At 43.2% G+C, this 89,337-nt stretch carries 66 protein-coding genes and 5 pseudogenes; 24 read left to right on the top strand and 47 right to left on the bottom strand.

Annotated elements, in window-relative coordinates:
* The 3 genes from PSI14_RS13090 to PSI14_RS13080 all read right to left on the bottom strand — a co-directional run.
* Nucleotides 1-5,030, bottom strand: a 5,030-nt coding sequence (locus PSI14_RS13090; RefSeq protein WP_273576307.1) for a non-ribosomal peptide synthetase, incomplete at its 3' end; no start/stop codon positions are given.
* A gap of 65 nt (nt 5,031-5,095) precedes the next feature.
* On the bottom strand, nt 5,096-6,760 hold the full coding sequence (locus PSI14_RS13085) for an ATP-binding cassette domain-containing protein (RefSeq protein ID WP_273576306.1): 1,665 nt from the start codon (nt 6,758-6,760) through the stop codon (nt 5,096-5,098).
* A gap of 39 nt (nt 6,761-6,799) precedes the next feature.
* Nucleotides 6,800-7,777 (bottom strand): TauD/TfdA family dioxygenase, encoded by a 978-nt coding sequence (locus PSI14_RS13080; protein WP_273576305.1) that lies wholly within the window; start codon nt 7,775-7,777, stop codon nt 6,800-6,802.
* 171 nt (nt 7,778-7,948) lie between these two features.
* Between PSI14_RS13080 and PSI14_RS13075 the strand changes: the two are divergent.
* Nucleotides 7,949-8,242 (top strand): annotated as a pseudogene (locus PSI14_RS13075) (IS1-like element transposase); the annotation flags it as partial.
* Here the strand turns inward: PSI14_RS13075 and PSI14_RS13070 are convergent.
* Nucleotides 8,234-9,046 (bottom strand): annotated as a pseudogene (locus PSI14_RS13070) (IS110 family RNA-guided transposase); the annotation flags it as partial. The pseudogenes PSI14_RS13075 and PSI14_RS13070 overlap by 9 nt on opposite strands.
* A 62-nt stretch (nt 9,047-9,108) precedes the next feature.
* Between PSI14_RS13070 and PSI14_RS13065 the strand changes: the two are divergent.
* Nucleotides 9,109-9,561 (top strand): annotated as a pseudogene (locus PSI14_RS13065) (IS1 family transposase); the annotation flags it as partial.
* A 367-nt stretch (nt 9,562-9,928) separates the two neighbouring features.
* A complete protein-coding gene (hpt, locus tag PSI14_RS13060; RefSeq protein ID WP_273576304.1) occupies nt 9,929-10,468 on the top strand; it encodes a hypoxanthine phosphoribosyltransferase in 540 nt (179 codons plus the stop codon).
* A gap of 79 nt (nt 10,469-10,547) precedes the next feature.
* Here the strand turns inward: hpt and can are convergent, their stop codons facing one another.
* Nucleotides 10,548-11,201: a carbonate dehydratase gene (can, locus tag PSI14_RS13055; protein ID WP_273576303.1), complete on the bottom strand. Its 654-nt coding sequence runs from the start codon at nt 11,199-11,201 to the stop codon at nt 10,548-10,550.
* A 182-nt stretch (nt 11,202-11,383) separates the two neighbouring features.
* On the opposite strand from can, the gene PSI14_RS13050 reads away from it, so the two are divergent.
* Complete coding sequence (locus tag PSI14_RS13050) at nt 11,384-12,307, top strand: ABC transporter ATP-binding protein (protein WP_273576302.1); 924 nt, start codon at nt 11,384-11,386, stop codon at nt 12,305-12,307.
* Nucleotides 12,307-13,077: an ABC transporter permease gene (locus PSI14_RS13045; RefSeq protein ID WP_273576301.1), complete on the top strand. Its 771-nt coding sequence runs from the start codon at nt 12,307-12,309 to the stop codon at nt 13,075-13,077. The genes PSI14_RS13050 and PSI14_RS13045 overlap by 1 nt, the downstream gene beginning before the upstream one ends.
* A 56-nt stretch (nt 13,078-13,133) precedes the next feature.
* On the opposite strand, the gene mutT is transcribed toward PSI14_RS13045, so the two are convergent.
* Complete coding sequence (mutT, locus tag PSI14_RS13040; protein ID WP_273576300.1) at nt 13,134-13,538, bottom strand: 8-oxo-dGTP diphosphatase MutT; 405 nt, start codon at nt 13,536-13,538, stop codon at nt 13,134-13,136.
* Between the two features lie 235 nt (nt 13,539-13,773).
* Between mutT and PSI14_RS13035 the strand changes: the two genes are divergently transcribed.
* Entirely contained in the window at nt 13,774-15,375 is a 1,602-nt protein-coding gene (locus PSI14_RS13035; RefSeq protein WP_273576299.1) for an ATP-binding cassette domain-containing protein, read from the top strand.
* Nucleotides 15,376-15,529: 154 nt separating this feature from the next.
* Here PSI14_RS13035 and secA read toward each other — a convergent pair whose 3' ends face one another.
* Together secA and secM are read right to left on the bottom strand one after the other, a co-directional pair.
* Nucleotides 15,530-18,238 (bottom strand): preprotein translocase subunit SecA, encoded by a 2,709-nt coding sequence (secA, locus tag PSI14_RS13030; protein ID WP_273576298.1) that lies wholly within the window; start codon nt 18,236-18,238, stop codon nt 15,530-15,532.
* A gap of 94 nt (nt 18,239-18,332) precedes the next feature.
* Nucleotides 18,333-18,887: a secA translation cis-regulator SecM gene (gene secM, locus PSI14_RS13025; protein WP_273576297.1), complete on the bottom strand. Its 555-nt coding sequence runs from the start codon at nt 18,885-18,887 to the stop codon at nt 18,333-18,335.
* Between the two features lie 37 nt (nt 18,888-18,924).
* Here secM and PSI14_RS13020 point away from each other — a divergent pair, with 37 nt between their 5' ends.
* Nucleotides 18,925-19,461 carry a DUF721 domain-containing protein gene (locus PSI14_RS13020; RefSeq protein ID WP_273576296.1) on the top strand — a complete coding sequence of 179 codons (537 nt, stop codon included), beginning with the start codon at nt 18,925-18,927 and terminating at the stop codon, nt 19,459-19,461.
* Nucleotides 19,462-19,610: 149 nt separating this feature from the next.
* Here the strand turns inward: PSI14_RS13020 and lpxC are convergent, their stop codons facing one another.
* The 21 genes and pseudogenes from lpxC to leuO form a co-directional block, all read right to left on the bottom strand.
* Complete coding sequence (lpxC, locus tag PSI14_RS13015) at nt 19,611-20,528, bottom strand: UDP-3-O-acyl-N-acetylglucosamine deacetylase (RefSeq protein ID WP_273576295.1); 918 nt, start codon at nt 20,526-20,528, stop codon at nt 19,611-19,613.
* A gap of 99 nt (nt 20,529-20,627) precedes the next feature.
* Nucleotides 20,628-21,791 (bottom strand): cell division protein FtsZ, encoded by a 1,164-nt coding sequence (gene ftsZ / locus PSI14_RS13010; protein WP_092519547.1) that lies wholly within the window; start codon nt 21,789-21,791, stop codon nt 20,628-20,630.
* Between the two features lie 66 nt (nt 21,792-21,857).
* Nucleotides 21,858-23,114 carry a cell division protein FtsA gene (gene ftsA / locus PSI14_RS13005; RefSeq protein ID WP_193849274.1) on the bottom strand — a complete coding sequence of 419 codons (1,257 nt, stop codon included), beginning with the start codon at nt 23,112-23,114 and terminating at the stop codon, nt 21,858-21,860.
* A gap of 32 nt (nt 23,115-23,146) precedes the next feature.
* The gene (ftsQ, locus tag PSI14_RS13000) at nt 23,147-23,962 is read right to left on the bottom strand and encodes a cell division protein FtsQ (RefSeq protein WP_273576294.1); all 816 of its coding nucleotides are present in this window, start codon (nt 23,960-23,962) and stop codon (nt 23,147-23,149) included.
* Between the two features lies 1 nt (nt 23,963).
* On the bottom strand, nt 23,964-24,884 hold the full coding sequence (locus PSI14_RS12995; protein ID WP_273576293.1) for a D-alanine--D-alanine ligase: 921 nt from the start codon (nt 24,882-24,884) through the stop codon (nt 23,964-23,966).
* Nucleotides 24,877-26,352, bottom strand: a complete 1,476-nt coding sequence (gene murC / locus PSI14_RS12990; RefSeq protein ID WP_273576292.1) for a UDP-N-acetylmuramate--L-alanine ligase — start codon at nt 26,350-26,352, stop codon at nt 24,877-24,879. Before murC ends, PSI14_RS12995 begins: the two co-directional genes overlap by 8 nt.
* Nucleotides 26,353-26,388: 36 nt before the next feature.
* Nucleotides 26,389-27,474, bottom strand: a complete 1,086-nt coding sequence (gene murG / locus PSI14_RS12985) for an undecaprenyldiphospho-muramoylpentapeptide beta-N-acetylglucosaminyltransferase (protein WP_273576291.1) — start codon at nt 27,472-27,474, stop codon at nt 26,389-26,391.
* Entirely contained in the window at nt 27,471-28,664 is a 1,194-nt protein-coding gene (gene ftsW / locus PSI14_RS12980; protein ID WP_273576290.1) for a cell division protein FtsW, read from the bottom strand. Before ftsW ends, murG begins: the two co-directional genes overlap by 4 nt.
* Nucleotides 28,664-29,974, bottom strand: coding sequence for a UDP-N-acetylmuramoyl-L-alanine--D-glutamate ligase (gene murD, locus PSI14_RS12975; protein WP_273576310.1), 1,311 nt, complete (start codon nt 29,972-29,974; stop codon nt 28,664-28,666). Before murD ends, ftsW begins: the two co-directional genes overlap by 1 nt.
* 17 nt (nt 29,975-29,991) lie before the next feature.
* Nucleotides 29,992-31,077 (bottom strand): phospho-N-acetylmuramoyl-pentapeptide-transferase, encoded by a 1,086-nt coding sequence (gene mraY / locus PSI14_RS12970; protein WP_273576289.1) that lies wholly within the window; start codon nt 31,075-31,077, stop codon nt 29,992-29,994.
* Nucleotides 31,071-32,453, bottom strand: a complete 1,383-nt coding sequence (murF, locus tag PSI14_RS12965; RefSeq protein WP_273576288.1) for a UDP-N-acetylmuramoyl-tripeptide--D-alanyl-D-alanine ligase — start codon at nt 32,451-32,453, stop codon at nt 31,071-31,073. Before murF ends, mraY begins: the two co-directional genes overlap by 7 nt.
* Complete coding sequence (murE, locus tag PSI14_RS12960; protein ID WP_273576287.1) at nt 32,450-33,937, bottom strand: UDP-N-acetylmuramoyl-L-alanyl-D-glutamate--2,6-diaminopimelate ligase; 1,488 nt, start codon at nt 33,935-33,937, stop codon at nt 32,450-32,452. Before murE ends, murF begins: the two co-directional genes overlap by 4 nt.
* Nucleotides 33,924-35,706 (bottom strand): annotated as a pseudogene (gene ftsI, locus PSI14_RS12955) (peptidoglycan DD-transpeptidase PBP3). Before ftsI ends, murE begins: the two are co-directional and overlap by 14 nt.
* Before the next feature lie 27 nt (nt 35,707-35,733).
* A complete protein-coding gene (gene ftsL / locus PSI14_RS12950) occupies nt 35,734-36,054 on the bottom strand; it encodes a cell division protein FtsL (RefSeq protein WP_273576309.1) in 321 nt (106 codons plus the stop codon).
* Nucleotides 36,051-36,995: a 16S rRNA (cytosine(1402)-N(4))-methyltransferase RsmH gene (gene rsmH / locus PSI14_RS12945; protein ID WP_273576286.1), complete on the bottom strand. Its 945-nt coding sequence runs from the start codon at nt 36,993-36,995 to the stop codon at nt 36,051-36,053. Before rsmH ends, ftsL begins: the two co-directional genes overlap by 4 nt.
* A gap of 2 nt (nt 36,996-36,997) precedes the next feature.
* Complete coding sequence (gene mraZ, locus PSI14_RS12940; RefSeq protein ID WP_273576285.1) at nt 36,998-37,456, bottom strand: division/cell wall cluster transcriptional repressor MraZ; 459 nt, start codon at nt 37,454-37,456, stop codon at nt 36,998-37,000.
* Between the two features lie 669 nt (nt 37,457-38,125).
* Entirely contained in the window at nt 38,126-39,133 is a 1,008-nt protein-coding gene (cra, locus tag PSI14_RS12935; protein ID WP_273576284.1) for a catabolite repressor/activator, read from the bottom strand.
* 88 nt (nt 39,134-39,221) lie between these two features.
* Nucleotides 39,222-39,713 carry an acetolactate synthase small subunit gene (ilvN, locus tag PSI14_RS12930; protein WP_273576283.1) on the bottom strand — a complete coding sequence of 164 codons (492 nt, stop codon included), beginning with the start codon at nt 39,711-39,713 and terminating at the stop codon, nt 39,222-39,224.
* Between the two features lie 2 nt (nt 39,714-39,715).
* Complete coding sequence (gene ilvI / locus PSI14_RS12925; protein ID WP_273576282.1) at nt 39,716-41,443, bottom strand: acetolactate synthase 3 large subunit; 1,728 nt, start codon at nt 41,441-41,443, stop codon at nt 39,716-39,718.
* Nucleotides 41,444-41,670: 227 nt separating this feature from the next.
* Nucleotides 41,671-43,470 (bottom strand): AMP-dependent synthetase/ligase, encoded by a 1,800-nt coding sequence (locus PSI14_RS12920; protein ID WP_370688857.1) that lies wholly within the window; start codon nt 43,468-43,470, stop codon nt 41,671-41,673.
* A gap of 312 nt (nt 43,471-43,782) precedes the next feature.
* On the bottom strand, nt 43,783-44,730 hold the full coding sequence (gene leuO, locus PSI14_RS12915) for a transcriptional regulator LeuO (RefSeq protein ID WP_273576280.1): 948 nt from the start codon (nt 44,728-44,730) through the stop codon (nt 43,783-43,785).
* A gap of 1,033 nt (nt 44,731-45,763) precedes the next feature.
* On the opposite strand from leuO, the gene leuA reads away from it, so the two are divergent.
* From leuA to mutH, 4 genes and pseudogenes are all read left to right on the top strand, one after another.
* A complete protein-coding gene (gene leuA / locus PSI14_RS12910; RefSeq protein ID WP_273576279.1) occupies nt 45,764-47,353 on the top strand; it encodes a 2-isopropylmalate synthase in 1,590 nt (529 codons plus the stop codon).
* A 2-nt stretch (nt 47,354-47,355) separates the two neighbouring features.
* Complete coding sequence (leuB, locus tag PSI14_RS12905) at nt 47,356-48,495, top strand: 3-isopropylmalate dehydrogenase (protein WP_273576278.1); 1,140 nt, start codon at nt 47,356-47,358, stop codon at nt 48,493-48,495.
* A 127-nt stretch (nt 48,496-48,622) separates the two neighbouring features.
* Nucleotides 48,623-48,745: pseudogene (locus tag PSI14_RS12900) on the top strand (SgrR family transcriptional regulator); the annotation flags it as partial.
* 627 nt (nt 48,746-49,372) lie between these two features.
* The gene (gene mutH / locus PSI14_RS12895) at nt 49,373-50,053 is read left to right on the top strand and encodes a DNA mismatch repair endonuclease MutH (protein WP_273576277.1); all 681 of its coding nucleotides are present in this window, start codon (nt 49,373-49,375) and stop codon (nt 50,051-50,053) included.
* Nucleotides 50,054-50,138: 85 nt separating this feature from the next.
* Here the strand turns inward: mutH and PSI14_RS12890 are convergent, their stop codons facing one another.
* From PSI14_RS12890 to PSI14_RS12875, 4 genes are all read right to left on the bottom strand, one after another.
* Nucleotides 50,139-50,537, bottom strand: coding sequence for a hypothetical protein (locus PSI14_RS12890; RefSeq protein ID WP_273576276.1), 399 nt, complete (start codon nt 50,535-50,537; stop codon nt 50,139-50,141).
* Nucleotides 50,538-50,744: 207 nt separating this feature from the next.
* Nucleotides 50,745-51,251: a peptide deformylase gene (def, locus tag PSI14_RS12885; protein WP_273576275.1), complete on the bottom strand. Its 507-nt coding sequence runs from the start codon at nt 51,249-51,251 to the stop codon at nt 50,745-50,747.
* Between the two features lie 369 nt (nt 51,252-51,620).
* The gene (locus tag PSI14_RS12880) at nt 51,621-52,850 is read right to left on the bottom strand and encodes a trans-sulfuration enzyme family protein (RefSeq protein ID WP_273576274.1); all 1,230 of its coding nucleotides are present in this window, start codon (nt 52,848-52,850) and stop codon (nt 51,621-51,623) included.
* Between the two features lie 20 nt (nt 52,851-52,870).
* The gene (locus PSI14_RS12875) at nt 52,871-54,241 is read right to left on the bottom strand and encodes a pyridoxal-phosphate dependent enzyme (protein ID WP_273576273.1); all 1,371 of its coding nucleotides are present in this window, start codon (nt 54,239-54,241) and stop codon (nt 52,871-52,873) included.
* A 523-nt stretch (nt 54,242-54,764) separates the two neighbouring features.
* On the opposite strand from PSI14_RS12875, the gene PSI14_RS12870 reads away from it, so the two are divergent.
* Together PSI14_RS12870 and PSI14_RS12865 are read left to right on the top strand one after the other, a co-directional pair.
* Complete coding sequence (locus PSI14_RS12870) at nt 54,765-55,625, top strand: lipase family protein (protein ID WP_273576272.1); 861 nt, start codon at nt 54,765-54,767, stop codon at nt 55,623-55,625.
* 146 nt (nt 55,626-55,771) lie between these two features.
* Nucleotides 55,772-56,251 (top strand): membrane-associated Zn-dependent protease 1, encoded by a 480-nt coding sequence (locus PSI14_RS12865; protein WP_273576271.1) that lies wholly within the window; start codon nt 55,772-55,774, stop codon nt 56,249-56,251.
* A 111-nt stretch (nt 56,252-56,362) separates the two neighbouring features.
* On the opposite strand, the gene PSI14_RS12860 is transcribed toward PSI14_RS12865, so the two are convergent.
* Together PSI14_RS12860 and galE are read right to left on the bottom strand one after the other, a co-directional pair.
* Nucleotides 56,363-57,064: an O-methyltransferase gene (locus PSI14_RS12860; RefSeq protein ID WP_273576270.1), complete on the bottom strand. Its 702-nt coding sequence runs from the start codon at nt 57,062-57,064 to the stop codon at nt 56,363-56,365.
* A gap of 51 nt (nt 57,065-57,115) precedes the next feature.
* A complete protein-coding gene (gene galE / locus PSI14_RS12855; RefSeq protein ID WP_273576269.1) occupies nt 57,116-58,135 on the bottom strand; it encodes a UDP-glucose 4-epimerase GalE in 1,020 nt (339 codons plus the stop codon).
* A 146-nt stretch (nt 58,136-58,281) separates the two neighbouring features.
* On the opposite strand from galE, the gene PSI14_RS12850 reads away from it, so the two are divergent.
* The gene (locus PSI14_RS12850; protein WP_273576268.1) at nt 58,282-59,043 is read left to right on the top strand and encodes a 4'-phosphopantetheinyl transferase family protein; all 762 of its coding nucleotides are present in this window, start codon (nt 58,282-58,284) and stop codon (nt 59,041-59,043) included.
* Between the two features lie 169 nt (nt 59,044-59,212).
* On the opposite strand, the gene speB is transcribed toward PSI14_RS12850, so the two are convergent.
* Entirely contained in the window at nt 59,213-60,139 is a 927-nt protein-coding gene (speB, locus tag PSI14_RS12845) for an agmatinase (RefSeq protein ID WP_273576267.1), read from the bottom strand.
* Nucleotides 60,140-60,561: 422 nt separating this feature from the next.
* Nucleotides 60,562-60,909: a hypothetical protein gene (locus tag PSI14_RS12840; protein ID WP_273576266.1), complete on the bottom strand. Its 348-nt coding sequence runs from the start codon at nt 60,907-60,909 to the stop codon at nt 60,562-60,564.
* A 183-nt stretch (nt 60,910-61,092) separates the two neighbouring features.
* Here PSI14_RS12840 and PSI14_RS12835 point away from each other — a divergent pair, with 183 nt between their 5' ends.
* Both PSI14_RS12835 and eno (PSI14_RS12830) read left to right on the top strand, forming a co-directional pair.
* Nucleotides 61,093-62,775 carry a hypothetical protein gene (locus PSI14_RS12835; RefSeq protein WP_273576265.1) on the top strand — a complete coding sequence of 561 codons (1,683 nt, stop codon included), beginning with the start codon at nt 61,093-61,095 and terminating at the stop codon, nt 62,773-62,775.
* A gap of 12 nt (nt 62,776-62,787) precedes the next feature.
* Nucleotides 62,788-64,023: a phosphopyruvate hydratase gene (gene eno / locus PSI14_RS12830; protein WP_273576264.1), complete on the top strand. Its 1,236-nt coding sequence runs from the start codon at nt 62,788-62,790 to the stop codon at nt 64,021-64,023.
* A 236-nt stretch (nt 64,024-64,259) separates the two neighbouring features.
* On the opposite strand, the gene PSI14_RS20230 is transcribed toward eno (PSI14_RS12830), so the two are convergent.
* Together PSI14_RS20230 and speA are read right to left on the bottom strand one after the other, a co-directional pair.
* Nucleotides 64,260-65,084, bottom strand: a complete 825-nt coding sequence (locus PSI14_RS20230; RefSeq protein ID WP_273576263.1) for an AraC family transcriptional regulator — start codon at nt 65,082-65,084, stop codon at nt 64,260-64,262.
* A gap of 262 nt (nt 65,085-65,346) precedes the next feature.
* Nucleotides 65,347-67,251, bottom strand: coding sequence for a biosynthetic arginine decarboxylase (gene speA / locus PSI14_RS12820; RefSeq protein ID WP_273576262.1), 1,905 nt, complete (start codon nt 67,249-67,251; stop codon nt 65,347-65,349).
* Nucleotides 67,252-67,904: 653 nt separating this feature from the next.
* Between speA and metK the strand changes: the two genes are divergently transcribed.
* Nucleotides 67,905-69,059, top strand: a complete 1,155-nt coding sequence (metK, locus tag PSI14_RS12815) for a methionine adenosyltransferase (protein WP_273576261.1) — start codon at nt 67,905-67,907, stop codon at nt 69,057-69,059.
* Nucleotides 69,060-69,134: 75 nt separating this feature from the next.
* The gene (locus PSI14_RS12810; protein ID WP_273576260.1) at nt 69,135-69,632 is read left to right on the top strand and encodes a SprT family zinc-dependent metalloprotease; all 498 of its coding nucleotides are present in this window, start codon (nt 69,135-69,137) and stop codon (nt 69,630-69,632) included.
* A 181-nt stretch (nt 69,633-69,813) separates the two neighbouring features.
* Here the strand turns inward: PSI14_RS12810 and PSI14_RS12805 are convergent, their stop codons facing one another.
* Nucleotides 69,814-70,161: a DUF6694 family lipoprotein gene (locus PSI14_RS12805; RefSeq protein ID WP_273576259.1), complete on the bottom strand. Its 348-nt coding sequence runs from the start codon at nt 70,159-70,161 to the stop codon at nt 69,814-69,816.
* Between the two features lie 598 nt (nt 70,162-70,759).
* Between PSI14_RS12805 and PSI14_RS12800 the strand changes: the two genes are divergently transcribed.
* Together PSI14_RS12800 and PSI14_RS12795 are read left to right on the top strand one after the other, a co-directional pair.
* Nucleotides 70,760-72,061 carry a dicarboxylate/amino acid:cation symporter gene (locus tag PSI14_RS12800; RefSeq protein ID WP_273576258.1) on the top strand — a complete coding sequence of 434 codons (1,302 nt, stop codon included), beginning with the start codon at nt 70,760-70,762 and terminating at the stop codon, nt 72,059-72,061.
* Between the two features lie 346 nt (nt 72,062-72,407).
* Nucleotides 72,408-73,892: an aldehyde dehydrogenase family protein gene (locus tag PSI14_RS12795; protein WP_273576257.1), complete on the top strand. Its 1,485-nt coding sequence runs from the start codon at nt 72,408-72,410 to the stop codon at nt 73,890-73,892.
* A gap of 55 nt (nt 73,893-73,947) precedes the next feature.
* On the opposite strand, the gene PSI14_RS12790 is transcribed toward PSI14_RS12795, so the two are convergent.
* From PSI14_RS12790 to rlmD, 6 genes are all read right to left on the bottom strand, one after another.
* Nucleotides 73,948-75,333: an SLC13 family permease gene (locus PSI14_RS12790; RefSeq protein WP_273576256.1), complete on the bottom strand. Its 1,386-nt coding sequence runs from the start codon at nt 75,331-75,333 to the stop codon at nt 73,948-73,950.
* Nucleotides 75,334-75,686: 353 nt separating this feature from the next.
* Entirely contained in the window at nt 75,687-76,988 is a 1,302-nt protein-coding gene (gene eno, locus PSI14_RS12785) for a phosphopyruvate hydratase (RefSeq protein WP_273576255.1), read from the bottom strand.
* 100 nt (nt 76,989-77,088) lie between these two features.
* Nucleotides 77,089-78,726, bottom strand: coding sequence for a glutamine hydrolyzing CTP synthase (gene pyrG, locus PSI14_RS12780; RefSeq protein WP_273576254.1), 1,638 nt, complete (start codon nt 78,724-78,726; stop codon nt 77,089-77,091).
* A gap of 260 nt (nt 78,727-78,986) precedes the next feature.
* On the bottom strand, nt 78,987-79,787 hold the full coding sequence (gene mazG / locus PSI14_RS12775) for a nucleoside triphosphate pyrophosphohydrolase (RefSeq protein WP_273576253.1): 801 nt from the start codon (nt 79,785-79,787) through the stop codon (nt 78,987-78,989).
* 22 nt (nt 79,788-79,809) lie between these two features.
* A complete protein-coding gene (relA, locus tag PSI14_RS12770) occupies nt 79,810-82,047 on the bottom strand; it encodes a GTP diphosphokinase (protein WP_273576252.1) in 2,238 nt (745 codons plus the stop codon).
* Nucleotides 82,048-82,056: 9 nt separating this feature from the next.
* Nucleotides 82,057-83,394 (bottom strand): 23S rRNA (uracil(1939)-C(5))-methyltransferase RlmD, encoded by a 1,338-nt coding sequence (gene rlmD, locus PSI14_RS12765; RefSeq protein WP_273576308.1) that lies wholly within the window; start codon nt 83,392-83,394, stop codon nt 82,057-82,059.
* A gap of 53 nt (nt 83,395-83,447) precedes the next feature.
* Here rlmD and PSI14_RS12760 point away from each other — a divergent pair, with 53 nt between their 5' ends.
* Nucleotides 83,448-85,808: an ATP-binding protein gene (locus tag PSI14_RS12760; protein WP_273576251.1), complete on the top strand. Its 2,361-nt coding sequence runs from the start codon at nt 83,448-83,450 to the stop codon at nt 85,806-85,808.
* On the opposite strand, the gene dgt is transcribed toward PSI14_RS12760, so the two are convergent.
* Nucleotides 85,798-87,324 carry a dGTPase gene (gene dgt / locus PSI14_RS12755; RefSeq protein ID WP_273576250.1) on the bottom strand — a complete coding sequence of 509 codons (1,527 nt, stop codon included), beginning with the start codon at nt 87,322-87,324 and terminating at the stop codon, nt 85,798-85,800. The two genes, PSI14_RS12760 and dgt, sit on opposite strands and share 11 nt — an antisense overlap.
* Nucleotides 87,325-87,436: 112 nt before the next feature.
* Between dgt and mtnN the strand changes: the two genes are divergently transcribed.
* The 3 genes from mtnN to PSI14_RS20225 all read left to right on the top strand — a co-directional run.
* Nucleotides 87,437-88,135 (top strand): 5'-methylthioadenosine/S-adenosylhomocysteine nucleosidase, encoded by a 699-nt coding sequence (gene mtnN, locus PSI14_RS12750; protein WP_273576249.1) that lies wholly within the window; start codon nt 87,437-87,439, stop codon nt 88,133-88,135.
* Between the two features lie 27 nt (nt 88,136-88,162).
* The gene (gene btuF / locus PSI14_RS12745) at nt 88,163-89,002 is read left to right on the top strand and encodes a vitamin B12 ABC transporter substrate-binding protein BtuF (protein WP_273576248.1); all 840 of its coding nucleotides are present in this window, start codon (nt 88,163-88,165) and stop codon (nt 89,000-89,002) included.
* Between the two features lie 175 nt (nt 89,003-89,177).
* Nucleotides 89,178-89,337 (top strand): transposase (locus PSI14_RS20225; RefSeq protein WP_370688856.1); only part of this gene is annotated, 160 nt, incomplete at its 3' end.

Genomic DNA, 89,337 nt, shown 5'->3' with positions numbered 1-89,337 from the left:
TCGCCATAAGTCAGCGCTATCGCCTGCGGATACAGCGCGGCCTGCTGCTCAAATTGCTGATGCACACAGAGCTCGACAGGCGCTACCCACAGCGGCAGGTTGCGTTGTTCAGTCAGGGCGTGAAGCGCTGTAGCAGGTAAAACGGGGAGTTGTTGCAGAGGCATTTGCGGTGCTTGTTCCAACGCCTCCACCAGCGAGGTTAATGTTAGCTGGGTATACGCCAGTATTTGTTCAGCATTCAGTGAGGCAACAGCCTGTAACGTGAGCCCCGTTTGATCGCCATAGTCTTCAACTGAAAGGACCAGTGGGTAACTGGTGGTTTCATTGAAATCAATCAAGGAGACTTCAGGGAAATCTACCAGCGGTTGCGTATAAATTGCTGTGCTGGAGTTATGTCGATAGTTGAGTAATGCGCCAAATAACGCGGCAGGCGGCGCTATTCCACTGGCCTGTTGAGCCGTAATCAGCGACGCTTGCTCGTAAGCCAACAACTCAGCTAGCTGCTGATGCATATGTTGTAGCGCGGCATCAACAGCGCGCGCATCAACGTCAACACGCGCTGGCAACGTATTAATGTACATGCCAAGCGCCTGACTATTACCTTCACTGTAGGCTCGACCAAAAAATACGCTGCCAAATACCACTTGCGATTGGCCGCTAATTACTGAGAGCACTCGAGCCCATGCCAGATGAAAAATACTCGCCAGGCTCACCTTCCTTTGCCTTGCCTGTTGACGTAGGCGATTGTTCAAATCAGGCGTAATGATCTGTTTTAACTCTTCGATTCTCTCCCCTTGGGTCATCAACGGGTTGAGAGCATAAGGCAGGCAAGGCTCCGTAATATCACCCAGCTGCTTAGAGAAAAACTCACGCTGGCGTAGCAGACTTTCATTCTGGCGAGTTCGCTCAATCAAGGTACGAAACGCCAGAGCGGACGGAAGGGTAATGTCCGGCTGAACCATTAAGCTATTTAACTCGCGATAAATAATCTCCAGTGTACTATGGTCACCCACCAGATGATGAAGTTGGTGTAACAGCAGCCAGCGCTCATTTGGCCGATCTTCTACCGCGACAACTTGCAGTAAAGGCGCTTTGTCCAGAGGTAACGACGTATGACGCGGGTCATAGCGTTCACGCAGTTGGGCGTAAACATCCCCTTCATGGCTGTCGAGTTCCAGCCAGGTGACAGGGAGCGAGAGACGACGCATGACAACCTGAACAGGATGAGCTATTTCTGGTCCATGAATAAACGCCGTACGCAAAATATCATGCCGTTCAATCACTTGTTGTAGAGCAGCCAGATACCGTTGCAACGTCTCTCGTTCAGGGAATGCCATAATAGTGACTAACAGATAAGGATCGCCGCGCTCAGCCATCACGTGGTGAAAATAGAGTCCTTCTTGTAACGGTGAGAGTGGATAAATATCCTGAATATTGCTGACATCAGCGCCAAATTGGGCGCAAATTGCATCAATAGACTGCTGATTGATCTGCAGCAAAGGCAACATTTCAGGCGTGATACGCGAAGTGTTTTCCGGGATCATTGATGCAGAATCTGTGACCTGCTGAACAAGCTGCAAGCTAGAGGCAAACCTATGCAACTGTGGAGACTGGAACAATTGCTCAACACCCGTCTGCCATCCCAACTCTCTTAGGCAACCAATCAATTTCATGGCCAGTAATGAATCACCGCCTAGCGCAAAAAAGTTATCCCACCGGCCAGGCTGTTTAACCTGTAAAAATTCCGCCCACAGTGTGGCAATGACGTGTTCACGCTCGCCCTGAGGAGCTTTATACAACTCTCTGGAGAACGCTTGATGGTTGGGTTCAGGCAAGGCCTTACGATCGATTTTGCCATTTACTGTCAGTGGTAGGCTGTTCAGGATGACAAATGCGGCAGGTACCATAAAGGCGGGCAGCACTTTCTCTAGTGCCTGGCGTAGGGCGTTAATGTCGTACTCGGTGTTATCTCCAGTCACCAAATAAGCGACTAAGCGCTTAGTGTGATGCTGGCTATCACGGACGATCACCGTGCATTCGGAGATCCCCTGCTGTTTGATAACGGCTTCAATATCACCCGTTTCAATACGGAATCCATTAATTTTAACTTGATGATCCTGCCGTCCAACAAACAACAGCTCCCCATCAGGCAGATAACGTACCAGATCCCCCGTACGATACAGACGCTGCGCTGAATCAGGCTGAAAAGGGTTTGGTATAAATCTTTCTGCATTCAGTTCACTGCGATTAAGGTATCCCTGTGCGACCGCTTCTCCACCAATGTAAAGTTCGCCAATACTGCCAAAAGGAACAAGGCGTTGCTGGGCGTCTAACAAATAGAGTTTGCTGTTGCCGAGTGCTCGCCCAATGGGGGCAATATCCCCGGTATAATTTTCAGGGCAGCGCCACGCCGCATTACAGACGGTTCCTTCCGTCGGACCATAACCATTAATGACGGTGTTACGTTGGCTTAACTGATGGAACAACTCAATGCCCGGAGCCTCACCCGCCAGCGTCAAGACGACGCCCTTCAGGCCCTGACATAACTCTTTGCTCTGATTGAGCAAAGCAGGGGGAAGCGTTGCGTGCGTGATCTGGTGCGTGTCGAAGAACGCCAGTAAAGCGCGCTCGTCCAAACGCTGGTGCGCTGTAGGGCAGTACAACGTACCACCATAGCCGAACGCCATTGCCATTTCCCAAATGCTGGCATCAAAGCTCAAAGATGCAAATTGTAGTACCCGGCTCTGGCTATTTACCTGAAGTAATGAACCCTGTTCATCTATCAAGCTGCACAAGTTAGCATGGGATACCCGCACGCCTTTCGGTATGCCTGTCGAGCCTGAGGTGTAGATGATATACGCCGTTTGTTGCAACCGTTCCAGGTCACTGCTTATCAGAACATCGGCGGCGAATTTACCCGGTTGTTGAGTATCAAGGCGCTGCATCATTAGCCCTGTTGGCAGTACGCCCGACAAGACCTTTTCTCCATTCTCATCAACCAATACCAGAGTTGGGGAAGCATCCTGCAAAATAAGCACCAGACGCTCTGCGGGATAATCAGGATCAAGAGGAAGATAAATAGCGCCTAATTTCCAGGCCGCCAGCATGCCGAAAAACAGAGCCGGTTTTTTTTTCGTACAAAAAGCAATTACATCACCGGACTTTATCCCACATGCCGACAGATGGCTGGCCCAGCGTGCAGCCTGCTCATCATAATGCTGGTAACTCACTTGAAGATTGTCGAAAAACAAGGCGGTTGTTTCAGGAGCCGCGCGGGCAATGTCGCTTATTTTGTCGGCCAAAGTCCCTTGATACTGCCGGTGGTGCAGGGATGGATTCAGTCCATTGATAAGATAATCTTGCTCACTCGGTGGCAGCATCACTAAGTCGACACAGCGTTGCTGTGCAAGATCTTGGCTTAACTGGCTCCCCAACATGTCCAAGTAACTCAAAATACGCTCTATTTGAATGCCGCTCAGGCTATCTGGGTTATACCCTAAACGAAAACTATTCTCGTCAGGTTTACGGTGCAAAGTGAGTTGCTGGGCAACCGCCTCGCTCTCTCCTTCTGCAATCAAGATCGGCCAGCATTGCCCTGTGGGGGCGGGCTGCAACGAACGGAGCTCGGGATAACGCCAAGGCAGGGTTTTGGCATAAGCCGGTAATGTACTGATTTGCTGTTTTTCTTTAGAAAGAGAGGTGAGCATTTCAGCGACGGTTCGCTCCTCATCCATCAACAGATGGAAAGGGACACTTTCACTCATTATTCCAGTAAGCGGGGAAGCTGAAGTGGCTTTCGACCAACCTAGCTGCAAATCGACCCGATCCGTGATCCGGCTCAGTACCAGAAGAAAAGCCAGTAACAGCGTATCTTTTCCATCTGCTGTCGGCCAGCATTGCCAGGGTGTATACAGCCAGGATGTCGTCGCTCCAGCGCTCTCCGTGCTCTCCATGTAAGCGGATAGCGCCAATGGGCTAAAACTGAGCAAGCGCTGAGACCAGAAAGCATCATGCCGAGCCGCATTTTCATGCCATTCCGTTAAGCACTGCTGCTGGCTATCAGTAATGACAGGTAAAATGTCCCCAATGTGCAACTGAGAAAAATCACACTCAATTTCTGCTCTAGCCGGTTGATTAGCTTCTAATGGCTTTAATCCACTGATACGCACATCGAAATCTGCGGTCGCAATCGTCAGTTCGTTTTTACCGATTGCCAGTAGCGTGCCTGCGGTCTGGACACTAGGTTCGGGTAATACATTGAGTTTGGTCGCCAGCAATACGGTGCCATCTGCCAGCAAAATTTTAGGGATATCTAAAGAGGCTACGTAATATTCACCGTAATCTAACGCTCTGATTAATGCTGAAAGCTCGGCTGCCGTATTATCCCAACGCACTACCCCACCACCCAGCGGCCGGCGGTAACCGGCATAAAAGCTGCGCTCGGCCACCGCTTGCGGGAGGGCAACGAGAGTCTGTTGCTTTAGTGACGCCAGTAGCTGATCAAATCCTTGCCTGGCGGCTTGGTAGCATTTCAAGTTGAGGCTAAATGCCGTTTCATCAGCAGCAATGGTCAATGGGATTTGAACAACAATATCTCCCCGATCAACGCCGGCGACGAGTAAATGCCAGCTCACGGCATAATCCTGTTCTTGATTAAGCAATGCCCAGCCAGTCGCGTTTTGCCCGGCATAACGAGGCAAGGGGCTATCATGGTAGTTAAAGCAGGCTCCTTTCACCTTCTCAATAAGCTCAGGCGAAAGAATATGTGGATTCACGATGGAAAAAAGATGCGCAATAGAATGATTCTGGCAATATTGTTCTAACACGGCCACATCATCCAGGCAATAAATCCCTTGTTCTTCAGCCCATTCTCTAAATACATGATCCACACTGACAACTGCGGATAGGGTCTGCCCGGAACGTAACCATTGTTGTGCACAATATATTGCTAAGGTTGTTCCACCAATAATTACAGCAGGCAAAGACTGCACGCCATAATCTTCAGAATGGTAAGCATATTTAATCGACATTAGCATTCCCACCAGTTAATGTTAATAGTGAATATTCATCATTTAATTTTAATGAAAACTACAGGCTATGCTTCTTTACCATCACACAACTTTATTAACCGATCGGCGCAACAAAAATATTGCTCGTCATGACTAATAGCGATAACCGTTTTTCCTTTCGCTTTCAGTTCAGGGAGTAGTTTTTTATAGAAATGGCATTTAAATTCCGGATCTTGAGCAGCAGCCCATTCGTCAAAGAAGTAAATACTTCGGTCATCGAGATACGACTGCAATAGTGCCACTCGATTTCGTTGCCCGGTTGACAGTTCGAGTGAAGAAAGCATGCCGTTCTGGTAGTAAATCGTATTACTCAGGCCAAGTTTATTTAATATATCATTCACTAAACTCTCAGATGCGGCCTGCCCTTGAGCATCAATAACATGCTCAAACAAATAGGACTCATTAAACACCCCGGCAAATAAAGATTTATAGGATTCAGTGGCTTCTGAGATATCTACACCATCAATAGTAATATGGCCCGATGCAGGTTTCAGCAGTGAAGTGAGCAACAGTAAGAGCGTTGTTTTCCCGCTACCATTACCGCCAACAATGAAGACAATTTCCCCTTGATTTATTTCAAGGTGGTAAGGCCCTAATAGAACTTCTTTTTCATTATTATCAACGTAGTGATAAACAACATTTTCAAGACTGATTTTCTGCCAATTATTTAAACTGCACCTATCGAGCGGCTCTGAAGGGGGACGACTTTCAGCGAGAGTGGATAAATCTTCAATACGTTGGTTAAGCAACCCCATACTTTTCAAACGATATATACTTGTCAGCCCGAGGATCACTGGAGAACCGGTGTTCATAAGAAAAGTAAAAGGACCAATGATAAAGAAAGAACCAATAACAAAACTCATTACTGTTTTATCTGTCAAATGAAATATATCCATGCCAAAGTAGGCAACCAAAAACAAAAAAGTATAAAAAACAATCATTCCCCATGTGCCATTCATCCCCCAATATAAATAGACTTTGTTCGTCAATTTCTCAGCTTTACTGATATTGGGTAGTAGCGTTCGCTTTGTGAATGATTCTCTTCTTACGACGTTCAGCAACATTTCCTTTTTTCCGTCACTAATCGCCGAAAAGCTATTGTAAATATCATCTTCGCTGCTTCTCATTTTTTCCGAGTAGTGGCGAGTCCACTTGAAGGTGAAAAAAGAGTTTATAAATTGCAGGACTAATCCGATAGCAAAGACCAGAAACATTAATGGTGACACATAAACCAGATAGCTACAGCAAGAAATAAAAAGAATAGCATTGTAAATAAATTGAGGTCCCAGCATAAACAGCGGCGCTATTCTTGCAATATCCCCCATCAGCGCATTAAAAATTATCTTTCGTTTATTTATAAACTCCATATAACTCAAAAAAAGCACCTGACCTGAAAGCATCCGTCGTAAATCAGATAAGCCCCCGGCTCCGAGACGAGCCATAAAATACTGCATCAATCCTGAGGCAGCAAAGAGGACCAGCATAGCCAGCATCCCATTGATGAATATATTATTGCTTTCGACAGAATAATTCTTACTGACAAGAGCATTAATATTATGCAACAAATACAAAGTAGCTGCCGCGCTGACTAAAGATAACCCCGAAGCCATTAAAATAAGGCGCAGGTATTTAGTAAAAATATTTTTTTTAGCATAGCGCATACTCTTCTCTTCATAATAAAGAGTCATCATGATTCACCCAAAGAAAGAATATTAAATAATTATCCTAACTTAGATAATCATAGATGAGTAAGGCTTCATCATACTGACGGCTATCTTTCGCACTCCTGTGTAAGGAGTTCTTCCGTGGGTATAACGCATATTATCCAACAACAGAATGTCACCGACTTGCCAATCAAAACAATAACGATTCGCAGCTAATGTTTCTCGAATGAAATTCATCGTCTTCATTGGGATTTCAGAACCATCGCCAAACAGAGAATGACGAGGGACTTTATCACGCCCAAAAGCTTGCTCAAGCGCCTTAGCCGATTGTTCCCCTGCACCAGTAATATGAAACATATGGCACTGATTAAAGAACAGCTTTTCATGATGTATCGGATGGGATGCAACGCCCTGACATACCTGCCAGGTACGTAATGTTTGGCTATCTATCCATTGATATTCAATATCATTTTCCTTGCAAAATATCCCCACGTCTTCAGGATTTTCTGTCTGAAAAACAGTTTGCCATGACAAATCAACAAAAGGTCGATAATGCCGAACATAGCGAACTTTTCTTTCTTCAAATTCGCTGATTAAATCTTCTCCCAGACTTTGCGTTATCTTGCTCAAATCAGCAATGGGAGTTTGTCCCCCAGTCGTGGGGCTGGTAATACAGCAAAAGCCTAAAACCATTGGCCAATCACGTTGGTAAGCATTTTCTGAGTGCTGATCGATATGAAGAGAATTAGGGTAATCTGTCGCAGTAAACACATTCTCACTCAATAAACGCCTAGGTGTTGAACGGTAGACATAATTAAGTGGGCTATCGAACAAAATTGCGGACAACTTCGAGAAATGGTCAGAGCTGGATGAACCAAAATTTCTCAACAAAATTGCCCCTTCCTCCCAGAGCAATGTTTGCAAATCCTTAGCGTTACTACTGACAAAATCCAACACGCTCCTATTTTCTTGAACTGATCTCAAGCATATCGGACCGAGAATATTTCCTTGTGGCTCTAAACGGCTCGTGTTAACAAAGCGCATCTCTCTCCCTCCCAATAAAGAATAATTAGCCCATCTCTGGTGGCGAACCTTATACATGAGAAGCGATAATATCAATGCAAAATTCAAAAAAAACATATTAATACACAAAAAGAGTTATGCATCCAACCCGTTGATTGTTGCGTATAATCTCTAATTTTTCGGAGAAATTAGATGGCGACGGTTGAAGTGAAATGTCGATTTTGTCAGCAAACTGAACGCGTAAAAAAATGGGGTAAAGGGGAAGCCGGTCACCAACGCTATCGCTGTTTCTCCTGCAACCGAACCTTTCAACTTGAATACGCCTACCGCGCGTGCCAAGCGGGTATCAAAGAACAAGTTGTTGATCTGACCATGAACAACGCCGGCATTCGTGATACTGCCCGGGCGCTACATATCAGCATCAATGCCGTTGTCCGCACTTTAAAATCTATGGTCGCCCTCCTTTTTGCAACACTCATTTTTGATGAATGGTTGGCTAATACCCAGCAAGGTATGTTTTCCTCCGGTGCTATATTGGCGAGGAACCAAACCTGTCGACGCCGCAAAATCCCGGCTCCGGACGCATTGTTTACCATCGCCCAGTTGTGATGAAAGCACACTCGCTGTGATGGGACCGATGCCGGGAATAGTCATCAGTCGTTGGCCGGTATTATCCTGAGTGACTTCCTGTGACAGGGCGGTTTCAATCTCGGTAATTTGCTCAATCAGGTAGTGATAATGCGTTTGTAACCGTTGTAATACCTGCACTAGATAAGGTGGAAGGATATGTTCAGCCAGAACAGTAGAGAGACGTTTTATAACGGCGATCCCCTTGGGCATACTGATGCCAAACTCCAGCAAAAAGGCGTGCATTTGGTTAGTGGTCTTTACCTTATCTTTGATGAGTGATTCTCTGACACAATGCAGTGCTCTCATCGCTTGTTGGGTTCCCGTTCTGGGCTGAACAAAACGCATTGAGGGCCGTGAGGCCGCTTCACAGATGGCTTCGGCGTCAATAAAATCATTCTTGTTACTTTTGACGATGGGACGGACAAACTGCGGCGAAATCAGTTTAGCCTCATTCCCCAAATCAGCAATCCTCCTTGCCATGAAATGTGCGCCAGCACAGCCCTCCATGACAACTGTTGCCGAAGAGCAGTTGGCTAAGAATTCCATCAATTTGGTTCGGGTGAATTTTCTACGTAGAAGGGCTTTCCCCGACTGATTCTGGCAATATACATGGAAAGAATGTTTGCCGAGATCGATGCCAATAAGTGCGATGGTGTTCATAATGGTAGCCTCTATCAGAGATAATCACCCTGTTAATATACCGTCGCTAGGGTGAGGGCGGCCATCTCATTAAGCTCAGACCCAAATCGGTCACAGAAGCCATTGCTTCCGGCACTGAAGTGATTGTCTGTTGCGAAATGGATGAACAGTAGTCGTATGTGAAGTCAAAGAATCAGCCCCGTTGGCTCTTTTATGCTGACGGCCGGATCAGACGGAAAGTGATCGCCCACGTTTTTGGCCCAAGAACAAAGAAGACATTGATGCGTCTGATGGCGCTTCTGGCTCCCTTCAACATTGTGATCTACATGACCGATGGCTGGAGAAGCGATGAAAAAACACTGGCGGGGAAACTGCATGTGGTCAGTAAGCGTTATACACAACGCATAGAGAGACATAATCTGAATCTTCGTCAACATTTAGCAAGACTGGCCCGCAAAACGTTGTCTTTTTCAAAATCCATAGAAATACATGACCGGATCATAGGATATTATTTAAACATTCATCACTATCAATAAATTAGTATCATGACCATATCGTTTTTACATTACAAATACGTCTATACAAAAAGACGAAGAATTATTGATTGATTATGGTACTGATTATGAAAGTGAGCCTAATGCCAAAAGATTAAAACAGGAATCATTAAGTAACCTGAATTCTGGATAAGGAATTCAGATACCGTTTCAGTCATTAGTCTAAGCCCCGCTTCTTCTTTTACCGCAAATGATGGGTTCTGGTATACTCTGCAAAATATTTTGCTCTCATGTTTTCTTATGTGTGCGTATTTGTGCAGCGAACTGTATATCAATCGGTGTATCAGTTTTAAAAAATCATCACATAACCAAACATGAATTTGTTATTAAAAAACAAATGGCTATCTTAATGAAGAAACATATTGTAGAAGTGATGATCTCCGAGCAGGAGGTTAAGCAACGTATTGCTGAGTTGGGGCAACAGATAACAGAACATTATCGTAATAGCAATCGTGAATTGGTGTTGGTTGGCCTGTTGAAAGGATCATTTATCTTTATGGCGGATCTATGTCGTGAAGTTCAGGTTCCTCATGAAGTGGATTTTATGACTGCATCCAGCTATGGCAATGAGATGAGTTCTACCCGCGATGTGAAAATTCTCAAGGATCTGGACGAAGACATTCGTGGTAAAGATGTGTTGATCGTTGAAGATATCATCGACTCAGGCAATACACTGAACAAAATCCGCGAGATTCTGGGGCTGCGTGAACCTAATTCACTGGCGATTTGTACTTTACTGAACAAACCATCTCGTCGTGAAGTCGACGTTCCAGTTGAGTGGATTGGTTATTCAATTGAAGATAAATTTGTTGTCGGTTACGGCATTGATTATGCACAGCATTATCGCCATTTGCCTTATATTGGACATGTCACTCTACTGGAAGATTAATTTTTGCGGTAAGCAGAAATAATCCATACCATGAGTAAATGGCAGCTTTTTGCTGCCATTTGTTTTTATAATCAATGGGTTAGTTTGCTTGAGATAACTTAGAAATAGCCTGACGGTAATTGAGTTCCAATTTTTCACGGCTGTCAGCTGTGATATCCAAATCATGCAACTCTCCATCCTTCAAACCATAAACCCAACCGTGGATCATCACTTTCTGTCCGCGTTTCCATGCAGATTGCATAATGGTCGAGTGTCCGAGATTATAAACCTGCTCAATTACATTCAGTTCACACAAACGATTCAGTCTATCGCTAGGAGGTAACTCACCAAGCATGGAACTGTGCTTGTACCATAAATCACGGATGTGGAGCAGCCAGTTATTGATTAAACCTAATTCAGTACCATCTACGGCTGCTTCAATACCACCACAACCGTAGTGACCACAAATGATGATGTGTTCAACTTGCAAAACATCAACGGCATACTGTACAACAGATAAACAGTTTAAATCGGTATGAATAACAAGGTTAGCGACATTTCGATGAACAAAAAGATCGCCGGGTGCGGCATCAATCAACTTTTCGGCAGGTACACGGCTATCAGAACAGCCTATCCACAGAAAATGAGGTTTTTGCGCTTTTGATAATTCCTTGAAAAAAAGCGGATTCTCTTCATTTACGGACTTTGACCACTGCTTGTTCCTAGCAAACAGCTCTTCAATTTTTCTCATCATAACGAATAGCCTGGCAACATTTTTGAGATAGAATCATATACAACATTAATTGAGAATTTAATATTTAATTGAAGAAATGTTTTTTATTTGGCCCCTATCATTGCTAAGAAATAGGGGAAAAATAATGGCATAATTCCTATCTTGCACTCAGAAATAGCGAATAATAAAGGTATTTTTTACTTATGGCTTACGCATTGGAATTGACGCAGCTCACGAAAGTCTATGAGGGTGGAGTGAAAGCACTGCGGGGGATTGATTTGCGTGTAGAAGTAGGCGATTTCTACGCGCTTTTAGGGCCAAATGGGGCAGGAAAATCCACGACGATAGGTATTATCAGCTCCTTGGTTAATAAAAGTAGCGGTAAGGTCAAAGTCTTTGGCTACGATATTGATACTGCTCTCGTCAATGCCAAACGGCAGCTTGGTCTTGTCCCACAGGAATTTAATTTCAATCAATTTGAGACGGTGATTCAGATTGTATTGAATCAGGCAGGGTATTATGGCGTTCCGCGCAATGTAGCGCAGGAAAGAGCTGAAACCTATCTTACTCAATTGGATTTATGGGAAAAACGCAACGAACGAGCAATTCGTTTGTCGGGTGGTATGAAACGGCGTTTAATGATTGCTCGTGCTTTAATGCACCAGCCAAAATTGTTGATTCTTGATGAACCCACAGCGGGAGTAGACATCGAACTGCGCCGATCTATGTGGGAGTTTTTGAGAGAATTGAATGCGCAGGGAACCACGATCATTTTGACGACTCATTATCTTGAAGAAGCTGAAATGTTGTGCCGTAACATTGGCATTATCCAGCACGGTGAGTTGGTAGAAAATACGACGATGAAAGATTTGCTCAGCCAGCTTGAATGTGAAACATTCTTGTTCGATTTAGCGCCGAAAGGAACAATACCTATTGTTGAAGGTTACGACTACCGTCTGGTTGATGCAGCAACGTTAGAAGTAGACGTAAAACGTGGGCAGGGCTTGAATGATATTTTCTCCCAGCTAAGTACACAGGGTATACAAATCAGCAGCATGCGTAACAAAGCGAACCGTCTGGAAGAGCTGTTTGTTGGATTAACCAATAATAATCAAGGGGATAGATAATGATCCAACTGTATTGGGTGGCTCTGAAAACCATTTGGATTAAAGAGATCACCCGTTTTGGTCGTATTTGGGTACAGACATTACTACCGCCTGTAATCACTATGTCCCTTTATTTCGTTATATTTGGCAATCTGGTGGGTTCCCGCATTGGTGAAATGGGGGGATTTGGCTATATGCAGTTTATTGTGCCTGGGCTGATAATGATGTCAGTAATTACCAACTCTTACTCTAACGTTTCTTCATCTTTCTTTGGCGCTAAGTTCCAGCGCAGCATTGAAGAAGTGTTGGTCGCTCCGGTTCCAACCCATATCATCATTGCTGGGTTTGTTGGAGGCGGAGTGGCCCGTGGGGTGTGCGTTGGTATTCTGGTGACATTAGTTTCCCTGTTATTCGTACCGTTACAGATACATTCATGGGGAATGGTGGTAATCACTTTGCTGGCAACGGCGATCCTATTTTCGTTGGCGGGGCTGTTGAATGCTATTTTTGCGAAAACATTCGATGATATTAGCATTATCCCAACATTTGTTCTGACTCCATTGACTTATCTGGGAGGCGTATTTTACTCCCTTACCTTATTGCCAACTTTTTGGCAGGCGGTGTCAAAACTTAACCCAATCGTCTATATGGTCAGTGGTTTCCGCTATGGTTTTCTCGGTATTATGGATGTTTCTTTAGCGATGACATTAGGTATGTTGAGCCTATTTATTATTGGATTCTATTTCCTGGCTTGGTATCTAATTGAATCAGGGCGAGGATTAAGAACGTAATAGCCAAAATCTGGTGCTCCGCCGTTGATTACGGCGGAGTGGGGAATAAAAATTCTTTAATGACAACCATTTTTGGTTAAAAAATCAACAACACCGCGATTGGCTGGAGGAAATTCATCAGCAATTAGTTTTGATTGCAAAACCCAACGGGAAGGTTGCCCTTCTTTACCAAATGGCTCATCTTTCCATTCATCAACCAAAAAAAAGTCAAGAGTAATACTTCTATCAGGAAAATCATGTGTGATGGTATCGATTAATTCACAGTGAGTTACCGTGATCCCAACCTCTTCCTTTAATTCTCTAATCAATGCTTGTTCAGATGTTTCTCCCTGCTCAAGTTTTCCTCCGGGGAACTCCCAAAAGCCGCCCATATGCGAATCAGCACTGCGCTGAGTGATAAAAATTTCATCATTGCTATTTTTAATGATGCCTGCGGCAATATGCAGATATTTTTTTTCCATAATCGTTTTTCTTGCTGTTTATTAATCTAAGTGACTATCTCTTGCAGACTACATTAAAATTAGTTTAAATCGCAAACTTGTATCGCATGCAAAGTGTAATCGTTTTTACCGCTTTTTATTACCAATTACCCCTCTATATAAAAACATATCATGTAAAACAAACCGCAAAAAGTGTAAGAAATTAACCTACAAATAGATTGAAACAACTATTTTAAAGATTAAGGAAGCACAGTTTATGCAAAATGATGTTCAATCATTGATCGAAGCAAGGCAAATCGCCTATCAATTTTCTGGTGAAGCAACCCCCCTGTTTTCTGGTATTGATATGTTTTTGAATGCAGAACAACATGCCTTAGTTGGACGGAATGGTATTGGTAAATCTTGGCTGGCATCAATATTGGCACAGCAGGTTCTTCCCACAGAAGGCAATGTAAAGCATTTTTGTGATGTGGGTTATTTATCACAAGGTTTAACACCTTTTGCCGGTAGTGCTGCGGATATGTTGGGGATGACCAAAATCATGGAAGCCAATGAACGTATTCTGGCAGGGAGTGGGGACGAAACAGATTTTGATGTTATGGAAGGTAACTGGGATTGGCAATTTCAGACAGAATCTTTACTGGCAGAAGGTGAACTCAGCCCAAGCGTATTAAACCAACCTTTTGATTCCTTGAGTGGTGGAGAGCAAACACGGATCAGGCTATTAACATTAAAACGGCAAGGTGCTGGTTTTATGATTCTGGATGAGCCAAGTAACCACCTTGATCGGCAAGGGCGTCTTTGGTTGTCTCAATGGCTGGGAACTTTCAGCGGTGGTATTTTGCTGGTAACCCATGATACCCAACTTTTACAATATGTATCGATTATTTATGAAATTGGTGGATTGGGATTATCTCGTAGTATTGGTGGATGGGAAACTTGGCTGGAAAGTAAGGAACAACAAAGGCTCGGTATTCAACGCGAAGTGGATCAAACTCAAAAAAATCTGAAACAAGTTTTGCGTGATAAGCAAAAAGACCGTGAAAAAACCAGTAAAAGGCAAAGTCAAGGCAAGCAAAAACGAGAAAATGCCAATCAAGCCAAAATCCTCCTTGATCGTCAACTTGGACGCTCAGAAGCCACACTGTCACGGCAAGCAATACAACACAAAGAACGAATCCAAAGGAGTTCATCACTCGCTACAGATGCCAGAGAAAAACTGGAAATTATCGATCCATTATCAATCGTACTTGCAACCCCACAAACGGCTACTGCTCCTCTACTTTACTTACAAGATGTCATCTTACCTTTTGGTTCAGGATCTCCTATCAGCTTGACTATCAATAATAGCGATCGTCTCGCTGTTATCGGTAAAAATGGTCGTGGAAAATCGACCCTGCTAAAAGTCATGACAGGTTCTCTCATCCCCAAGCAAGGTATTTGCCAGATAACCCCTTCACATCGCCTGATGGATCAACATTTTTCTTTCCTTGATAAAAACCAGTCTGCACTGCATAACTTTCAATTGCAGTCGCCAGGCTGGACTGAAGATCGTTACCGTACTCGATTGGCACAGTTGCGTATTCGAGGCGATGAAGCCTTGAAGCCTGTCGGCTATCTGAGTGGGGGAGAACAATTGAAGGTCGCATTAGCTTGCCTGTTTTGTGGGCCATATGCGCCTGCCCTACTGTTATTGGATGAACCTGACAATCATCTGGATATTGAGTCGCGTGAACTGCTTCAAAAAGCATTACATGACTATACGGGGGCTATGGTGCTAATTTCCCACGACGATCAATTCATCAAAAATGTAGGTAATATGCAGGAATTAGTATTGAATAGCAGAGAAGTGCCGTAATCTAAGCCTTCATATGACAAAACCCTCAAATCTATTCCTTAAGCAAGTTTCATTGAAGAATGTTCTTGCAGAATAAGAGCTAAGGGTTTTTGTTAAATCAATTCGTGCTAACGGCAACTGAATGAGTCAATTCCATTAGCACGATTAACTTTACTTATAAACTACCGTGGCAATGCTTAAATTTTTTGCCAGAACCGCATGGGCAAGGATCATTACGTCCGACTTTGCGCTCTCCCGTTGCCATTTGAGCCTCAGCTTCTGACATCAACGCACCTTGCTCAACTTCATGGCTCAAGTGTTGTTGTCTTGCCAAACGCTCTGCTTCTTCACGACGCTGCTGTTCAAGCGCTTCAACTTCTTCTGGCATTCTAACTTGAACTTTGCTCAAGGTACTGATCACTTCATATTTCAGTGATTCCAACATGTTGGAAAACATGGAGAAGGATTCACGTTTGTATTCCTGTTTTGGATCTTTCTGTGCATAACCGCGCAGGTGAATCCCCTGACGCAGATAATCCATCGCAGCCAAATGCTCTTTCCATAATGTATCCAAAGTTTGCAACATGATGCCTTTTTCAAAGTTGCGCATCATTTCTGTACTGACGATTTCTTCTTTCTGCTTATAAACTTCGATCGCTTTCTCAAGAATACGTTCACGCAACGTTTCTTCGTGTAATTCAGGTTCTTTGTCCAACCACTCTTTAATCGGCAGAGCCAAATCGAAATCGTTGACTAAACGTTCCTGCAAACCGTCAACATCCCACATTTCTTCCAGTGATTGCGGTGGAATGTAAGCATCAATTGTTATTTTGAAGACATCTTCACGGATGCTAGTGATGGTTTCGCTGACATCACTCACGTCAAGCAAATCATTACGCTGAGCATAAATTGCACGGCGCTGATCATTCGCGACATCATCATATTCCAGTAATTGTTTACGGATATCAAAGTTGCGGCTCTCAACCTTACGCTGAGCATTAGCAATAGCTTTAGTCACCCATGGATGTTCAATCGCTTCACCCGGCTGCATGCCAAGTTTACGCATCATGCCCGTCACACGATCAGAAGCAAAAATACGCATCAAGGAATCTTCCATTGAGAGATAGAAGCGCGAAGAACCCGCATCACCCTGACGTCCTGCACGACCACGTAACTGGTTATCAATACGGCGTGATTCATGACGCTCTGTACCGATAATATGTAATCCACCCGCTGCCAATACTGCATCATGGCGCTCTTGCCATGCTGCCTTAATTTTCTCGATTTGTGCTTCGGTTGGATCTTCCAATTTAGCAATTTCCGCCTGCCAGCTTCCTCCCAACACGATATCTGTACCACGTCCCGCCATGTTGGTTGCAATAGTTACCGTACTGGCCTGACCAGCCTGTGCAACAATGTCAGCTTCCATTGCATGGAATTTTGCGTTCAATACGTTATGTACAATGCCAGCTTCAGTTAATACCTTAGAAATGAGTTCCGATTTTTCAATCGAAATTGTTCCCACCAAAACAGGCTGACCACTGTTTGTCCTATCTTTGATATCTTCAATGATTGCGTCAATTTTTTCTGCTTCTGTCATGTAGACCAGATCTGACAAGTCCTTACGGATCATTGGGCGATTGGTTGGAACGACAATGGTATCCAGTTTATAAATGGAACTGAATTCAAAGGCTTCCGTATCGGCTGTTCCTGTCATCCCTGCCAGTTTTTCGTATATACGGAAATAGTTCTGGAATGTGATTGAAGCCAGCGTCTGGTTTTCATTCTGAATTTCAACACTTTCTTTAGCTTCCACAGCTTGGTGCAAGCCATCAGACCAACGACGCCCTTGCATGGTACGCCCTGTATGTTCATCAACGATGATAACCTCACCGTCTTTAACGATATAATCAACATCACGGGTAAACAGAGCATGAGCACGCAAAGCGGCTGTCACATGGTGCATTAGCATGATATTGGTTGGTGAATACAAGGATTCGCCTTCATCCATCAATTTAGCATCCACCAATAACTCTTCAATCAGCACCAAACCACGCTCTGTCAGGTTGACTTGGCGGGTTTTTTCATCAACAGAGAAATGGCCTTCTCCCTGGAATGAGTCTGAATCCTCTTTTTCCTGACGAATCAGTTTCGGGATCAGTTTATCCACCTTGATATAAAGCTCAGAGCTGTCTTCCGCAGGCCCTGAAATAATCAATGGGGTACGGGCTTCATCGATCAGAATGGAGTCCACCTCATCCACCAGCGCATAGTGCAATTTGCGTTGAACACGCTCTTCTGGACTAAATGCCATATTGTCACGCAGATAGTCGAAACCAAACTCATTGTTAGTGCCGTAAGTGATATCCGTAGCATAGGCTTCACGTTTTGCCGGTGCTGGCATGCCCGGTAAGTTAATACCAACACTCAGGCCAAGAAACTCAAACAATGGACGGTTATTTTCAGCATCACGCTGCGCCAAGTAATCGTTCACGGTAACAACGTGAACACCTTTACCACTTAAGGCGTTAAGATAAGCAGGTAATGTTGCTGTCAGCGTCTTACCTTCACCGGTGCGCATCTCCGCTATGCAACGCTCATTCAATACCATCCCACCCAGCAGCTGCACATCAAAGTGACGCATACCAAACACGCGCTTGCTGGCTTCACGCACAGTAGCAAAGGCTTCTGGCATAATTTTTTCCAGAGGCTCACCTTCTTTTAAGCGAGCACGGAACAGACTGGTTTTCGCTTTCAGTTCTTCATCAGAAAGTTTTTCAAAGTCCGATTCCATGTGGTTGATGACATCAACCACTTTATGCAAACGGCGCAAGGTACGGTCATTGCGACTACCAAAAATTTTTGTCAGTAATTTAATCAGCATAATTAGTACATCTCAGATAGGGCTATTGTTGTAGCCAATCAATCATTTATTAAAAACTGTCTTATTAAAATTAGGATGAAATAAAACAGCCGCATTAAAGCAAAAATAGATGACTGGGCGTTGGCCCTGCCCTAATTCCCTGAACTTTAGCTACCCAAAGAGCTGGAGTATGGGTATCAGGAAGTACAAAATTCACCATCGCAACATCTGAGATAACTCCTTCAAATGGTGTTGGCGTTTGTGTCAGCATGGCATGCAACGTATCCAGCATAAGTTGTTGCATGGACGGAGAAGAAACCCGAATACTTTCTTTTACTACTTCGTATTTGACTAGCTCTGTAACAGAAAAAGCAAAAGAAAGTTGACGGATCACATTACGAACGGCATGTTGCTGCCAATAATTCAAAGAATTAGAAGGTTGACGCTGAACACTTTTTAATTGGAGCAAGTGTAATTTAAATAAGTGTTCAAAAGAGGAAAGTGCTTGATTACGGCTTCCTTGGGTAGAGGAAGTATTTGTATGGGTTAGGCTTTCTGCCACTCCAGCAAAAACAGTAGGGACACCAATTCCTGTCGCAACCATGCCCAGTAAAAGGTGAGACCAAAAATAACGCCTACCAAATTGTCGCCAAAGATTTAAAATACTCATTAACCCTTCATTAATAAATACTGGAACTGCTTCTATTATGCGAGATAGCCGCCCACAATCACTGGATACGCTGTTTGAAGATGAGGCAACTGTCGGAAAAAGCCCACTTCAAGTTATTCAACAACATGCCATCGCATTATTGAAACTCAACCGTACAGTTCTCAGTTTGCTTCCTGCACAACTGCACCCGTGGTGCAGGGTCGCCAATTATCGCAAACAAATTCTGGTACTGGAAGCGGGAAATGCCAGTTGGATGACCCGGCTTCGTTATGAAATTCCCTGCTTGCTGTCTACATTGAGAAGCGAAATTCTACCATCTTTATCCTCAATCGACATCAGGATTAATCCATCATTAATGGTTAAGTGTGATAATAATGAACAAGGATTCTCAAAATCGTCAACAAAAGCATTCAGTAATGATAATCAGGAATTACCAAAGCGCCAATTAACCCATGAAAGTGCAAAAACATTAATGATGTTGGCTGAAAACAGCCCTGAAAAATTGAAAAGAAAATTGGAACGGTTGGCTGCGCTGGCCGGAGAGGTTACCAGTACAGCCAAAAAGAAGCGCTAGCGCTGAATGAAGAACATCAGCGAAAGTAGCGTAACAGAGAATATAACCCACTGGTGCATCATAAGAATGCGCTCAACATTCTTTATCAATATACGCGTTATTAGTACACGCGTTATCAATATTCACGTTAGCCATTATGCCCACACCAGCTATGCCAACACTAATGATGGAGCGCGGAAAGCCAATGGCATTTCAGCTTCATCTTCAAATGTGACAAATTCCCAAGCACTTTCCTTCGCTAAAACAGCTTGCAGCAATTTGTTATTCAGTGCATGGCCTGATTTGAACGCAGTAAAGGCACCAATGACATTATAGCCACACATGAATAAATCACCGATGGCGTCCAACATTTTATGGCGGACGAATTCATCTTCAAAACGCAAGCCATCTTCATTGAGTACGCGGTAGTCATCAACCACAATCGCACAATCAAAGCTGCCGCCAAGGCATAACCCTTGAGACTGCAAGTACTCAATATCGCGCATAAATCCAAAAGTACGTGCCCGACTAATCTGACGAACAAATGAATCCGCAGAGAAATCCAGACTATAGCGCTGTGAACTGGCATCAATCGCTGGATGATTAAAGTCGATGGTAAAATCCAGACTGAAGCCATGATATGGCGCCAATTCAGCCCATTTATCACCGTCTTCTACACGAACGCTTTCTTTCATTCGCACGAATTTCTTCGCTACGTTCAGCTCTTCAATGCCCGCATCCAATAACAGGAAAACAAACGGGCTGGCGCTGCCATCCATAATCGGGACTTCGGGGGCATCGACTTCAATAACAATATTGTCGATTCCTAAACCAGCCAGCGCTGCATTCAAATGCTCAACTGTTGAAATACGTACATTATGCTCATTCACCAGACAAGTACAGAGCATAGTATCACGCACAGATTTGGCATCTGCCGGAAAATCAACCGGAGGATTCAAGTCAGTACGACGATAGATGACCCCGGTATTAGCCGGCGCTGGACGCATTGTCAGCGTGACTTTCTTCCCGGTGTGCAAACCGACGCCGGTCGCTTGAACAATACGTTTTAATGTCCTTTGTTTGATCATCGTTTATATCTCGCAATATTACTTATCCCGCCAATCACTATAATGCATGACTGACGGGACAGTTTAGCACAAAAAGCGGAGAAACCAATTTTTTAGCGATTAATCAGCCTGCTTACGCAAGAATGCAGGAATGTCCAGATAATCAGGCTCTTTGCTCGTATGTGCATTTTGGTCATTTACAACTTTTGCCGCTGTTTTATTCTCATCAGATAATGAAGAGATTCCGCCAGACATCTGCTGGTAACGGTGCTCCATCGTATTTGCCTGAGGAGCCTTGTTGTTGGTCACCAAGGTGATTTCTGGACGTTTATCCATTCCAATGCCTGTTGCCACAACAGTAACACGCAGCTCATCATTCATGTCTGGATCCAGTGACGTACCGATAACCACAGTTGCATTATCTGAAGCAAATGCACGGATTGTGTTACCAACTGTTTCAAATTCATCCAAACGCAGGTCAAAGCCCGCTGTAATGTTAACCAGAACGCCGCGTGCACCAGAAAGATCAATATCTTCCAGTAATGGACTGGAGATAGCCATTTCTGCTGCTTCTTCCGCACGATCTTCGCCCTGCGCGATACCTGAGCCCATCATGGCGTAACCCATTTCTGACATCACGGTACGAACGTCGGCGAAGTCAACGTTCATCAGGCCTGGGCGAGTAATCAGCTCTGCAATACCCTGAACTGCCCCTTTCAGGACATCATTGGCTGCACCGAATGCATCCAACAGGGAAATGCCTCGTCCCAGAACTTTCAATAACTTGTCATTTGGAATAGTGATCAATGAATCCACATGCTTGGACAGTTCAGTGATCCCTTGTTCCGCAAAGGCCATGCGTTTTTTGCCTTCGAAATTAAATGGCTTAGTGACGACTGCAACAGTCAAAATGCCAAGTTCTTTAGCAATTTCAGCTACAACAGGTGCTGCCCCTGTTCCCGTGCCACCGCCCATACCAGCGGCAATGAATACCATATCTGCACCTTCCAGTGCGGTACGCAGTGATTCACGGTCTTCTTCCGCAGCAGTACGACCAACCTCAGGGTTTGCACCAGCACCTAATCCTTTCGTAATACCGTTGCCAATCTGGATAGTCTGACCAACCGCCGTCTTACGTAACGCTTGAGCATCTGTGTTAACCGCAAAGAAGTCAACGCCTTCAATGCGCTCACGCACCATGTGCTCCACAGCATTACCGCCGCCGCCGCCGACGCCGATGACTTTAATCACCGCGTCGTTGGTTAATTCCAGTGGTTCAAACATAATTTCTCTCCGTTTTGTGCCTTTATATCGAGGCCCGCGACATTGTCGTAGCCTCTGTATAAAAAATCAAAATTCTTTTTTCAGCCAGTTGCTGACTTTCTTAAACCAGCCGCTCACTGACGTTCTTTTATCGGCATCAGAATCACCGCCAAGGTGAGATTCTTTGCCATAATGCAGAAGCCCGACTGCTGTTGAGTAGCAAGGCTCCTGCACATAATCTGTAAGTCCAGTAATGTTCAAGGGACGGCCAATGCGAACTTGGGTATGGAATACCCGTTGAGCACACTCGGCCAGACCATCAATCTGGGCTCCTCCCCCTGTAAGAACTATCCCTGCCGCCAGGTGGTGTTTTACTCCCTGCTGCCGCAATTGTTCCTGCAATCGCAAAATTTCATCGTTCACTAAATTCAGCAGTTCGGTATAACGGGGCTCGATCACTTCAGCCAACGTCTGACGTTGCAAGCTACGAGGAGGACGCCCACCCACACTAGGGACTTCTACACTCTCATCCTTGCTAACTATCGAACCTAATGCGCAGCCATGACGAACCTTGATGGTTTCAGCATCACTCGGGGGAGTACCAAATGCATAGGCGATATCACTGGTCACCACATTGCCTGCATAAGGAATAACCTTGGTATGACGCAATGCGCCGCCAGTATATACAGCGATATCCATCGTCCCGCCACCGATATCAACGACACATACCCCCAATTCACGTTCATCTTCCGTTAACACAGCATAACTTGCTGCCAGCCCTGCAAAAATAAGTTGATCAACTTTCAACCCACAACGTTCAACAGCTTTTACAATATTTTTCGCCATGTCGTTATGGCAGGTAATCAAGTGAACTTTCGCTTGCATGCGCACACCAGAAAGCCCAACCGGATTTTTTATTCCTTCCTGATAGTCAATCGCGTATTCCTGTGGGATAACATGCAAAATACGGTGTTCATCACGAACACGAACCGACTTAGCTGTATGGACAACACTGTCCACATCATCCTGTGTCACTTCTTCTTCAGAAACCGGCACCATGCCAATCTCGTTCTGGCAACTGATATGCTTGCCAGAAAGTGCCAGATAGACTGAAGAAATCTGGCAGTCCGCCATGAGTTCGGCCTGATCAATGGCACGCTGTACGCATTTGACGACCGATTCAAGATCGTTGACACCGCCTTTGTCCATGCCGCGGGATGGGCAATTTCCTACGCCGATAATATTAACCATACCATCGGGCAGAATTTCACCAACCAAGGCAGATACCTTTGCTGTACCAATTTCAAGGCCAACTACCAATTTTCTGTCCGTTGATTTGATCATCGTTATTCTGCCTGTCTCTGTATTATTACCAGTCACTGTTTGTTTTTTTGCCCGTTCATTGAAACCGGCGTATCAGTTAATAAAGGAGCCCAACCTACCGCTGCACCGCTGTTATAGCGTAAGTCAATATAACTCAAGCGTTTTTCAGAGTTTTTCAGCAATACAGGATAAAGTTCAATAAAACGGCTCATTCTCTCCATTTTATGTTTAGTTCCTAGCTCTAAGCGGATATTATTATCCAATATCAACTGCCAGGAATTACGCGCTGTCATTATCACTGTTTTCAGTTTTATCTGGTGTTCTTTAAGAAACCTTGCCATTGTATGATATCCATCCAACACCTCTTTTTGTTTGCCTTCAGGCCCATACAACTTCGGATATTGCTTATTTGCATTGCGTTCCATGGGCAAACTGAATACCCGACCTTCAGCATCCAACAGTTTGGTATCGTTCCAGCGCGCATAAGGCACATATTCTACCAGATGTATTTTAAGTTCATCAGGCCATTGTTTACGCACAGTGACCTGCCGAATCCATGGCAGGTGTTTAATATTTTCCTGAATGACGTTAACATCCTGAGTCATAAATGTTCCGGGAGATCCCAGGGACAAAATGGCCTGCCTTACATCATCATTCGTGGTGTAATGGCGTTCACCAGTCAATACCAGCTTCGAGAGCGGTAACCGGCTAGAGTCTTTCATCCAGTCCAGTGTCATCCAACCTCCCCATATGATGGTGCCAACCACCATTAAGAAGAAGATGATTCCTACCAGATAATAACCGTTACTTGGACGAGCCCCCTGAGCTTCGTTCTCCCGTTCCCGGATATTCCGGGCTGCCTGCGACATTTTAATCAACCAATTCCAAAATTCTCGCTACGAGTTGAGAGAAATTGAGTCCCGCCTGACGCGCAGCAATTGGTACAAGACTATGATTCGTCATGCCAGGGGAGGTGTTAACCTCCAACAAATAGAAGTTCCCATTACCGTCATCCATGATATCAACTCTCCCCCAACCACGACATCCCAGCGCTTTATACGCCTTTGATGCGATATCTGACAACTCTTGCTCTTTTTCCACACTCAAGCCGCTTGGACAAAAATATTGCGTTTGGTTGGAAATATATTTTGCATCGTAATCGTAAAATACTTCCGGAGCCTGAATACGGATGGAAGGAAGTGCTTCATCTCCCAAGAATCCTACCGTGTATTCAGGGCCAAACAGCCATTTTTCAACCAGCACATCAGTATCGTATTTAAATGCCAGCGCCAATGCGCCACGCAATTCGGAATAATCATTCACCTTGGTCATCCCTACGCTGGAACCTTCCAGATTCGGTTTAACCATTAATGGTAGACCTAGCTCTTGAACATACTCTTTGAGTTGAAAATCATTAGCTTGTTCAAATTTTTGAGAATTAATTACGACATAAGGGGAAACAGGTAGTTTTGCTCCCTGCCATAGCTGCTTTGTACGCAATTTATCCATTGACAATGCTGATGCCATCACTCCGCTGCCGGTATAAGGAAGTTGCAAAAATTCCAGTAAACCTTGCAACGTACCATCCTCACCACCACGACCATGCAGGGCGATAAAGACTTTACTGAATCCTTCCTCTTTGAGTTTAGTCACATCAAAGTCTTTCGTATCAACTGAATAAGCATTAATACCCGCTTCCTTCAGCCCAGCCACAACAGCATGCCCTGATTGCAATGAAACTTCGCGCTCAGCAGAAGTTCCACCTAACAGAACAGCGACTTTATCAACCATGATGTTCTCCCTCATTAAAAGATGGCTGCAATTTTGTTTCAGCCAAATTGCGCGCTATTTTACCGATATTACCAGCACCTTGTACCAGGACTAAGTCATTGTTTTCTATAACCTGTGACAGGATAGTTGAAATTTGTTCAGATTCTGATACAAAAATCGGGTCCAATTTGCCACGGCTGCGGATAGTACGGCATAAAGACCGGCTATCCGCTCCTGGGATTGGTATTTCACCTGCGGCATACACATCCAGCATCAATAGAACGTCTACCTGACTCAAAACATTGGCAAAATCATCATATAAATCACGAGTTCGCGTATAACGATGTGGCTGGAATACCATTACAATACGTTTATCCACCCAACCTGCTCGTGCAGCTTTAATCGTTGCATCAACTTCCGTCGGATGATGACCATAATCATCAACCAACATCACGCTACCTTCTTTGCCATTGATATGCTTGAGAGAAAACTCCCCCAGAAAATCAAAGCGGCGCCCAGTTCCCTGAAATTCGGCCAGAGATGCAAGAATAGCGGTATCATCAATACCCTCTTCTGTCGCCACTGCGACGGCAGCGGTTGCATTCAGCGCATTGTGGCGTCCCGGGGCATTTAACACCACATGCAGATCTGGCAAATCATATCGGCTGATGGTGAAAAATCCTTGAGCACCTTTCTGCTCATAATGAGTAATACGAACGTCCGCTTCCTCACTGAAACCGTAGGTCGTGATATAACGCCCAATCCGGGGAATCAACTCCTTCACGACAGGATCGTCAATACACATAACAGCACGGCCATAAAATGGCAGGTTATGCAAGAAGTTAACGAATGTTTGTTTCAGGTTTTCGAAATCCCCTTGATAGGTATCCATGTGATCAGCTTCAATATTAGTGACAACCGCCACCATCGGCTGCAAATGCAAGAATGAAGCATCACTTTCATCTGCTTCCGCGATCAGATAACGGCTGCTACCTAAACGAGCATGTGTTCCTGCTGCTTTCACCAACCCGCCATTAACAAACGTAGGATCAAGACCCGCCTGCGCATAAATGCCGGCAATCATTGCCGTCGTCGTGGTTTTTCCATGCGTTCCTGCAATAGCAATACCGTGGCGATAACGCATAAGCTCTGCCAGCATTTCCGCACGACGGATTACCGGAATTCGACTTTCACGAGCAGCCACAATTTCCGGATTGTCTGCTGATATTGCCGTGGATGCCACCACTACACTGGCATCCCGCACATTTTCCGGACGGTGATTAAAATAAATAGTTGCACCCAGTGCAATCAGTTGTTGTGTGACAGGATTGGGTGCCAGATCAGAACCACTTATCTGATAACCTTCATTAGCCAACACCTCGGCGATGCCACCCATGCCAGCACCACCGATGCCAACAAAGTGGATATGCCTGACTTTTCTCATTTCAGGCACTGAAGTTCTTAATTTCGCCAATTGTTGTGTATTCACGTTTTAATCTTCACTCATTATGTTTACGTCACCGTTCTACTTGGAACGGCCTGAATAATTCTTTACAGCCTCGATCAACGCTGCTGCTACACGCTCGGTTGCATTGATGATAGCGACCGAGCGTGCTTTTTCTGCCATTTCCAGCAATTGTGGGCGTTGCCACTGAGTCAGTAGCTCTACGACAGCATCAACCGTGAATTCGGGCTGTTCCAGTATCTTTGCTGCTCCCGCTTTTTCTAAAGGCAAAGCATTCCAATATTGCTGACGATCTTTATGCTGGAAAGGAACAAAAATCGCAGGTAAGCCTGCGGCGGAAACCTCACTGACCGTAAGTGCGCCAGAACGGCATACGACAATATCGGCCCATGCATAAGCCTGTGCCATATCGTCAATAAATTCAGTCACTTTGAATTCAGATTTGACTGAATTCTCATATTTTTTCTGCGTTTCTTCCTGAGCACCCTTTCCGGCCTGATGCCATAAGCTGATTTTATCGCCCAAACGAGCAGCCACTTCCGGCATAGTTTGGTTCAAAATCCTTGCTCCCTGGCTACCGCCAACGACAAGCACCCGAACAGGCCCCTCACGCCCAGTCAAACGCTGCGCTGGTACTGGCAATGCGAGTACATCTTCCCTCACGGGGTTACCAACAACCGGCGCTTTAGGGAATGCCCCTGGGAATGCCTGTAAAACCGTTTTGGCAATTTTGGCCAACCAACGATTAGTCAATCCCGCAATGCCATTCTGCTCATGCAGTACAACCGGTATGCCGCATAACCATGCCGCTATTCCACCAGGCCCAGAGACATATCCGCCCATTCCCAGCACAACATCCGGCTGATAACGGCGCATAATGGCTTTTGCCTGTCGAATAGCCTTAAAAATTCGAATGGGGGCAGCAAGCAATGCTTTTATTCCCTTACCCCGCAAGCCTGAAATCTGAATAAATTCGATATCAATGCCATGTTTCGGAACTAAATCGGCTTCCATGCGATCCGCAGTTCCCAACCAGCGAATATCCCAACCTTGCTCTTTTAAATGGTGAGCAACTGCCAGCCCCGGGAACACATGACCTCCCGTACCGCCTGCCATCACCATTAAACGCTGGTTTTTGCCACTCATTTAGGACTCCTTACGAACGCCTGCGCTTTTGCCAGACGTACTTCATAATCAATGCGCAATAACAAAACCGTGGCCGTTGACATCACTATCAAACTGGAGCCACCGTAACTGATTAAAGGTAATGTCAATCCCTTCGTCGGCAACAGACCTGCCGCTACGCCAACGTTGATGAATGTCTGAAAACTGAACCATATGCCGATGGCACAAGCCAGAAAACCAGAGAACCGTTGATTAAGCTGCAACGCCCTGCGACCGATCATCATTGCGCGAAAAGCGACGAAAAATATCATTGCCAACACTAAAGCAACACCGAAATAACCTAATTCTTCGGCAATAACGGAGACAATAAAGTCAGTATGGGATTCCGGCAGATATTCAAGTTTCAGGATTGAATTTCCCAGTCCTTGCCCAAAAAAAGTTCCACGGCCAAATGCCATTAACGATTGGACTAATTGATAACTGCTGCCAAAAGGATCTTCCCACGGATTCAGGAAAGAGGTTACCCTGCGCATACGATAAGGCTCAGTAATAATCAATACGCACACAGCAAATATTCCGCAGCCAATAATGGCAAGGAATTGCCACAACTTAGCCCCCGCCAGAAACAGCAGTGCCAGTGTTGTCACAAATAATACAATCACTGTCCCCAAATCAGGCTGTGCCAATAACAAAATTGCCAATGCAATCATGACACCCATCGGCTTGCAAAAGCCCCAGAAATTGTTCCTTACTTCTTCAACTTTCCTAACCAAATAGCTGGAGAGATAACAAAAGAGTGATAGTTTCGACAGTTCTGCTGGTTGAATACGCAATGGGCCTATCGCTACCCAGCGTGATGCACCATTGATTGAATTTCCCACAAACAACACCATAAGCAGCATCATGATCGTGCCTAATAACATGACGTTGCTATAACGCAGCCAGAAGTCCATCGGAATGCGCAGCGTAATAAGGGACAGGAAAAAACACAGTGACAAGTAAATTCCATCCCGTCGTGCAAAGATAAGGGGATCTTCGGCAAGACGCTGACCAGCGGGCATTGATGCCGACGTTACCATGATAAAACCAATCATGGCCAACCCTAATACCATCCAGACCAAGGTACGATCATACATAACGGTATTTGTGGCATCTGCCTCCACATTTCCCGTCAACCAAGTTTTAAATTTCCCAAGGCCTGGAATGGTCATCAGCCTAACTCCTCTGCCAAACGAGCAAATTCATGACCACGATGTTCAAAACCGTTGAACTGATCGAAGCTCGCGCAAGCGGGTGACAGCAATACCATGTCGCCAGAAACCAACTTGCATGCAATTTCTTTCATCGCCTGTTCCATTGTTTCTGTCAGTGTTGAAATTTCAGGACGCAATTGTGCCAATTGCCCTCCATCACGACCGAAACAGTAAAGACGAATGAGATTCCCCGATATATAGGGTTTCAGTGGGGTAAAATCCGCCGCTTTTCCATCTCCCCCCACTAAAAGATAGAGTGTGCCTGCCAGCCTCAATCCACTGAGCGCCGCTTGGGTGCTGCCAACGTTGGTTGCCTTGGAATCATTCACCCAACGGACACCATTTCTCATATGAACTACCTGAAAACGGTGCTCCAATCCGGCAAAAGTACGTAAAGCCTGAAGGCTGGCTGCGCGAGGGATACCTACAGCATCCGCCAAAGCTAACGCAGCCAATCCATTAGTGTAGTTATGTTGCCCAGCCAACTGCATTTCACGCATTGCCAACACTGGGTGTTGATTGACCAGCAGTTGTTGATGTTCACTATCAAGCTGATAATCACCGTTATTCACACCAAAACTGATACAACGGCTATCTTTGCCTGTTTCTGGCAATGTCAGAGCATCTTGTTCATTGACTACGCAGATTTTTGCCTGATTATAAATTTGTAATTTCGCCGCGCGATACTGTGACAATCCTTGCGGATAACGAACCATGTGGTCTTCTGTAACATTCAGTACGGTCGCTGCCGCTGCTTTCAAGCTATAAGTCGTTTCAAGTTGGAAACTGGACAGCTCCAGTACATAGAGCTGGTAAGGTTGTTTCAGTAATTCCAGAGCAGGGACACCAATGTTGCCACCAACACCAACCAGCCATCCCGCTTCTTTTGCCATTTCGCCAACCAGGGTGGTCACGGTGCTTTTACCATTTGACCCCGTAATGGCAACAATCGGTGCAGTCGCTTCACGGCAAAACAGCTCAATATCTCCGATAATTTCAACACCAGCATCCGCCGCCGCCTGCAATTCGGATGTCGCCAGTGCAATACCCGGACTGGCAACGATTAAATCAGCATCCATCAGCCACTGTTTATTCAAACTGCCTGTGTGGCACTCAACTTCATCAGGCAGCTTATCGCTGCCCGGTGGTACTGTACGAGTGTCCATCACACGCGGAGTCACACCACGTGTAATAAAAAAGTCAACGCAGGACAAACCTGTCAGCCCTAACCCAACAATAACGACTTTTTTACCCTCATATTCAGTCATGAATAACTTAGTCATGATTAACGTACCTTCAGCGTTGCCAAACCAATCAACACCAGTATCAGGGAGATAATCCAAAAGCGCACAATAACGCGTGGTTCTGGCCAACCTTTCAATTCATAGTGATGGTGAATCGGCGCCATGCGGAAAATACGCTGTCCACGCAATTTGAATGAGCCAACCTGCAAAATGACAGATAGTGTTTCCACCACGAAAACTCCGCCCATGATCACCAGCAAGAATTCTTGGCGCAGCAATACTGCAATAGTTCCCAATGCTCCACCCAGGGCCAATGAACCAACATCCCCCATAAATACTTGCGCTGGGTAAGTGTTGAACCACAAGAAACCCAGTCCTGCACCAACTATCGCAGTACAGACAATCACCAGATCAGAGGCATTAATCAGATAAGGAATATTCAAGTAAGCAGAGTAATTAGTGTTACCAGTTGCCCACGCTACCAGGCCTAAACCCGCCGCAACCAATACTGTTGGCATGATAGCAAGACCATCCAGTCCATCAGTCAGGTTCACGGCATTACTGGTTCCTACAATCACGAAATAAGTCAGCAAAATGTAAAGCAAACCCAGCTGCGGCATGACATCTTTGAAAAACGGCACCACTAATTGGGTTGCAGGTGTATCTTTGCCGATGCTGTACATAGCAAACGCTACGCCCAGAGCAATAATGGACTGCCAGAAATATTTCCATCGGGCAATTAGCCCCTTGGTATCTTTGCGAACCACTTTGCGATAGTCATCCACAAATCCCACAACACCATAACCCACTAAAACAACCAAGACACACCAGACATAGGGATTATTCAAATTCGCCCATAGCAACACAGAGGTCGTGATGGAAAATAAAATCAGTAATCCTCCCATCGTTGGTGTCCCACGCTTGCTAAAATGAGATTCTGGGCCGTTATCACGTACAACTTGACCTATTTGCAATTTTTGCAGATAAGCAATCAAAGTTGGCCCCATCCATAGTGATATGAGTAATGCAGTAAGCAAACCGACGATGGCTCTGAACGTCAAATAAGAGAAGACGCGAAAACCTGAGTAATAATGATTGGTCAAATATTCGGCTAGCCAAACTAACATTGGAAGTTCTCCTTCAATACGTTCACTACCTCTTCCATTGCGGCACTACGTGAACCTTTAATTAATATGGAAATCATTTCATGTTGTTCCAATAAGGGAAGCAGCGTTGCAACTAATTCAGCCTTGTTTATGAAATGCTGCCCTCGACCACTCGCGCCACTAATATGGGCACTGAGAGTCCCGACGCTGAGTACCTTGTCTATATTTGTGGAAGCTACTGCTTCGCCCACCTCATGATGGCACTCTATCGCCTGATCCCCCAACTCTCCCATATCACCAACTACCATAACCCGATAACCGGGCATCTGCGATAACACATTCGCCGCAGCAATCATGGAACCAGGATTCGCGTTATATGTGTCATCCAATATCACTTTTCCCTCAGTCAGAAGGATAGGGAATAAACGTCCTGCAACCGCTTTCAGTTCTGAAAATCCAGTCCGAATATCATCCAACGATGCACCAACAGAAATTGCGAGTGCACTGGCAGCCAATGCATTGGCAATATTGTGTTTCCCCGGCAATGGTAATGTCAGTTCAACACTCCCGACTGGGCTATGGAGACAAAAATGCGTTGCCAATGGTTGTTCTAAAATATTCGTTGCGTAAAAATCAGACCCTGCCGTTGATGAGACAGAAAAACGCCATACCGTTTGCTGATCGCTGATACTGTGCTGCCAATGGTTCCAATCATTGCTATCCAGATTGATAATGGCGGTTCCAGTCGGAGCAAGGCCTTTAAAGATCTCGCCTTTTGCCTTTGCAACTCCAGCCAAAGAGCCAAATCCTTCCAGATGGGCAGAAAAGAGGTTATTGACTAATGCACTTTCAGGACGAGTCATCTCAGTGGTATAGGCAATTTCACCGATATGATTGGCTCCCAGTTCAATAACCGCAAACTGGTGTTCATCAGTAAGCCTGAACAGGGTTAATGGCACTCCAATGTCATTATTGAAGTTACCTGCAGTATAAAGGGTGTTTCCACACTGACGCAGAATTGCCGCAGTCATCTCTTTTACAGATGTTTTGCCCGATGAGCCGGTCAAGGCCACAATCTTTGCTTTACTTTGCTGACGAACCCAACCCGCCAGTTTTCCCATCGCCAGACGAGTGTCGACGACAACGACCTGAGGACAGTCAATATCAAGGCGACGACTGACCAATAACGCGCTGGCTCCTTGCAGTGCTACAGCAGCGGCGAAATCATGGGCGTCAAATTTTTCCCCTTTTAACGCAATGAATAAACTGCCATGCATGATCTGGCGGCTATCAGTTTCCACGGTATTAATTTGCAGAGTTTCAGCTTGCTGATCAGTAACGCGATATAACTCGCCATCCGTCAACTGAACCAATTTCTGTAGTGTCAGGGGAATCATGCAATTACCCCCAGCAAACGCGCAACGGTCAGGCGATCTGAATAATCCAGACGACGATTGCCGACCAGTTGGTAATCTTCATGACCTTTACCTGCCACAAGAACAACGTCTTCTTCAGTGGCCTGCATAATGGCACTGGTGACAGCCTCAACGCGCCCATGAATTGCCATTGCCTGTCCCGGATCGATGAATCCTTCCAGAATATCAGCCACAATTGCCTGAGGTTCTTCATTGCGAGGATTGTCATCAGTGACAATCACACGATCAGCGCCTTGTTCTGCAACGCCCCCCATTAATGGGCGCTTGCCTTTATCACGATCACCACCACAACCAAACACGCACCAGAGTTGCCCTTTGCAGTGCAGACGTGTCGCAGACAATGCTTTTTCCAAAGCATCAGGAGTATGGGCATAATCAACAACAACTGTCGGACGACCAGCAGCAGAAAAGACTTCCATGCGCCCACAAACGGGTTCCAGACAAGAAGCCGTCGATAACAGTTTCTCCCGGGGATATTCCAGGGACAACAAAGTAGCAAGCACCAGCAGTAAGTTGCTGACATTGAACGCGCCCATCAGGGGACTATTGAGTGTTCCGTTCCCCCAACTGGAAGTAAATGCAATGGCGGCACCTTTATCATGATAATGAACTTCACTGGCCGATAACCAATGCCCCTGCCAATTTTCCGGCAAGTTATTTTCCATTGAGACAGCCACTGCATCCGGCAAACGGGACAACCACTTTTGCCCAACTGCATCATCAGCATTGATGATTTTCTGCTTCGCATTATGGCTGCTGAACAATAGCCATTTAGCATCTTCGTAATTTTCCATATCACCATGATAATCAAGGTGATCTCGGCTTAAATTAGTAAAAACAGCGGCTTGAAATGGCAGTGCAGCCACTCTTCCCTGAATCAGACCATGCGAAGAGACTTCCATCGCAGCAAAGGTGGCGTTTTGATTAACAATTTGCTGTAAATCAAGCTGAATATCAACCGCAGAGCCTGTCGTATTTTCGCTGGGTACTATCATGCCCAACAAACCCTTTCCCACCGTTCCCATCACGGCGCTGGTTTCTCCAAGCCCTTGAGTCCATTGCGCCAATAATTGTGTTGTTGTCGTTTTTCCGTTGGTTCCAGTCACTCCGACCAATTTCAGCTTATTGCCAGGATGTTGGTAAAACTCACCGGCTAATTTTGATAATTTATTATTTAAATCATCCAGATAGATAACAGGCACACCGTGCATTTTCTGCATCGTGCCACTATCCGCTTTTCCCTTCGCTTCTGCAATCACCGCTGAGACACCTTGAGCGATGGCTTGAGGAATATATTGTCGACCATCTGTCTGATGCCCTTGAACGGCAACAAACAGATCTCCGGCAGCCGCCTTACGGCTATCCAATGTCATTTCGCGCAGCGGAAGCTCTGGTGCATCAACACCCCATGGAGCCAATAAATCGCGTAAATTACGATCTGCCACTTTTATCCTCTTTATTTATTAATCATAAATTCGTTTTTATCACCTACAGGCAATGCATCTGGCTCAACATTCATCTTATGCAGAACACCACTCATGATCGCGCCGAAGACAGGTGCTGCAACCGCACCGCCGTAATATTTACCTGCTTGTGGATCATTGATGATTACAACCAGTGCAAACCGTGGACTACTCGCAGGTGCAATCCCTGCGGTATAAGAAATATGCTTATCATTGAGATACCTGCCATCCGGCCCGACTTTTCTTGCCGTACCCGTTTTAACGGCAATGCGATAACCTTTTATCGCTGCCCGTACACCACCGCCTCCCGGTAATGCCACACTCTCCATCATGTGAACCACTGTCCGCATAACATCTTCAGGAAATACCCGGGTGCCCTGTACGGGAGGATCAACTTTGGTGATTGACAGTGGGCGATAAATGCCCAAGCTTCCTATCGTTGCATAGACCCGCGCTAACTGTAGCGGTGTTACCGTCAGCCCGTAGCCAAAAGAAAAGGTGGCCCTATCAAGATCTGACCACCGTTGTTTATTTATTGGAAATGAGCCACTACTTTCTCCGACCAGCCCCAAATTGGTCGGTTTTCCCATCCCAAAGCGTGAATAAACATCTACCACCTCTGAGGCAGGCATCGCTAACGCCAGTTTAGAAACACCAACGTTACTCGACTTTTGTAAAATTCCGGTGATAGTTAACTCAGGACGTGGAGCAACATCTTTGATTTCATGCCCCCGCGAACCATACGTTAATCGGTATGGTCTGGTGTCCAGCACCGTATTTTCTTTGACAATGCCATTATTCAGCGCACTCATTACCACCAGCGGTTTCACCGTGGAACCAGGCTCAAAAGTATCGGTGATGGCGCGGTTACGCATCGCATCTTTTGACGCCCCGACAAAATTATTTGGGTTATAAGATGGGCTATTTGCCATTGCCAGAACTTCACCTGTATTGACATCAACCAATACGGCTGTACCAGATTCTGCTTTGTTCAATTCAACCGCTTTCGTCAGTTCTTGATACACCAAAGTCTGAAGCCGTCTATCTATGCTAAGCGTCAGATCGTGACCAGCCTTGCTATCCGTAGATGAAATATCCTCAATAACACGCCCCATTCGGTCTTTACGAACAGTTCGGCTTCCCGGCATGCCTGTCAGCCAGCTATTAAAGCTCTTTTCAATTCCTTCAATTCCTACGCTATCTATGTTAGTCACCCCAATAATATGTGCAGTCATTGATCCTGCCGGATAATAGCGGCGGTTTTCTTGACGCAAATAGATACCGGGCAGCTTCAATTCCTCAATATAATTGCCGATAGAGGTAGTCACTTGGCGGGCTAGGTAAACAAAGCGCCCTCTGGGAAACCCATTAATTTTACTTTTTAATTGTTCAAGGGGAATGTGAAGCTCACTAGCCAAGGCCTGCCAGCGGATATCATCTGTAACACCGCCTTTTTCAAGTACTTGCTGGGGATCTGCCCAAATAGCATTAACAGGAATACTAACAGCCAGTGGACTCCCATTGCGATCATTGATCATACCACGGGCAGTCGGGACAAATTCGACGCGCAGGGAACGCGAATCACCTTCCTTTACCAAACGCGTAGGATTGAGGATCTGCAAATAGGCAGCACGAATCAAAAGCCCGATTAAAGCAAACCCAATGCCTCCACACAGCAAGGCAAAACGCCAGCTTACAAAACTTGCTTTATCTTCTCGCTTTTTCGACTTTAAAGAGCGTGCAGCTTTCATCGCCTACCTTTTGGTTGTCAACTGGAGTCATTCAGTTATCACTATATTTTCTTTGGTTGGATCAACGTGTTGCATCTGCAATTGTTTAATCGCATTCTGTTCAACCCGACGATGCTCACCCAGAACGTTCTCTTCAAGGAGCAAATTACGCCACTCATTATCCAGAGCATAAAACTGGATCACTTGACGCTCTTTTTCCGCAGTCAATAAACGGGTTTTATGTACGACCGTCACAACACTGATGGCTGAAACAACAACTGCCACCAGCAAAATCAGTGGTAGCTTGGCATTGCGAATTAAATCCCCGCCAATAACTCCGACTAACCCGTGACGTTCGCTAGCCATTATTCACCCGTTTTCTCGGCAAACCGCAAAACAGAGCTTCGCGCTCTTGGATTTGTGGCTACTTCACCCTCTGAGGGTTTCATTTTTCCAATGGATTTCAGACTTCTTCCCCCCAGCGTTTTTAATTGCGCTTCCGTGAGAGGCAAACCGACTGGAACTTGTGGCCCCTGGCTGTTGTGTCGGATAAAACGTTTCACTATGCGATCTTCCAACGAATGGAAACTGATGACAGATAATCGCCCTTGTGGTGCCAGAACGCGCAATGCACCCTCTAATGCACGTTCGATCTCTTCCAGTTCACTGTTAATGTAAATCCTGATAGCCTGAAAACTGCGTGTTGCCGGATGCTTATGCTTTTCCTTAATTGGGCTTGCTTGAGCAATTAACTCTGCCAGCTCGCGGGTACGCGTAATTGGTTGTTCCTGATTGCGTGCCACAATGGCTCTTGCAATGCGCTTGGCAAAACGTTCTTCACCAAACGTTTTCAACACCCATGCGATGTCATCGGCTTCGGCCTTCATCAACCACTCTGCGGCAGACAGCCCACGGGTGGGATCCATACGCATATCCAATGGCCCATCACGCATAAATGAAAAACCACGTTCTGGATCATCCAATTGCGGGGAGGAAACCCCTAAATCCAGCAATACACCATTAATTTTTCCAACCAGACCCGCATCTTCTATATAAGTTGCCAACTCAGAAAATGGCCCGTGTATGATAGAAAAACGCTTGTCAGTAATGGCCTTTGACGCTTCAATGGCTTGTGGGTCACGATCGATCGCAATTAAACGCCCATTAGGTCCTAATTGCGACAAAATCAGGCGAGAATGTCCCCCTCGCCCAAATGTTCCATCTATATAAATTCCATCTTCTTGAATATTCAGTCCATTGACAGCTTCATCCAGTAGTACACTGGTATGCTCAAAATGACTATTTGCCATGTTTATAGTGATAAGTCCTGTAGTCTTGCTGATAGAGGTTCTTGTGTGGATTGTTCAGCCGCAATATCATTCTGCACCTGTTGATACCAAACTTGCTCATCCCACAATTCAAATTTATTAAATTGCCCAACCAGCATGACCTCTTTTGTTAGCCCTGCGTGCTGACGCAACGTATTAGCTAATAAAAGACGCCCTGCATTGTCCATCTGGCATTCACTGGCGTGCCCCAATAACAAACGCTGAACACGACGCTCAGCGGGGTTCATGCTGGATAAGCGAGATAATTTTTCTTCGATGATTTCCCATTCGGGTAATGTATAAAGCAACAAGCACGGCTGATGGAGATCAATAGTACAAACCATTTGACCTGTTGATTCCTCATTCAGCATTTCTCTATATCGGGCTGGTACAGTGAGCCGCCCTTTATTATCGAGATTAACCAGCGTTGCTCCACGAAACATACTCAGGTTACCCCTTGATGGCCCAAATCTCCACATTATCCCACAAATCACCACAATGAAGAGTTTACGGATGGTATGAAAACCTTGTCAAGCCAGAGCCGGTGCGCTTTAGCTAGATTTACAGAAAGATTGGGAACAGAAAAAGAAGGATTCTTAATTTTTAGCTATAACAATAATAGATAACACTATGATAATTTTGAATAATTTAATAGCACCACCAAGAGCCTTATTAGAAATAGCGTTTAGTGTAAAAAATTACCACTTAAATTAATTTATGTAACTCATATCTCATTGTTGTTCAATTGTTAATAACATACAATCTATCAATAATAACAATATATTTGAGTTACAATAGTATAAAAAAATAATAACATATTGAAATTCAGTATTTATCTACAAATATAAAACGATTACATATCAACCGAATAAGAGACCAAGCTCCCAATAATAAGTGACATTCACAAATAATAAGTAACATTCATAAATAATAATGTTTCAATATGAAATTATTGATATTGTTGATTTAAATAATACGTTATTAATTTTAAAGGTCACAAAAGGATGTTTAGAAGAATTTTAGTCAGAATAGTCTCAAAATTAACCAAAAAAGCGTATTTTGATAATTTTCAGCAAGTAAATAGCACCCTCATCTTTAATGAGGGTACTCAATTAGGCCTTCCGACTCAGCTTACCACGACGACATAAATGACGACGCATTCTGGTTATTCCGGGGGTCGGACGTTGTTTTTCATCCAAACTGGCTAGTACCAGTTCAAGAGCACGCTCAGCGACATCACGATGGCGTTGTGCCACAGACAATACCGGGCATTCAAGGAAATCAAGCAACTCATGATCGCCAAATGTGGCGATAACCAATTGACTTGGTAAGCGGCCACTGCGCTTGAGAAGCGTATCCATGACTCCCTGAAGCAGTGCAAATGAAGTGGTATACAATGCCTGAGGAACGGGGTTCGTTTCCAACCATGATGTAAATACTTCAGCCGCAGCTTCACGCTCATAGCTATTGGCATAAAGATAGTTTACTTCCCGTGGATCATGCTCCCATGCTTTGCGGAAACCTTGTTCACGCAAGAAACTGACCGATAATTCAGGCAATGCTCCCAAATAAAGGACTGACTCAGCAGGAAATTGCTGCAACTCCTGTGCCAGCATCTTCGCATCTTCGAGATCATCCCCAACCACACTGATAAAGTGCTCACTGTCCAAAGCACGGTCAAGAGCAATGATTGGTAATGAGCGATTTGTCCAACGCTGGTAGAAAGGATGCTCAGGCGGCAAGGCCGTGGAAACAATGATCGCATCAACCTGACGTTGCAAAAGATGTTCAACACAGCGCATTTCATTATCGGGCTGATCTTCAGAACACGCGATCAATAATTGATAGCCACGCTGCCGTGCCTGACGTTCAAGATAATTGGCAATGCGCGTGTAGCTTGTATTTTCCAAATCGGGTATGACTAAACCAATTGAACGGGTACGCCCCGCCCGAAGACCAGCAGCAACAGCATTGGGATGGTAATTATGCTCCTTGACCACTGCCATCACTTTTTCTACTGTTTTATCGCTGACCCGATACTGTTTGGCTTTACCATTGATGACATAACTGGCCGTAGTACGTGAAACACCTGCTAAGCGGGCGATCTCATCCAGTTTCACATTAACCCCTCAGTAAGATTATGAAAAAGCCCTACTTTACAGTAGGGCCCCATGAATATCTGTATTTTAACCCGCAGATTGCGATTTTTCATCGCATAATTTTCTCTCCGCGAGAGACACCAACAATGCCCGAACGCACCACTTCCACAATCTCCGCGACCTCTCTGACTGAATCAAGAAAAGCATCCAGTTTTTCGCTCGTCCCCACTAATTGGACGGTATAGAGTGTTGAAGTCACATCAACGATCTGTCCGCGAAAAATATCCGTGCTGCGTTTAATCTCCTCCCGGCCATACCCACTGGCTTGTAATTTCACCAACATGATCTCACGTTCAACATGAGGCCCTGCCGTTAATTCGTTGACCCGCAGCACATCTACCAACTTATGCAATTGCTTTTCAATTTGCTCCAATACCTTGGCATCACCTTTGGTCTGAATAGTCATGCGTGACAATGTTGGATCTTCAGTAGGAGCAACCGTCAAGCTTTCGATGTTATAACCCCGCTGAGAAAACAAACCAACCACGCGAGATAACGCTCCCGATTCGTTTTCAAGTAATACAGACAAAATCCGGCGCATGATCAGGTCCTCTCTGTTTTGCTTAACCACATTTCATCCATTGCTCCTCCACGGATCTGCATTGGATAAACATGCTCTGTTTCATCAACGGTAACATCCACGAAAACCAGACGTTGATTTTCAGTGACTTCATGCAAGGCTTGAGTCAGTTTTGTCTCCAACTCATCGTAAGTCTGGATGGCGATGCCAATATGACCATAAGATTCCGCCAATTTGACGAAATCAGGCAGGGATTCCATATAGGATTGAGAATGACGCCCCGCATATATCATGTCCTGCCATTGTTTCACCATGCCCAAGAAACGGTTGTTTAAATTCAGCACCAAAACAGGTAAGCCATATTGCAAGGCAGTAGACAACTCTTGAATATTCATCTGGATACTGCCATCCCCTGTCACGCATACCACCGTAGCATCAGGTTTTGCCAGCTTCACGCCAAGTGCGGCAGGCAAACCAAAACCCATAGTTCCTAATCCACCGGAATTGATCCAATGCCTTGGTTTATCAAATGGGTAATGCAGAGCGGCAAACATCTGATGCTGACCAACATCTGACGCAAGATATGCTTCCCCTTTAGTTAGACGATAAAGCGTTTTAATTACGGCTTGTGGCTTGATCTTCGCTGTAGTCTGATCGTAATCCAGACACTTGCGGCTGCGCCACTGTTCAATGGAAAGCCACCAATCTTTCAGAGCATCAGGATCTTGGGTATCTTCCGTGGAATCCAATAATTCCAGCATCTGACCAAGCACCTGTTTAGCATCTCCGACAATAGGGATATCTGCCGCCACCGTTTTCGAAATCGAGGTTGGATCGATATCAATATGCAGTACAGTCGCTTCCGGACAATATTTTTCCAGATTATTGGTTGTTCGATCGTCAAAACGCACACCCACAGCAAAAATCACATCGGAATTGTGCATCGCTTTATTAGCTTCGAAAGTACCGTGCATCCCCAGCATTCCCAAACTTTGGCGATGAGTTGCAGGGAATGCCCCCAATCCCATCAACGAACTAACGACCGGAATGTGAAAACGCTCAACCAGTTTCGCCAATTCTGACGTACATGCTGAATTTATGGCACCACCCCCGACATAAAGCACAGGCTTTTTTGCCTCTATCAGGGTATTCAACGCCCGCTTAATTTGTCTCTTATGTCCCTGAACAGTAGGGTTATAAGAACGCATGTTGATTTTTTCAGGGTACACATACGGGAATTTCAATGCAGGATTGACAGTATCTTTGGGAAAATCGATTACAACAGGCCCGGGCCGGCCACTTGCGGCCAGGTAAAAAGCTTTTTTAATTGTATTGGGGATGTCTTCTGCTTTTTTCACCAGAAAACTATGCTTCACGATGGGGCGGGAAATTCCTACCATATCGCACTCCTGAAAAGCATCATTACCTATCAGGGAACTGGCAACCTGACCAGATAACACCACCATGGGAATTGAATCCATGTATGCGGTTGCGATTCCCGTAATGGCATTCGTTGCCCCTGGCCCGGATGTCACCAAAACAACCCCGACTTTTCCCGTACAACGTGCATATCCATCCGCCATATGAACAGCCCCTTGTTCATGGCGAACCAAAATATGCTCGATGCCTCCAACCGTATGCAGGGCATCATAGATATCCAATACAGCCCCACCCGGATAGCCGAACACGTGTTCAACGCCCTGATCGATTAGCGATCTGACAACCATTTCGGCTCCTGACAGCATCTCCATCGAGTTTGCCTCCAAGCTATGTTTGCAAGTTAATCGTCAGAATTTCATAAGGTAACGAAAAAAGTTACCTTATTTATTCCATTTATTATTTATGTAGAGTGAATTGAGTTTAATGCTGTTTCAATAACACTAAGTTAACTAAAATAACGTTAGATATAAACGTTAGCAAACATCAATTCACATACTGCAAACATTTGTTCGGTGAATAGCCGTATTTTTGCCTATCTTCAATCCCGATACATGGATTCAATTTCGCTCTGATAACGCTGAGAGATAATCTTGCGCCGCAACTTTAATGTGGGCGTTAATTCTCCCTTTTCCATCGAGAAGGCTTCCGGCAAAAGAATAAATCGTTTGACCTGATGGAATTTAACAATATTTTTCTGCATTTCCTTCAAACGCTGTTCAAACAGCTCTACAACCTGATGGTCGCGCAACAACTCAAGACGATCACGATAATGGAGATTGATTGATTTCGCATACTCCTCCAGCGCTTCATAGCTGGGAACGATCAGTGCAGAAACGAATTGGCGGGCATCGGCAATGACTGCAATATGTTCAATGAAACGATCCTGTCCTAACATCCCTTCAATCATTTGCGGGGCAATGTATTTACCTGTTGACGTTTTCATCAAATCTTTCAGGCGTTCGGTAATAAATAAATTACCGTCATCGTCAAGTCCCCCTGCATCACCTGTCCGCAACCAGCCATCCTCAGTAAAGGCGTGAACAGTTTCCTCTGGGCGGTTGAAATAACCTTTCATTACAATAGGGCCACGCACTTGGATCTCCCCTTCCGTGCTGATACGGACATCAACACCAGGCAATGGCGTACCAATTGAACCCAACAGATAATTTTTTTCTTCCCAGCAGGATACCGTGGCGCAGGTTTCTGTCATGCCGTATCCATATTTGATATTCAGACCAATGGACAGGAAAAAACGGGTAATGTTATCGTCGAGGCGTGCTCCCGCCACTGGCAAGAAACGTACCCGTCCCCCCAAAAGATTACGGAGCTTGTTCAACACCAATTTGTCAGCCAATTGATAACTACAGCGCGTGAATGGACAACCTTTTTTATTCTTCTGCTGATGCATCCAACGGCTTTCTCCCCGCTTCAATGCCCAATTAAAAATCATCCTGCGCCAAAAAGGTGCACGGGAAACTTTGTCCAAGATCGCGCTATGAACTTTTTCATAAAAGCGGGGAACAGAACACATGACCGTCGGGCGAATATCAGACATTGCTTCGCGCACAAAATTTGTGTCAGTCAAATAGACATTCAGGGCAGCAGTGTGCATGACATAATAGCTCCACGCCCGTTCGAAGATATGGGATAGGGGAAGGAAGCAGAGCGATACATCTTGGTTGGTCAATGTTAATCTCTGGTCATGCAGATAAAGCTGTGAAGCGATATTACGATAATCCAACATCACTCCCTTTGGCTCTCCCGTTGTACCCGAGGTGTAGATTAGCGTGAAGAGATCATTTAAATCCCGATCAGCAATACGGCCATCAAGTTCAGCCTGATATTGTGAATGGTCATTGTCAATGAAAGCGGATAAATACAATGCCTGCGGACATCCTTGCAAATCCACAGATTCATCCATCACAATAAGATGAGCAAGTTTGGGGCACAGTTCAATCAGCGCCATCGCAATGTCATATTGTTCCTGCCCACCAACAAATAACACCTGTGCTCCTGCATCATTGAGAATAAATGCAGCCTGATCACAAGTGCTAGTCGCATACAGCGGCACTGTCACAGCCCGAAGTTGAAGAATAGCTAAATCAGCCAATGACCATGCCATACAATTCTGTGCAAAAATACCAACTTTTCCCTGCACTTCTATTCCCAATGACAGTAATGCTCTTGCCACAGATTTCGTTGTGCATTCAACCTGCCGCCAATTCATTTCAAGCTGTTCTGATGGTGACCATTGCCGAAATGCAATTTTTTCTGGATATTCATTGGCTTGCTGCTGCAATCGGTTAACCAAGTGATAGGAATGCAGAGAATCTGTTATCACAATATATTCCTGTATAAGTCTTTTATTCAGCGTCTTCAGTAAGTGTATTACCTACTTTTCAGCTTACAGATGTTAGCTATTTTCGCGCAGTCTACCTATTCCTAGTAAAAGGGGGAAGTGCATTTTTGTTATCTTCTTCCTTTGAATGGGAAAATATTTGCAGGGTTTATCGAGAATTAAGAGTCCTACGAATCAATAGTCCTACGAATCAAGAGTCCTACGAATCAAGAGTCCTATCCCGGTGTGCAGCTATCCGATACTCTGTTGAAGGGATAGGCTCTCATTTCATATGTTCTGCTTTAATATGATTTATTCTTGTTCACCAAGATGGCTTAACAGTGATTTCATCCACTGGTGGCCTTTATCCCGATCGGTTGAACTATGCCATATTAAATAGCAAGGACGAGAAATTCGACCATTAGGCAAAGATACTGAACAAATATTTAACTGTTCAGAATAGTGTTCAACCATCCATTTTGGCACAATGGCAACTAAATAAGTCTGAGAAACAATATTAAGAACACTATTTAAATCCGTTCCCTGATAAGAAACAGAACGCAATAATTCATTGTTTTCATAGTAAGGCTTACTGAATGAATCTGCATTATCCAACGCAACAATAGCATGTCTTTCTTCCTGTAATTGCTGCTGGGTAACTCGCTTATCAATTCTAGGATGATGTTTAGAAACGGCCAGAACCAATTCATCATTAAACAGAGGATAATTATGAAAGTCAGGGCGTTCTAATTGGGTATAACTGATAACGAATTCTATTTCCTGATATTTTAATTGCTTCTCAATATCATTACTGATTTGTGTTTTAATGACAACTTCGATATTAGAAGCATGTTTTTTTATTTGCCCAACAATCTGAGCCGCTAAACGAATATCAAGAGGGCTACAAATAGAGAGATTAAATACCCTTGTACTATTATCGGGATCAAATCCCACTCCGGGCAATTCATTATGGACAATTTGAAGAGCTTGTCTGAGAGGCCCAAAAAGCTGTTTTGCCCTTGCTGTTGGCTGAATACCCCGGCCATAACGAACAAATAATTCGTCATCAAACATCGTCTTCAAACGCGCTACCGCATTACTGACAGCCGGCTGTGACATTCCCAATGCCTGAGCTGCGCGTGTAATATTCTGCATTTGCATTACAGCATCAAAAACAGTAAGCAAATTAAGATCTACACTGCGCAATTGAACATCGCATGGCTCTTTTTTTCCTGTAGTTACTGAGTTGTATTCAGTCATTATTTCACTCCACTAAACTTATAGCAGTGATCTCACTAAATAATGGAATATTGGCTGTTTTTAAATGCAACATTTAGACATCATAAACAACCTTACCAATTAATAAGATCAATTACCCCAATTTGTTGGAAAATAAATTGAGAATCTTCCTTGTACAAAAATCAAATATGCATAACCAATGCATTCTTATCTATGCAACCGTAATATTTTATAAGCATGAATATTAATGCGTTATATATGAATAGGAATAACTCAACTTACACTAGCGACTTACATCACAAACGATCAGTCAATAATGACAAAGTGAAGAGTAGAAACAACTCATAATAAAATGACTACATTCCAACTACTTATAAAAAACCTCTATTAATATTCTCTATCAAAAAAATGATCAGATGTATTTAATAGAAATTAGTTCTTCCAATATATCGAGACACAATTTATTAATATTCTATATGGTTATGATTGCTTAACCTAAAAAACACTGTAGTTAACATCCATCATTCCTTGTTCCTTAGAACCCGTCAGTATGTATCCGCATTAAAGCAGTCTAATAAAACATCACATATAATTAACTGTATAAAATAACAGATACACATTTATCATCCATCAGAGCCGGATTTTACTCCATATATAGATATGAAAAATAGATAAAAACATCGCTAAAAATGTAAAAAATAGTCACCAAGTCCAATGACTGTTCAATAAGCAACCAACAACGAGCATGATCCACTCTGAATTTATACTTATACTGCTTGACATTGTTTTTTAGATAAAGTATCTATAAATACATCGAAACTTAAAACTCAGTTAACAAATTTACAAAGGTTAGCTCACATGACCCACTCTATTCTTCTACTAAGCCTACTACTTATCGCCTTTAATGTGCGCGGTATGCTGGTGGATGAAAAACAGAGTTAAGTTGACCTTCATCAGAAACGAAAACCCGCGCACCGCGCGGGTTTTTTTTACCTGCTCGGCGCTCAAAAATAAAAAATGATCACCTAACTAGTCTACCTGACAGGAGCACAATATGAGCCAGCAAGTTATTATCTTCGATACCACATTGCGTGATGGAGAGCAGGCATTACAAGCCAGCCTGAGTGTGAAAGAGAAACTGCAAATTGCTTATGCATTGGAAAGGCTGGGAGTTGATATCATTGAAGCAGGTTTTCCAGTTTCTTCTCCGGGGGATTTTGAATCAGTTCAAACTATCGCCCGTGAAATCAAAAATAGTCGTATTTGTGCCTTATCCCGCTGTGTTGACAATGATATTGATGTCGCTGCTGAAGCACTGAAAGTTGCTGAAGCCTTCCGCCTGCATATGGTACTGGCTACCTCAAATCTGCACGTCGAACATAAATTAAAAAGAACCTTTGATGATGTTGTTGAAATGGCGGTTCGCTCCATCAAGCGGGCACGCAACTACACCGATGATGTCGAATTTTCCTGTGAAGATGCAGGTCGTACAAATATCGATAATCTGTGCAAAATTGTTGAGCAAGCCATCAAAGCAGGCGCAACTACAGTCAACATTCCAGACACTGTTGGCTATACCACACCTTATCAATTTGGCGGTATTATACGCACATTGTTTGATCGCGTACCCAATATTGATAAAGCCATTATTTCAGTCCACTGCCACGACGATTTAGGCATGTCCGTCGCTAACTCCATCACCGCAGTTCAAGCAGGTGCTCGCCAGATAGAAGGTACTATAAATGGATTGGGAGAACGTGCAGGCAATTGCTCACTGGAAGAAGTGATCATGGCGATCAAAACACGCCAACAAATGCTGGGAGTGCATACCAATATCAATCATAAAGAAATTTACCGTACCAGTCAGTTGGTGAGTCAAATTTGCAATACTCCGATTCCCGCCCACAAAGCTGTTGTAGGCAGCAACGCGTTTGCCCACTCTTCTGGTATTCATCAGGATGGAGTCCTGAAAAATCGTGAAACTTACGAGATCATGACACCAGAATCTATCGGCCTGAAAGATACTCAGTTGAATCTGACTTCGCGCTCTGGACGTGCCGCCGTGAAACATCGTATGGCAGAAATGGGCTATCAAGAGAATGGCTACGATCTGGATGCGTTATATCAGGCATTCTTGAAATTGGCAGATAAAAAAGGACAAGTGTTTGATTACGATCTGGAAGCCTTGGTTTTCATCAATCAACAACAGCAAGATCATGAGCATTACCGTCTGGATTATTTCAGCATCCAGTCAGGCACTAACTTAGTCCCCACTGCGACCGTTCGTCTGGCTTGCGGAGATGAACTCAAGTCTGAAGCCTCTACAGGCAATGGTACAGTTGATGCTATCTATCAGGCCATTAACCGCATCACTGGCTATCCATTGGAATTAATTTCTTATCAACTATCCGGCAAAGGACATGGCAAAGATGCCCTTGGTCAGGTTGATATTATCGTGGAGTGTTTTGGCCGCCGTTTCCATGGAATGGGTTTGGAAACTGATGTCATTGAATCCTCTGCCAAAGCAATGATCCACGCCCTGAATAGCATCTGGCAGACAGAACAAGTAGAAAAAGAAAAGCAACGCATTTCCCAAAGCAATATCCAAGACGACAACCAACACAACACAAAGGAAACTGTATAATTATGTCTTCGAGCCAATCTATTTCAAATAACGCAACGCCCAGCAAGCAAGAAGCCAATCACTATCATATTGCGGTTTTGCCCGGTGATGGCATTGGCCCTGAAGTTATGAAGCAAGCCTACAAAGTGTTGGATGCCATCCGTCATCGTTTCAATATCCGCATCACAACCAGCGAATATGATATAGGAGGGATAGCGATTGATCATCACGATACGCCCTTGCCACAAGAAACGATTTTTGGCTGCGAAAAAGCTGACGCGATCCTATTTGGCTCCGTAGGTGGCCCAAAATGGGAACACCTCCCTCCTGCAAAACAGCCAGAACGAGGGGCATTATTACCATTGCGTAAGCATTTCAAATTATTCAGTAACTTACGTCCGGCACGCTTATATGTCGGCTTAGAATCTTTTTGTCCCCTTCGCCATGATATTGCCGCCAAAGGCTTTGATATTCTATGCGTCCGTGAACTGACTGGCGGAATTTATTTCGGGCAACCCAAAGGACGTGAAGGTGAAGGGAAATATGAACGAGCTTTCGATACTGAAATTTATCACCGTTTCGAAATAGAACGGATCGCCCATATTGCATTTCAATCCGCACGCAAGCGTCGCCATAAAGTCACTTCGATTGATAAAGCAAATGTTTTGCAAAGCTCCGTGTTATGGCGTGAAGTTGTCAGTGAAATCGCCAACAATTATCCAGATGTTGAAATCGAACACATGTATATCGATAACGCCACTATGCAGCTGATCAAAGATCCGGCGCAATTTGACGTTATATTATGCTCCAATATTTTTGGAGATATTTTATCCGATGAATGCGCCATGATCACCGGTTCAATGGGAATGCTGCCGTCTGCCAGCCTGAATGAAAAAGGCTTTGGCTTATATGAGCCTGCTGGCGGTTCAGCTCCTGACATTGCAGGTAAAAACATCGCCAATCCAATTGCCCAAATATTATCCACAGCATTGTTGCTGCGTTATAGCCTTGGGCACCTTGATGCCGCAGATGCCATTGAACAAGCGGTTAACCGAGCTTTGGAGCAAAATTATCGTACCGCTGATCTCGCCGGTAATGGTAAAGCCGTCAGCACCGATGCAATGGGCGATATCGTTGCACGTTATATCACCGAAGAAATTTAAGAGGCTGGGAATCATAGCTAACCAGCCTGAATTTCTTCGCTAACACAGACAATTCCTTTTCCCGTTACGTTGCGTTGCATTGAATTGCACTTATCAACGAAAAGCCAACGAAAAAAGCCAGTAAGTTATCTTACTGGCTGACAAAAAGACTGAAGTTACCTTGCAATCATTGGCTGATATTCTGCATTATTCACGTCGTCACGTCCGTTCTTTGCTGAACAACATGCAACAAGCCAGTTGGTTGCAATGGTTTGATTTTAAATTTGTCTGATTTACGCCTTCAGAAGGATAATTCACAGAAAAAGCTAAAGTTATAAACATTTATTGTCTGGCTCAAACCATTTTATTCACCTTTTCTGTGGATATGTATGTGAAAAAGCGAGGGGTAAGACGGGTATACTTTTATTACATACTTTTACACTCGCTATAGGCGTAAATAAATAACCATTATTTTTCATTGTGTTAATACATTTTATTCCTCTTTTAACAATGCATCTCACACATAAAAATTTACGTTCTTTCTTACTTTGGGCAAATATCAACCATTGGTGAAATTATCCACAGGATATGCCTTTTAGTTAAACAAAAAACGTCTATTTTTGTAGAAAACCTCATTCATTAGGGCTGTAAATCAAACCAGTGATCTCACTTTTTATCACTTATCCCATAGTTCTGTGGATAACATGGTGTAAGATCCTGTTTATTATTACTGGGAATAGGTGAACAATCATAACAAGTCTATTTTTAATGCAAAGAACACAAATAAAAAAATCTTTTATATCATGCTATTATAAAAATAATCATGCTAATGATAAATTAATAATGATTTTCAAGAGTTCACGCGGACGTTTTTTAACCAAAAAAAAGACTCTATAACATGTACTTCACACCTCCGGCACCACCTGAAAATGAACAACAACTATTCGATCGTGCCTATTGTCTGGCTGGCTTATCTATGGGGGAACTTGCCGCGCTAGCCAAGCTTCCTATTCCTCCCAATTTAAAACGCGACAAAGGTTGGGTCGGTATGTTGCTTGAATATTATTTAGGTGCGAGTGCGGGCAGTAAACCCGAACAAGACTTTGAACATATTGGTATTGAGCTAAAAACAATCCCTGTGGATAGCAAAGGCTTCCCATTAGAAACAACCTTTGTCTGTGTTGCTCCTTTAACAGGTAACAGCGGTATTACATGGGAAAACTGTCACGTCAGGCGTAAATTATCTCGAGTCCTGTGGATACCCGTTGAGGGAGAAAGAAATATTCCGCTTTCCGAACGTCGCGTAGGCTCTCCATTACTTTGGAGTCCGAATGCCATTGAGGAAGAATTGTTGCGACGTGATTGGGAAGAACTCATGGATCTTATTGTACTAGGAAAAGTCGAAGGCATCACAGCCCGTCATGGTGAAGTGCTACAATTGCGTCCCAAAGCCGCCAATAGCCGAGCACTGACAGAAGCCATAGGAGAATACGGTCAGCCAATCATGACGCTGCCCAGAGGTTTTTATTTGAAGAAAGACTTTACAGCACCGCTATTGGCCCGCCATTTCTTTTTATAGCTTGTGGATAACCCGCCAAATGACCACCTTACCCATTTTTGTACAAACTTTGATGCGAAAGTTTGATGCAGAAACCCTGAATGCTCTATTTTACTTTCAATTTAAAATCAAACTTAGTGTTGCCTACCCTATCGATATCTAGATCTAATTGAGAATCAGGGGATATTTTCACTGTAGTAATATCAACACAACCGGATGACGGATCGTAACCAAGGTAGATAGTACCAACCAGCGGATAGCTGCCATTGATCCGGTTTCTGATATAAATAGCACATGCAAGCACGTTGCTACTGGCAGTAAAAGGAATATTAACATATTCCATATTACTGCCAACTTTCACTGAGAGAACTTGAGCATCTCTAATTCCCTCTGCATCCAATATCATTAAGTAAGTACCCACCTTAGCATCAGTTGTATCTATCAGGTTCAGATCAATGGAAAAATTAGGCTGTTGATAATACACAATATCACTTTTTCCAATCACAATAGTTCCTCTGTTTATATCATTACCATCAAATCTCTTGAAATTCATTGGGTATATGTTAACTGCCTTGTAAGCCATGATTCTAAGCTTTTTTATACATGTTTATCATTAATAAATTAAATAATAGCAATATATAAAACCACAATATTGCAAAATAATATAATATCAGTAAGTAATAGTTTATTTTATCCTTATTATCTTGATACGTTATTTTTTCCTACTACTTAGATACTTTTTCACTTTTTTCAGTGCCATTTGCCTTTTTAGTGGAGATAGATAATCAATAAAAATAATGCCATGCAAATGATCAATTTCATGCTGCATAACAATTGACAGGAAATCCTCGCTTTCTACCGTAATGGACTTACCGTACCGATCAAAGGCCTCCACCTTCACTTTTTCAAACCGTTCAACATCTGCGTAATACCCAGGAATCGATAGACAACCCTCCTGATTTACGACTCGACGCTCTTTTTCAACAATCTTTGGATTGACCAAAACCATTGGCTGATCACGATTTGGAGAAAGATCAATGATCAAAACCGCTTCTTTCCGACCGACCTGTGGAGCAGCCAAACCAATACCATTGTCAGTGCTGTACATTGTCTCCAGCATGTCATTAATCAACGGTTGAACTTTATCAAAATCAGCGACATCGACACATTTTTGTCTCAGCCTTTCATCCGGAATTGTGAGTATATTTAGAATTGCCATAACACATCATCCTTTGTTAACTACACCGCGACTTGAAAGACGAAGGGGATACTTTCTTGATAAAATATATCTCATTCTTAATGAGATATCAGCAATTATTAATACGAATTAATTTAAAAATAAAAACCTATCAATTAAATTTCTCGTTCATTTACCTCAAAACCAAGCAGTCTATATTTTTAATATATATTTATTTCCAGATGAAAAACAAAAAATCCAATAAAAATAATCATTAAAAGCAAAATAAATATGAGTTAATGACATTATAAAAAATGCCAAACGATATTCTTCATTTGGCATAATTCTTTGATTATCTCAGTTTTTATTACTTTATTTTTTGTTTATTTATTTTTGTTACCTTATTTTTTGTTAAAAACGTGCATTTTCAAATGCTTGAGACAAATCAGCTATGAGATCATCTGCATTTTCAATACCAACGGAAATGCGGATCAACTGTGGGGTAATCCCAGCCGCAAGACGCTTTTCCAGCGGAATGGAAGCATGGGTCATGGTAAATGGCTGACCAATCAAGCTCTCCACCCCCCCTAAACTTTCTGCCAGTGTAAACAATTGCAGTTCTTTAATGACTCGACGCGTATAATCCTCGTCTCCTTTCAGCACGATGGAGATCATGCCACCAAAACCTCGCATCTGACGTTTTGCCAGATCATGCTGAGGATGAGAAACAAGGCCGGGATAATACACTTTCTCAATTTGTGGCTGCTGTTCGAGCCAATGCGCAATTTTCTCTGCGTTGTCAATATGGCGCTCCATGCGTAGTGCCAGTGTCCGAATACCACGCAGGACAAGGAAACTGCTGAACGGGTCAAGAATGCCACCAATGGAATTTTGCAGGAAGGCCACTTGTTCTGCTAACTCTGCATTATTTCCCACCACAGCAAGGCCAGCAACAACATCAGAATGACCATTCAGATATTTAGTTGCAGAGTGCACAACAATGTCAAAACCCAAATCAAGTGGGCGCTGGATATAAGGGGAAGCAAAAGTGTTATCTGCAACACTGATGATATTGTGCCGTTTGGCAATCTGTGCAATCGCCGCTAAATCAGCCAATTTCAGCAATGGATTAGTCGGCGTCTCCACCCAAATCATTTTAGTGTCGGGTTGAATTGCTGCTTCCAGCGCCACAGTGTCCCCAGCCTCGACATAAGTGACTCTCAAACCGGCAGTCCGACGGCGCACTTTCTCCAGCAACCGGTAAGTACCACCATAAAGATCATCTACCGCAATAATATGACTGTCTTTATCAAGCAGCTCCAGAATGGTCGAACTGGCAGCCAGACCAGAACCAAAAGCATAACCACGAGTACCGTTTTCCAATTCAGCAATCGCACGCTCCAACGCATCACGCGTCGGGTTGCCACTACGGGAATACTCATACCCAGTATGCTGACCCGGTGCAGGTTGAGCGTAAGTCGACGTGGCATAAATTGCGGGCATGACTGCACCAGTATGATCAGGTACGTAGCCTGCGTGAACGCTTTGTGTATCAAATTTAATCTTATTAAACTTAGTCTTGTCGAACTCAGTCTTGTCGAACTCAGTCTTGTCAAAACCAGTCTTATCAAAATTAGCCATTAATTTATTCCTGAAAGAGATCAATTGAGTTGTTGACGCCATGCGTTCAGCACATCGGTGCGAGTAACAAGGCCTAGGAAGTGATTGTCATCATCAACAATCAGAGCCACATGACCAGCATCAAAGGTGGCCGTTAACTGTTCCAATGGCGCTTTTTTATTAAGTGTATCAACCTGACTGGTCATCGCTTCAGTAACAGGTAAAGAGAAATTGCATGAGTTAGCCTTGATAGTATGCATAAGATCCCATTCATCAATGATACCTACAACTTGGTCATTCTCGATCACAGGTAACTGTGAAATGTCATACAGACGCATGCGACCATAAGCTATCTGCAAGGTATCTTGTGGGGAAACTGAAACTGTCGCGCCATCCCGATAACGATAAGTAATGTAATCGCTCAAATCATCTTCTTGCGACTGTGCACGCAACCCTTGTTCCAATAGCCAGTAATCATTAAACATTTTCGACAGATATTTGTTGCCACTGTCACAAGCCAACGTAACCACACGTTTCGGCGTTTTTTGTGCACGGCAATAGCGTAGCGCCGCCGCCAGCAATGTTCCCGAAGAAGAACCAGCCAAGATGCCTTCTGTCAGCAGCAAATTGCGGGCGCTGGCAAACGCTTCTGCATCAGTAATGCGATAAGCATGGTTAACCTGAGAAAAATCACCAAGAGGCGGGACAAAATCTTCTCCAATGCCTTCCACAAACCAACTGCCAGCTTCGTCATAATGACCATGCTCAACATAATCGGCCAGAATGGAACCTTTAGGATCTGCGAGGACAAATTCCGTATGAGGGGAAACATCCCTAAAATACTGGCTCAGACCACCAAGCGTCCCGCCAGAGCCGACACCAACTACCACTGCATCAACATCCTGTTCCATTTGCTGCCAAATCTCCGGGCCCGTGCTAGCAATATGGGCGGCTGAATTCGCAAGGTTATTGAATTGATCAATATAATAAGCACCGTTGATTTCTTTCGACAAACGCAGAGCATAGTCCTGATAATATTCAGGATGCCCTTTTCCAACATCAGAGCGTGTCAGGCGCACATCCGTTCCCAGCGCCCGCAGATGATAAATTTTCTCCCTGCTCATCTTATCAGGCACAACTAAAATCAATTTATAGCCTTTCATGGCGGCAACCAATGCCAGTCCTATACCTGTATTACCTGCCGTAGCTTCAATGATAGTGCCCCCTGGTTTCAGCAATCCCTGTTTTTCCGCCTGCTCAATCATTGAAAGTGCAACACGATCTTTAATTGAACCACCCGGATTTTGATTTTCTAGCTTAATAAACAGCTGGCATGGGCCTGTATCCAGATGTGTAAGCTCCAGTAACGGTGTATTCCCTATAAGTTCAAGAACCGAACGTGGTGCTGCCATATTTGCCTCTTGATAACTGTTAAAATTTGCAAATAAAACCTTCAGATTGGAAAAGAATAACGCTGTATAGCAATCAATTTGAAAGAACAAATAAAAACTACATATAACAAAAGGGAATTAGCTAATTCGATATTGATAAATACAATATGGCTTCAAGTCATGACTTATCGTCATTTAAAAACAAATAAATTCTAATAGCTTGGATTATATGAAATTCAATTCTATATAATAATGTCATTAATATCTAAACATAGAATCATTCAACCTGCTTATTCCCTCTTAAGCCAGAAAATCCGGCAAAATGACATATACCCTTTGTCTTTCAAGTTGCCTCTTTGTTGACTGCACTTACTCACCCTGAACACCGTTGTTATGAACATCGAGTTATCTATGCTCCCGGGGATTCGCTCCCTTGCCGCCGCAATGCATCTTAAAATCCATTGGGTATACAATTAAGTTACATAAAACAAAACTGCATAAAACAAGCATCCCACCAAACAACGAACAAACAAAAGAGGTAACTATGTATACATACAAAGAAGCCGCCAATTTTGCAGCATTCGTGTTATATGCAGCGAAAATGAACGAACAGTATTACAATAATCCAACACCTCCAGTCGATCCGCGAATTGAAGAGGATGGATGGAAAGTTATCGCGTATATCTCTGCAAATGATCTGTCTTTCTCAGTAACACCCCGAAAAATCATATGGCCCGATCATGTCTGTTATGGGTATGTCGCAGAAAAAAGCAACTCTCCAGGGGAATATGTTGTTGCTATACGCGGAACAGATCCCTCAATTTTTCTGGAAGATCTCCACGATGGCCTTATTGATTTCACCTCACCATGGACCCGTTTCCCCAAAGTAGAAGTAAGTCAGGGTTTTTTTAGCATCTATGATTCAATGAAACTGATTGTCATTGAACCTGAACCATACCATGATTATAGCAACCTCAAATTGGCTGAAGCGATTACCCAACTTATAGGGGTAAATGGTCAATTCACGATAGTCGGTCACAGCCTTGGATCAGCCATTGCGTCCTATCTCATGTATGAAATTGGCTCAATAGCGCCCAATCACTCAGCCTGTTTATTTGCCTGCCCAAGATCAGGAAATAGGGAATTCTCCAAACACATCACCCAAAACTTTAGTCATTTTGCAGTGTTCAACTATATAGATGATGTCATACCTCATTTACCTCCTGAGATCTTGGGGTATTCCTCATTGGACTATACCAACGAGTTTAAACCTCAAACTAATATCGATATTTCAGATGGGCCATTATGTAGCCACTATTTAATTAACTACATAGCCAGATTAGATTTGGATGTGTTCAAAAGAGTGACGAAATATGGTGATATTGATTCTTGTATCAATCTATAAGCATTGATGGATCAGTAGCTATTGATGAGTTAAGAAACATTGATAAATTAAAAGCCATTGCTCAAGTTAAGTAAGATAACTTGATTTTTTCTCCAACCACTGTAATACCTATTTCATTTAGGAACTCAGTAAACAGGAGCATGAAAATGAAATGGCGTGGTTATACATACAGTGCAATATTAAGTGCAATATTAATAGCAAGCAGCCTGTTTTCCCCAGCATTATGGGCAAAAGGGGAAGCACATTTATTATTTCATATGGGGCTGGGAGCCAACGGCAAATTCTTTGTAGGCGGCACACTGCAAAATAAAGGAGACCAACTTGTTGCAGGAGGCTATTTGGCTGTTTTACCTTTTAATGATAAATGTGAACCAGGCACATTGGCAGTACACTCATTTGAAGCATTAGTACCAGGGGAAAAGAAAGAATTTCGTGTCCCCGTAAATTCTCCGCTAAGCGGTTATCGTTTGGTTGGTTTTGGTGCCTATGACGATATGGGCTTTCCTCTTCCCACTGTAGATGAAACAGCAAAAATCATTAAAGAGCGCGAACCCAGTGAGCGCAAAGCATGTCAGTCAGCGCGGAAACCTGCTTCTGAAAATAAGACTGCATTCCCAAAATCATAATATTAGGTAATGATATTGGGTAGCGGTGTTGAATATAGTTAACAGATCTCAGGATGGTTTACCAAAAATAAACCATCCTTTTTGTCACCTATTATTTCCTGCCATTAAAAATTATTGGATAAATTTTTTATCTGTATTTATCCGTAATAATGCAAAACCATCCCAACCTTTTTCCCCTACGGTTTGTAAAGCAGTAACAGTAAGTTCTGAGCGGTTGAGCATCTTATCAAGTACCTGACGGACACCTTCAACAGATTCATTCCGCTGCTTATGTAAAATCGCCCCTTCACGGACCATATTATCCATGATGATAACGCTTCCCGGATGTCCCAGCCTGATAGCCCAATCCAGATACAATGTACTATTTTGTTTATCAGCATCAATAAAAATCAGATCAAAAGGAGCTTCAGTACTCAGTGTCGGCAAGGTCTCGCCAGCATCTCCCACGATAATTTTGATTTTGTGGGCAAGCTGTGCTTTTTCAATATTGTACTGAGCCACTTTGACTATGCTGGGATCTTTTTCCAATGTGAACAACAGCCCATCATCAGGCAATCCATTTGCCATGTATTGAGTGCTATATCCCCCTAATGTGCCAATTTCGAGAATACGTTTTGCACCACTAATTTGTACCATCATCATCAAAAACTGCCCTTGAAGCGCAGAAACATTTATCGCTGGCAATCCTTGAGCGGCGTTGTATTCAAGTGTTTGTTCAAGATGCGGGGATTTGTCTAATAATACTTGTTTTAGATAGTCGTCAACTTCTGTCCACTGTTGCTGGAGTAGTGCTTGTTGTAGGTTAGAACTCACGATCATACTCCTTTCATTGTTAGGGTTAGATATTTCACTTACTTTTACTTCTTATTTCACTTGAAAGCCATTGGGATTTTGAGACTGCCAACGCCAAGCATCTTCAGTCATTTCCACAATAGTACGGCTTGCCTTCCAACCCAGCTCTCGCTCAGCTTTCTCTGGGCTTGACCAACACTCAGCAATGTCTCCCGGACGACGTGGACAAATCTCATAAGGAACAGGTTTGCCACAAGCATGACTGAACGCTGCCACCATCTCCAGCACGCTGGTGCCTTTTCCGGTGCCCAAATTGTAAATATGCAGCCCCGATTTCTTGCCAACGGCATTTAAGGCCGCAATATGTCCGTCGGCCAAATCCATAACATGGATATAATCACGCACTCCGGTGCCATCAGAAGTCGGATAATCATTGCCATACACAGACAGCTTTTCCCGACGACCTACCGCTACCTGAGCAATATAAGGCATCAAATTATTAGGAATTCCCTGAGGATCTTCCCCCATTGTGCCAGAAGGATGAGCACCCACTGGATTGAAATAACGCAACAACACCACAGACCAATCATTTTCTGCATGATGAAGATCAGACAGGCAGCGTTCGACCATATACTTACTGGTGCCATAAGGGTTAGTGGTGTTGCCTACCGTGGATTGTTCGGTAATCGGCACGACTTTAGGATCACCATATACCGTCGCGGATGAACTAAAGACAATGCTTTTTACACCCGCTTTATGCATGCTGCGCACCAGCACCAGCGTTCCATTGACATTGTTGTCATAATATTCGATAGGTTTAGCGACAGATTCCCCAACCGCTTTCAGTCCGGCAAAGTGAATCACCGATTGGATTTGATGACGGGCAAAAATGGCATCAAGGAATGACTCATCACGAATATCCCCTTCATAAAACAGAGGCTGTACACCAGTCAATGCCTCAATGCGCGCCAAGACTTCACGATTGGCATTGCACAGATTATCGATGATAATCGGCGTCATCCCTGCTGCAAGCATTTGGACACACGTATGGCTACCGATATAGCCCATTCCACCTGTCACTAATATTTCCACATTAACCTCTTTTTTTAACTGATAACATGCAAGAGTATAAAAAGAGTCACCGCATTAGTGAACTAAAACTAAAATATGGCAAAATCAGGTAATAACTATTTTCGAATGATTCACTATTCAATAATCACAGCCAATAATAAAATCCGATGATGAAAAAAATTACTTTTACCTCCACCCAAATCACTACCATAAATGATAGTTTTTTCAATGAAATACAAACAGGCATACTTTCCGGACATCCCGATCTTCAAGTCATTAAAGCTTCTTTTGATCAAACTTACTATCGCGATACATTATTCGGTGAATGTGGCATTACCTATCCGCCCAAGCTACAAAATGCAGTCAATAAACGACGAGCGGAATATCTGGCTGCCCGTTACTGCACTCAACAAGTTTTAAACAATTTGGGTTATTCCGGCTTTCAGGTAACCAATGCACAAGATCGTTCCCCAATCTGGCCTAACAATATTTGTGGCTCCATCTCTCATTCCACTAACTGCGCCATTGCGTTCGCAGCTTCTTGTGATAAGTACCAAATGATCGGCATCGATATCGAACAGGAAATTAAATCAGAGACTATCGAAAGTGTTTCATCCAGCATCATCAATGCCAATGAAGTAGCATTACTGGCAGCATGCCCATTGCCATTTGAACAGGCATTCACCCTTGCGTTCTCCATCAAAGAGAGTTTGTTTAAAGCACTTTATCCCCATGTAAAACGTTTTTTTGATTTTCATGCGGCTGAAATTACGTCTATTGATTGTCATGAGCACGCTATTAACATAAAGCTACTGCAAACATTATCTAATGAGTATCAAGCTGGCTCAGAATTTAACGGAAATTTTATTCTCATGCCTCGGCAGCCTATAATTCCACAACAACTAATACTGACATATATTGTGGGATAATTTTCCACTTTGTTTAAATCTAAATTTTTAAAAATAGCGCAAGTATACAAATTGCCATGTCATACCAGCACTTTATATTATAATCAGAGTACTAAATAATAAGGGCCCACCTAAAAGGTGAGCCTGCAAAAAGTTTATAACAGATAAAAAAACCTATTGGCTTAATCCATTAAGCATCTTTCTTCGACGCCTGTAAATACAGCAATTCCAGTCCAATCGTTGCGGCTGCTAATGCTGTAATCTCAGATTGATCATAAGCCGGAGCCACTTCCACCACGTCCATTCCGACGATATTCAACGGTTGCAAACCACGCACTATTTTCAAAGCGCGATCTGATGTCAATCCACCAATCACTGGTGTCCCTGTCCCTGGGGCAAAGGCCGGATCAAGGCAATCAATATCGAATGTCAGATAAATCGGCAAATCACCAACCACCGTTTTGATCTGCTCAACAATATCATCAACACTGCGATCATTGACCTGACCGGCATCCAGCACAGTGAAACCGTTATCAGTCTCGTGTTCCGTGCGAATACCAATTTGTACTGAATGATGAGGATCTATCAGCCCTTCATTCGGCGCATGATAAAACATCGTGCCATGATCAAATTTGCTGCCGTTGGGATAAGTATCTGTATGAGCATCAAAATGAATCAGCGCCATTTTGCCAAAGTGTTTCGCATGAGCACGCAATAGTGGCAAAGTGACAAAATGATCACCGCCAAAAGACAGCATGCGCTTGCCCGATGCCAACACCTTTTCAGCATGTGCCTGCAACTTATCGCTCATGTCCTGAGCATCACCGAAGTTAAATACCAGATCGCCGCAATCCACTACATTCAAACGCTTACGCAAGCTAAAGTTCCACGGCCAACGACTGCTTTCCCATGCCAGATTAGTCGATACCTGACGAATAGCAGCTGGCCCGTGACGGCTGCCCGCTCGTCCTGATGTCGCCATATCAAAAGGCACACCAGTAATCACCCATTCCGCATCACTGGAATAAGGCTGAAAGTTCAATGGAAAACGCAGAAAGCCGAAGGCATTTGAAACCAAAGAATTATCAATCTGGTTTCCTAAGGAGCTAATACTCATGATATATCCTCAAAAGTCCCGCCCTGCTATTACCAGTCCCCAATATTGTCAATATTCAATGATTGGCAGCAACCAGTGGCACGGAGGCTTATTTACGCTAGAAGATTAATCTTCCAAATACGCTATCATTTTAAAGTTAAAGTAAAACAAAATGTTAGCAATCAATCCGAAACTAAAGAAACGAATGCGTACACACTCATATACAAACAAGAAAAGTACCCAAAGCATCTTAGTTCAACGACTAATCATATAGTATTAAACATATTTTCTACTTGCCACAACTTTAAGAAGTAGATCCCACGAAATATCAAATGAACATTTAAAATACTGGAAAAACACTGACAGCAATAACAATCAATCCTTAGAAATTTGCTGAAAAATCTCTGACACGGTCGCAAAATGGGTTATTATTTACAAGCAAGCTATAACATATTATTTTGTAATATCTGATTTTTAACCCAATATTTTTCTTGACATATATTATGAAAATTTTTTTCGTGTGGGGTGATTGAAAATCCGTTGCTATTTAGCACCTTATAACTCATCCATTTCTCTTGGCATAAATCTTCATAAGATTCATTCGCCTCTTTTTCGGATTCTTCCAGATAAAGAATACTTACCCCGTCATCAAACGTATAAACAACTTCTTTATCTTCAAAGATCAAGTTTTCATCCGTTAAAAAATTAATTTTTTCATTTTTTGAAATGATCTTAACAGGCGAGGATAATGATTTTATAGCCAAAATATAAATTAATAAAGATTGAGTCATTTCACTCTCCATCTCTCTAAAATTTTTAATAGTATATCATACTAAAATTTGAAACTTCACTTCATTTTGAATTGAGTGATATCAGATGTCAGATATTTGATACATTATGACAGAATTTAGATATTAATTAAGACGGCGTTATCCTACGATACTGTAAAAGATAAAAATAATTTGGAGGCGTTCATGACTAATGATAATGATTATTGGACTTATGATCCTAGAGGAAATCTATCTTGTGATGTTATTAAACTAGCGAAAAGAGTGAGTATTCCTGAACACCAAAACAGAGAGATATTATTTTTTGATAATACCAAGCTTAGTTTTTGTAATTATAGCCAGATTTATAAAAGCATTATAAATATTCTCAAAGAGAGGGGGATAATAAATATCAAATACGTCTGCCAATCTGTTCGAGGGACTATGACGCAACAGATTAGAGAGTTGGCTTCCGAATTATCAAAGAGTAACTACTCTGCTGCAATAATCGCTCTGGCAGATATGGGAACATCAGTAATGACAACCATTCTGGCTGGTGAATTAGAGAAAAAAGGAATACCTGCATTATTAATTACTTCACCTCCAGGTAATCATTTAGCAGAACATGTCGCATTCTATCGATTTGGTAAGTTGTGCATTTGCCATTTAGATATATATCAAGCAAGTAAAATAGAAGAAATAGAAAATGAAATTGAGAAACAAAAAGAATATATCATTAGCTCCCTGACTAAAAATGAAGTTGAATTAAATAAGCTATCCTTATTAAAACCAAAAATGGATTTAGATAAAGTAAATTCAGATAACAAAAAAATACCCTTTATAAATTCAGATGAATTAATGAGGACATATGATAATCTTTCTATTGGTGATGGATTACCCGTAATACCGCCGACACAGAAAAGATATATTCAAATGCAGCAATATTGTCAGGAGCCAGTAGACAAAATAGTTATTCCAGAAGCTGGCCCTTCAGGGCAAAATATTACCATTAATGATATTATCATTAACAGTATTCTGGCAGGTTGTGAACCTCAATATTTACCTATTATCATTGCGACATTTTATGCAATGGCAGAAAGTAAATTTAATTTCCAGCAATCAATTACCACGTCTTACAACGGTGGAAACCTTGTTCTTGTCAGTGGGCCAATAGCCAAAGAAATAGGAATGAGTTCGGGGCAAGGATGTTTAGGTCCGGGGTTTCGAGCAAATGCTACCATCGGAAGAGCAGTTAATTTAACAATTCTAAATGTCTGTCGGGCTTACCCAGGAAAAGCTGACTTAGGTTGTTTGGGATCTCCCGCTGAATTTACCTATTGTTTTGCAGAAAGCATAGAGAATAGCCCGTGGGAAACCATCAATGAAGAAAATTATGGTGAGGAAATTACAACGGTTTATCTCATGAAAGGAGAACCTCCTACAGATGTTGTGGATTTCTTAAGCCAGGATGCCGATAGTTTATTATCTGTCATTATTGATAGTGCAACTCATCTTGGGCGAATGAATGCCTATATACCAGGGCGGATAATGATTATTTTGACACCTGACCATGTTAAAATTTTAACCAATTCAGGATGGACAAAAAATAGTCTTCGACAATATTTACATGAGAAAATTTATAATCTCCGTTCTGATGTTGATGGAAAAGGAATAATTCCTGTCAGACCAAAGCAATTCTCTGAACGAGAGAAAATCCCCGCAACACGCTCACCACTTGATATTGATTTAGTTGTTGCCGGAGGTCGTGGGGGGCATTCAGCCATTATTGCCAGTTGGGGGCTTTATTGTGACGCAGTATTAAAACCTTTGGCTTTACCTTCAGGAAAATTAGCAAAATCCATTACTGACTTTTACGTCCAAAAAGACTAGTTGAGAATATTTATGGCTAAAATAATTGATATAATTTCACGCGAAGTATTTGACTCAAGAGCAGATATTACGTTAGAAGTGGAAGTCATCCTTAATACAGGAAATAGAGGTCGCGTAATTATTCCAACAGGAAGTTCAATAGGAAAATATGAAGCAATTGAAGTTCGTGATAATGATAAAAATAGATTTAGTGGAAAAGGAGTAAAATGTGCCATCGATATTATTAATAAAATAATCAAACCCAAAATATGTGGTTTATCCCCTTTCGAACAGGAATCAATTGATAATATTTTAATTGAGCTGGATGGTACTAATAATAAAAGTCATTTAGGTGCCAATTCTATTTTGGGTGTATCTTTAGCCGCAGCTCAAGCTGCTGCGATTGAAAAAAACGTTTATCTTTATGAATATCTTAAGAAAGATGACGATCTTTTCATTCCTCAACCCATTTTTTCTATGCTGTCTGGAGGAAGGCATGGTGATGGGAATTGTGATTTCCAAGATTTTCAAATTATTGTCTTAAATAAAACAAATTTAAAGGACTCCATGCAGATCGGAAAAAACATCTATCTTAAGCTTCGTGATATTTTGCTAAAAAGCAATATGTGTATAGGCGTTTCTGGTACAGGTAGTTTTATGCCCTCATTAAAATCGAATGAAGATGGCTTATTATTACTAATGGAAGCTATATATAATGCAGGTTATGAAGTTGGAAAAGAAGTCAGTTTAAGCATGGATATTGCAGCTGAAATGTTTTTTAAAAATGGGAAATATCATCTTGCAACCGAAGGTAATATTCTATCCACAGATGATTTCGTTACTTATTTAAAAGATATTTGCAATAAATTTCCTATTTCATTAATAGAAGACCCTTTAGCTGAAGATGATTTCAACGGATGGATTTCTCTTTCACAGGCTGTTGGTAAAAGGATCGAACTAGTTGGTGATGATTTATTCACAACCAACATTGAGCGATTTAAAGATGGTTTATCTAAAGGTATCGCTAATTCTATATTAATTAAACCCAATCAGATTGGGACAGTCACTGAAACAATTAACTTGGTATCTTATGCTAAACAAGTTGGTTATAAGACTGTCCTTTCCAGACGTTCTGGGGAAACAGAAGATACAAGTATAGCCGATTTAGCGGTAGCCTTAAAAACAGATAAAGTTAAATTTGGTTCTTTTGCCAGAACAGAGTCTCTGGCTAAATACAATCGCTTATTAAGAATTGAAGAAAAATTATAGTACATATAGTTATTATATACCCAATGAATTTCAAGGCGCGCGGCGGTAGGCAAGAGAGCGAATCCTCAGGAACATAGATAACTCTATGTTCATAACAACGGTGACCGGGGTGAGTGAGCCAGCCAACAAAGAGGCAACTTGAAAGACGGAGGGTATAGCGGGGATGATAATGCTTTGGGGACGCTTATCTTTGTTAAAATGATTATGTAATTACATAATCATTTTAATTATAGCCTTTATGAATTCAATTTTTTATATCTACTTGGCGTAATATTTAATCTTTCTCTAAAAAATGAAATAAATGCGCTAGTTGATGAAAAGTCTAGAATATAAGCAACCTCTGTTATTTTCTTGCCTGAAAGTAATAATTTTATCGATAAAGTCAATCTGTATTTTTGACGCCATTGTTGATAATTCATTCCCGTTTCTTTGATAAATAATCTATGGATGGTTCTTTCTGAGGCTCCAACGATATTTATAAATTCATTTAATTTAGGTGGTAATTTCTCTTTTTTCAGAAATGAAGAGAGTATATTATTAACTCTATAATCGTGCGGGATTTCTGGAAGTTCATTTTCTTTTATAATTGAAGATAAATGTTTTATTAAAATGGACTGCAAATGATATTCTATTCCTGCATTCCAATTAGAATTGAATGACATATCACATATTGATTCAATAATCTCATGCATAAGCGACGTGGCGCTGTAAATTTTCACTTCTTTAGGAAGTTGGAAAAAAATTTCTTGATCAATATAGATTGCTCTGAATTCAGCTTCATTTTTTAAAGTTACTTCGTGAGGTGTACCAGCAGGCACCCATACGATTTGATTAGTTAAAATATCATATGTGGTGTCTGTTAATATTAGTTTTGCCATACCACTATTTAGTGATATCAGCATTCCTTTTTGATGTGTGTGTATTTTTTCTCTTAATGATCGACTATCTTTGCTAATAAATTTTGCTCGAATCGGTACAATGCAGGCCGTTATAGTATCGGGATCAAAATATTTATTTAGTAGTTCTGGATTGTTAAATATTTGTTTGGATATTTTTGCCACTTTTTAACCTCACAATATCGTTTAACATCATTCCCACATAAAAAATTTTTCATACCACTCTTCTGTCAGATTTACATTATTTTTTTAAAAAAGCTACTCGCTAACTTTTCAAATAATAATGAAGTAGTATCTGAAGCACGGCATCAGAACACATAATGGAAATATACTTATGAGAGGATTGCGAATAGCCATTCAAAGTCACAGTATCGTATAAGAGCTTGACTAAGAATGACTATTAATGAAGATCAATGACTAATAAAGATTACTCATCTTCCAAATAGGTGTAACCATACAGGCCATTTTCAAACTCTTGCAGGAATTGTTCCTGTAAATTTTCATCCAGATCAGCCGATTTCACTTGATCACGGAAACGGGTCAACAGTACCTGCGGCTCAAGTTTGACGTATTGCAGCATATTGGCGACAGAATCACCTTCTTCACTTTGCTGATAAGTTACTTCACCATTTTCTGCAACATAAACATCAATGGCTGCTGTATCACCAAACAAGTTATGCATATTGCCCAGAATTTCCTGATAGGCCCCGACCATAAAGAAACCGATCAATGGCGGTTTTTCTGGATCATAAGCGGGCATTGGCATTGTTGTCGCTACACCATCACCATCAATATAATGGTCAATTGTACCGTCAGAATCACAGGTGATATCCAACAGAACGGCGCGACGATCCAACGGCTTATCCAGCCCTTCAATTGGCAAGACCGGGAAAAGCTGATCAATTCCCCACGCATCTGGCATTGACTGGAATAACGAGAAGTTCACGTAGAATTTATCTGCCATGCGCTCCTGTAATTCATCAATGATCGGACGATGGGCGCGGTTGCTTGGATCAAGATCCTGCTGAATATGGCGACAGATATTTAAATACAGTTCTTCCGCCCATGCACGCTCTGACAGATTCAACATACCGTGGGCATACTGAGTATGAACATCATGCAGATCAAACTGGCTATCATGCAACCATTCACGCAGGGAGCGGCGGCTGCCGTCAGATTGCATCTCCGTCCATGTTTCCCACAGGCTGGTCAGGGGACGCGTTGCATTTTCTGCTGGTGGCGTTGTTTCAGTGAATTCATTGCGTTCAACCCCAATCACATTGGAGACCAAAACCGTATGATGAGCTGTCAATGCACGACCAGATTCCGTAATAACCGTCGGGTGAGGCAGGCCGTGTTCTTCACAGGCATCACCAATCCCCCAAATAACGTTATTCGCGTATTCATTCAAACCGTAGTTAACCGAGCATTCTGACTGGGAGCGTGTGCCTTCATAATCGACACCTAATCCACCACCTACGTCGAAGCACTGAATATTGACACCCAGTTTAGACAGCTCGACATAAAAACGGGCAGATTCACGTACACCCGTTGCCACATCACGAATATTCGCCAATTGAGAACCCAAATGGAAATGCAGCAATTGCAAGCTATCCAAACGCCCTACAGCACGCAACATCTCAACCAATTGCAATACCTGCGCCGCAGCCAAGCCAAACTTGGATTTCTCACCGCCACTGGACTGCCATTTCCCCGCGCCTTGTGAAGCCAAGCGCGCCCGCACTCCAAGACGGGGTATTACATTGAGGCGCTCAGCTTCTTCCAGCACCATAGCGATTTCAGACATCTTTTCGATAACCAGATACACCTTGTGTCCCAGCTTTTCACCGATCAGCGCCAGACGAATATATTCCCGATCCTTATAACCATTACAAACAATCACAGTGCCTGTCATGCCCGCATGAGCCAATACTGCCATTAATTCCGCTTTTGAACCTGCTTCCAATCCAATTGGTTCATCAGCGTTTGCCAATGTTTCAATGACACGGCGCTGCTGATTAACCTTAATCGGATAGACCAGGAAATAATCCCCTTTATATCCATAAGATTCACGTGCACGCTTAAATGCCGCATTAATAGAACGCAAACGATGTTGCAAGATCTGGGGAAAACAAAACAATGCAGGCAAACGTAATTGTTCTTTTTCTTCCTGAACTTTCTTCACCAGATCGGCAAGTTCAATTTGAGCTCCCGGTAAATCAGGGTTTGGGCAAACACTGACATTACCCAGATCATTGACATAGTAATAGCCACCGCCCCAGTATGCGATGTTATAGGTCTGTCGCATTTTGCGAGCAATATTATCATTCATGGCAGTCTCCTTTATGGAGTCGAGATTTGCCTTCACCTGTAAAGTCAATAACCCAAGGCACTATTTTATCGTGCGTATCTTGCGCATTAAAAAATGTCAGGGAACAGCATGCTCTTAAATTATAGGGACGTTTAGAGAGTACTAAACAATATATTTATAGTGTGGCTATATGATGCCAACTCAATATTACCTGCTTATATGTTACGGGTAACATCGAAATGAATTCATATTCAAAAGGAAGGGACAAGATGTGAAGACATCAATGACGTAGTGTGGCTGTTGGCCGTTAACAATCAGCAGATAATGGTACATAACCCCATTCACCCCCACATGGCTTACCAACAGTAAGCCGTTTCTCAATTGAGAAGCAGGACATATATATCTCCTGCAAACGCCCGTAACTTCAAGTACAAAAATTAACTTATGTTACGCGCGCAGTTTATACCTGTAATCCAATAAAATTGCAAAATGAAATTTACCTAGATGAAACGAGCACTCCCAGCCTTTTTAGAAGGGAAACTAAAATGTCACACAATGAAAGATATTTAAAATTAAAAAAACTGGTAACCTTAGCAAGAGTAACTTAAAATAGCCGTCTAGATGGTAAAACATCCGCCCTTAAACCAAGATTATATTTAAGGTAATAAAATATAATGACTACACATCTTTTCACTTCTGAGTCTGTTTCAGAAGGACATCCAGACAAAATTGCCGATCAGATTTCCGATGCCGTTCTAGATGCAATTTTAGAGCAAGATCCTAAGGCTCGGGTTGCCTGCGAAACTTATGTTAAAACAGGCATGGTGATGGTTGGAGGCGAAATCACTACCAGCGCTTGGGTTGATATCGAAGAAATTACTCGCCGTACTGTACGTGAAATCGGCTATACCAGTTCCGATATGGGATTTGATGCCAGCTCGTGTGCTGTTATCAGCGCCATTGGTAAACAATCTCCTGATATCAATCAGGGTGTTGATCGTGCAGATCCTCTGGAGCAAGGTGCAGGAGATCAGGGCTTGATGTTTGGTTATGCAACCAACGAAACTGATGTTCTCATGCCAGCACCTATCACCTATGCACACCGTTTGGTTGAGCGTCAGGCTGAAGTACGTAAAAACGGTACTCTGCCGTGGTTGCGCCCTGATGCAAAAAGTCAGGTAACCTTCCAGTACGATAATGGCAAGATTGTTGGTATTGATGCAGTGGTACTTTCAACCCAGCACTCCGAAGATATCGCTCAAAAAGCGCTACAAGAAGCCGTGATGGATGAGATCATCAAGCCTGTATTGCCTACTGAATGGCTTACTCCGATGACCAAATACTTCATTAACCCAACAGGTCGCTTCGTGATCGGTGGTCCAATGGGTGACTGTGGTCTGACTGGCCGTAAAATCATTGTTGATACTTATGGTGGTATGGCTCGTCACGGTGGTGGCGCATTCTCTGGTAAAGATCCATCCAAAGTTGACCGTTCAGCAGCCTATGCAGCACGCTACGTTGCTAAAAACATCGTTGCGGCTGGTCTGGCTGATCGCTGTGAAATCCAAGTGTCTTACGCCATTGGTGTTGCTGAACCAACATCTATCATGGTGGAAACATTCGGTACAGAGAAAATTCCAACCTCAACACTGATTCAATTAGTGCGTGAATTCTTTGATCTGCGCCCTTACGGTCTGATTAAAATGTTGGATCTGTTACACCCAATCTATCGCGATACAGCGGCCTACGGACATTTTGGTCGTGAACAGTTCCCTTGGGAAGCAACAGATAAAGCTGAAATTCTGCGCTCAGCAGCAGGATTGAAGTAATTTTTTGCTAATCTATGAAACCCGCAATGCTAAGCTGCGGGTTTTTTTATAATTAAAATACAGTATTCAGCCATAATGAAATTCGTTAGAGTTCCCCTCTCTTTACAGCAAGCTGTTATGCACACCATGAGACAGAAATTAACTCAGGCGAATCATTTTTGGCAGCAAAGCTTTCCTGAACCCCGCATAACCTATCAGCAACGGGGAACAATTGCAGGCAGTGCGCGGCTGCAAGATTGGGAAATCCGTCTGAATCCTATTTTGTTAATCGAAAATCAACAAACATTCATTGATGAAGTTATTCCACATGAACTGGCGCATCTATTGGCTCATCATCAATTTGGCAAGGTTGCTCCGCATGGAAAAGAGTGGCGCTTTATCATGGAAACAATATTTGAAGTAAAAGCCAGCCGGACACATCAATTCCCTGTACATTCTGTCCGCAGTAAAATATTCATTTATTGTTGTAGCTGTCAGCAACATGAGCTGACAATAAGACAGCACAATAAAATGCTCAGAGGAAAAAATTGCTATGTTTGCCGCCAATGTGGAGAAAGACTAATATTATTGTGACAAATTTAGTGGGATAAATTTAGTGGGATAAACTTAGCTAAAACCACAAAATGCCCTTCAATCAGGGCACCTTGTTTGAAGAATTCAAAGAATTCGAGGCAATATCAGCACAAGCACATTATGTTACCAAGTACATTATGTCACCAAGTACATTATGCAATCAGGTACATTTATAATACATTCATTTTTTGATTATATTCGCTGCTTTAATTTTTTCAGCTTCTTCAATGACTTGATCAGCAGTTTTCCCATGAAGGGATTGAAAAAATCTCTGTTCCAACTTTTGTATATCTCCATATTTGATATTTCCATCTTTGTTATCCTTAAACAAATCATCAAAATCGATACTATTGGTCATGGCAACATTCAATGAATCATCAAATTGTAATTTTTTATCTTCTGATAAAGTATCTCTGATTTTTTCAATGGATGTTTTTACAGCAATTTCATTTGTTCCATCAATTCTGAGTTGATTATCACATCCAACCAATATAAATCCAAATAAACAAACTGTTAACAATTTTCTCATGATCAACCCCGCCTATTACCGATAAAGCAATAATAGCAGAAATAGAGCATATAAATCGTTTTAAGGAAAATTTTTATTACTAAATCAGGAGTATTTATAACTTGATTATTTATTACTTTATGTCATTAATGGGCGTTTGATTCTAAATCTTGTTTATAAGAATAAAAGTAACCTGCCGCTGTACCATTCCCGTTAGTATCGAATTTATTTTCTGCAACACTGTAATATTTCAATATGTCTTCCTAAGTGGGAAACAATGCCTGTCATTCATTAGAAAACATTGCAAAGTGGTTACATCCCGAAAAAATCTCTCTATCTATTTTATCATCATCAAAAATGTCCAAAAAGAATTCAGACTTTTACTATAAAATCAGAAAACAATACCGTTTTACATTTATTTCCTATGTAATATTTTATTTATTTAAAATAATGTTTATTGACTTCATAATCTTGAGGCTTGTTCAAAGCAGAAATAAAGAGTAATTTTAACATTAATCTTATTGCGATATAGATAAAGAGAGGCATTAAAGCATTTTATAAAAAATAAATAAATCACTAATGATAATAATAACATTGTAAATTGAAAACAGGAACCTCTATGTCTAATCCCCTAAAGAAAAAACCTTTATATCAGATACTCTATGTCCAAGTCATATTTGCCATTTTACTGGGTATAGCCCTTGGTCATTTTTATCCTGATTTTGGTGAGTCACTAAAACCATTAGGTGATGCATTCATTAAAATTGTGAAAATGATCATTGCACCTGTTATCTTTTTGACGGTAGTTACAGGGATAGCAGGAATGAATAATATGAAAATGGTTGGCAATGTTGTAGGAAAGGCAATGCTATATTTTTTAACATTTTCAACTCTTGCTTTAGTTATTGGGTTAATTGTTTCCAATATCATCCGCCCCGGTGATGGTTTGAATATCTCTCCTGATTCGTTAGATAGCAGCAAAGTTGCCGGTTATGTGGAGAAAGCTCATGAATCATCTATCGTTGGTTTTCTCATGAATATCATACCCGAAACCGTTGTTAGTCCACTTGTGAATGGCAATATTCTCCAAGTTCTGTTTATCTCCGTTATTTTTGGTGTCGCTTTAGTCACAACAGGGAAAAAAGGAGAACCTATTTTAGTTTTTTTACAAAACTTCTCGGAACCGGTCTTTAAAATGGTTGGGATTTTAATGAAATTAGCACCTATTGGTGCATTCGGGGCAATGGCATTTACCATAGGTAAATATGGTATTTCATCAATTGGAAATTTAATGATGTTAATAGTGACTTTTTACATTACATCATTACTTTTTGTTCTTATTATTTTAGGAGGAGTTGCTAAATATAATGGATTTTCCATCATTCAACTAATCAAATATATTAAAGATGAACTCTGGTTGGTTTTGGGAACATCATCCTCTGAAGCAGCATTACCTAGCCTAATGAAGAAAATGGAAAATGTAGGCTGTGAAAAATCGGTTGTTGGTCTGGTTATTCCAACAGGTTACTCATTTAACCTTGATGGTACTAATATTTATATGACAATGTCTGCATTATTTATCGCTCAAGCAACCGGTATTGATCTGAGTCTCACTGAACAAATTTCTTTACTATTAGTTGCTATGATCAGTTCAAAGGGTGCGGCAGGTGTAACAGGAGCAGGTTTTATTACGCTAGCTGCTACTTTATCTGTTGTTCCCAGCATACCCGTAGCAGGCATGGCTCTTATTTTAGGCATTGATAGGTTTATGTCTGAATGCCGTGCATTGACAAATCTAGTTGGCAATGCTTGTGCCAGTATTGTTGTGGCTCGCTGGGAAAGTGCTTTGGATAAAGAAAAAATGTATCAAGTATTAAATGGTGACACCCAAAACTTATTAGAAAAAACATCAAATAAATAATCCAAGCGCCTTATAAACTGAGTCATTTCAATTAACCCACCTATTAACCAAATCTATTAATTCGACTCAAATATAACAATAAAAATGTTTTGGTAAAAATTACTCAGCAAACCAGTGAAATTATAACTCATAGGCATTATTTTTATAATAGATATATCTATTTGGAAATAAATTACATACAGCAAAAAAATTTTATGTTGTTCACTTTATATTATTAAGGTTTATATTTATTGATATAGATCCGTTATATTTCATTTCAATTTCAGTAAAAATTAAGAATTAATCGGATAATCAGTTTGGAATATATGTCCTAGTATACTTAAAATCAAAGTGCTCGGAGAATATAATGAAAAAGCTACATGATATTGAGAAAGAATTATTGCCTTGTAAATCTTATAAGATGTTGATTAATGGCGAATGGGTTGATAGTTTTTCAAAAAATACGCTGCAAAGCTACAACCCTGCAACCGGTGAATTACTGACAGAATATGCTGCGGGTAACGCCGAAGATGTTGAGCTTGCTGTCAAGGCTGCCCAAAAAGCCCTGCCAGCATGGGGTAAAACCTCCGCGGCTGAAAGACAATCTCTATTACTGAAAATTGCCGATTTGCTGGAAGCAGAAGCTGAGCGCTTTATCGTCCTTGAAACATTAGATGGTGGTAAGACTCAGGCCCTGTGTCGTAATTTTGATATTCCTTTCTCTGTTGATCATTTCCGCTATTTCGCCGGGGTTATCCGTGCTCATTCTGATGCTAGTGATGTCATCGATAACGACACACTGAGCTTAGTGATCAGAGAACCCATTGGTGTGGTAGGGCAGATCATTCCATGGAATTTCCCGTTATTGATGGCCGCCTGGAAACTCGCACCTGCTCTTGCTGCCGGTAATACTATTGTTATCAATCCGGCAAGCCTGACCCCAATAACTCTACTTGAATTGGGGCGCATCATGAATCAAGTTCTGCCACCGGGCGTTGTCAATATTGTCACGGGGCGTGGCTCAATTGTAGGTCAAGCGATCCTCGACCATGACGGCATTGACAAGGTAGCTTTCACCGGCTCAACTGAAATCGGCTACAATGTTGCCGCAGCAGCAGCGAAAAGACTCATTCCTGCAACTCTGGAATTGGGCGGTAAATCTGCCAATATCGTCTTCCCTGATGCCAATATGAAAAAGGCAATCAAATATGCTGCTAATGCTATTTTGCTGAATCAAGGGCAAGCCTGTGAATCCGGTGCCCGCCTGTTCCTGCATAAAGATATTCACGATGAATTCCTGAACTCACTGAAAACTGTGTTTGAATCAGTCAAAGTGGGAGATCCCATGTTGGCAGAAACAGAAATGGGCAGTCAGGTTAGTGAAGAGCAAATGAATACTATTTTAGGTTACATCGACCTTGCCAAACAGGAAGGTGCAACCATCCTGACAGGTGGAAAACGCATGACAGGAGCGGGATATGATGATGGTTTCTTTATCCAGCCGACAATTCTTACCAATGTGACCAATAATATGCGGGTTGCGCAGGAAGAAATTTTCGGGCCTGTACTGTGTGTTATTCCATTCAGCAATGAAGAAGACGTTATTGAAATGGCCAATGATTCCGAATATGGTCTGGCAGGTGCAGTATGGACGCAAGATATTAACCGCGCCCTTCGTGTAGCGAAAGCGGTAAAAACGGGCCGTATGTGGATCAATACCTATCACGAGCTGCCCGCTCATGCTCCTTTCGGTGGCTACAAAAATTCAGGACTTGGGCGCGAAACGCATAAGATGATGTTGGATGCTTACACTGAAGTGAAAAACATCTATATCAGTACTAAAGAAGACTAAAAAAACAATCGCCACCCTTGTAGGTGGCGATTATCACATGATTTTATTCCAATTATTACATCCAGAAAAACCAGGCAACCACAGAAATAATGGCAATACATGCCAAGTTCAGCACCATACCCACTTTGACCATTTCTATTTGTTTGATATAGCCGGAGCCATAGACAATCGCGTTAGGTGGGGTTGCTACAGGCAACATAAATGCACAGGATGCACCGATACCAATTATCATGGTTAAAGCCATAACTGGCATGCCCAAAGCTTCTGCAACTGTGGCAAAAATAGGCACAAGTAACGCAGCACTCGCGGTGTTACTGGTGAATTCGGTCAGGAAGATAATGAACGTAGCAATCGCGACGATGATCACAAACCAAGGGCTTGTACCAAAAGTCTCTGCCATGCCATTCGCCATAACTTCACTGGCACCAGAATTTTTCAAGACAGCACTCAGCGTCAGGCCACCACCGAATAGCATCAACACGCCCCATTCAGTGTTATTTTGAATCTGTGACCATGTAGATACGCCGGTGATACCAATCAAGATAGCCGCGCTCACCGCAATAATCGTATCCAGATCTTTGACGCCGCCCAATGCGTCACTGATAAATGAGCTGGAAATCCAGCATACTACTGTTAACAGGAAGATAATCATGGCAATAACACGCTTACCATTCCATTCTAAATGTTCCAATTCCAGATCAAATTTATGATTCAGATTTGGACGCAGCATGATGTACATTATCCCAACCATAACAGGCAACAGAATAATCACCATTGGCACGCCGTACTTCATCCATGTAAAGAAATCCATGCCCAATTGTGCCGCTGCGATGGCATTTGGCGGGCTGCCTACCAACGTCCCCAAACCACCAATACTGGCGCTGTATGCAACCCCTAACAGTACAAATACAAAGGTATTGCGTTCAGTGCGAACATCCAGATTTGCCAGAATACCGAGGATGAGTGGCAACATCATTGCAGCAGTTGCAGTATTGCTGATCCACATGGAAAGTAGCGCAGTAATACCAAATATCAGCAATACCGCTACAGACAAACGCCCGCGAGCAATCATCAGCAAACGGTTAGCTATCAACCTATCCAGACCTTGGATATGCAGTGCCGTTGCCAGTGCAAAGCCACCGAAGAACAAAAAGATTATCGGGTTTGCAAAAGATTTCAACGCATCACCGGTATTCATCAATCCCATACCAACAGCCAGAATAGGAACACACAGTGCAGTAATCGTGACGTGAATGGCTTCCGTTAGCCATAACACACCAACAAATGCCATTAATGCCAAACCTGCATTTGCTTTTTCTCCATAAGGCAAAAATTTAAGCAATGCTACAAGCAAGATGATATCCAGCGCGAGAATAATTAAGCCTCTTTTATTTGAGGAAATAGGCCCAACCGCTGGAGTTAAAGATTCAGAAGCGTCCATGAAGACTCCGTAAGACAATGAAACATAACTCGGTAATGTAAAAAAGAATAATTAATGAATCATTGCTATAAATGTTAAAGAATTACATTACATGTGAAATCATAAGGAGTATTAACAAGGAAGAAAATATGAGTTACATCATTTTGGGATCTAATCCGCGGGATTTATTAATTTAATAAAAAATAGTTCAGAAAAGGAGCAGAGTTTTTGTTGTCATATCACATTTTTATACTGTAACAGTGTAAATAATCACCATGATAAATAAAATTTTCTTTTATTAAAAAGGTGAAAGAGAGTACTCCCTTTCACCAAAATATAAATAATATTTATTTTTCAGAAGAAACAGCTGGCAATTATGCCTGACCTTTCACTTCTTTCAGACCGTTGAAAGGAGCGCGATTACCCAATGCTTCTTCAATGCGGATCAGCTGGTTGTATTTAGCAACACGGTCAGAACGGCTCATAGAACCTGTTTTGATTTGGCCCGCGGCAGTACCTACTGCCAAATCAGCAATAGTTGCATCTTCAGTTTCACCAGAACGGTGAGAAATAACCGCTGTGTAACCTGCATCTTTTGCCATCTTGATTGCAGCCAGAGTTTCAGTCAAAGAGCCGATCTGGTTGAATTTAATCAGGATGGAGTTTGCGATACCTTTTTCGATACCTTCTTTCAGAATCTTGGTGTTGGTTACGAACAGATCGTCACCAACCAACTGGATTTTGTCACCCAGCACTTTAGTCTGGTAAGCAAAACCGTCCCAATCAGATTCGTTCAGACCATCTTCGATAGAAACGATTGGATACTCTTTGGTCAAGCCTTCCAGATAGTGAGTGAATTCCTGAGAGGTGAAAATTTTGCCTTCGCCTTTCAGTTCATAGTTGCCAGTTTCTTCGTTATAGAATTCGGAAGCCGCACAGTCCATCGCCAGAGTAATATCTTTACCCAGTACGTAACCTGCTTGCTCAACCGCTTCTTTGATTGCTGCCAGCGCTGCTGCGTTGGATTCCAGGTTTGGCGCATAGCCACCTTCATCACCCACCGCCGTGCCCATACCTTTTGCTTTCAGCACTTTTGCCAGATTGTGGAATACTTCGGAACCCATGCGCACAGCTTCTTTCAGTGTGCTTGCGCCAATTGGCTGGATCATGAATTCTTGAATATCTACGTTATTATCTGCGTGCTCACCACCGTTGATGATGTTCATCATTGGCAGAGGCATGGAGAATTTACCCGGAGTACCGTTCAACTCAGCGATGTGCTCGTATAGAGGCATACCTTTCGCTGCTGCCGCTGCTTTGGAGTTCGCCAAAGAAACAGCCAAAATCGCGTTAGCACCGAAGTTAGATTTGTTTTCAGTACCATCCAGCTCGATCATAATCTTGTCGATGTTAGCCTGATCTTTCGCATCCTGACCAGCCAGAGCCTGTGCAATCGGGCCGTTGACCGCAGCAATTGCTTTCAATACACCTTTACCCATGAAGCGAGATTTATCACCATCACGCAGTTCCAGCGCTTCGCGAGAGCCAGTTGATGCACCTGATGGAGCAGCAGCCAGACCTACAAAGCCCCCTTCCAGATGTACTTCTGCTTCTACAGTTGGGTTACCACGGGAGTCGATGATTTCACGGCCAAGCACTTTAACGATTTTGGACATTAGGTTTTCCTCAGTACAAGTTAAATTCCGGGCAACAGATTGAAACTAAAACGATTATCTTAAAAGCGATTAGCTTAACACCAATCCATTGCCCCATATCTTATTTAAACTGGCCTTTCTGATATTTGCCTGCGGCTTCAACAAAGCCAGCAAATAACGGATGACCATCGCGAGGCGTTGAAGTGAATTCTGGGTGGAACTGACACGCCACAAACCACGGATGCGCTGGGTTCTCAATAATCTCCACCAGTTTGTTGTCGATTGAACGGCCAGCAACACGCAAGCCTGCATCTTCAATACGTTTCAACAACAAATTGTTCACTTCATAACGATGGCGATGACGCTCAATGATGTCATCCTGGCCGTAGAGTTTACGTACCAGACTGTTTTCAGTCAGATGGCACAGTTGGCCACCAACACGCATCGTTCCACCGAGATCGCTCTCTTCACTACGTACTTCTACGTTGCCGTTCTCATCACGCCATTCGGTGATCAGACCAACAACCGGTAACTTACATTCAGGTTCAAACTCAGTAGAATTCGCTCCTGCCAGACCTGCAACGTTGCGAGAAAATTCAATCAGGGCAACCTGCATACCCAGACAAATTCCCAAGTATGGAACCTTGTTCTCACGGGCATAACGTGCAGTCATGATCTTACCTTCGATACCACGGCCACCAAAGCCACCGGGTACTAGAATCGCATCCAGACCTTTCAACACATCAACACCGCGAGTTTCGACGTCTTGTGAATCGATCAGCTTGATGTTGACAGTCAGGCGATTTTTCAGTCCGCCGTGTTTCAATGCTTCAATCACTGATTTATAAGCATCTGGCAGTTCAACATACTTACCCACCATCCCGATGGTAACTTCACCGGATGGATTAGCTTCTTCATAAATGACCTGTTCCCATTCGGACAGATCCGCTTCAGGACGTTCGATGCTGAATCGTTTACAAATATAATCATCTAAGCCCTGAGATTTCAAGAGGGCTGGGATTTTATAAATGGAATCAACATCTTTTAAGGAGATAACTGCTTTCTCTGGTACGTTACAGAAAAGTGCGATTTTTGCCCGCTCATTGGCTGGAACAATACGATCCGAACGGCAGATCAACACGTCAGGCTGAATACCAATTGACAGCAATTCTTTCACAGAATGCTGAGTCGGCTTAGTTTTCACTTCGCCCGCGGCAGCCATGTAAGGCACCAGAGTCAGGTGCATGAACAGTGTGTTTTCACGACCCACTTCCACCGCCATCTGACGAATGGCTTCGAGGAATGGCAGGGATTCGATATCACCGACAGTACCGCCGATTTCCACCAACACAACATCATGACCTTCTGCACCACGGATGATACGGTCTTTGATTTCATTGGTGATGTGAGGAATGACCTGAATGGTTGCTCCCAAATAATCGCCGCGGCGTTCTTTGCGCAACACTTCAGAATAGACACGACCCGTCGTAAAGTTATTACGGCGTGTCATTTTAGTTCGGATGAAACGTTCGTAATGACCTAAATCAAGATCAGTTTCAGCGCCGTCTTCGGTAACGAAAACTTCCCCGTGTTGGGTTGGGCTCATTGTGCCTGGATCGACGTTAATGTACGGGTCCAGTTTCATAATGGTGACATTGAGTCCACGGGCTTCGAGTATAGCCGCCAAAGAGGCTGCGGCAATGCCTTTACCCAGTGAGGATACGACCCCGCCGGTCACAAAAATATAATTAGTTTTCATGCTGAACCTGAAGTTTAGGTTTAAAAGGATGATGAATATAACAGGACGGGAAAGCAGTATACCCTAACCTTAATTTCGCTACAAACCATCTAAACAGGGTAAAGTGCCACATAATCAGTAACACCCAGAAAAAACCACACTTCTTTCTCTTTAAATTCATTGAGTTATTAGTGTGAAATTTTTTCACACAACTCAGGTTATTCAGCCATTTAAGTGACATCCTTTTCACTATTTCCATATATTGTTGTGTGATTGCAGCGCTATACCTCCTGATTTTTCACCCGCTGCCACATTTCTTCCATCTCATCCAGCGTAGCCGTTTCCAATGACAAGCCTTTGTCTAGGATCAATTTTTCGACGTTGCAGAAACGGTTTTCAAATTTTTGGCAGGCTTTTTGTAGTGCCATCTCCGGTTTATGTCCCAAATGACGGGATAAATTGACGACCGAAAACAGCAAATCGCCCACTTCTTCTTCCAGTCGGTCTTTATCAACCACCGCCTGCTTCGCTTCGTCCATCACTTCATCAATTTCTTCGTAGACTTTATCCAGCACTGGCCCAAGTGTATTCCAATCGAAACCCACCGAAGCGCAGCGCTTCTGGATCTTATAGGCTTTCATCAGAGCCGGCAGGCTGGCAGGAATATCATCCAGCACTGAATGCTGATCTTTCTCTGCCCTTTCTGCGGTTTTGCGCTGTTCCCAACTTCCTATCGCCTCTTCGCTGCTGACCCCCGCTTGCTGATTGAAGATATGGGGATGGCGGCGCTCCAGTTTGTCACACACCGCCTCACAAATATCGTCAAAATCGAATTGTTGCTGCTCTTGGGCCATCTGGGCATAAAACACGATATGGAACAGCAAATCCCCTAATTCTTCTTTCAGGGCATTGGCATCATTGCGCTCAATTGCATCAAGCACTTCATAAGTTTCTTCCAGCGTATAAGGGGCAATCGTCGCGGAGGTTTGTACTTTGTCCCAAGGACAGCCGCTCTGGGGATGGCGCAACTGCGCCATAATCCCCTTCAGTCGTTCAATCGAAATAGCTTTCATCTTATCCATGCTTAATCAATTACTGCTTTAATCAGTTACCGTGCAAACGTCTGGCTTCAATCACATCAGATAACTGATTGAGCTTAGCCAATACCCGCCCGAGCACTTGCAAGTTATAAATCTCAATGTTCATATCAATGGTCGCAAGCTGTTGCTTAACATCACTGCGGCTGCTGACACCCAACACATTGACTTTTTCATTGGCGAGGATCGTCGTGATATCACGTAATAATCCACTGCGATCATTGGCAAGGACTCGTACCACAAGTGAATAGCCGGTGGAATAACTCTCGCCCCATACCGCCTCAACTATCCGTTCCGGTGAACTGGCTTCAAGCTCCGCCAGCTGATCACAATCCGCGCGGTGGATGGAGATCCCCCGTCCACGAGTAATGAATCCAATAATCTCATCACCAGGGATAGGCTGACAGCAACGAGCAATGTGGTGCATTAAGTTGCCAACCCCTTCTACGACAATACGGCCATTATCTTTGTTTGTATTACGTGGTGTATAGGTTTTGTTCTCCAGATTGCGAAGCGCTTCGCGATCCTCTTCTTCTGCGGTGGTTTTGTTGAATTTGCTTTGCAGGAAGTTTGTTAACTGATGGATGCGGATATCACCGACACCAATGCCTGCCAGCACTTCTTCCAACGAATGGACGTTATAACGGGCAATCAGTTCTTTTTCCGCTTCCTTGACTGTGATACCTAAATGTGCCAATTCATTGTCCAGCATTTGGCGGCCCGCAATGATGTTCTTGTCACGATCCTGCTTGCGGAACCAGTTGTGGATTTTCGCGCGTCCACGGCTGGTCGTCACATAACCGAGGTTAGGATTCAACCAGTCACGGCTTGGGTTAGGCTGCTTTTGGGTGATGATTTCAATTTGATCGCCCATCTTAAGCTGATAGCTGAACGGCACAATACGTCCGCCAATTTTTGCCCCAATACAGCGATGACCGACATCACTGTGAATGTGATAAGCAAAATCCAACGGCGTAGAGCCAATTGGCAAATCAATGACATCCCCTTTTGGCGTAAAGACATAAACGCGATCATCAAACACCTGACTGCGCACTTCATCCAGCATCTCGCCGGTATCCGCCATTTCCTCCTGCCATGCGATCAATTTCCGCAGCCATGCAATACGGCTTTCATAACTGCCGGATTTACCACCACCAGCCGCAGAGCCTTCTTTATATTTCCAATGCGCCGCAACCCCAAGCTCCGCATCATCATGCATCTGACGAGTGCGGATTTGGATTTCAAGAGTTTTGCCACTCGGTCCCAAGACAACCGTATGAATGGATTGATAACCATTCGGTTTCGGGTTGGCAACGTAATCATCGAATTCATCCGGCAAATGACGATAGTGAGTATGTACTATCCCCAATGCTGCGTAGCAATCCTGCAAACGATCGACAACAATCCGCACAGCGCGCACGTCAAATAATTCATCAAAGGCGAGGGATTTCTTCTGCATTTTGCGCCAAATGCTGTAAATGTGTTTCGGGCGCCCATACATTTCAACGCTGATCCCTTCTTTCAGCATGTAATTACGCATTTTTGTCACAAATTTTTCGATATATTGTTCACGATCAATTCGGCGCTCATGCAGCAACTTGGCAATTTTCTTATATTCATCGGGATGCAGATAACGGAAACAAAAATCCTCCAGTTCCCATTTTAGCTGCCCAATTCCCAGCCGATTGGCAAGGGGAGCATAGATATTGGAGCACTCTTTGGCTGCCAGCACTCGCTCATCTTCACTGGCATCTTTCACTTCCCTCAAATGGGCAATGCGTTCTGCCAACTTGATAATCACACAGCGAAAATCTTCCACCATCGCCAGCAACATCCGGCGAACATTATCAACCTGCGCCGAACAAGTAGAGTCAGTATGAGTGGCTTTCAGTTGGCGAATGGCGTCCATTTCCAATACACCATTCACCAAATTCGTGATGGCCTTACCAAATGTTTCTGTCACTGTTTCGCTATCGAGTAGCTTGGCATCAAGGATGGGAAAGAGCAGCGCAGCGCGCATACTGTCATTATCCATGCTCAATGTGGACAGGATCTCCACCATTTCCACACCGCGCCATAGCAACAGTTCCGCATCGGGGTGATTTTGGACTTTTTCGTGACAGTACTGCCAGGTTTTGACCAATTTTTCACTGGATTGTGGGTTAGTGATGTTTAAACTTGCGATCCACTTATCGACAGCAAATTCACCTGCCGGTGTGAGATGCGCACTTCTTACCGCAACCATAATTTCTCCCTACTCGATATCCATAGGCCCACTGCTGAACAGAGCCATGGATTCCAGATGGCCTGTGTGCGGAAACATATCCAACATCCGCACACTGACTAGATGATAACCAGCCTCCAGCAAGACTTTGCTGTCCCGAGCCAGTGTCGTGGGGTTACAGGAAACGTAAACCACTTTTTCTGGAGCCAGTTTTACAATATGTGCCATAACACCCGCCGCGCCAGCGCGAGCGGGGTCCAGCAGCACTTTATTGAACCCTTGTGCGGCCCAAGGCTGCTGGTGAATATCTGATTCCAGATTTTCATGAAAAAAATTGACATTATTAAGTTCATTGAGCTGGGCGTTATATTGCCCACTCGCCACCAGCGCAGCAACCCCTTCCACACCAACTACTGTCTGTACTTTAGTGGCAATCGGCAAGGTAAAATTCCCCATGCCACAAAACAGATCCAATACCCTGTCTGTTGGTTGTAAATCCAGCCACGCCAATGCTTGTGCCACCATTTGTTGGTTAACTTCATCATTAACCTGAATAAAATCTTGTGGGCTGAATACCAGTTTCAACCCATCCACCTGATACCACGGTGCTGGTTGCCCCGGCATCAATGGCTCAAGGGATTTCTCATCACCAAGCAGATAAATCGCAACATGGTACTGCACTGAAAAAGTGCGCAATATTTCCTTATCTTCACGCTTAAGTGGATCAAGATGGCGCAGCACAATTAATGGGCCATTGTCAGCTAATACCAACTCCACATGTCCCAAGCGTTTTACTGCATTCAGACTATTCAAGCACTGATGCAGCGGCTGCAATAATTGTTCCAATTCAGGGCGCATAACAGGGCAGCGTTTAATATTGACCAAATCGTTGGTCTGGCTCTGGCGGAATCCCATCGATAGTGTGCGTTGTTTGGCATGATATTGCAGACCAAGTCTGGCCCTGCGCCGATAACCATATTCCGGACTGTGAATGATAGGATGTGAGCTGATACTGACACCCGTTTCCCGCTGGATCAAGTGTTCCAGCACACTGGCCTTAGTATTAACTTGCAGCTCAGTGGCAACGTGCTGCTGCTGGCATCCACCACAGACTTTAAAATGTGGGCAGTGGGGGTCTACGCGATGCGGACTATCTGAGAACCTCTTTACCACTTTAGCCTTGGCAAATTGGCGTTTTTCTTCTGTCAGTTGGATCTGTGCCTGCTCATTCGGCAATAATCCTGGAATAAAGATCGTTTTTCCCTGATGACGGGCAATGCCTTGCCCTTGTGCATCAAGATTATCTGCGGTAACGGAAATAATGCCTCGGTTTACGGAGCGGCGATTTGGGGAGTAAAATTGCACCATGATTCTGACTGACTTTGAAAAATTGAGTTTTGATTTTCCCACAATGGACGCCTATGACCAAATATAGCCTACGCACCCGTATGATGAGCCTGATATTGGTTCCTGTTTTACTGGTCGGAACGCTTGTAAGTATATCATTTATCTCATACCGCTATTACGAGTTGAAGAAGCTGATAGTCCTCAGCGGGATCAGTATTATTGAACCGTTGTCTATTGCCAGCGAAATTGGCATTAATCTGGACAATCGCAAGCGAGTCAACTTACTGATAAACAACCTGCATCGCCATAATTCTGAAATTGTAAAGGTCATTGCCATTTTTGATGAACAGCATAAATTATTTGAAATTTCTAATGACAAATATGATGTGAATCAGCTACGGCTCAGTCCAAATGACCCTATTCCGACAAAACTGACTAAGGAAGAGGATAGTAATAGCATCATCCTGAAAATGCCGATTATCTCGGAAACCACTTCTTCCCATAAATGGTTCAATACGACCAACAATAGTGAGCCTATCGGATATATTGCCATTGATTTGGATCTACAGGCTGCACAACTTCAGCAATACAAAACCATTACTACTTCTATCATGCTGTTAATCCTCTGTCTCGGGGGAACAGCTCTGTTTGCCCACATTCTGGTACGTAAAGTCACAGAGCCTCTGGAGTGCATGGTAAAAGCCGTTAACCGCATCCGGCAAGGGCAATTGAACAGTCGAATAACCGGTGCCATGCCTGGGGAGTTGACTGCCCTGCAAAATGGTATCAATACCATGGCAGAATCATTGTCTAAATATAAAAACGAGATGCAATTGCATATTGATCAAGCGACTTCCGATCTGCAAATTACGATGGAACAGTTAGAGATCCAAAATGTTGAGCTGACTATCGCTAAAAAACGCGCACAAGAGGCGGTCAGAATCAAAACGGAATTTCTGGCTAATATGTCCCATGAATTACGCACACCACTTAATGGAGTTATTGGCTTCACCCGCCAGATGTTAAAAACCTCCATTACGCCACAACAGATGGAGTATCTATACGTCATTGATCGTTCAGCCAATAATCTGCTAAAAATCATCAATGACATTCTGGATTTCTCACGGCTGGAATCCAATAAACTGGTATTGGATCAGGTGCCTTTTCTACTGCGGGATACCGTCAATGAAGTTATTGAACTGCTGGCTCCTGCGGCCAGTGTGAAAAACCTTCCTCTGCATCACTATATTGATGAGAAGTTACCCAATCTGATGATTGGCGATCCTATCCGTTTGCAACAAATACTGACTAATCTCATTGGCAATGCCATTAAATTTACTGACAAAGGCAGCGTGACGCTGGATATTACATTACGTCAGCAGCAACACCATCTTGTACATATTGGTTTTACCGTGACCGATACGGGTATTGGTATCAAGCCAGAATATCGTCCGATTCTGTTCCAGGCCTTCAATCAAGCAGATGCGAGCATTACCCGTCATTACGGAGGAACCGGGTTAGGATTGAGCATCACTAAGCGGCTGGTTAATGAAATGAAGGGAGAAATTGACTTTACCAGTGAAGTCGCTAAAGGCACGGTATTTTATTTTGATATCTGGCTGGAAAAAGAAGAATATTTATTCGGTTCATTTCCAATGGATCTGCCAATTTCTTCGGGATCGCCGCGTTTACCTATGATCGTAATGGCAGTGGACGATAACCCCGCTAACCTGAAACTAATCGGCACATTGCTGAATGAACTAGTTGAAAATACCTTGCTGTGCAGCAGCGGCATCGAAGCGCTGAAAATGGCGCGGAAACATTCGCTGGATCTCATTTTGATGGATATCCAGATGGCAAATATGGATGGTATCCAAACAACTGAGCAGATCCATCACTTACCCCAACATAAAGAGACACCCGTTGTAGCGGTTACAGCCTTTCCCTGCCATGAGGCAAAAAACACACCGTTTATCGACTGTCTTTCCAAGCCGTTGGATGAAAATCGTTTAAAAACATTGCTGAACCAATATTGCCAGCAGAAAAAACCACAAGCCATTGATTGGGATATGGCTTTGGAACAAACTGCCGGAAAAGAGTCATTGGCACGGGAAATGCTGGGAATGCTGGTGCAATCGTTGCCCGATATGAAGAATATGATTGAACAAGCCTTAACCATTAACGGAGAGGCAACCCGCAAACACTTTCAGCTTCACGTCCATCAATTGCACGGTAGTTGCTGCTATAACGGTGTTCCTAAACTGAAAGCAATTTGCGAATTTGTCGAAAAACAACTTCAACAAGACATTGCTCTGGCCGATCTGGAGCCAGAATTGCTGGAATTTATAGATGAAATCAATCATGTAATGGCAGCGGCTCCTGACGTACTCAGAGCCACCAGACTACTCAGAACAACCAAACCTGTTACTTTGTGACCATAAACTTACGATATTCTTCATAAGCGTAATGGTCTGTCATGCCGCTGATATAGTCCTGAATGAGACGTGCCCGATAATAAAATTCGATCATATCTTTTTCGGCTTCATCAGTGGCAACAATTCCCTCCACGGCCTCACCATAAGCCAAACGATGCTTAGTCGAAAGTTTGTGCAACAGGCGCGTTTCAATAAAATATTTTTTGTGAAAATTATTCTGATTCAACTCCATGAAATCCTGTCGGGACAGTTCCAACAAAGGGTTATACACATCCAGCAATCCGGTAATAATCCGGTATCCCTGTAATTCCAGCTCTTCCACTTCAGGATGATTGAAAACCCGTTTACGCGTGACACTTTTCAAGGTTTTCAATAAACGGTGTTCATCTCCATCTCCTTCCAACAGGGCGTGGTTAAATGTACCTGCATAAATTTCCGGCAGGTGTTCAATAAACAGTTTAGCGCTATAAGGCACTAATTTTCCTGTGATAAATACTCGCAAATACATGAAAAACTGTTCGTGGGCATTACGGCGGGCTTCGTTATTGGTTGTTTTCTTATAGGCTTGTGTCACGGTAGATTCGAACAAATCATTCTTTCGGTGTCCGCCATTTTCTTCCCACTCTTTTTTCAGGTATTCCACCAACTGAGTGACATTGAAAATACCCTTTTCAACAGCATCGTCCAAATCAGCAATGCAATATGAAATATCATCTGCGGCTTCCATAATGTATGTTAGCGGGAAGCGACAGAAATCGCCCATTTGCAATTCTTTTCTCAATTCACGGATAAAACTCTCTTCTGACCAGTAATAGCCTTTTTTCTTCATCAGATAACTGAATTCAGCCGGAGTTTCTTCCAGACGATAGGCCGGACACGTATATTTCAATACGCAGCCAATCTGGGCATAAGTGAGATTCAAGCGCAGCAGATTATGTGCCAGACGGATAGCCTGGGCATTGCCTTCAAACTGGCATAAATCTTTACGCAATTGCCGGCGGAATAAATCTTTTTTTTCTTCCCCCGTCAGACATAACGCCGCGACTTTACAAGTATCCCGCTGTTCTTCCGTTTTTGGCGAATAATCAGGAGACAATCGGCGGGAGAACCAATCTCTAATGGCTGCCTCACCAAAATGCCCAAATGGGGGATTGCCGATATCGTGCATCAGGCAAGCCATTTCAACCAGACTTTCAAAAGCAAGTAAGCGATCACTCAGCCCATATTTTTCCAATAAGTTTTGCTTTGCCAGCTCCGCAATAATCGTTTTTGAAATATAGCGGCCTATTTGCTGCACTTCGAGCGAATGTGTCAACCGACTGCGCACAGCGGCATTACGCTCCAGTGGGAATACCTGTGTTTTCTGCTGCAACCGCCGAATGGCGGCTGAGTTGATGATCCGCCCCCGATCACTTTCAAACTGGCGGCTTACTTGCTCTTCATCATCGGGATGAATGGAAGATTTACTGAACTTACGTTGGTAATTCAACTTCTGCTTAAAATCAATCTTAGACATTAATCCCCCCATACCAAATGAAACGACTATTTAGAATTGGAAACTCTAGTAAATGGCTATTCAATGATACACTTCCCGATTAAATCGGCCTTTTAATAGTGAGTATGACACAATGAAAATAGGTGTAATAGGTGCAATGGAACAAGAAGTGACTTTGCTGCGTGACCAGATCGAAGGTCTGCAAACATTGTCACGAGGTGGGTGTGAAATCTATACCGGCAAGCTGAATGGCGTGGATGTCGCCTTGTTAAAATCCGGTATTGGCAAAGTCTCCGCCGCACTTGGAACCACCTTGTTGATTGAACATTGCCAGCCAGATATCGTGATTAACACGGGTTCAGCCGGTGGCCTTGATCCTAAACTGAAAGTGGGAGATATCGTGGTTTCCGAAGAAGTCCGCTACCATGATGCCGATCTTACTGCCTTTGGCTATGAGCCGGGACAAATGGCACAATGCCCCCCTGCTTTTGTTGCTGACGATAAGTTAATCACTCTGGCAGAAAAATGCATCCAATCCCTCAACCTGAATGCCGTTCGCGGTCTGGTTTGCAGCGGTGATGCCTTTATCAATGGTTCAGAACCATTGGCACGCATCCGGACTACTTTCCCGAAAGTTGCTGCGGTTGAAATGGAAGCCGCGGCCATTGGTCATGTTTGCCATCAATATAAAGTCCCCTTTGCTGTCGTTCGTGCTATTTCTGACGTTGCAGATCAAGAATCCCATATCAGTTTTGATGAGTTTTTGGTTGTTGCAGCGCGTGAATCCACACGGATGGTCAATGCTATGCTGATCGAACTGAGCAAACAGTAAACCATCATTTAAAGTGGAGCATCGGTAATGAAATCATTCTTGAAAATAATCCCCCATCGATCCGTTTGGCTGGCATTCTCATTCCTTTTGTATGTTTTCAATGCTCCACTTTATGCGGCAGCGTCCCGTGTCATTAGTCTTGCACCATCAACGACAGAACTGGCATATGCAGCGGGGCTGGGCGATCAGCTAGTCGCAGTCAGTGCTTACTCTGATTATCCTGAAGCCGCTAAAAAGCTGGAGCAAATCGCTGACTGGCAAGGCCTCAATGTCGAACGGATCATCGCCCTGAAACCCGACCTGATTCTGGCATGGCGTGGCGGTAACCCTCAACGCCCTCTGGAACAACTCGCTGCTTTGGGCATTCCGATTTTTTATTCTGATATAAAAAAAATAGAAGATGTTGCGACAGAACTGGAACGGCTTGCTGCCTATAGCCCACATCCTGATATCGCTAAAAAATCAGCCGAAGAAATTCGATATAAATTCAACCAATTAAAACAAGATTATGCCAATCCGAATCCTACGCCTGTGTTCTTGCAATTTGGTATGAATCCGATTTTTACTTCATCCAGCCACACTATCCAAAGCGAAATTGTCTCCGTATGTGGCGGTAAAAATATTTTTGCTGACAGCCCCGTTCCGTGGCCGCAGGTTAATCGTGAGCAAGTACTTACCCGCAAACCAGAAATGATTGTCATAGGCGGAACGGAAGAACAAAAACAGCGAGTCGCGGATTTTTGGCGACCACAAATGAACGTCAGTATTATCGCCCTGAATGATGACTGGTTTAGCCGCGCGGGGCCGAGGATTATTTTGGCGGCAGAGCAACTTTGTAGCCGATTAAATCATCACTCCGCTCACTAAATACCTCCCCCTATAGAAATTCGCGAATTGAAGGCTCTCCTATTTTCCCGCAGAAAAAGATGAAAAACACAGGTTACGTAAAACGAAGAAACGCACAAAGGCATGCATAATGTAGTGGTATAAGGATCTCGGACACCTCAAAAGCCTGCTAATGTTATTAATATGACAATGAGGTATGACAATGAAATTGAAACCGACCAAACGCCACTATTCCGTTGAATTGAAGCTGGACGCGGTTCAGCAGGTTGTTCTCCATCATCAACGGGTTATTGATATCGCCCGTTCACTGGCCGTTGATGCCAGTACCTTGAGAAAATGGATCCGCCAGTATAAGG

Origin of the sequence: Xenorhabdus anantnagensis, from assembly GCF_028598555.1 — a bacterium.
Taxonomy (GTDB): Bacteria; Pseudomonadota; Gammaproteobacteria; order Enterobacterales; family Enterobacteriaceae; genus Xenorhabdus; species Xenorhabdus anantnagensis.
Note: the sequence above shows the minus strand (reverse complement) of the source record. Positions and strands in the feature narration are given on the sequence as shown.

Coding starts and splice junctions, on each gene's coding strand:
- PSI14_RS13085 (WP_273576306.1), bottom strand. CDS start 6,760: ATGATGACTCTTTATTATGAAGAGAAGAGTATGCGCTATGCTAAAAAA.
- PSI14_RS13080 (WP_273576305.1), bottom strand. CDS start 7,777: ATGCGCTTTGTTAACACGAGCCGTTTAGAGCCACAAGGAAATATTCTC.
- hpt (WP_273576304.1), top strand. CDS start 9,929: ATGAAGAAACATATTGTAGAAGTGATGATCTCCGAGCAGGAGGTTAAG.
- can (WP_273576303.1), bottom strand. CDS start 11,201: ATGATGAGAAAAATTGAAGAGCTGTTTGCTAGGAACAAGCAGTGGTCA.
- PSI14_RS13050 (WP_273576302.1), top strand. CDS start 11,384: ATGGCTTACGCATTGGAATTGACGCAGCTCACGAAAGTCTATGAGGGT.
- PSI14_RS13045 (WP_273576301.1), top strand. CDS start 12,307: ATGATCCAACTGTATTGGGTGGCTCTGAAAACCATTTGGATTAAAGAG.
- mutT (WP_273576300.1), bottom strand. CDS start 13,538: ATGGAAAAAAAATATCTGCATATTGCCGCAGGCATCATTAAAAATAGC.
- PSI14_RS13035 (WP_273576299.1), top strand. CDS start 13,774: ATGCAAAATGATGTTCAATCATTGATCGAAGCAAGGCAAATCGCCTAT.
- secA (WP_273576298.1), bottom strand. CDS start 18,238: ATGCTGATTAAATTACTGACAAAAATTTTTGGTAGTCGCAATGACCGT.
- secM (WP_273576297.1), bottom strand. CDS start 18,887: ATGAGTATTTTAAATCTTTGGCGACAATTTGGTAGGCGTTATTTTTGG.
- PSI14_RS13020 (WP_273576296.1), top strand. CDS start 18,925: ATGCGAGATAGCCGCCCACAATCACTGGATACGCTGTTTGAAGATGAG.
- lpxC (WP_273576295.1), bottom strand. CDS start 20,528: ATGATCAAACAAAGGACATTAAAACGTATTGTTCAAGCGACCGGCGTC.
- ftsZ (WP_092519547.1), bottom strand. CDS start 21,791: ATGTTTGAACCACTGGAATTAACCAACGACGCGGTGATTAAAGTCATC.
- ftsA (WP_193849274.1), bottom strand. CDS start 23,114: ATGATCAAATCAACGGACAGAAAATTGGTAGTTGGCCTTGAAATTGGT.
- ftsQ (WP_273576294.1), bottom strand. CDS start 23,962: ATGTCGCAGGCAGCCCGGAATATCCGGGAACGGGAGAACGAAGCTCAG.
- PSI14_RS12995 (WP_273576293.1), bottom strand. CDS start 24,884: ATGGTTGATAAAGTCGCTGTTCTGTTAGGTGGAACTTCTGCTGAGCGC.
- murG (WP_273576291.1), bottom strand. CDS start 27,474: ATGAGTGGCAAAAACCAGCGTTTAATGGTGATGGCAGGCGGTACGGGA.
- ftsW (WP_273576290.1), bottom strand. CDS start 28,664: ATGACCATTCCAGGCCTTGGGAAATTTAAAACTTGGTTGACGGGAAAT.
- murD (WP_273576310.1), bottom strand. CDS start 29,974: ATGACTGAATATGAGGGTAAAAAAGTCGTTATTGTTGGGTTAGGGCTG.
- mraY (WP_273576289.1), bottom strand. CDS start 31,077: ATGTTAGTTTGGCTAGCCGAATATTTGACCAATCATTATTACTCAGGT.
- murF (WP_273576288.1), bottom strand. CDS start 32,453: ATGATTCCCCTGACACTACAGAAATTGGTTCAGTTGACGGATGGCGAG.
- rsmH (WP_273576286.1), bottom strand. CDS start 36,995: ATGGCAAATAGTCATTTTGAGCATACCAGTGTACTACTGGATGAAGCT.
- mraZ (WP_273576285.1), bottom strand. CDS start 37,456: ATGTTTCGTGGAGCAACGCTGGTTAATCTCGATAATAAAGGGCGGCTC.
- ilvN (WP_273576283.1), bottom strand. CDS start 39,713: ATGCGCCGGATTTTGTCTGTATTACTTGAAAACGAATCGGGAGCGTTA.
- ilvI (WP_273576282.1), bottom strand. CDS start 41,443: ATGGAGATGCTGTCAGGAGCCGAAATGGTTGTCAGATCGCTAATCGAT.
- leuO (WP_273576280.1), bottom strand. CDS start 44,730: ATGACTGAATACAACTCAGTAACTACAGGAAAAAAAGAGCCATGCGAT.
- leuA (WP_273576279.1), top strand. CDS start 45,764: ATGAGCCAGCAAGTTATTATCTTCGATACCACATTGCGTGATGGAGAG.
- leuB (WP_273576278.1), top strand. CDS start 47,356: ATGTCTTCGAGCCAATCTATTTCAAATAACGCAACGCCCAGCAAGCAA.
- mutH (WP_273576277.1), top strand. CDS start 49,373: ATGTACTTCACACCTCCGGCACCACCTGAAAATGAACAACAACTATTC.
- def (WP_273576275.1), bottom strand. CDS start 51,251: ATGGCAATTCTAAATATACTCACAATTCCGGATGAAAGGCTGAGACAA.
- PSI14_RS12880 (WP_273576274.1), bottom strand. CDS start 52,850: ATGGCTAATTTTGATAAGACTGGTTTTGACAAGACTGAGTTCGACAAG.
- PSI14_RS12875 (WP_273576273.1), bottom strand. CDS start 54,241: ATGGCAGCACCACGTTCGGTTCTTGAACTTATAGGGAATACACCGTTA.
- PSI14_RS12870 (WP_273576272.1), top strand. CDS start 54,765: ATGTATACATACAAAGAAGCCGCCAATTTTGCAGCATTCGTGTTATAT.
- PSI14_RS12865 (WP_273576271.1), top strand. CDS start 55,772: ATGAAATGGCGTGGTTATACATACAGTGCAATATTAAGTGCAATATTA.
- PSI14_RS12850 (WP_273576268.1), top strand. CDS start 58,282: ATGATGAAAAAAATTACTTTTACCTCCACCCAAATCACTACCATAAAT.
- speB (WP_273576267.1), bottom strand. CDS start 60,139: ATGAGTATTAGCTCCTTAGGAAACCAGATTGATAATTCTTTGGTTTCA.
- PSI14_RS12840 (WP_273576266.1), bottom strand. CDS start 60,909: ATGACTCAATCTTTATTAATTTATATTTTGGCTATAAAATCATTATCC.
- PSI14_RS12835 (WP_273576265.1), top strand. CDS start 61,093: ATGACTAATGATAATGATTATTGGACTTATGATCCTAGAGGAAATCTA.
- eno (WP_273576264.1), top strand. CDS start 62,788: ATGGCTAAAATAATTGATATAATTTCACGCGAAGTATTTGACTCAAGA.
- speA (WP_273576262.1), bottom strand. CDS start 67,251: ATGAATGATAATATTGCTCGCAAAATGCGACAGACCTATAACATCGCA.
- metK (WP_273576261.1), top strand. CDS start 67,905: ATGACTACACATCTTTTCACTTCTGAGTCTGTTTCAGAAGGACATCCA.
- PSI14_RS12810 (WP_273576260.1), top strand. CDS start 69,135: ATGAAATTCGTTAGAGTTCCCCTCTCTTTACAGCAAGCTGTTATGCAC.
- PSI14_RS12805 (WP_273576259.1), bottom strand. CDS start 70,161: ATGAGAAAATTGTTAACAGTTTGTTTATTTGGATTTATATTGGTTGGA.
- PSI14_RS12800 (WP_273576258.1), top strand. CDS start 70,760: ATGTCTAATCCCCTAAAGAAAAAACCTTTATATCAGATACTCTATGTC.
- PSI14_RS12795 (WP_273576257.1), top strand. CDS start 72,408: ATGAAAAAGCTACATGATATTGAGAAAGAATTATTGCCTTGTAAATCT.
- PSI14_RS12790 (WP_273576256.1), bottom strand. CDS start 75,333: ATGGACGCTTCTGAATCTTTAACTCCAGCGGTTGGGCCTATTTCCTCA.
- eno (WP_273576255.1), bottom strand. CDS start 76,988: ATGTCCAAAATCGTTAAAGTGCTTGGCCGTGAAATCATCGACTCCCGT.
- pyrG (WP_273576254.1), bottom strand. CDS start 78,726: ATGAAAACTAATTATATTTTTGTGACCGGCGGGGTCGTATCCTCACTG.
- mazG (WP_273576253.1), bottom strand. CDS start 79,787: ATGGATAAGATGAAAGCTATTTCGATTGAACGACTGAAGGGGATTATG.
- relA (WP_273576252.1), bottom strand. CDS start 82,047: ATGGTTGCGGTAAGAAGTGCGCATCTCACACCGGCAGGTGAATTTGCT.
- rlmD (WP_273576308.1), bottom strand. CDS start 83,394: ATGGTGCAATTTTACTCCCCAAATCGCCGCTCCGTAAACCGAGGCATT.
- PSI14_RS12760 (WP_273576251.1), top strand. CDS start 83,448: ATGACCAAATATAGCCTACGCACCCGTATGATGAGCCTGATATTGGTT.
- dgt (WP_273576250.1), bottom strand. CDS start 87,324: ATGTCTAAGATTGATTTTAAGCAGAAGTTGAATTACCAACGTAAGTTC.
- mtnN (WP_273576249.1), top strand. CDS start 87,437: ATGAAAATAGGTGTAATAGGTGCAATGGAACAAGAAGTGACTTTGCTG.
- btuF (WP_273576248.1), top strand. CDS start 88,163: ATGAAATCATTCTTGAAAATAATCCCCCATCGATCCGTTTGGCTGGCA.